Genomic DNA, 105,765 nt, shown 5'->3' with positions numbered 1-105,765 from the left:
CGTCAGTCGGCGGTGCCGGCGGCACCGGCGGCATCTGGATGGTGTGGTCGCTGGCGTCGTCGTCCGGCGCAGCATGGCGGCCCGATGACGGGCGCCATTGCTCGCCGTCCGGCGCAGTGCTGGTGGGCGCGCCGGTGACCGGCGAGGTCGATCCGGTGACCGGAGGGGTCGAGCCGGTGACTGGGCCGGACGGCGCCGGCTCTGGGTCACGGCGGTCGGTCGCGGTCGGCGGGTGCACGTCGGGCTCGACGATGCCCTCTTGTTTGGCCTCGGCGAGCTCCTTCGGAGTCATCACCGGGGGCAGGTTGGTGCCGTTGCGCCGGCGTCCGGACCCGGTGAACGGGGCCATCGGGCTGCGCTTGGGCACATCGGCACAGATGCGGTTCATGTCATCGGCGCTGAGGGTCTCCTTCTCCATCAGCTCAAGCACGATCTGGTCGAGCTCGGCGCGATGCTCGGTGAGGATCTCCCACGCCTCGTCGTGCGCCGTCTCGATCAACTCGCGGACCTCGCTGTCGATCAGCGCCGCGACCTCGTCGGAGTAGTCACGCTGGTGGCCCATGTCGCGGCCGAGGAAGGGCTCGGACTCGCTGGTGCCGTACTTCACGGCACCGAGCTTGTCGCTCATGCCGTACTCGGTCACCATCGCGCGGGCGACCTGCGTGGCCTTCTCGATATCGTTCGATGCCCCGGAGGTCGGGTCGTGGTAGACCATCTCCTCCGCGGCGCGGCCACCGAGCATGTAGGCCAGCGAGTCGACCATCTCCGAACGGCTCTGGCTGTACTTGTCCTCGGTCGGGAGGATCAGCGTGTGGCCCAGCGAGCGGCCACGCGGCAGGATCGTCACCTTGTGCACAGGAGCGCTGTGCGGCAGCGCCTGTGCGACCAGCGCGTGACCGCCCTCGTGGTAGGCGGTCATCTTCTTCTCGCGGTCGCTCATCGCGCGAGTACGGCGCTCCGGGCCGGCAATCACGCGATCGATTGCCTCTTCCAGCGAATCGTTCGTGATCGACGTGCCGCCCGTGCGGGCAGTGAGCAAGGCGGCCTCATTGACGACGTTCGCGAGGTCGGCGCCGGTGAACCCCGGCGTACGGCGGGCGATGGTGTCGAGGTCGACACCCGGCGCGATCGGCTTGCCCTTGGCATGCACCCGCAGGATCGCCTTGCGGCCCTCAAGGTCGGGACGGTCGACGGCGATCTGGCGGTCGAAGCGGCCGGGGCGCAACAGGGCCGGGTCGAGGATGTCGGGCCGGTTGGTAGCGGCGATCAGGATGACCCCGCCCTGGACGTCGAAGCCGTCCATCTCGACCAGCATCTGGTTGAGGGTCTGCTCCCGCTCGTCGTGACCGCCGCCCATGCCGGCGCCGCGGTGCCGGCCGACGGCATCGATCTCGTCGATGAAGATGATCGCCGGGGCGTTCTGCTTGGCCTGCTCGAACAGGTCGCGCACACGAGAGGCGCCCACGCCGACGAACATCTCCACGAAGTCCGAACCGGAGATCGAGTAGAAGGGGACGCCGGCCTCGCCGGCGACGGCCCGAGCGAGCAGCGTCTTGCCGGTTCCGGGCGGGCCGAACAGCAGGACGCCCTTCGGGATCTTCGCCCCGATGGCCTGGAAGCGAGCCGGGCTCTGCAGGAAGTCCTTGATCTCGCCGAGCTCCTCGATCGCCTCATCGGCACCGGCGACGTCCGCGAAGGTGGTCTTTGGCATGTCCTTGGACACCAGCTTGGCCTTGGACTTGGCGAACTGCATGACGCCGCGGCCGCCGCCTTGCATCGAGTTCATCAGGAAGAACAGCAGGCCCAGCAGGATGATGAACGGCAGCATCGAGATGAGCAGCGTGAACAGCACCGACTCCTGCGTGACGGTGGTGTCGAAACCGGTGTCCTCATCGGCGTCCGGCGAGGTTCCCTGGGCGGCCTTGACCGTGTCGAAGATCTGCCCCGAGGCACCGGCCGGGTACTGCGTCTGGATCTTGGTGACCTCTTCGGCGCCGTCACCGGTCGGATCGATCGCGTCCTTGAGGGTGATCTCGAGGATCTGCTCCTTGTCCTTGACGGTGACCGTCTCGGCGTTGCCCTCCTCAATCTGGCCGAGCGCGACCGACGTCTTGACCTCGGTGTACTCGCTACCGCCGCGGAAGACCGTCGACAGGAGGATGGCAAAGACCGCGGCGAGCGCCATGAAGAACCACGGCGACTTCACGACTTTGTTGTTCTTCATGCGCTGGGGCGCTGGCGAGGGCAAGCCCGTGCCTCCTGTGTACTGGGTAACTAGTGCCGCGCACGCCCCGAGGAGAGGCAAAGTGCCCGAAGTTCAAACTTTACAATGGTACTGCGGTCGGCATACCTAAATGGCAACGCACGTAACAACCGCCGTGTTCCCCACCGCGACGCCGTGTTCGGCGCCGCGACGCCGTGTTCCCCGCCGCGACGCCGTGTTCCCACCGCGGCGCCGTGTTCCCCACCGCGGCGCCGTGTTCCCCACCGCGGCGCCGGACGCCGCACCCCGCCACGACCCGGCACTCTTCGACCCGTGCCGGTTTCAACGGACGTCGAACCCTCCCCACGGTCGTCGAGCGACCCTCCCCACGGTCGTCGAACCCTCCCAACGGTCGTCGAGCGAGCGACGCACGGTCGTCGAGCGAGCGAGGAACGAGCGACGCCGAGACGCGGCGAGTCGGTGGTGTCCTCCCCACGGTCGTCGAACCCTCCCAACGGTCGTCGAGCGAGCGAGGAACGAGCGACGCCGAGACGCCGCGAGCCAGCACTCGACCTACGTCGTACTGCCGGGCGTCCTACCGGCGTCCCCACTCGCTCTCGATCGATCGCCTCTCGACTCGCGGGCCAGCCGCCGGATCGCGTCGAGGTCGCCGCGGATGAGCGCCTCCCGTTTGGCCCGGCTCCAGCCTTGCACCTGCTTCTCGCGGGCAAACGCGACCGCGATGGAGTCCGTCTCCTCGCTGTAGACAAGCTCGACCGGCAAGCGCCGCCGCGTGTACTTCGCCCCCTGGCCGTTCTGGTGTTCCCACAGCCGGCCCTCGAGGTTCCAGGTGCTACCCACGTAGTAACTGCCGTCTGAGCATTTCAAGATGTACATCGCTGGCATGGGCGCACTCTGGCTCTCGCTCGGCGTAATCACCATCGGTACTGCGGCCCTGAGGACTCCGCTTTCGGTCATCCACAGGCGGGCGCTGGCGAGTTGACAGCGCCTCGTGGCGTCTCGGCGTCGCTCGTTCCTCGCTCGCTCGACGACCGTGGGGGCGCTCGTCCGACCGTCGGGGCGCTCGACGACCGCGAAGGGACACCACCCACTCGCCACGTCTCGGCGTCGCTCGTTCCTCGCTCGCTCGACGACCGTGGGGGCGCTCGTCCGACCGTGGGGGCGCTCGGCGACCGCGAAGGGACACCACCCACTCGCCACGTCTCGGCGTCGCTCGTTCCTCGCTCGCTCGACGACCGTGGGGGCGCTCGTCCGACCGTGGGGGGCGCTCGACGACCGCGAAGGGACACCACCCACTCGCCGCGTCTCGGCGTCGCTCGTTCCTCGCTCGCTCGACGACCGTGGGGGCGCTCGTCCGACCGTGGGGGGCGCTCGACGACCGCGAAGGGACACCACCCACTCGCCACGTCTCGGCGTCGCTCGTTCCTCGCTCGCTCGACGACCGTGGGGGCGCTCGCCCGACCGTGGGCTCGCTCGACGACTGTGGGGGCTCGCGGAGGGGGCTGGTTAGCTGTAGACCTCGGGCTTGAGAATGCCGATGTAGGGCATATCACGGTAGCGCTCGGCGTAGTCCAGGCCGTAGCCCACCACGAACTCGTTGGGGATGTCGAACCCGACGTACTTCACCTCGACCGGCACCTTGATCGCCTCGGGCTTGCGCAGCAGCGCGACGACCTCTATCGAGGCGGGATTGCGGGCACCGAGGTTCTTCAGCAGCCACGAGAGGGTCAGGCCCGAGTCGATGATGTCCTCGACGACGAGTACGTGCTTGCCGGTGATGTCCTTGTCGAGGTCCTTGAGGATCCGGACGATGCCGGACGACGACGTCGAGGAGCCGTACGACGACACGGCCATGAACTCCAGCTCGACCGGGAGTGGAACCGCCCGCGCGAAGTCGCTCATGAACATCACCGCGCCCTTGAGCACACCCACGAGCAGGACCTCCTTGCCGGCGTAGTCCTTGGCGACCTGTTCGGCGAGCTCAGCAGTCTTCGCCACGATCTCCTCCTCGGAGATCACAGTCTTCTCGATCTCGGCGTCGTACACCGCGGGTGTCCTCACGTCGGTCTGGTGCGGGGTGCCGCCCGGCCACTGGAGTCGGCGGGCGCATGACTGATCCTGCCACGCTCGCGAATCACGCGGCTACCGCCCGGGAGGTACACCGGGCCCTGGCCGCGGTACCGGGCGACGAGCCCGTCGACGGCGACGACATGTGCGGAGGTGCAGGGCCCACCCAGTCGGTCGTCGAGCCACTGCTTGATCACCGCGCGGCGCGTTCCCTCGGTGAACCGGGCCAGCGTCTTGGCGTCGAGCTGGACGGCGCCGACCAGCTCAAGGATCGCGGCCACGTCCGCCCGCGGGTCGTCCTCCCGCAGCTGTCCGGCGGTGCGGGCCAGAGCCTCCGCGACTCCCCCGCCCAGGATCTCCTCGAGCAGCGGCAGCGCCTGCCTGCGCAGTCGCACGCGGGTGAAGCGCGGGTCGTCGTTGTGAGGGTCGTCCCACACGGGCAGCTGGAGGTCGGCGCAGTACTGCCGGGTCTGCGCGCGCCTCGTGCCCAGCAGCGGACGTCCCCAGGGAGCGTCGTACGGCGCCATGCCCTGCAGCGATCGGCGTCCCGAGCCGCGGCCTAGACCGAGCAGCACCGACTCCGCCTGGTCGTCGAGCGTGTGGCCCAGCAGGACGTCGCCGCGACCTACCTGCCGTAGAGCCGAGTAGCGCGCGTCGCGAGCCGCTGCCTCCGGCCCGCCGCGGGTACCGACGTCGACGGTCACGACCTGCGCGGACGCACACCCGGCGTCTACTGCCCACAGGCTTACGGCCTCGGCGCGTTGCGCGGAGCCCTCCTGCAGCTGGTGGTCGACCGTGACGGCGTGGACGGCGATCCGGCCGCGCGCCTCGAGCAGCGCCGCGCTGCACAGCGCAAGCGAGTCCGCGCCGCCGCTCACGGCGACGGTCAGCTCGTCGGGTTGCGGATGCGCCGCCAGCCAGCGCCGTACGGCGACCCGCACGGCCGCCACCGCCGCCGTCGGTCTCCCCGATCTTGGAACGTAACGCTCGCTCCGCGAGCGGTACGTTCCAGAATCGGGGGGAGCGGGGGGCACCTACCTGTCCTCGATGCGCCGTTCGACGATGATCTCGGCCTCGCCGGTCGTCTGCTCGCCCATCGGCACGTGGTCACGGTTGCGTGGCACCGTGAAGTGCCGCGTGGTGTTGCCGTTCTCGTCGGTCACGTCGGTGGCTGCATCGATGCGCCCGTGCGGGCGCACCCGGCTGATCCACGCCGCTGGGTCACCGAGCTCGGCGCGTGTTGGAAGGGTCTCCGGCGAGGTCCACACCCGGTTGAAACCGGCCATCCCGACCTCCCGGACCACGCCGTCGACGAAGTGCCGGCCCTCGGCGTACTGCTTCATCTTGGCCTCGAGCCCGAGCAGCTTGCGGAAGAAGCGGTCCAGCGGCGAGCGCCCCTTGCGGCGGGCGGTGAACTTCCTGCGAATCGACGCGACGGTCGGGATGACGTCGGACCCGACCTCGTCCATGACGTACTCGGCGTGCCCCTCCAAGAGGCTCATCGCCGCGGTCATCCGGTCGAGGACGTCCCGCTGCTCGGGGGATCCGGCCAGGGCCAGGAGACCGCGCGGGGCGTCGTCATCATCGTCGGACAGCCGGCGCGCCTTGATGTTGCTGGCGAGCTCCTTGAGCTGGTCACGGACCGAGTCCGGATCGAGGTTGGAGACCTCCACGAACTCCTCGATCAGCCCCCGCATGTAACCCTCCAGCCACGGGTTCGCGGTGAACTGCAGCCGGTGCGTGACCTCGTGGATGCACACCCACAAGCGGAAGTCGCGAGGGTCCACGTCCATCTTCTGCTCGGCGTCGATCACGTTCGGCGCGACCAGCAGCAACCTGCCTCCCTCACGGCCGAAGACGTCGTACTGCCCGAGCACCCGGCTGGCCATGAACGACAGCAGCACGCCAGCCTCGGCGCCCGTGACCCGGCTCCCGATCGCGCGTCCCACCCCCGAGGTCTTCGCCTTGGCGGTGAGCTTGCGAACCAGGGGGGCCATCAACCCGTCCAGCGACTCGGCATTCAGGTCGATCCAGCTCGCCCGGTCGACCACGACCGTCGGTGCGTCGTACACCGGATGGGCGATACCGGTGACCTCGCTGACATAGGCGTCCGCCCGGGCCGCGGCGTCCTCGAGCTCGCGGACGGCGGCGCGCGCCTCATCGAGGGACACGCGCGGGCCGGGGTTGACGAGCTGCTTGGCCGAGCGGGCCGCGACACCCCAGTCGATGAAGACCTCTGCACTCATGAGCGTCACGTTACCCGCGGCGGACGCCAACGGGCCGTGCCGCGGTGAACGACCGGCCCGTCGAGGAACCGGTCAGCGACAGCCGCAGGCGGCCAGCGTGGCGGCGATCTCGTCGAGGGCCGCACGCACCGCGGTGGTATCGCCCCCGCCATTGGAGATGAAGGAGAAGACCAGGATCCGGCCGTCGCTGGTCAGCACGGTACCGGCCAGCGAGGAGACGCCCGTCAGGGTGCCGGTCTTGCCACGCACCCGCCCGGCGCCTTCGGTCGCCGAGCCCGCTTCGTATCGAGTGGACAGGGTGCCGCTGTAACCGGCCACGGCGAGCGCAGAGTCCACGACGTCCAACGTCGGGTGCTGGCCGGAGGACACGATCGACATCAGTGAGCCGATCGACCCGGCGCTCGTCGTGTTCAGCTGCGACAGGCCACTGGCGTCGTACCCGGCGAAACCGGTGAGGTCGACGCCCAGCTGGGTCATCGTCGAGGTGACGGCGGCGACCGCACCTTGAAAGGTGGCCGGCTGCCCGAGCTCACGGGCGACGAGGCGGCCGATGCACTCGGCGAGCACGTTGTCCGAGTGCACGATCATCTGCTCGATCAGCTGCTCGATGGGCGCCGACTGGACGCTGGCGACCTGTGTCGCCGTCGGGTCGGCGACGCCCCGCTCGACCACCGCGCCCGGGCTGCCGAGCGCGGCCGCGAGCTGACGAGCCGTCTCCAGGTCCGGGTCGCCGTGCCGCATCGAACGGTCGTCCGCCGGGTCGGTTCGTCCGCCGTCCACCATCACCGGGTAGATCGGGGCGGCGTAGGTCGACGGCGCGTCACCACTGCCCCAGCCCTCCGCCGTCGCGGGCCCCTCGAACACCGAGTTGTCCACGGTCACCTTCGTCACCTGCGTGACGCCCGCGGCCGTGAGCTGCTCGGCGAGCTGGGCGATGGTCGCGGCGCCGGGGTTGTACGTCGAGGTGGGCTGGCTGCTCAGCGTCGGGTCACCGCCCGCGACGATCGTGATCTCGGTCGGGTTCGTCCCGCGAACCACGGACGTGGTGATGCGCATGCCCGGCTCGAGCACGCTCGCGGCAGCCGCCGCCGTGTAGAGCTTCATCGTCGAACCCGGCTGCATGGCGGTCTGGGCGCCCTGCTCGAGCAGGGTGATGCCGCTGCCCGGGTCGATCACCTGCGCGGCCAGAGTCCCCAGCACCGGGTCGCTCATGGGGACCGCCAACGCCTGCTGGATCCCCGCTGCGGTAGGCGTTGGGGCATTCGCGTCGAGACCGGCGAGCACCTCCGGTGGGGCGGGGTTGGCGGGCAGCGACACGGTGGGCGTGGCCTGGCTTCCGCCGCCGTCCGCCGCGCTGTCAGAATTGGTGGGTCCGGCAAGAGCAGCGATACCGACGACACCTCCGACGCCGACCACGGCGGCCAGCAGTACGGCGCCCGCGCTACCCAGCGCACGCACCGGCGCCCAGCCGCGGATCGGCCCGCGCGGGTCTGTCTCGGCCATCGTCGTCCTGCACTGGTCGGTCACTGAAGCAGCAACCAGACTACGGGCCATCGGGCTGCCCTCCGGCGAGCGCCGGGTGCCGCCGGCCAGCCAGGAGATGAATCACAGTGGAGTACGAGGTCCTCATCGAGATCCCCAAGGGCTCGCGCAACAAGTACGAGGTCGACCACGAGACCGGTCGCGTCGCCCTCGACCGGTACCTCTACACGTCGATGGGCTACCCGACCGACTACGGGTTCTTCGTCGACACGCTCGCTGACGACGGCGACCCGCTCGACGCCCTGGTGCTGCTGCCCGAGCCGCTGTTCCCCGGCTGCCACCTTCGGGCCCGCCCGGTCGCGATGTACAAGATGCGCGACGAGGCCGGCGGTGATGACAAGGTGCTGTGTGTGCCCGCCGGGGATCCGCGCTGGGACCACATCCAGGATCTCGCGGACGTCCCGCAGGCCGAGCTCGACACCATTCAGCACTTCTTCGAGCACTACAAGGACCTCGAGCCCGGCAAGATGGTCGAGGGCTCTGATTGGGTCGGGCGCGATGAGGCCGTGCGGGTGATCGCGGAGTCCGTCGACGCGTTCAACGCCGCGTCCGAGACGCCGCTGCGTCCGGCGGTGGAGGAGATGGACCTCGGGCCGGACGGCGATCACGAGAAGCAGATCAGCGACAACGAGCGCTAATCGCGGACGTCGCGGCGTCTCCCTGCGGAATCTCGGCGCCGAGACTGCCGCCCGGGGTGCGGCGTACCCTGGACGGGTGCGCCGCATTCTCACTCCCGGTTGGATCGCCTGGCACCTGTTCGTGGTGGTGGCGTTCGGGCTGTGCATGCTCGCGTTCAGCTGGCAGTGGGGCAAGGCTCAGGCGGCCGGCGGCGACTGGCAGAACTGGCTGTACGCCATCCAGTGGCCGATGTTCGCCGCGATGGGGTTGTGGGGCTGGGGCAAGTCGATCTGGCTGGCTTACCACCCGCCCGGCTCGGACCAGCCGCCGCTGCTGCACGACGAGCCCGATCCGGGTCGGGTCATCCACGACATCCGCCCCAAGGCGCTGACCGCCACCCCGCACTACGACGAGTACCCGGACGTCGCCGACCCCGAGCTCGATGCATACAACGACTACCTGCGCCGCCTTAACGAGCAGGCAGCCAACACCTAGGAACCACACGTGACGAACGTGAACGACAAGCTCGCTGACGACGCAGCCGCCCGCGGCACGAAGCCCGATGACAAGCTCGCCGCGAGGCGCGAGGCGCTGCGCGCCAAGCGTTCCGACCCGGAGGCCGGCACCCGCACCGCGTTGCGCAACTACCGGATCTCCGCGTGGATCGTCGGCGTGCCGCTGGCGCTGCTGTTCCTCGTCGCCATGCCGCTGAAGTACCTCGCCGACAACGGCACGTGGGTCACCATCATCGGCATCGCGCACGGCTGGCTCTACATGATCTACATCGCGTGCACGGCGATGCTCGCGCTCAAGCGGCGGTGGCCCATCGTGCAGACCCTGCTCGTCGTCCTTGGCGGCACCATTCCGCTCGTGTCGTTCTGGACCGAGCACGTCGTCCACAAGAAGGTCACCAGCAACGAGTCCGGCTGGTAGCCGAGCGGTTCAGAAGTCAGCCCGTGGGGTTGTGTCCGAGTTCGGGCACAACCCCACGGGCATTTCGGCGCATCGAATATTCAGTTGCAGTTCTGACATCGCGGGTGCGAACCTGTTTCGGCTGTCCACAAGCGATCTAGCAGCCGCGGGCTGTCGCCCGTCCCGGTCCTGTGATGTCGGTCGAGGTCAGCATGCGTCTTTGGAACGCATCTCCTGGTGAAGGCAGTTAGCTGCCGATCGGGTTCGACTCCCGAAACCGGCGTCGTCGTACGGCGCTCGCGCCCGACGAGCCCTGCGGCCGGCCGGCTGGCCGGACCGGCCCCGCTCGTCGTGCGTGCCGTACGGCGGCGTCGTCCCCCACATGCCCACGACAACGACAACGACAACGACAACGACAACGACAACGACGAAGGAGGATCGTCATGGGTCTACTGAAGGTCAACGTGCCGGCTCGCCACAGCGCAGTCGTGTACCGGAAGGGTCGCCTGCAGGCGGTCCTCGGAAGCGGCGCGCACCGCAAGCAGCCGCGCGATCGAGTGCGACTGGTCGATCTGCGTGAGCGACTGCTGACCGTGGCGCCGCAGGAGGTGCCCACGGCCGACGGAGTGCCTGTGAAGGTGTCGGCGTCCGTGCAGTGGTCGGTGCGCGATCCGCAGCGTTTTCTCGAGTATGCGGCCGATCCGGAGGCAATGCTCTATCTCGCGACGCAGATCGCCGTCCGCGAGGCGGTCGCACCGGTCAGCCTGGAGCAGGTCATCGGCCGGTCGGCAGTCGACTCGGCGTCGTTGAGCGCTTCGGTTGCCCCGGCGGCGGAGGCGATCGGAGCGATCGCTGCGGTCGTCGTCCGCGACGTCATCGTGCCGGGCGCGCTGCGCGAGGCCGCGTTGGAGGTCGCATCGGCCAAGCAGCGTGGGGCCGCGCGGCTCGAGGAGGCTCGGGCTGAGACTGCGGCGCTGCGATCGCTGGCCAACGGTGCACGGCTGCTGGATGACAGCCCGGCCCTTGAGCGTCTGCGCCTGGTCCAGGCGGCCGGTTACGGAGCTCAGCTCGTGCTGCATCTGGATCGCAAGGACGACGAGAAGTAGTGCGCTGCGCGGCTGGCGGGTCGAACGATTCGCCAGCCGCGCAGCCAGCTGACTGTCCCACCGCGCGGCTCCGGTCGGAACCTCGCTGCGCCAGCGGAACCAACGAACGCGTAACGTCAGAGGAATGACGGGTGAGAATGGCAATGGCAAGAAGAAGCGCATGGACAGGGAGCTCTACGAGACCGAGCTCCTACGCCTGCAGGCCAAGCTGGTTGACATGCAGGAATGGGTGAAGACCACTGGGGCGCGCGTCGTCGTTCTCTTCGAGGGTCGGGACGCTGCGGGCAAGGGCGGCACGATCAAGCGGGTGGCCGAGTACCTCAACCCCCGCCTGACCCGGATTGCCGCGCTGCCGACACCGACCGAGCGGCAGAAGACCCAGTGGTACTTCCAGCGATATGTCGCTGAGCTGCCAGCCGCCGGCGAGATCGTCCTGTTCGACCGCAGCTGGTACAACCGCGCCGGCGTCGAGCATGTGATGGGTTACTGCACGTCGTCGGAGTACCAGCGCTTTCTGCATCAGTGCCCGATCTTCGAGCGGATGCTCGTCGAGGATGGCATCATGCTGCACAAGTACTGGTTCTCGGTGAGCGAGAAGGAGCAGTACAAGCGTTTCGAGTCTCGGCTGACAGATCCCATGCGCCGCTGGAAGCTCTCCCCCACCGACATCGAGTCCCTGGACCGGTTTGAGGAGTACTCCCGGGCCAAGGACGCGATGCTGGTGCACACCGATATTCCCGAGGCGCCGTGGAACATCGTCGAGGCTGAGGACAAGCGTCGTGCGCGGATCAACATGATCGCCCATCTGCTCACCCAGGTCCCCTACGAAGAGATCCAGCGTCCGCCGCTGAAGCTGCCGAAGCGCCCGAAGTCGAAGGGTTATGAGCGCCCCGCGCGCGAACTGCAGCGCACCGTCCCCGATTACGCCGCTGAAATCGAGTCCGCCGCCGGCAAGTAACCAACCCAGCCGGCCCCGCCGATCGGGACGCGTCGATGTCGGCGGCCCGCACGGGTGGTCCACCCGGCCACCTGCAGCCGTCACCTCGACTTCGCTCAGCTGCGGGTGCTGGCTGCGGGGAGGTGGGTGGTGATGAGGTCGGCGGCGTCGCGGTAGAAGGCGTCGCGTTGTTCGGTGGGGATGTGTGCGGCGATGAGCTGGATGAACTCGTCGATGTCCTCGCCGGGATCGAGCAGCCCGCCGAGCAGCCCGAGCGGGTCTGCGGGGTCGCCGGGATCTCTGCCTCCGCCGAGGGCTCGTTGTCGCTCGGCACGGTCGCGTTGAGCTTGCCTCACACTGTCGGCGAGGTGGGTGATCTCGGTGTGGCAGGGGATCTTGATCCGGGCGTTGATCTGCGGTTTCTGCTCGGGGTCGAGCCACGCCGGTGGGGTCCAGACGGGGATGCCGTTGATGATGTCCACGGCCCAGCCGCGGCGTTCGAATTCGCGGTGGTGATACCCGCACACCAGGGTGAGGTTGTCCAGGTCGGTGTGTCCGCCGGACCACCACGCGATCACGTGGTGGCGCTGGCACCAGTCGGGTGGGGCTTGGCAGCCGGGGAAGCTGCACCCGCCGTCGCGGGCGATCAGGGCGTGGGTCTGGGCCGGCGATGCGGTGCGGCGGTCGCGGCCGTAGGCCACGATCCCGTGGATGTTGCTGATCCATACCGGGATCAGGGTCGCGTCCCGGGCCAGGCGCAGGATCTCGTTGATGGTGAGCTGCCCGCCGCCGGCGATGCGGCCGGCGGCCTGCTGCGCGGTCGTGCGGCCGGAGGGGTCGTCGCGTAGCCGCGCGATGGCTTCGATGAGCCGGTCGAGGTCGATGGTGATGTGCACCGTGGCAGCGGTCCCGCCGGACGCCGGCGCTCCGGCAAGCTCCAGGAGGCGTTGGCAGGCGTCTTGTAGGCCGTCGTGGGTGCGCTGGGCGGCGGTGCGGTCATCCGGGCCGTTGGCGTCGGCGGGGTGGGGTGCGGTGAACGGCCCGATCGCGGCATCGAACAGGGCCTTGCCCTCGCGGGTCAGGGCGCCGGAGATCTTGTGGGTGCCGTCGCGGCCTTCGGGCCCGATCATCACCCCTCGCCGCGCCGTGGCGACTTCGTCGCTGGGCAGGGTGCCGTCGGGGTTGATGACCTCCTCGACCTTCTCCGCCGCGGTCTCCAGCTCCTTATGCGTGAGCCCGGCGGCCTGGTGGACCAGCAGCCGCTCGGCGAGCTCGCGCTGCTGGTGATCCACCTCGGGGTTCTGCGCCACTCGCGCCATGGCCTTGCAGATCACATCCACCTGACCGCTCGACACCCCCGCACCGTCACGGACCGCGTCCGCGAGCAGCGGCAGCGTGGGTGGGGTGGTGCCGCTGCTGAACCCGTTCTGCGGCAACAACTGCTGCGCGCGTTTGGCGCGCGCGTTCGCCTCGGCGCTGCTGATGTGCAGCACCTGGCAGAGGGCCAGAGGGATCGAGGAGGCGCACACGTGATCCTGTAGGCGGTCCTCGGTCGCGGCTTCGATCACGTAGGAGTCGACCATGATCAGCCGGGTCCGGTGCGCCTCCAGACGCTGCGCCATCGTGATCAGGCGGTCCGGGCCCAACGCGCCCAGCTCGCCCTCTTCCCCGATCCCCAGCAACAGCTCATAGCCGCGCTGCAGATGCGCGAACGCCTCATCCAGACTGCGGTCGAGCTCCCGAGCGGAATCACTCGCTAGCCACAACCGCTCCGCATCACCCGGCGACGCCGCAGCCTGAACCGCCCAGTCCGGCTCCGCCGAGGCGTCCGTCGGAGCGGTGGCGTCCGCCGGTGGGGCGGCGTCCACCGGGGTGCTTAGGTCTGCCGCGGCTCCACACGCACCGTCCGGCGTCTCCGCGCCGCTCGGCATCGCCCGATCCTCACGCGCCTCGCTCCGGTCACCCGTGCTGAGCGGAGGCGACGCGACGTCCGCCGGAGACGTGACGATCGTCGGGAAGGGGGCGGTGGTCAGTCCGTCGTTCTTGTGCTGGTCGTCCACTGCACTCACCCCCTCACCACGGCAATTATATCGTACATCTGTTCGAATTTGAAAGCAAGGGATGCGCTGCAGGTTTTCGGCGAGTTCTGAGACGTGAGCCAGCTCCGTCGTCGGACAGCGGGACCCCGGTGTCAGGTGCGACCGGTGGCGTCAAACGAAGCGATGCGCCCGGTCAGAGGGTAAGAAGCATTCGGGAGTTGCCCAGGGTATTGGGCTTGACGCGGGCGAGATCGAGAAACTCGGCAACACCGTCGTCGTGCGAGTGCAGCAGTTCCACGTATACATCCGGCGTGACCGGTGTCCCCTCGATCTCCACGAACCCATGCTGCTCGAAGAAGGCCGTCTCGAAGGTGAGGCAGAAGATACGGCGGACACCGATCTCCTGACCGTCCGCGATCAACTGCTTGAGCAGCTTGTGCCCGACCCCGTGCCCGCGAAAGATCGGATCGACCGCGAGGGTGCGGACCTCGGCAAGGTCTTCCCACATGACGTGCAATGCCCCTACACCGGCGATCACGCCATCGATCTCCGCGATCCGGAACTCAGGGAGGCCCTCGTAGTAGGCCACGTTCTCCTTCGCAATCAGGATCCGGTCGTCGACGTAGGGCGTGACGATCTCGCGAATTCGTCGGACGTCGCTGGTGCGCGCCCGGCGAATGCTGACCACAGATGCCTCGCTGCTCATGGGTCCCATCATGTCCGATGGCCGCTCCCCGATAACCGGTAGGCCACCATCTCGGTGTCGCCTCATTCGCCGCCGCATCCGCCATCGGACTGTGGCTCGCGGACATGTCGCTCGATGACATCCTGGCCGGGTTTCCGGTCGGAATCCTCATCCTGCTCGTGGGCGTCACCTACTTCTTCGGCATGGCACAGGTCAACGGCACAATCGACAAGCTGGTCGAGAACGCTCTCGACAGGGTCGGCGACCGGGCCGTGCTGATCCCCTGGCACCGCGCACAGCTCCGACATCACACTCCCGCCGATACTGCTGTTCGGGATCGCGTTCATCGTGAATCTCTTGCTACTGGTGGTCCCCTTCTTCATGTTCGGCGGACGCCGACTGCTTCGCGACCGGGCAGACTTCGCCGACAGCATCGAGGAAGGCACCCCCGCCTTCGCCACGACCTACGGCACCAGTAGGGGCGGCCGGAGTCCGAGCGCTACGTCATCGACGAGGACACCGGTCAGTGCGTCTCGTTGCACGCCGCGTCGGGTACTCCCCGCCAGCATTTGATCGACGAGGCTGGCCGGATTCTTCAAGACGAGCGCGAGCGTCATTACCTACCGTCGCGGTATGGCAGCTCGACTCGACGGCATCAGCATCCCGTCGACGCGGTCTTCAACGGGCTGGCGGCGGACGGCGCCCCCGAAGACGGTGATGCGCAAGCACAACCAGCGCGAGCAACACTGGGCCACCGCCCTCACCGGCGACGAGCTGCAGACGGCGGTGGCGATGCGCCGGCTGATCCAGACCGCATCCGAGCCTTGGGTCTCGACCCGCGATGCCCGCCTCACCGTCCGGCATTCATGCGGCGTTGAGATCGGGCGGGGTCATCGTGAACCGCGCCTCGATACGGCCGAACACACGCTGCTCGACCGGCTCAAGATCGATCTGCTCGATCGGTGCAGCGCCGGCCATCGGGCGGGCTACCGGGGCTGGTGCGGCGAACCTGACCGGTGCGCCATCGGTACTCATCCCGACGTCGGCCACCTCGACGAGCTGGTCGAGCTGAGCGCCGAAGGCAGCCGCATATGACCGGGCGCGCTGGACGGCATCCTTCACCGCAGCGGCCCGCGCCCGCTGATATACCGGCGATCCGGCCTCCACACGCCAGGTGGGGCCGTTGATCGTGACGGTTTCGCTGACGGCGAGCGCGCCGAGAAGCTCCGGTAGAACTGCGAAGCTCTGGACCTCGACCGTCCAGGTGCGCCGACCCTGGTAGGCGTCGGCCTTGTCGGACTTTCGGTTGCGCAGCACAGGGTAGACGCTGACACTCGAGGCTGAATGTCGTCGCAGTGCCGATTCTTGGCGGGCGAGGACCTCCCCGATGGCGGCGCTGAGCTCGACCAACCGGGATTCGGTTCTCTCGCGGGTGCGTTCGCGCGCGAGCACCGACACGGTGACCACAGCGGTCTCCGGCGGGACCATGATCTCGGCCTCGCCCCGCACCGAGACGATCGGGTGCTGGCTCATGGGAATCGTCCTTTCGATCGCATCAGCGACCGAGTAGATGATCTCGCGCCGCTGTCCTAGATCGTGACATGCTCCCGGCGGGGCTGGATGCGGCCGGCGTGATGCTGGCGGGTGAACAGTGCCTCCATCGCGCGGCGGCGGGCGACGGGGGCTCCCTGCGTTCGCTCGATGCGCTCGATGTCGCTCGCGCGTCCCAGCTGCGTGAGCCGAGAACCGAGCAGAGTGGCGGGGTCCATGAGGGTTACTCCATGTCGATGGGTGATTGACGCGGCGCGTCGAGCCTGATTGACACCGTGGGTGTCGACGACTACCTGAATGGGTGCTCGAAGCACGCCAACCATTGTCACCCTGCGTTGTTACTCGCGAGTTGGATCCGGGCTGACAACGCAGCAGATCACAGTGACCGGGCTAACGAGGTCCCCGCCACAGCGGGAATCCAACGTCACGGTCAAGGAACGAGATTGACGGTCGTGCCGCAGATGACCTCCGTGCGCGCCTGGCCATCGGCAGCCCGCAGATCGATCGCGGTGAGCCCGTCACCGCGGCCGTCGGCGTCCGCGACGAAGCGGATGACGCCCTCGTCCAGCTCGACGCGGTGGCCGTCTGTGTCCTCGACCAGCGCGCGGTCGAGAACCGTCGCCCACCGGCGGGCCATGCTCTCTGGGTCTGCTGCCTGGATTGTCACCCCCAGGAGATCGGCGACGAGTTCCGTACTCACCTTGTCGCGCCAGTCGGGGCCGGCCCAGCCCCAGTCCTGCCAGTCATCGGTGGAGTCAACCGACAGGATCGCGCCCCCGATGTCACGGGGATGGAGGTGGATGCCGGTGATCCCAGGGCCCTCCGCTGTGTAGACGATGCGCACCTCGTGCTCGCCGAACCGGTCGCTGAAGTCCGCGAGGTCATCAACCTGCAGGATCACCATGTAGCCGCCATCCCCGTTGCGCTTGTCGAGCAGCCGCCCGGCCGTCGTCCCCTCCTCGTTCGGAGAGACCACCTCGAGAAACTTGTCCCCCACCGGGAACAGCGCGTTGTGCAGTCCGAACTCGCCGACTCCCGGGTCGCGAAAGCACAGCTCGAGACCCAGCTTCTCCGTGATCTCGGCTTCGACGGGCTCCAGGTCGGCGGCGACCAGGGCCACCTGTCGTAGTCGCATCCTCATGAGTGCGACCGTAGCCCAATCTGCGCGGTGTCTGAACCTCCGGACACACTCTCACCGGTTGCCAGCAGGCCCACGACCATCGTGGTCGAGACCGAGCTGCGCTGCGGAGAGAAACTAGTCGGAAAGACCCCCAGACCCAGACCATCCTGCTCCCCAAGAAGTAGCGCCCCGGCTGTCCGCCGTCGAGCCGCCGTGGGTCATAGTCGCGGGTGTTCAGCGCTTGCGGGTGCGGCCGCGGGGGCGCAGGCGCGCATTCGGCATGTTCGGCGCGGGCAGCCACTGCGGCTTCCCCTCGTATCCCTCGACGTGGCCGAAACGATCCGAGCGCTCCTGCCACTCCTCACGCGCCTGCTCGATCTCCTCATGGGTCGGCGCGATGAAGTTCCACCACATCACGACCTCCTCGGTGTACGGCGTCCCGCCGAGCAGGATCAACCGGGCCGGCTCGTCGGCGACCAGCTCGAGGCGCTCCAGGCCGGAGTCGACGATGCCGAGGTGCGACGCGGCGAGGGTGGTGCTGTTCAGCCGGACCGAGCCCTGGTCGACCAGGACCGCATGCTCGAAGGAGGCGTCGACCGGTACCTCCCAGCGCGCACCGGCGTCCAGGTGCAGCTCGGCGCCCAGCAGCGGCGTGAAGGTCTTCACCGGAGACGACTCGCCGGCCAGCTCTCCGATGAACACCCGGGCCCGGACGCCGTCCGCGAGCTTTACGATCGGGGTCTCGTAATGCTGGAACTCACGCGCGGCATCGCGGTCGGCCGTCGGCAGCACGACCCACAGCTGAACCCCGTGCAGTACCGAGGTCTCGCGGGTCGACACCTCCGAGTGGGCAATCCCCCGGCCGCCGGTCATCAGGTTCATCTCGCCCGGCCGGACAATCGCGTGCACGCCGCCGGAGTCGTTGTGCTCGATCTCGCCCTCGAACAGCCAGCTGACTGTCTGCAGGCCAGTGTGCGGATGCGGCGGGACGTCCATGCCGCCGGTCGCCGCGACGTCGTCCGGCCCGTAGTGATCGAGGAAGCACCAGGCTCCGACGAAGGAGCGGTTCTTGTGCGGCAGGGTTCGGCGGACGTTCATGGCGCGAGGGCCGCCCAGCGGTACGTCGCGCGGCTCGAGGACGAGCACGTCGGGGACCGTCTCGACCGGGTAGAGATCGAGCTCTACGGAGGACTCGGTGTTCGACATCGACAGGGCCTCTCAGGGTGGGGGCTGGGGGCGCTGGCGAGCGTACGCGCAGACGCGGAATCGCGCAGACGCAGGCACGCGAGCATCCGGACGGGCGACGAGGAAGACGATCGTTACCTAATGAGCGTCGGTCGCTACGGTCTGCCTGGACTGAAACCGGCGGCGTCGGGTGTAGCGTCGGACCGCGGATGCCCCCTGCTGTTGACCTGGCACTTCCCGAGGGAGACCGCTGATGTTCACCATCACTCAGGAGCGCCGACGGCCGCTGATGCTCGTCGCGGCGCTGACCGCTATCTTCGCGCTCGTCGTTGCCTGCACCGGTGGTGGGGATGAGGCCGCCCAGAGCTCGGAGGCGGCCGCCACGTCCGAGGCGAACGCCGACAAGCAGCTGATCGAGCAGGCGAAGGTCCAAGCCGCCCAGTACGCCTACGACGCCGCGATCCAGACGCTGTCGGGATCGGACAGCGAGGAGGCGAAGGCCGAGCTCGCGAAGGTGCAGGAGGCGAAGTCCAAGGCAGTGCAGTGGCCGGACAACACGACCATCCCGCACATCTTCTATCACTCGCTGATCGTGGACGCCGATCGCGCGTTCACCGACGACAGCCAGGGCGTGGGCTTCAGCCAGTACATGGTCACGCTCGACGAGTTCACCAAGCAGCTGCAGCAGATCTACGACAACGGCTGGGTGCTGATCCACCCCGAGCACATCGCCGCGCCTGGTCCCGACGGCACCATGACTCCGCTGCCGATCATGCTCCCGCCGGGCAAGAAGCCATTCGTGCTCAGTATCGATGACGTCAACTACTACGAGTACATGGACGGAAAGGGCTTCGCCACGAACCTTGCCGTCAAGGACGACGGGACGGTGGTGAACACCTACACCGACGCTTCCGGGAAGACCACCGAAGGCGCGTACGACGTCGTCCCCGTCGTTGACGAGTTCGTCCGCCAGCATCCCGACTTCTCCTACCAGGGCGACAAGGGAATGCTCGGCATCACCGGCTACAACGGCGTTCTGGGCTACCGCAGCAGCGTCGAGTCGTACGGCCAGACGCCGGAGACCGCGAAAGCCCAGCAGGATGCCAAGGTGGTGGCCGACGCGATCAAGGCCAACGGCTGGCGGTTCGCCTCCCACAGCTGGGGGCACATCAACATGACCAACGCCGGGGCCGGATGGATCACCGAGGACTCGAAGAAGTGGGACGCCGAGGTGCGCACGATCCTCGGTGACACGCCCTACCTGATCTATCCCTACGGCGCGGACATCTCAGGCGTGCCGCCGTACACCAGTGGCAATCCGAAGTTCGCCTTCCTGCACGACCAGGAAGGCTTCCAGTACTTCTTCAATGTCGACGGGACGTCGCCGTACTGGGTGCAGAACGGGCCCAACTACTTCCGTCAGGCACGCATCAACATCGACGGCCTGTCGATGCAGCGGGTGCTCGACGGCAAGAAGAGCCCGATCCCGGCGTTCTTCGACGTGGCCTCGACGATCGACCCCAAGCGGCCGGTGCCGGTGCCGTCGGTCGGCGGCCCCACTGCCGGAGGCTGAGCCTCGCACAGCCGGACATCGCTGACGGGAGCATCCGCTCGTCGACGACCGCGTAGCGGACGGAGACGTCGCAGGACGCTCGTTTCCGCACGATGTGGTGAACCGGCGCGCTGGGAAAGCGGACGGTGGCCCGCTGATATCCCTAGCCTGCGTCGTCTCTACGCGCCTGCGGCGCTCATCGACAGCGTGCTATCACCTGTCGCGGCCAGCCACGGCATAGGGTGTGAGGTATCGTCCTGAGCCAGACAGGACCGGATCGGTGCAGACTACCTTTCGGAGGTCCCATGGTTCAGCCCGTCTTCTCTCGCCGCACCATGCTCGGCGGGCTCGGACTCGCCACGCTCGGCGGGCTCGTTGGATGCGGCGGCGACTCGTCGTCCGGCGGCTCGGGCTCCGGTTCGGGCGAGGTCGTCTACCAGCTCTCCTGGACCCATACCGTCCAGTTCGGTGGCACCTATCTCGCGGTCGATCGCGGCCTGTTCAAGGAGCAGGGCCTCGACGTCAAGTTGGCCGCCGGCGGACCGAACGTCGCGGGTGATGCGAACACGGTGAGCGGCTCGGCGCTGATGAACATTTCGGTAACCGACGGCGTCGCCCGCTCCAATGCCGAGGGCGCCGACCTGGTGATCATCGGGGCGCAGTACCAGAAGAGCCCGGTGACGATCCTGTCGCTCGGCGACGCTCCACTGACTCAGCCGCAGGACCTCGTCGGCAAGAAGATCGGCGTGGCCGGCACCGACACGCCGGGCCTCGAGGCCTTCCTCACGATGAACGACATGAGCGAGGAGGACGTCGAGTTCGTGCCCAGCCAGTACGACCCCGCTGTCCTGACGGCCGGCCAGGTCGACGGCCTCTACTGCTTCTACAACGACCTGCCGGTCGCGCTCGCCGTCCAGGGCATCGCGCATCATTCGATGCTGCTGGCCGACTTCGGCTACAACCCGATGAGCCAGACGTACACCGTGCTGCGCTCCAGCCTCGAGGACGACGCCACGCGCAAGCAGATCGTCGGTCTGCTGCGCGGCGATGCGCAGGGCTGGCAGCTCTACAAGGAGGATCCGCAGGCCGCCGCCGAGCTCACCGTGGAGGCGTACCCGGACGCCGGTCTTGATCTGCCCACTCAGCAGAAGCAGGCCGAGGTCCAGCTCGACATCATGTACTCGGACGTGACCGAACAGAACGGATTCGGCTGGTTCACCGACGAGCAGGTCAAGGAGAACCTCGAGCTGTTCAAGCTGCTCGGGCTGGACGACGCGACCGAAGATCTGTGGGATCGCTCGGTCCTCGAAGAGGTGTACCAGGACGGGCCGACGGCGTGACCGTCGCGAGCGAGTCGCAGACCGCACCCGAGGTGGTCTGCGCGCAGGTCGCCAAGACCTTCCGCACCCGGTCGGGTCCGCTCGCGGTGCTGGACCCGATCGACCTGACGTTGGACGCCGGATCGGTCACCGCGCTCGTCGGTCCGTCCGGCTGCGGCAAGTCCACACTCCTGCGGATCATCGCCGGACTGGAGCAGCCGGACGACGCGGGCTCGGTCCGCATCGGCGACGACGACCCACTCGCCGTACGCCGCCGCGGCGAACTGGCGATCGCCTTTCAGGACGCCTCGCTGCTGCCCTGGCGGACGACGGCCAGCAATATCGCACTCGCTCAGAAGCTGGCCGGCCAGCCGGTGGACCACGACCGGATCACCGACCTGCTGCGGACCATCGGCCTCGCGGGTTTCGAGAAGTCGCGGCCCGCGCAGTTGTCGGGTGGGATGCGCCAGCGCGCCGCGATCGCGCGCTGCCTGATCACCCGCCCCCGGCTGCTGCTGCTGGACGAGCCGTTCGGCGCGGTGGACGAGCTGACCCGTAGGCGGCTGAACATCGAGCTTCCGCCGCTGTGGTCGGGCACCAGCACGACCACGCTGTTGGTGACCCACTCGATCTCCGAAGCGGTGCTGCTCGCCGACCGGGTGCTGGTGATGTCGGCGCGACCCGGCTCGATCATCGCCGACATCCCGATCGAGCTCGACCGGCCGCGGCGTGCCGAGCATCTGCACAGCGAGCAGTTCGGCGCGTACGTCGACCAGCTGGGCGCGCTGCTGGGCGTGGACCAGTACGCCGACGACAAGGCCTGACACGTGGTCCTGCAGAGCGAGCCAGTCGCCACTGGGGCGACCAGCGATCCGGTCACCGATCGACGTCCGTCGCCCCGTCTCAGGTCGATCGCGCGCGCAGTGGGCGCCGGTGCGCTGGTGGTCGGGCTGTGGGAACTGCTGGGGCGTACCCTCCTCGCGGGCCGGCACCTGATCGGGACACCGTCCGGCGTCGTCGCCAAGCTCGTGGAGAACGCCGACGTCTACGGCCGGGGACTCGGGTACACGACGCGGGAGGCCGCGATCGGCTACCTGCTGGGCAATCTGGCCGCGGTCGCGCTCGCTTTGGTGGTCGTGCTGCTGCCCGGTCTCGAACGGATGGTGCTGCGGCTGGCGCTGGTGGTCTACTGCCTTCCGCTGGTCGCCCTCGGGCCGCTGCTGCGACTGGTGTTCGGGTTCGGCGACGGCCCGCAGATCACGTTGGCCGCGCTCGCCGTCTACTACCTGACGCTCGTGCCGTTGCTGGTGGGACTGCGCGCCGTACCCCGCACCTGGCTGGACCTGACGGCCTCTTATGGCCGCGGCCGGTGGACGACGCTGGTCACCGTGCGGGCCCGCGCCGCGCTGCCGTACCTGATGGCGGGCCTGCAGGCGTCGGTGCCGGCGGCGTTCCTGGGCGCGCTCGTCGGCGAGTTCACCGGCGCCGAGCGTGGCCTCGGCGTGCTGTCGATTCTGGCGCTGCGTAGCCTCGACACCGATGGGCTGTGGGCGCTGATGCTGCTCAGTTCCCTGGTGTCGCTGATCGGCTACCTGATCGTCTCGTGGATCGCGCGCCGCCTGACCCCCGAGCAGCCCGTGGTGCTGCTGACCCCGCCAGGGTCGGACCCGCGCAAGCCCGTCTGGCGACGCGCGGTGGAGGGCATCGGCGGAGTCGTCGTGACCGCCGCGACCGTCATCGGGGCGTGGATCGCGTTGTTCGAGATCCTCGGGCTGAACCCCTACTTCGCCAAGCGGCCCTGGGACGTGTGGGAGTGGCTGGTCAGCGCGCCCGAGGCCGCGACGCACCGTGAGGAGATCCTCACTGCGGCGCGACAGACCGCCGAGGTGGCGATCCCCGGCTACTTCGCGGGCTTGCTGATGGGACTGGCGCTCGCGATGGCGTTCTCGCTGTCGAATCGGGTACGACGCACGCTGACCCCGGTGGCAGTGGCGCTGCGGTGCGTGCCGATCATCGCCATCGCTCCGCTGCTGGTCTCGGCGTTGGGCCGCGGCGCGTTCGGTACGGCCGTGGTGGTCGCGATCATGACCTTCTTCCCGACCCTTGTCTCCTGCCTCTACGGGCTCGAGCAGCTTCCCGGGCAGGTCCGTGACGTGTTCGCGTCGTACGCCACGCCTGCCTCACGGGTGCTGCTGCTCGGGCGCCTGCCGGCGATGGCGCCGGCCTTCTTCGCCTCAGCCCGGATCGCCGCTCCCACGGCGCTGCTCGCCGCCACCGTCGCCGAGTGGCTGGCGACCGGCACCGGCCTGGGCAACATGATGGCGGTGGGCGCCGCGACGAGCCGCTACACCTCGCTCTGGTCGACCGTCGTGGTGGTCACCCTGATTGCGCTGGCGGCGTACGCGCTGGTCGAGGTCGTCGAGAAGCGAGTGCTCGCCGTCCTCGCCCCCGAGCAGTCCCGCTGGTGATCCAGGACGCCGGCTGACGCCTACCGCTCGAGCACCTGGAAGACGGCGCTCGCGGTCTGCGCCCACGTGGGCACCTGCGCCCGCTGCCTTGCTGCTGCATCGCGCCAGCGGTCGCGCAACGCGCGATCGGTCAGCCATTCACCTAGCGCCGCGGCCAACGCATCGGCGTCCCCCGGCGGGAAGGTCGCGCCGACTCCCTGCTGCGCCTCGACCGCACCGGTGCCTTCGGCGACTAGCGACGGGATGCCGTGAGCCAGCGCCTCGCTGACCACCATCCCGTAGACCTCGGAGCGCGAGCTGTGCACCAGCAGGTCGGTCGGCGACCACACGGCCTCGAGGTCGCGGCCCTGCATCGGACCGGGCACGTCGACGCGACCGGCCAGGCCCAGACTGACGATGCGGTCGCGAACCTGGCTGCTGAGGCCCTCGTCGACATCATCCGGCCCGACCAGTCGTGCAGTCCAGACGTGGTCCCGCACCTGAGACAGCGCATCGATGACCGTCAATGGATCCTTGCCACGCGACCCCCGGCCGAGCCACAGCAGCTGCGCTGGGCCGCCGCTGCGGACCGACCCGTCCGACAGAGGCGCCGGGTCGACGCCGGGGACGGCCACCACCGCGTCGCCTCGGCCATACCGTCTCGCGATCTCGGCGGCTGCCCAGGCACTCGTCGCGACGACGTCGCTCGCGACTGCCACAGCGTCCGCTTCGGCCGTGGCGAGCCTGCGCCGGTCAACCGGGTCGAGGTTCGGGTCGTCGGCCGGGAAGTAGTGCACGAGCATCGTCACCCGCCGTCCCGCCTCGACGGCGGCACCGATCGTCTCCGGTGCGGCCGAGCCGACGATGTTGCCGACCAGCCAGTGCTGCTCGTGGGTGAGCAGCTCCTCGAACCGTCGGAGGTCGTCCCGGCCGGGTGTCGGCCAGGGGCCGGCCACGGCGTACTCCCGGAGGTCGACCCCGAGCGCACGAAGGCCGGTGGTGAGCTGCTCGTCGTACCGGTTGCCGCCGCTGGGCACGTCACTACGCCAGCGCGCGAACCCCACGCGACGCGACATCGCCACACCAGCCTTCGATCCGGATTTCCAGCAGCAGCCCTAGTAGGCCGAGCCTGCCACGGCCCGGTGGGCCTGCCAACTGCGAACCCTGAGTACGCAGCAATGTCTGTGCGGCCGTGCATGATGAGGATCCGGCAGCAGGGAGGCGACCGCGATGAGTGCTTCGGACGACGCTGAGCTCGAGGCGTTGCTTCTCGACGATCGCCGGCGCACGATCGAGCTGATCGCTGCGCTGGATCGCAGCTTCACCTCGATCGTCGACGCGACCCGGCTCACCTCGACCGATGACGAGCACGACCCTGAAGGGTCGACGATCGCTTTCGAGCGCTCGCAGACGAGCTCGCTGCTCACGTCGTCCAAGGCGCATCTAGCCGACGTGGAAGCCGCCTTGCTGCGGCTCGCCGACGACGCCTACGGCGACTGCGAGCGCTGTGGAGGCCGGATCTCGCGCGAGCGGCTGCTGGCGCGCCCGGCGGCGCGGACCTGCATCGACTGCGCGAGCAAGGCCAGCCGGTCTCGCTGAACTCCGATCGGCTGAGGGGCGGCGGTCGGGCTAGAAGGCCTCGGTGCCGGTCGGGCGCCCTTCGCGGCGCAGGAACATCATGATCGCAAGAAGTGCGATGAGCAGGGCCGTCGCCACGGCGGCATAGGCCACGATGTCCGAGCGGGTGTCACCTGTGAACCTGCCGACGGCGATCCAGGACGCGCCCCAGACGGCCGACGCGGCGATGCCGAAGCGAAGTGAGCGGTGCACGGCACGGTAGAGCAGGACTGCCACCAGGGCGACGATCATGACCAGCACGCCCACGGTGATCCACTCGGCGGTCGCCGTGTCGGCAGGGACTCCGATACCGACGAGGTACGACGCGACGTTTGCGCAGGTCGCGACACTGACCCAGCCCAGGTAGAAGCCGAAGGTCAGCCCGATGACGATGTCAGTCGTCAGTGACTCACGAGGATGCTCGCTGACGTTGTGCACCAACCAGCCGAGGCTGAGCGCGATCCCGAGGATGACGATCACCGAGACCAGGACGAGGTCAGCCTGCACGACGAAGAGCCAGACACCGTTCAGTGCGATCGACACCGCGGCGGGGATGCGAGAAGACTCGGTCCAGCGCGAACCCTCGGATGCCGGCAGCCATTGCCAGATCACATAGGCAGCGAGACCGACGTAGATGACGCTCCAGATCGAGAAGGCGGGCCCGTCAGGGGCGATGAGCGTGGCCTCGTCGCTGAACAGGCCACCTCCTTGGGCGGAGACACCACCGCCGATGAGCCCGGTACCGAAGAGCATTCCGGCAATCCAGACGACCGCGGCGACGGTTACGATCCACCGGTCGCGGGTCACGTTCTGCGTCGTTCGTTCTGTCGCCGAGGACTGTGACGCTCGGTCTGGGGTGCGGGTCGTGGTTCGTTGGGGCACGGTGGACTCCGTCGCGTTGTGGGGTCACCTTGAACGACGTCTGCTCCACCGCTAGGCGTTCTCGCAGGTCAGCCTATGGCGAATGGCCACGCCGGCGGTGTCCAGCGCACGTGTCGCCAGTACGTCCCCTTATCCTTGGTGGGACCGTCGCCCCCGGTCCGCTGACCGCGGTCACCTCGTTCACCTCTGCAAGAAACGAGAGCTACTGTGCATCAGGCCTCATCCACCATGCGCAGTCTGTGGGCACTGCTCCTGGTCATCACCCTCGGCCTACTCGCCGGCTGCACCGGCGACGACTCGTCGAGTGGCCCTGCCTCGGGTTCGTCGTCCGAGGGCGACTCACCTGACGCGAACGACTCGGCGGTGATCGAGCAGGCGAAGCACCAGGCAGCGCAGTACGACTACGACGCTGCCATCGCCACGCTCGCCGGTGCGTCGAGCGCGGAGGCGAAGTCCGCGCTGGGCGAGATCGAGTCGGCGAAGGCGAACGCGGTGCAGTGGGCCGACAACACCCAGATTCCGCACATCTTCTACCACTCCTTGATCGTCGACCCGGAGCGGGCATTCAACGCCCCGGACGGCGCGGGCTTCAACCAGTACATGGTGACGGTGGATGAGTTCAAGGCACAGCTCCAGCAGATCTACGCGAACGGCTGGGTGCTGGTGCACCCTGAGCGCATCGCCGCACCGGACGCGAACGGTCAGATGGTCGCGCAGCCGATCATGCTCCCGCCGGGAAAGAAGCCGTTCATCCTCAGCCTCGACGACATGAGCTACTACGAGTACATGTCAGGCAAGGGGTTCGCCGACAACCTGTTCGTGGCAGCGGACGGCCGTGTGCAGAACAACTACACCGATGCCAATGGGGTGACCACGCAGGGCAGCTACGACGTCGTCCCGATCCTCGACGACTTCGTACGCGAGCACCCAGACTTCTCCTACCGCGGCGACAAGGGCACGATCGCGATGACCGGCTATAACGGGCTGTTCGGCTACCGCAGCAGCATCCAGTCGTACGGCGATACACCGGAGACGCAGCAGGCGATCGCCGATGCCAAGGTCGTGGCCGACGCGATCAAGGCGAACGGCTGGCACTTCGCGTATCACACGTGGGGGCATCTGAATGCCGGCAAGGTCGACATGAGCTGGCTGACCACCGACTACAAGTACTGGGAGCAGGAGGTCACGCCGATCATCGGCGAGACGCCGATCTGGATCTACGCTTTCGGCGTGGACGTCGGTGGCGATGCGCCGTACGACGACGGCAATGCCAAGTACTCGTACTTCCACGACAAGGGGTACCGGTACTGGTTCAACGTCCGGGCGCACGACATGGCGTGGGTGCAGATCGCTGGGACGAACGTCCGCGGAGCGCGGATCAACATCGACGGGCTGACCATCCAGGCGGTGCTCGACGGGTACCTGCCGCACGTGGCCGAGTTCTTCGACGTGAAGTCGACGATCGATCCGAAGCGGCCCCTGCCCGTCCCGCAGCCCGGCCCGGAGAAGGCCGGCGGCAACTGAGCTGCAGTAACGGCGCGCTCGTGCCTTGCCGCGTCAGCGCACTCGCGTCTCGCGGCGTCGGTCCGCTGGCAAGCACCCGTTGTTGTGTGGCACTTTCGGGCAATGACGCCCGAAAGTGCCACACAACAACGGGAAGGGGGCAGTCCTATTCATCGCGAGTCAGACGTCCCACTTCGGATTGGCGGTAGTTTGCCGACATATACCGGGTCTCACCTCGCCGCCGTTACGCACGCCCGATCATGTCTCGGGCAGTCTGCTCGAGCTCGGGCTTACGGATCTTGCCCGATGACGCTGGAGACCGAGCTCCTCCGCCGCATCAAGCTGCGCATCAGAGCGCCGTACATCCGCCGTAACGCAGCCGGCATCGCCACCCTCAGCGAGCAGGCCTCGCAGATCCGTCGCTTGAGCCCCAGTCGACCGCGTCGATGCTCGGAGGAATGGTCGAGTTCATGACCCACCTCTGGTTCATTCACGGCAAGCCCTACGACGAGGACGAAGCGGTCCAAGCGCTGCGCGCCTCTGGGCTAACGCTCTGCGGATGGCAGCGGACTAGGGACGCGCCGACCGGACGTAGATCGCCGCGCGGGGCGAGTTGCATTCTGCGGTTGGTTAGCACGGCCTATTCGCGAGATAGCCGGTACCAACCAACCCAGATCGCGTGCGTACGGAGCCGCCTTGGGGAATCGAACCCCAGACCTATTCATTACGAGTCAGATTGGCGTCGCAGGCTGCGCCGGAGATCCCTTACGTGGTGCGGGATCTGGGCGCGTTCAACCGGGTTGATTGACGGCTGTTGACGGACCTCCGGGGGCACCACGGGGGCACCACATCGCCACCAGAGCCGCCTGCGTCACGGTCACGATCCGCACAAGCGCGGTCCAGCCTTAACGAACCCGTCGGTGCGACTGATTACGATCTGTCTGCATGTCGGAGACACAGATAGAGCACGGGGTGGTCGGCCGCGTGGCGCACGTGTCGACAGAGGCTTCCGAGTTCTTCATCGAACTACGAAACGGCGAGTTCCTAGGCATTTCTGGCCTGGCCGGTTCGGATGACGTCAAGGTGGGTGACGTGGTCTTGGTGAATGACGCCCGAGTACGCCCGGCGCCAGACGTACTCTGGACGCCGCCCGCTGCCCCTACCGTCGCCTTAGTGCGCGAAGTCTTCGGCACTCGAGCAGTGATTCAGCGCGATCCAACGCAGGGAGTCGTCAACGTCGATCCTGCGAAGACGACCGTGGGCAGCACGGTGCTGATTCATGGCGACTCCGTTGAGGTGCTTTCAGATGGCGCCACCTCAGCGCCGGGCAGCAGCGCTTCGGCCGGCCCGGACCCCACGGCCGCCGAAAGCTTGTCGCTTGCCGACTTCGCGGGAAACCCTAGCGTGATCGCCCGGGCGCGCGACCTAATTGAGATCATCCAACAAGGGCATCGGTTCCTATCGACGATCGGCGTGAGCCCGCCCCGCGGGGTTCTTCTGAGCGGGCCACCCGGGACCGGGAAGACCTTCCTAGCGCGCATTATCGCTAACGAGGCAGGCTGTCGGTTCTTCGAAGTCACTGGATCGCAGGTCTTTCGGAAGTGGTATGGCGAGAGTCAACAGTTCTTGACCGATCTCTTCGCTGAGGCTCAGGCAGACGGGCCGTCGATCATCTACTTTGACGAGTTCGACGCGATTGCCTTGGCGCGATCCAGCGAATCGCACGAGGAGTCGCGACGAATCGTCACTCAACTTCTCAACCTAATGAGTGGATTCTCGGACTCAAGCGCGATCACCGTTCTCGCCGCGACCAATAACCCCGAGGCGCTGGACCCGGCAATCCGGCGGATCGGCCGGTTTGACTGGGAGATCGTATTTTCGCTTCCGTCGGAGCCCCAGCGCAGGGAGATCCTTCTCGCAGCTGGCAGCAGACTCAGGCAGGTCGGGATCATGCCACTCGATTACCTTGCGCACATGACTGAAGGTTGGTCGCCCGCGGAGTTATCGGGCATATGGCGTGAAGGCGGCTTCTTGGCGGCGGCCGAGGAACGCGACGAGGTCTCTGAGGAGGACCTGATCGGAGGGTTCGAGAGGGTTCGAGCAGAGAAGGCGGTCAGAAATCGATGACCACCGATGATCGGGATAACCGCCAGGATCTACCAGATGAACTCCGGGAGTTCGTCTACTTGGACGACACGAGCGTGGTAAGCCTCCTAACGTCGATCAAGCCGGGCCTCACTGAGACTGTCGTTAACGAATTAAGCAACTCGAACGATGCGTCGGGCGAGTTTGGCGCGCGAGTTGGGTTCGGGGGCGCTCAACTCTCGGGCGGCGTGAAATCAGGGACAGCTGGCAGCGAGTCGGCGCAAATCACGCGCCGCGCGGTAGCGCAGAGTCATTTCCGCGAGCTATGGCGCGAGCTCTCGAACGGTCAGGTTCTGTCGTTGAGGCCCGCGAGTCGGCGAGACCCAGTCTCATCAATCGACGAGCTTGCGCGCATGCTTGAGGATCTTGCGCAGGAGGGACTGCTGATACCGCTGACTCGGATCTTCAGGGGAGAGCTATTCGATGCGGATGTTCGTCTCGAAGCGAGCAACAACTATCGACTCCGCCTCATCGCTGAAAGCATCCGTGGAATGGTTCAGGATAACCGAACGATGCAGACACTCCTCGGTGATGATCCCGCGACGTTCGTCGACACCGTGGACTTTCTGGTCCGGCTACTTGGGGACTCGGTTCCAGTACGAGCGTTGGTACTCAATTTCCGGGTTCTTCAAGTGCATGGTGTCGGCTATTTGGTTCACGAGACGCTCCTCAAGCCGGGTAGCGACTTGATGCAAGGGTCTTCCGACCTTTACATAGAGGCAGCGACGTCTGCATCGAGCTACTGGGTCGAACCGAGGACGGTTCTGTTCAGCGGGGAGAGTTTCCGTGTCCTAGGGCGGGCACGGGGCCCCGTGGCGCCGATGACAGGTGAGTCTGCCGAGCTAAACGTACTCTCGCGAGTCGCGCCCGTACTAGCTGACCAGTTCTCTGTCGCTCTTCGCGCGGCGTACACGAACGTGGTCGAGGGCAATCCGGTGGCGCCGAAAAAGCCCGCTGGCTCTGGGCCAGCACTTGAGGCGCTGAAGCGAGTCGTCGACCAGCACGACTTCCCCCTCGGGGCTCAACCCACCGACAGCGAGCTTGCTGTCCTCACTGTGGAGTTCGAGACGGTCGAACAGCGACGGATAGCGTTCGACCGCGCCTTCCAGATGATCGAGGAGCGCTGCGGCGTTCAGGTACCGAAGGCCGACCGCCACGGAATCCGCACGGCAGCCTTGTCAGCTGCGGGGTTCAGCGCGGTCAATCCCACGCCCCCAGCCTCCGGCGGCGTGGGACCGCCTGACAGGGTCGATCTTCCGGTCGAGTCTGGCGCCAATGGTCTCAGCGCAAGCGTTATCGCGACCTGGTGGTAACACACGGTCCGGCGAGGACGGCGCGCCAGCGCCGCCCGCAGCCGGGTCGGCGAGCGAAGCGAGCCGCCTTGATCTCATATGGGCGAAGTAGGCAGTCTCGCATCGGTCGACGACTGAAGGCCCTTGGGCCACTCATTTACCTGACCGGAACGCTGAGCGAGTCGAACTGGAAGCGAAAGGTCGACCGGACTGGGACTCTCAAGCGTCTCGGGCACCAAGGGCTGCGGCCTCACGACCTGCGGCACACCTGCGCCTCGATCTGGCTCGGCGCCGGCGCCGATCCGAAGGTCGTACAGCGCGTGCTCGGGCACGCATCGGCGACGATGACGATGGATCTCTACGGCCACCTCATCGACGAAAACCTGTGGAAGGCCGCACGAGCCGTGTCGATCAGCAGCCAATTGAGCAACGGCGTCGCTGGAGAGGAATCCTCATGAGCAAGTCCGTCGGATCTCGTTTTCGGTCCCGTTCTCGTGTTAGACTTTCGTCACTACATCCCCCACGCCTCTCCACGATGCGCACTTGGGGGATTTTTTCTGCCGTCGCCGGGAGGAGTACGCATGGCCCGGCCGCACAAGAATCAATCGCCGCGCCCTCGCGGCGCTCTGACCTACGATAAGCCCCCTCTGGACCTCGACAGCCTTGTCGATCGGATGGCCGATCGCGGCCTGCAGATCCCGGATCGTCCGCGTGCCGCGCGGTACCTACGGCATATCGGCTACTACCGACTGTCCCCGTACACGATTCCCTTCCAGCAAGGCCGTAGCGACCATGTGTTCGACGAGAGCACTCAGTTCGACGATGTGCTGGATCTATACGTCTTCGACCGCGCGCTACGACTGGTGGTTCTCGATGCTCTCGAGCGCATCGAAGTTGCAGTGCGCGCAGCACTCACCGATCACATGTCGACGGCCTACGACAATTCGCACTGGTACCTGGACGCTGAACACTTCAAGAACCGCGGCAAGCATTCCGGGCTGCTGAAGATCGTCCGGGATATCTGCGACGGCCGTCTGAGCGGTGCTCCGGATGCTGGCGAGGACTCACTAGTCCACCGCTCGGCCCTTGAGCACTACCTAACGACCTACCGATCCCCAGAACTACCACCGTCCTGGCTCATGGTTGAGACCCTCACGATTGGTCAGCTGTCCAACACGTACCGGAACCTGAAACGACGCGCCGACCGAACCACGATCGCCACTAGCATCGGGCTAACTGCGCCGATCCTGGAATCCTGGCTGCAGACCTACGTGCGAGTCAGAAACGTCTGCGCCCACCACGGCCGGTTGTGGAACGTCGGCCTTGGCGTCTACCCGATGATCCCGAGTTCGCCGACGGTCTCCTGGCTGGCGAGTGAGAGCGCGCTACCCGAACGGTCGATGAAGCGCCTGTACCCCGTGCTCGTATCGCTTCAATCAGTACTCGACTCAGTGTCGCCACGGAGCAGATGGGCACAACGACTCCACGACCTAGTCAGCCCGCGCCCCGCGATGAACCTGGCCGGGATGGGCGTGCCCGACACCTGGGCCGACGACGTCTTCTGGAGTCGGCACATACTCCGAGGCCCAGGGGCTCCGGAGTGAGGCGACTCGAACACCTCCCGCCGCGCGGCTCGAGGTGTCTGGGACTCGAAAGCGGCTGTCCGGGGGCACCACGGGGGCACAGAACCCGGCTGCGGGTGTCGGCATGCGGGCAAAGAGAAGCCCGCACCTTCTGGCGAAGATGCGGGCTGACCTGGTGTTTCGTGTGGAGCCGCCTTGGGGAATCGAACCCCAGACCTATTCATTACGAGTGAATCGCTCTGCCGACTGAGCTAAGGCGGCGGGTGGTGCGAGCAATGAGTATACGTCCTTGTAGCCAACACCACGCAGGGGCATCAACGGTCCCGTATCGAGCGGGCAATTGTGTAGCACAGCTCGTGCCACATCGACTGGCATGCGCTCGATCGGAGTACGGGACGTGGCGCTCGTCTCGGCGCCGCTCCTTCGTCGCTCGCTCGAGGACCGTGGGGAGCAGGTCGCTCGCCGCACCGCGTCTCGGCGTCGCTCCTTCGTCGCTCGCTCGAGGACCGTGGGGAAGCAGGTCGCTCGCCGCACCGCGTCTCGGCGTCGCTCCTTCGTCGCTCGCTCGACGACCGTGAGGGCGGCTCGCTCGACGACCGCGGGAGCGGATGGGACTAACGCTTCGGGCGGGTGTTGTAGGCCTGACGTGCGGAGCAGACGTCGGAGACCGGGCACACGACCCGTGCACCGTCGGCATCGAGGCGGACGACGACGGCGTCCTCGGGAACACTGTGGCCGACGACCCGACCACTGCCCTGCTCGGTCTCGACGCACGCCCCTTGACCGGGTGCTCGACGACGGAAGTCCTGGTACAGCGGGTGTTCGTACTTCAGGCAGCACATCAGCCGGCCGCAGGCGCCCGAGATCCGCATCGGGTTCATCGGCAGGTCCTGGTCGCGCACCATGCGCAGCGTCACCGGCTCGAAGTCCTTCAAAAAGGTGGAGCAGCAGGTGTCGCGGCCACACGACCCGATCGAGCCTTGGAGCTTGAGCTCGTCGCGCGCCGAGACCTGCCGCAGATCGATGCGGCATCCGAGAGTCGCGCCCAGGTCGCGGACCAGGGCACGGAAGTCCACCCGATGCGGAGCGGAGAAGTAGATCGTCGTGGCGGCGGCGGACTCGCCGTCCGAGGAGAGTGCAACCTCGACGCCGACGACCTTCATCGGCAGGTCGTGATCGCGCACGAGGCGCCGCGCAGCGACCCTCGCGCGCGCCTTGAGCCGGCGGACGACGGCCGAGCGCTTGGCATCCGCTTCGGTGGCCTTGCCAACCACCTTCGCGAACCCGCTGGTGTCGTCGCCGACCCACTCGGCGGCCCAGACGACCTCGGCCATTTCAGGCTGATCACCTACCGGGACCAGCACGTAGTCGCCCACCGCGACGTCGTGCCCGTCGGGGTCGTAGTAGTACAGCTGGCCACTGCGGTTGAAGACCACGGCGCACAGCATTCCCATGGGCGGAAGTCTACGGGCGCCGAGTGGAGCGAGCGTGAGCCCGCGTCACCCCTAGCAAGTTCTAGTCGGTGGGGCTGGGATCGTCCTGCGGCGGCTCGCCGGCGGGCGGGTCGTCCTGCCGACCGCCTCGATCGTCCCGCCGACCGTCGCGATCCTGCCGACCTCGACCGCCGGGGCCACGACGCCCGTTGCGGCCGCCATGCCGAGGGCCGCGACCGTCCCGCCCAGCATCGCCGAAGGTGTCGGCAAACATCCGGCCGAGCTCGCCGATCACGTCCGGGTTGAGGAATCCCGGACCGAACGGACCGAAGCCCTGGCCACCGAACGCCGGGCCACCGAACCCCGGTCCGCCGCGATCCCCGGGCCGGGATTCCGGCCCACCACGACCGCCGGGGCCAAAGCCCTGGCCACCGGGGCCAAATCCGCGGCCGCCTTGGCCAGCGTCTCGGCGTCCGCGGCGCCGGGCAACGTGTCCGACGATCAGCTCGCTCAAGTACGCGTTCGTCGACACGCCCTCGCGGTCGGCGCGATCGTCGATCTTGTCCTTGGCCCACCGGGGAATCCGCAGCGAGAAGCGCACGAGCTCGTCGTCGCCGTACTCTTCGTCCTCCTCGTCGAGGATCTCGGCCTCCTCGTCACCGTGGGCGAAGGACGCGAGCTGTTCGGCCGTGATCCCGCGCTCGTCGACCGCGAACGACGGGTTGCCGCGCTGGAGTGTCACCGTCACATCGGTCGTCAGAAGTTGGACATCCAACTCATTTACCGCATCCACGATGGCCTCGACGAGGACGAGGCGTAGCGATGGCTCCAACGATGACACCACACGTGACGCCACTTCTCGGGTGTCGGAATCCGCTAACGCTAGCGCGCCGTCGAGACTCTCCCGAATTTTCTTGACATAGCCGTCAATATCCATGACGCCATGGTGACACCAATCATGGCGCTACACAACCGTCTGCGGTAATCCCGCGGGCGGGTGCCCCTACCGAAGCGATACCGACTCGCGGTAGTTTATTTGAGTCAAATCCGCGTATTTGAATGATGAGGGTTCAGCTCATGGACGTACGCTCCGGCGACAGCAAGCCACTCGCAGCTAGCCAGCCGGGCCCGGCTGCTGACAAGCCAGGCAATCCCTGGGTGCAGCTGGTCATGGCGACCATCGGGTTCGCCGTCAACTTCTGGGCTTGGGCACTCATCAGCCCGCTCGGCCCGCTGTTTCGACAGAACGGCCATCTCGGCGAGCTGACCGAAGGCGACGTCGCGCTTATGGTCGCCGTGCCGGTCGTCGTCGGCTCCCTCGGCCGCATCATCGTCGGCGCACTGACCGACAAGTACGGCGGCCGGGTGATGTTCCCGATCATCACCGGCCTCACGATCATCCCAACCTTGCTGATCGGCTTCTGGGCGCAGAACTCCTACGCAGCCCTCCTCATCCTCGGGTTCTTCCTCGGCATCGCCGGTACGGCGTTCGCCATCGGCGTCCCGTTCGTCAACGCCTGGTTCCCGCCGGCCAAGCGCGGCCTCGCGGTCGGCATCTTCGGCGCCGGCATGGGCGGAACCGCAATCAGCGCACTGACGACGGTCAGCCTGTGGAATGACATGGGTCCGACCGCGCCCTTCCTCATCTGCGCCGCCGTCCTCGCGGTGTACGCCGTCCTCGCCTGGCTGATCATGCGCGATGCGCCGGGGCGTGTCGTTCCGACGCAGTCGCTGGGCGCGCGCCTCGCCGCGAACTCCAAGCTGCCGATCACCTGGCAGGCCGGGATCCTTTACGCAGTGGCGTTCGGTGGCTATGTCGCCTTCTCCGTCTACCTACCGGCGTACCTCCGCAATGCGTACGGTCTGGAGCCGGCGGACGCCGCCAACCGGATGGCCGGCTTCGTCGTGGTTGCCGTCGTGATGCGGCCCGTCGGCGGCTGGCTCTCCGACAAGTTCGGGGCGATTCCCGTTCTCGCAGGCGTCTTCGCGACCACCGCGGTCTGCGCAGCGATCGCCGCGGGCAATCCGCCGCTCGATGGAATCGGGACCGTCGCCTTCCTCGTGATGGCCGCCGCACTCGGCGCCGGTTCCGGCGCGACCTTCGCGCTCATCGCCCAGACCACCGATCCGGCCCGGGTCGGCGGCGTGACCGGAATCGTCGGCGCCGCAGGCGGTCTGGGCGGGTTCGTCCCGCCGCTGCTCATGGCCCAGATCTATGGCATGACCGACTCGTACGCGATCGGTCTGTGGCTGCTCGCAGGAACCGCCGCACTCACCCTGCTGCTCACGCTCACGGCCGTGCGCAAGACCAAGCAGCGCCACGACGCCGCTCAAGCCGAGGCGGCAACAGCGACGACGTGACTACCCTCACGAGTAGCCCGGAAGGGCTGATGACACCGGCGAAGGCCGCGCGCCTGGAGGTGAGCATGGACGAATACCTGCTCGACTCCGGTGTGCGGCGACGCATCGTCGATGAGCTCTCCAGCCAGCCCGACCGCGCGCTCACGGCGTCCGAGTTCGCCGGCCTACTCGGCCTGCACACCTCCACCGCGCGTTTCCACCTCAACCGGCTGGTCGCAGCGGGTGTTCTCGTCGCACGTGACGAGCGGCGCGGCGTGGGGCGGCCGCGCAAGATGTATCTCCTCGCACCCCCTGCCCCCGAGAGTCCCGCGCAGGGCGAGATCCACCCGATGGGGCTGCTCACCGAGCTGCTGGCCCGGATGGTCCGCCCCGAGCCCGGAAGCCGGCCGATGACTCCCGATGAGGCCGGTGAGTCGTGGGCGCACCAGCACGTTCCGGCGTCCGGCACCGACGCGCCCGCCAAGACCCCCGGCGAGTGGATCAGCAAGATCGGCGGGCTCACCGACGTCCTGAACTACTGGGGTTACACCTCGGCGATCACCGCCAACGGGGACGGCGGGAAGGCCGAGATCCGCATTACGCACTGCCCCATCCGCGAGCTGGCCCGCGAGAACATCGAGGTCGTCTGCGGCATCCATCGCGGCCTGATCCGCGGCACCATGCAGCAGCTCGGCGAGCCGCGCACCGATGTCGAGCTGCTGCCGTTCGCCGATGGGGATGTCTGCATCGCACATCTCTACAACCAAGAGCTACCCGGTCACGAGTCGAAGGAGTCGTAGATGACCCAGACCCAGATTGACGGCCCGCTGAGCGAGGCGCTCGTCGGAACCCGCCGGTTCTTCACGAAGGCGGAGGTGTCCTCCGACAAGCGCTCCCTGCACCACGTCGGCGGCCGTGAGGGCGATGCCTTCTACCGCGACCGGTGGAGCCACGACAAGGTCGTGCGCTCGACCCACGGCGTGAACTGCACGGGCTCGTGCTCGTGGAAGGTCTACGTCAAGGACGGCATCATCACCTGGGAGGCGCAGCAGACCGACTACCCGTCGGCCGGCGCCGATAAGCCGGAGTACGAGCCCCGCGGCTGCCCCCGCGGCGCAGCGTTCTCCTGGTACACCTACTCCCCCACGCGGGTGCGCTACCCGTACGTGCGCGGCACGCTCCTGGAGATGTTCCGTCAGGCACGCCAGCAGTACCGCGACCCCGTGGTCGCGTGGGCCTCGATCGTGCAGGACGAGCAGAAGGCGCGGGCCTACAAGGCCGCCCGCGGCAAGGGCGGCCTTGTCCGCTCGACCTGGGACGAGGTGGTCGACATGGTCGCCGCCGCTTACGTCTACACCGTCAAGCGCTACGGCCCGGACCGGATTGCCGGCTTCTCGCCGATCCCGGCGATGTCGCCGGTCTCCTACGCCAGCGGCGCCCGGTTCAACGAGCTCATCGGCGCGCCGATGCTGTCGTTCTACGACTGGTACGCCGACCTCCCACCCGCCTCGCCGCAGATGTTCGGCGACCAGACCGACGTCCCGGAGTCTGGTGACTGGTGGGACGCCGGGTACCTGATCATGTGGGGCTCCAACGTCCCGCTGACCAGAACCCCCGACGCGCACTGGATGACCGAGGCCCGCTACCGCGGCCAGAAGGTCATCGCCGTCGCCCCCGACTACGCCGAGAACGTCAAGTTCGCCGACGAGTGGGTCGCCTCCGCTCCCGGAACGGACGGCGCGCTCGCGATGGGCATGGGTCACGTCGTCCTCAAGGAATTCTTCGTCGACAACCAGCACGAGTTCTTCACTGACTACAACCAGCGCTTCACCGACCTGCCCTACCTCGTCGCGCTCGAAGAGGCCGCGGACGGTGGATGGCGCCCGGGCAAGTTCTTGGTCGCCGGTGACATCGATGGCCATCCCGAGCAGGGCAGCGAGAACGCGATGTGGAAGCCGGCCGTGCTGGACGGCGCCACCGGCGAAGTCGCCATCCCCAACGGGTCTGTGGGCCACCGCTACGGCGATGAGGGCGCTGGCCGCTGGAACCTCGACCTGGGTGACATCGAGCCGATGCTGACCCTCTACGGGGACGGCGAGCAGGCCGTCGAGGTCGAGCTCCCCCGCTTCGACAACCCCGGCGGCGCGATGAGCACCGAACGCCGCGGCGTCCCGGTCCGGCGAGTCGGCGACCAGGTCGTCACCACTGTGCTCGACCTGATGCTCGCGCACTACGGCGTCGAGCGCGCGGGCCTGCCGGGCACCTGGCCGCAGGGCTATGGCGACCCGAGCGTGCCGGCCACCCCGGCGTGGGCCTCGGAGATGAGCGACGTCCCGCCGGAGCAGATCATCCGACTGGCGCGCGAGTGGGCGCAGAACGCGCTCGACACCAACGGCCGCGGCATGATCCTGATGGGCGCGGGCACCAACCACTGGTACCACTCCGATCAGCTCTACCGCACGATGCTCGTGCTCACGACGATCACCGGCTGCCAGGGCCGCAACGGCGGCGGATGGGCACACTACGTCGGGCAGGAGAAGGTCCGCCCGATCATGGGCTTCCAGCACCTCGCCTTCGCCCTCGACTGGGTTCGTCCGCCGCGGCACATGAACCAGACGGCGTACTGGTATGTGAACACCTCGCAGTACCGCTACGACACCTTCAGCGCCGACGAGGCCAACGGCACGACCGGCGCGTTCGCCGGCCGCACCACGATGGATCTTCTCGCGCAGTCCGTTCGCCTGGGCTGGACGCCGTCCTACCCGCAGTTCGACCGCAGCAGCCTGCAGGTCGCCGACGAGGCGGCCGAGGCGGGCCTCCCGGCCGGCGAGTACGTCGCCCGCGAGCTGGATGCCGGCCGGATGACCTTCGCGGTCGAGGACCCGGAGAACCCCGAGAACCACCCGCGAATCCTGTCGCTGTGGCGCTCGAACCTCTTCGGCTCGTCAGCCAAGGGCAACGAGTACTTCCTCAAGCACCTGCTCGGCACCGACAACGCGGTCAAGGCCACCGAGGCCGCGGAGGAGCTCCGCCCGCAGGGGGTCGTCTGGCCCGAGCGCGCCCCCGAGGGCAAGCTCGACCTGCTGGTGACCCTCGACTTCCGGATGACCAGCTCGACGCTGCTGTCGGACGTCGTCCTACCGGCCGCCACCTGGTACGAGAAGTACGACCTGTCGACCACCGACATGCACCCCTTCGTGCACTCCTTCAACCCGGCGATCGCGCCGCCATGGCAGGCCAAGAACGACTGGGAGACCTGGAAGCTCATCGCCAAGCGGTTCTCCGAGCTGGCGGTCGACCACCTGGGCACCCGCAAGGACGTCGTGGCGAAGCCGCTGTGGCACGACACCCCGGAGGCGATGGCCACCGTCCACGGCCGCGTGCTCGACTGGCGCGCGGGTGAGACCGAGCCGGTGCCGGGCAAGACGCTGCCGGTGATCGCCGAGGTCGAGCGTGACTACACGGCCATCTACGAGAAGATGACGGCGGTCGGCCCCCTCATGGAGAAGGTCGGCATGCTCACCAAGGGCGTGAAGTACGAGGTGCGCCGCGAGGTCGACCTGTTGCGCCAGCGCAACGGCGTGGTGCGCGGCGGCGCGGGCGACGGCCAGCCGAAGCTCGAGACCGACATCCAGGTCGCCGACGCGATCATGCACTTCTCGGGCGTCAGCAACGGGCACCTCGCCACGCAGGGGTTCAAGTTCCTCGAGGAGCGCACCGGCACCCAGCTGCACGACCTGTCGGCCGAGCACGAGGGGAAGCAGATCACCTTCGCCGACACCCAGGCCGCTCCGGTGCCGGTCATCACCTCTCCGGAGTGGTCTGGCAGCGAGTCCGGCGGACGTCGCTACAGCCCGTTCACCATCAACATCGAACGCTCCAAGCCGTTCCACACGCTCACCGGTCGCCAGCACTTCTACCTGGACCACGACTGGATGCTGGAGATGGGCGAGGCGTTGCCGACCTACCGACCGCCGCTGGACATGACCCGCCTCTTCGGCGAGCGCCCGGTCGGTGAACAGAGCGAGCTCGGCGTCTCGGTGCGCTATCTGACCCCGCACAACAAGTGGTCGATCCACAGCGAGTACCAGGACAACCTGTTCATGCTCTCGCTGTCGCGCGGCGGCCAGTCGGTGTGGATGTCGGACAAGGATGCCGCGAAGGTCGGCATCAAGGACAACGACTGGGTGGAGATGATCAACCGCAACGGCGTCGTCGCCTGCCGCGCGATCGTCAGCCACCGGATGCCCGAGGGCACGGTCTATATGCACCACGCTCAGGACCGGCTCATCGACGTCCCGCTGACCGAGACCGACCAGAAGCGCGGCGGAATCCACAACAGCCTCACGAGGATCATGCTCAAGCCGAGCCACATCATCGGCGGCTACGCGCAGTTCGCGTACTTCTTCAACTACATCGGCCCGACCGGTAACAACCGCGACGAGGTCACGATGATCCGCAAGCGCACCGCACCGGTGTCCTACTAGGCAACCGAGAACAGATAGAGGAGACGAGAACTATGCGAGTCATGGCACAGATGGCCATGGTCATGAACCTCGACAAGTGCATCGGTTGCCATACCTGCTCTGTCACGTGCAAGCAGGCATGGACCAACCGGGCCGGCACCGAGTATGTCTGGTTCAACAATGTCGAGACGCGGCCCGGACTCGGCTATCCGCGTACCTATGAGGACCAGGAGACCTGGAAGGGCGGGTGGATCCGCGACAAGAAGGGCCGGCTGCAGCTCAAGGCGGGTGGCCGCTTCCAGAAGCTCGCGAGCATCTTCAGCAACCCCAAGATGCCGAGCATCCAGGACTACTACGAGCCCTGGACCTACGACTACGAGACGCTGCTGAACGCGCCCGCGCAGAAGAACTTCCCGGTCGCGCGGCCGTACTCGCTGATCTCCGGCAAGCAGATGAACGTCGAGTGGTCGGCCAACTGGGACGACGACCTGGGCGGTTCGCAGGAGCACGCGATCAACGACCCGATGCTCAAGGGCATCGAGGACAAGGTGAAACTCGAGTTCGAGCAGACCTTCATGTTCTACCTGCCGCGGATCTGCGAGCACTGCCTCAACCCGTCGTGTGCGGCGTCCTGTCCCTCGGGCGCGATCTACAAGCGCAGCGAGGACGGCATCGTGCTGGTCGACCAGGACCAGTGCCGCGGGTGGCGCATGTGCATCTCGGGCTGCCCGTACAAGAAGGTCTACTTCAACCACAAGACCGGCAAGGCCGAGAAGTGCACCTTCTGCTACCCGCGCATCGAAGTCGGCATCCCGACCGTGTGCTCGGAGACCTGCGTCGGGCGGCTGCGCTATATCGGCCTGATGCTGTACGACGCCGACAAGGTGCTCGAGGCGGCCGCGGTCGAGAACGAGCACGACCTCTACGAGTCGCAGCGCTCGGTGTTCCTCGATCCCGAGGATCCGCAGGTGCAGCAGGCGGCCCGGTCGGCCGGCATTCCGGAGGACTGGATCGAGGCGGCTCGCCGCTCCCCCGTGAAGCGGCTGATCCTGGACTACGAGGTCGCGCTGCCGCTGCATCCGGAGTACCGCACCATGCCGATGGTCTGGTACATCCCACCGCTGTCGCCGGTAGTCGACGTGGTCAAGGAGACCGGTCACGACGCCGAGGATCACGGCAACCTCTTCGGTGCGATCGAGGCGTTGCGGATCCCGGTCGAGTACCTCGCGAACCTGTTCACCGCCGGCGACACCGTGCCGATCGTGAACGTGCTGCGCAAGATGGCGGCGATGCGTTCCTACATGCGCGACATCAACCTCGGCCGGGATCCCAACGACGAGATCCCCGCTGCGGTGGGAATGGCGGGCGAGGACATGTACGAGATGTTCCGGCTGCTGGCGATCGCGAAGTACAACGAGCGCTACGTCATCCCGACCGCGCACGCCGAGCAGGCGCACGCGCTCGAGGAGCTCGCCACCGACTGCCCAGTCAGCGAGTACGGCGGCGGCAACCCGGAGATCTTCGGCGAGGGCTCGGGCTCCGCGGCGGTGACGCCGGTCGCGGTCGAGAACTTCCGGATGCTGCAGGAACGCCAGACTGCCGACGCGATGGACACCGAGCTGGTCGGCGGCGGCAGCTCCAAGGGCCGCGTGAACCTGCTCAACTGGGACGGCAAGGGCATGCCCGAGGGCATGTTCCCCAACCGCAAGGGTGAGTAGCGATGCTCAAGTGGCTGCGTGACCGGCGTACCGAGCCATCGGTTCCCGTCGATCAGATGAAGGCGGCGTGGCAGGCGGTGTCGTTGCTGCTGGAGTACCCGGGCGAGGACTTCGCGGCACGACTCGACGCCGTTCGGGGCGTTCTCGGCCGGCTGCCCGAGCAGGTCGCATCACCGCTGTCCCAGTACATCCGAGATGTCGAGTCGACGCATCTCGACGTCCTGCAGAAGGAGTACGTCGACACCTTCGACGTCACCCGCAAGTGCTGCCTGCACCTGACCTACTACACGCACGGCGACACGCGGAAGCGTGGGGTCGCGCTGGTCGAGTTCAAGCAGACCTACCGGCGCGGCGGAGTGCAGCTGGGCGACGAGGACGCCGAGCTACCCGACTACCTGCCGGTGGTGCTGGAGTTCGGCGCGTTCGCCGATCATCAGTCGGCCTGGAAGCTGCTGAACGACCACCGCGTCGGCATCGAGCTGCTGCGGATGGCGCTGGCGCAGCGTGAGTCGCGCTGGCTGCCGGTGGTGGAGGCGCTGCGCGCCACCCTGCCCCAGCTCGACGGCGACGACAACGAGGCGCTGCTGAAGCTGATCGCGCAGGGTCCGCCGAGCGAGGACGTTGGCCTCGACAGCGCGCCGTACGCCATGGACCCCCGACTCAACCCCAAGCCAGAGCCGTACGACCTCGGCTCGACGATCCCGGTAGGAGCACCGCGATGAAGACCTTCCTGTGGGTGATCTTCCCCTACATCTGCCTGGCGATCTTCGTGGTCGGGCACATCTGGCGATACCAGTACGACAAGTTCGGCTGGACGACCCGTAGCTCGCAGCTGTACGAGTCGAAGCTGCTGCGGTGGGGTAGCCCGCTGTTCCACTTCGGCATCCTCGGCGTCCTCGTGGGGCACTTCATGGGCCTGGTCGTTCCGCAGCGGTGGACCGACGCGATCGGGATCAGCCGCGACATGTACCACACGTTCGCGCTGGTCGGCGGTCTGATCACCGGCGCGATGGTGCTCGCGGGCATGATCATCCTGATCTACCGTCGCCGGGTCACCGGCCCGGTCTTCAGCGCGACCACCAAGATGGACAAGCTGATGTACCTCGTGCTGGCGATCGTGATCGTGCTGGGCATCTGGAATACCGTTGCCTCGGGCGTCTTCCATCTGGGCGGGCACTACAACTACCGCGATGGCGTCAGCCCCTGGTTCCGCAGCATCTTCATGCTGCAGCCGGACGCCGACCTGATCGCGACCGCACCGCTCGGCTTCCAGCTCCACGCGCTTTCGGCGTTCGTGCTGGTCGCGCTGTGGCCGTTCACCCGCCTGGTGCACGTCTTCAGCGCGCCCATCGGGTACTTCACCCGGCCGTACATCGTGTACCGCTCGCGCGCCCGACGCCCAGGAACCGGCATCAGCGGCCCGCAGCGCGGCTGGGAGCGCTCGGAGCTGCAGAGCTCCGGTTCGCGCCGCCGCACCGGTAGCACCTCCGTCCGCCGGTAACGCCCGATCTGCGGTGGGTAGGTCAGGGGCATCCCGCAGGTGGCCCTGACCACCCCACCGCAGAACCATGTCCAGACCTTTTCTCGAGGTGAGCAGATGCCGGCCACGCCGTCGTACGACGCCATCGTCCTGGCCGGGGGCGAGGGCTCGCGACTCGGTGGGGTCGACAAGGCGCAGCTCGATCTGGCCGGTAGCCCGCTGATCGCCCGGCCGCTCGCCGCCTGCGCGGACGCCGAACGCGTGGTGATCGTGGGTCCGGAGAATCTGCGTCAGCTTGCCGGCCGGGTGACGGTGACACGCGAAGATCCTCCCGGTGGCGGTCCGGCAGCCGGCACCGCGGCCGGCCTGGCGCAGCTGGGACGTGGCGGCGCTGAATGGATCATTCTGCTGTCGTGCGATCTGCCCAGGGCCGAGGCCGGCGTACGCCGCCTGCTCGACGCAGCACACCAAGACCATGAAGCCGCCGACGGCTACTGCCTGACCGACTCCGAGGGCCGCCTGCAATGGCTCTTCGGCGGCTATCGACGCGACGCGCTGCTCCGCGCGGTCGAGGAGTGTGCCCAGCCCGCGGGAACGTCGATGCGTCGCCTGCTTCGCACGCTCCGGCTGACCGCGATCCCCACTACAGATGAGATCTCAGGTGATCTCGACACCTGGGAAGACCACGCCGCGTGGACGGCGAGACTGGAGAATACGCCATGACCGACCTGAAAGAGTGCGAACGCCGCTGGCACGACTGGATGGTCAAGGCCTGCGATCAGGTCGGCGTAGACCCACAGACCGTCGACATCAAGGCAATCCATGGGCTCACCAAGCGTGTCGCGCACAACATCGATCGCCCGCTCGCCCCGGTCAGCTCCTACATCCTCGGCGTCGCTGTCGGCATGGCCGGGGCATCCGGAGACATCAGCAAGGCCACCCATGACGCACTGCTGCGACGGCTGCTCAGCGTCGTTCCGAAGGGCTCGGACTAGCGGCCCGCCCGTGAACGAATCTACGTGGATCTGGCATCTCGATTGCGTATTGCACTCCAGCTGCCAGATCTACGTGGTTTAGCGCGCCTCTTGCGCATCTCGACGATGGCTCAGCGGGGCGGGAGACGAAGCGCGGTCGCCAACGCGACCAGAGCGACCCGGGGCTTGACGTTCTCCTCGAGCGACTGCCGGGTGCGCACGATGGCATCGAGCGCCCGTAGTACCCAGTCCTGGCTGACCAGCTCGGCGACCTCGGTGGCCTGCTCCCGGTGGTCGGCGTGTGAGAGCTCGACGTCCGAGCCGACCTGAACCAGCAGCACGTCGCGGTAGAAGCCGGTCAGGTCGACCAGCGCGCGGTCCAGCGCATCGCGCTGAACGCGGGTGGCGCGCGTCTTCTGACGGCGCTCGAGCTCCTTGAGCTGCCCGGCCATGCCGCGCGCCGCGGTGCCGGCACCCTTGCCGGTGCCGCCGGCGCCGAGCGAGCTGCTCAGCGCCTCCCGCTCCGGCACGTCCAGCGACTCGCTAATGGCCTTCGCCTCGGCCTCCGCGGACTCGACAAGTTCCTCGGCCGCGTGCAGGCAGCCCGCCATCGAGGTCAGGCGCAGCGGCAGCGACAGCACAGTCTGTCGTTGTCCTCGCGCGATGTCGTCGGTGGCGAGCCGCTTCGCGCGACCGATGTGCCCCTGTGCCGCACGCGCGGCCCACCTCGCCCGCTCCTCATCGATCCCGTCGCGGGTCATCAGCACGTGAGCGACGGCGTCCGCCGGAGGGGTCCGCAGCGTGACGACGCGGCACCGTGATCGCACAGTGACCGACACGTCGTCCGGATGCGTCGTAGGTGCGCACAGCAGGAACACCGTGTGTGGGCTGGGCTCCTCGATCGCCTTGAGCAGCGCGTTGGAGGCGCCTTCGGTCAGTCGGTCGGCGTCCTCGATGACGACGATCTGCCATCTGCGCTGCGTCGGCTGGAATGCTGCCACACGAACGATCTCGCGCATCTCGCGAACGGAGATCGACAGTCCTTCCGGGGTCACGACGTGGACGTCGGTATGCGTTCCGACGTTCACGGTGTGGCAGTCCTGGCATCGGCCGCACCCGCCATGAGCGCACTGCAGCGCCTGCGCGAACGCGCGCGCCGCGGTGCTGCGACCTGAGCCCGGCGGCCCGACGAACAGCCACGCGTGCGTCATCGACGACCCCGGCCCGGAGCCGTCGACGACCTCGGCCGCGGCCCGCGACGCCCGGGTGAGGACGTCGATCGCGGCCTGCTGCCCGACGAGCTGATCGAATACCGGCGGGGCGTCCGCGACGGTGCTCACCTCAGGCGTCCTTTCACGACCTCGTCGACCAAGGCCGTGACGTCGTCCAGCGGGCCGCTGGCGTCGATCACCGCGAAGCGTTCGGGCGCGGCTGCGGCGAGCGCCAGGAAGCCGTGCCGGACGGCGTCGTGGAACTGGAGGCTCTCGGCCTCTATCCGGTCTCCGGAACCCCCGCCGCGGGCCCGCGCGAGGCCCACCCTGGGGTCGACGTCCAGCAGCACCGTCAGGTCGGGCCACCTACCGGCGACCGCGAACTCCATGACGGCGCGCACGTCGTCGGGATCGAGCGATCGCCCGGCGCCCTGGTAGGCGAAGGTCGAGTCGGCGTACCGGTCGCAGAGGACGACCTGCCCCGCTGCGAGCGCCGGCTCGATCACCGTCTCGACGTGATGAGCGCGGTCGGCGGCGTACAGCAGCGCCTCGGACCGAGGCGTGACGTGGTTGCCCGGCGTCAGCAGGATGCGGCGGACCTCCTGACCCAGCTCTGTCCCGCCGGGCTCGAAGGTGACGACGACCTGGTGGCCCTGCGCCCGCAGCCGATCCGCGAGACGAGCGATCTGCGTCGACTTGCCGACGCCCTCACCGCCCTCGAACGAGATGAACAACCCTGCCACGCGCTCCAACCTACCCGCGGCCTCCGACGACCGGACCAGGCGTCGCCCCTCAGCGCTCGCGCTGCTGTATCGAGGACGACGGCTCACCGGGAGCGGCATCCGGCTCCACGACCGCACTCGAGCCGGCGGTGGCGACGCTCGGCGCTGCGATGGCGCCGGCGGCCGTCTGCGCATCCGGTGGGGAGGCCGGCAACGACGGCGCGTCGTCCAGGTCGGCTGCCGACGTGGGCGCCTCGTGCATGATCAGATCGCGTCGCGAGACGACGGTGGCGTTGGCGTGGCGCAGTACGTCGGCATGCAGGCCGCTGTCCTTCGACGGCGGGACGACGGCGTACCCGCGCACCGTCGCATCCCGCCTCGCGAGGAACGCATCGCGGATCGCCGCGGCCGGCTCGTCGGTCTCGTAGTCCTCGTCGAGCACGATGGTGAGATCTGGGACCAGGCCCTCGTTACCCCATTCGGACAGCCGAATGATCTCCTCGCTGTCGACCTCGCTCATGGCGCCGAAGAACGCGATGGTGGTGTCGACGAACCCGCTGCAGACGACGACCTGGCCGGAGTCGAGCGCCGGGCGGATCACCTTGTCGACGTGCTCGGCGCGGTCGGCGGCGGCGAGGAACACCGCCGTCGAGGGCAGTACGTCGGGGCAGGACTGCGCTCCGGCGGCGACCTGGTCCATCAGCTGGGAGATGCGGTGGCCGACCCCGGAGTCGGTCGGTTCACCGGTCAGGGTCACCGGCAGGCCGTCCGAGGTGAGCCGGGCAGCGAGATGCCGCGCCTGGTCGGCTACCCGGGTGCGGTCGGCCCCCTCGACGACGATGAACACGCCGAGCCGCGCCGCCTCCTGCAACGCGCGGCCGCGCGGAGCCATGCGCTGCACAAGCCACCGGAACCCGAGCGTTCGCTCCGGCGCGGTAGCGCGTCCGGCGTACACCCCGATCAGCAGGGCCACGAGGCCGGCGATCAGCAGCGTCAGGCCGGGACCGCTGAACTCGAAGCTGGCGCCGCCGATGATCACCTCGTGCGAGCCCAGCAGCCCGGAGAGCACCGGGCCGATCGCGAGTGTCAGCATGAGCATGATCCGGCCGGAGGAGACCACGAAGGCGAAGGTGCGCCCGCGGATGCGCTCGTCGACCTCTTGACCGATCATCGTGTAGCCGAGAATCCACGCGATGCCGGCGAACATCCCCACGAAGAAGCTCATCACCAGGCCGAGCACGAAGTCTCCGGCGACACCCATGCCCATGAGGAAGCCGCCGGCGATCGCGATCGAGATGCCGAAGATCCGCTTGCGTGCCACGGCAGGCAGCACCTTCGGCCCGGCGATCATGCCGAGTGCCAGGCCGGTGAAGGCGGTACCGAGCAGGATGCCGTAACCGGCGAATCCGGCGTTCAGCGAGTTGACGTAGGTCAGGGCAACGCCCGCGGTGATGCCCGCGGCCGCGAATGCGCCGATGACGCCGATGTAGAGCCCTCTGACGGTCGGGTTGGAGAAGACGAACTTCACGCCCTCACCGATCAGCTTGACGATTCCTTCGTGCTGTTGGCTCTCCCCCGCGGCGTGCGCCTTCAGCAGGGACCGCGACCACCACACGATGAAGGCCGAGAAGAAGTAGGTCCCGGCGTCCAGGAACAGCGCAGCGAGGACGACGAAGCGCTGCTCGGGCACGGTCGCGGCGTCGGTGGCGTCGACGAAGAACGAGTGGAACCAGGACAGGACGGCGTACAACCCCGCGGCGAGGGGGAAGGACCCGTAGATGCTGAACATCAGAATCTGCTGGCCCGAGCCGATCTTCTCGCGCGGCACGGCCGACATCCACAGCGTGTTCTTCGAGGCCATGGTGATCAGGCCGAGGGCCTCGATCGCGAACTGCCCGACGTACATCGTGCGGATGTCCCACGTCAGCGCGATCATGAGGTACAGCAGGCCGGCCGTCACCTCGCCCACGATGACGGTCTTGCGTCGGTCGAATTTGTCTGCGATCGTGCCGGCGATCGGCGCGAGGATGAGGTCGGGCAGCAGGCGCACGATGAGCACGCCGGAGATCGCCGCCGCCTGCCCTTCGATCGATCCCTCGCGGGTGAGCTGCTGTGCCAGTCCCATCATCGCCAGCAGGCCGAGCCAGTCGCCGAAGCTCGAGACGCCGATGGCCGCCCACATGCGTCGGAAGGACTGTAGGTGGATGACGCCCTGACGGGGCCGAGCGGTGCGGCTCCGGTGATCGCGCTGGGGGCTGCTCATCGGCTGCTGGCCGCCTCGCTCGCCGGGCGCGGCACGCCGAGCTCGTCGACCGGTCGCCGCACCAGGGTGACGTGGGTCAGCCCGAGCCCGCCGAAGGTCAGCTCGTCGAGCGTGTGCAGCCGCTTGGTCTCGGCATCGAGGTGCAGAACGGACACGGTCAGCGGGTCCGGCGGGTTCTGTCGGACGCCCCGGAGCCCCGCGCCGCCGCTGGAGCCCTGGGTCAGCAGCAGAGTTCCGTTCGCGCGCCGGTCGTCACGCTTGTGCGAATGCCCGCTGAGGATCAGCGGGCAGCTCCCGGCGGCCTGCCGCGCGACGATCGGATCGTGGATGAGTGCGATGTCGGCTTTCAGCGGAGCGATCTGCGCCGCCAGGTCGGTGCCGATCTGCTTGAGGCGGTCCTTGCCGAAGTGGTCGTCACCGGTCGACTTGTCCGGGGTGAAGCGTGGGTCGGCATCGCCTACGATGCGTAGGCCGGCCACCTCGACCATGCGTGCATCGTCCAGGATCTCGACGTTGGAGTGGCGCCCAAGCGCCTCGATGGTGCCGGGCCCATCGTGGTTTCCCTTGATGAACACGTAGGGAACGTCGATCTCGCCGATCTCGGCGAAGGTCGGCGCTTCGTACGCCGTTCCCCAGTCAGCGATGTCACCGGTGTCGATGACGACCTCTGCGTCGTACTGCTCGACGAGCGCGCGCGCTATCGAGAAGGCCACGGGGTTGTTGTGGACGTCCGAGAGCCACACGACGCGGACGGCGTCCTCCGGCGGTCCGCCGGGCAGCGTGGTGAGGCCACGGTAGACGCCGGTCACCGAGGCGGAGATCTCGCCGATCTGGGTGCGGTAGCGACGCAGTCGCCGCGGCACCCTGCGAAGGTTGTCGAGCACCCCCATCGCGCGTGCCAGCAGCCCGGCGCCGAGCAGTCCGGTGATCAGCCGGGTCGACCAGCGCCGCAACGAGGAGGAGCGCTCGGTGCTTGGCATGCCGACATCCTAGGACGGTGCGGCTGGTGCGGCGGGGACGCCGTCAGGTGATGACCCGCACCCCGGCATACGCCACGCCGGCCACCAGCAGCCACGACAACGCCCCGAGCAGCAGCGGCCGCCCGCCCGCACGCTGCATGACCCGCCAGTGGATCCCGGTCCCGAGCGCGAACAACGCGATCGCCAGAAGCACCTGATGCGAGACCTCGAGAACATGCAGGATGCCGGTCGGGATGTCGACCAGCGAGTTGACGACGATCACCGTGATGAACAACGCGACGAACAACGGGACCAGCGGAGGCCGTTTGCCTGCGCGCTCGTCCTCGCTCACCGGCCGGCGCCGGGCCATCCACAGCCCCACACCGAGCACCAGCGGAGCAAGCAGCATCACGCGCGTCAGCTTCACGATCACCGCCGACTCCAGGCTGCCGGGGACAGTGTTCGCCGTCGCGACCGTCTGCCCCACGTCGTGCACCGACGCCCCAACCCACTGGCCGAACGCGGTGACATCCCCCAGACCCAACGGAGGCCGCAGTAGCGGCAGCACGATGATCGCCAGCGTCCCACACAACGTCACCAGCGCGACCGAGACAGCAGTATCGTCCTTCTTGCCCTTCGCGACCGGCTCCATCGCCGCAATCGCCGACGCCCCGCAGATCGAGAACCCGGTGGCGACGAGCAGACCGGTCGCGCTACTGGTCCGCAGCAGCCTGGCCAGCGCAATCGTCCCGAAGAACGCAACCGCGACCGTGACCAGCACGACAAGCAGCGCGCCACCACCCAGGTGCATCACCTGATCAATCGACAGCGCAAAGCCGAGCAGGACCACCGCCACCCGCAGCAGCCGCTTGCTCGCGAACGTGAGCCCGCTGCCCGCGGCGTCCGGCACGAGACCAAGATTGATCAGCAGAGCGCCAAGCGCGACCGCGACCGTCCCCGGCTGCACCGCAGGCCAGAGCGCATGAACGCCGTACCCCACAGCCGCACCAAACCCAGCCAGCAGCAAACCGGGCACCAGTCGGGTGAGCGCAGCGCGCCCGCCGGCGGTCGCGAGTGGAGTGGGCATTGCTCCAGTGTCGTGGCTGGACGACTGCGGGCGGTAGCCGTCGTTTCACGACGGGGCCATAGCATCTCACTATGACAAGTGGCAGCGACCTCGATTCGCTCCGCCTGCTGCTGTCCGGCGGCGAGCTCGTATCGATCGGGGCTGCGGCAAGAGCGATGCGGTGCTAGTCAGTTGAACGAATCCCCGATTAGGACCTAACCCGACAGAAGGGTCTATTCGTGCCGATACGCATCGTGAGTTCCAACGTCAACGGAATTCGGGCGGCCGCGCGCCGCGGGGGGATCGAGCGGCTCGCGGAGCTGGAACCACAGGTGCTCACACTCCAGGAGGTACGCGGGAGCGATCAGCATCTCGTGGCCGCGATAGCCGACACCCCCTTTGAGGACTGGCACGTCGCATACGCGAGCTGCGCGACGCCGGGCCGCAACGGCGTCGCCATCCTGACTCCGGCGACCCCGCTGGCAATCCGCCACGGGCTGCCCGAGTTCGCGCCTGAGGGGCGCTGGCTCGAGGTCGACCTGCCTTCCCGGGAGCACGGGGTGATCACCGTCGTGTCGGCGTACGTCTTCACCGGCCTGGCCGACAGCCCGCGCCAGGAGGAGAAGTACCGGTTCATGGACGCCATGTCGCAACGGCTCGACGAGCTTGCCCGACGAGCCGCGCAGGACGGCGGAGAAGCCCTGATCACCGGCGATCTCAACGTGGCGCATCGCGATCTCGACATCAAGAACTGGAAGGGCAACCTCAAGAAGGCCGGCTTTCTCGCCGCCGAGCGCGCCTATTTCGACCGGTGGCTGGGCTATGGATGGGACGGAACCACGCCGTCGTCCGGCCCGGTGCCGCACGAGGGTCCCTGGATCGACCTGGGGCGCAAGCACGGTGGCGACGGGCCCGGTCCGTACACGTGGTGGTCGTGGCGGGGTAAAGCCTTCGACAACGACGCTGGATGGCGGATCGACTATCAGCTCGCCACGCGACGGCTGGCAGCACGGTCGCTGTCAGCCGTCGTCGGCCGTGCGCCGTCGTACGCCGAACGGTGGAGCGACCACGCGCCGCTCATCGTCACCTTCGCTTGACGCCGCGGCAGAATCGTCGGCATGTGGGATCCCGCGCTCTACGGCAGATACGCCGACCACCGCTCGCGTCCGTTCTTAGAGCTGATCGCGCGCATCGACGCGACGGACCCTGCCCTGGTGTACGACCTCGGGTGCGGACCGGGTGAGCTCACCGCTGCGCTCGCCACTCGTTGGCCCCACGCCCGGATCGTCGGGATCGACAACGATCCGGCCATGCTCGAGCTCGCCCACTCCCATACGTGTGAGCGGGTTCGCTTCCAGACGGGCGATCTGAGCAGCTTCCTACCTCCCAGGGACGCCGACGTGGTGGTCTCCAACGCGGCGTACCACTGGGTCGAGAGCAACGTGGAGCAGCTGCGCCGGATCGCCGGCCGGCTCCCGCGCGGTGGCTGGCTGGCGGTGCAGGTGCCCGGCAACTTCGAGGCTCCGTCGCATCGGATCCTCCGCGCAGTGCTCGACGAGCCGGTCTGGCAGCGCCGTACCGGCGGCGTCCGCGTTCCGGAGTCGCCGGTGCTCGACGCGGCTGGGTACGGCGATCTCTTCAGCACGGAGGGGCTCCAGGTCGACACCTGGGAGACGACGTATAACCAGGTGCTCGCCGGGCCGGATGCCGTCCTGCAGTGGGTCCGGGGCACGACGCTGCGGCCCGCACTGGGGCGACTCGACGAGTCGCACCGGCACGAGCTCATCGAGACCTTGCGACCGATACTGCGTGAGGCCTATCCCGCCGGTCCGGCCGGCACGCCCTTCCCCTTCCGGCGGATCTTCGCCGTCGGTCACCGTCCCGCCCGGTCGGGGTAGCGTCGGGGCATGGCGAAGATCCTGATCATCGGTGGACACGGGAAGATTGCACTGCTGGCCGAGCCCATGCTGCGCGCGGCCGGTCACGAGGTGACGGCGGCGATCCGCAACCCCGACCACTCGACGGACGTCGAGCAGGCAGGCGCGACTGCCGAGGTAGCCGACGTGGAGAACATGGACCAGCGCGGGCTCGATGACCTCGTCGACGGCTATGACGTGGTGGTTTGGTCGGCGGGCGCGGGCGGTGGTGATCCGGCCCGCACTCGCCGCGTCGACGAAGCGGCGGCCTCCCGCGTGCTCGTCGCGGTCGAACGCACCGGCGCCCGGTTCCTGATGGTGTCGTACTTCGGCTCGCGGCTCGATCACGATGTCGATCCCAACGACAGCTTCTTCACCTACGCCGAGGCGAAAGCCCGGGTCGATGCGAAGATCCGCGACAGCCAGGCCGATTGGGTGATCATCGCTCCGTCCAAGCTCACGCTCGAGCCGGAGGGTGGTGTCGACCTCGATCGCGGCGCCGACTCGCCGCACCCGCTCGAGCTGCACGCCGGCTCGATCCCTCGGGCGACCGTGGCCCGCATCATCGCGGAGCTGGTGGAGCGCCCGGGGATCACCGCCAAGACCATCTGGTGCAATGGCGGAAACACAGCGGTCAGCGCGGCGCTCGACGACCTCGGCTGAGCTGTCCAGCCGCGAGGGCCACGAGTGCCGCGACCTAGAGGGCCGCTCCACGACGGGCGCGCATCCGTTGCGTTCTCCGTGTGCCCGGCCGCCGTCGCAGCCCGTGCGTGCTCGACGGCCGCCGCCGGGACCGACCCATCCATCCGGTTCCCCCTACCATCGAACCCACACGGACCAACCACGGCACGCGCCCGACGATTGGACGGCAGGTGAGCCACATGACCGACCAGCCCCCCGCGCTCGTCACCGCGAGCTGGCTGAATGAGCACCTCGACGATGTCAAGGTCCTCGACTGCACCACGCATATGACTCCCCAACCGGTCGGTCCCTCGAAGATCACCTCAGGGCGGCCGGACTTCGAGCGAGGCCATATCCCCGGTGCGCAGCACGTCGACATGGTCGAGGACTTCTCCGATCCCGACGGGGAGTACCCCTACACATTGCCGGGCGCGGAGCAGATCGAAGCGCTGCTGAGCCGTCTCGGGATCACCAACGACGACACCGTCGTCCTCTACACGCAGTCGCACCTGATGGTGGCCACCCGGGTCTGGTACGTCTTGCGGGCGCTCGGTCACAAGAAGGTGGCGATCCTCGACGGCGGGTTACAGGGTTGGGGCGATGCCGGCTACCCGGTCACCACAGAGCTCGCCCTTCCCGAGCCGTCCACCTACACCGCCCACCCGGACGCCGCACGGTACGCGAGCAAGTCGGACGTGGCCGCGGCCTCGGGATCGGGCTCTACCCTCGTCGTGAACGCGCTGTCGGCCGAGCAGCACGCCGGGACCGGCGGGGCACACTACGGCCGGCCCGGTCGGATCCCTGGCAGCATCAGCGTCCCGACCGCCGACATCCTGCGGGACGCATCCAGCTTCGTCGACGCGGACCAGATCCGGCAACGATTCCTCGACGCTGGAGTCCGTGAGGGAACCCCGGTAATCACGTATTGCGGGGGCGGGATTGCCGCCACGGTCGACGCGTTCGCCCTCGAGCTGACCGGGCACGACCGCTGGGCGGTGTACGACAACTCGCTACTGGAGTGGTCGTCCGATCCGGCGAACCCCATGGACTCCGACGCCTGAGCCGCCCCTCACCTGCACGACATCCCAGGGCACCCGCGAACCGGCACCCCGCGACGTCTCTACCGGCCTACGGCCGCCATCGACGACCGTAGACCGGCCAAGCACACTCTCGACAACAAGCGCACGGCGAGACGCCGAACCGACTGAGCATACGGGCGTCGATCGGCGCACGCAGTGCGCGAGCGGACGTCGCGGGAGAAGAATGTCGCGGCCGCGGCTATTCGGCGGCGTCGGCGGTCGCCTTCTTAGCGGGGGTCTTCTTGGTGGCGCCCTTCTTTGCGGTCGTCTTCTTGGTCGCGGTCTTCTTGGCGGTCTTCTTGGCCGTGGCCTTCTTCGCCGTCGTCTTCTTGGCGGGGGCCTTCTTGGCAGCCTTCTTCGTCGACTTCTTCGCCTTCTTTGCCGGGCCCCGGGCACGGCGGTCGGCCAGCAGCTCGGCCGCCCGCTCGTCGGTGATCTCCTCGACGGTGTCGTCCTTGCGCAGGGAGGCGTTGGTCTCACCGTCGGTGACGTACGGGCCGAACCGGCCGTCCTTGACCACCATCTTCTTCCCGGTCGCCGGATCGTCGCCGAGCTCCTTCAGCGGTGGCTTGGCAGCCGCCCGACCGCGCACCTTCGGCTGCGCCAGGATCGCCAGCGCCTCCTCGAGCGTGATGGTGAGCAGCTGCTCTTCCGATTCGATCGACCGGGAGTCGCTGCCCTTCTTGATGTAGGGCCCGTAGCGACCGTTCAAGGCCTGGATCTCGACGCCGTCGGCGTCCGCACCGAGCGTGCGGGGGATCTGCAGCAGACGAAGCGCGTCGTCGAGCGTGAGCTCATCGAGAGACATCGATTTGAACAATGACGCCGTCCGCGCCGGAACCTTGGAGTCTTCTGGCGGCACCGTCGAGATGTACGGGCCGTAGCGTCCCGCCTTCGCGACGATCGGGAACCCCGACTCGGGGTCGGTGCCGAGCTCACGATCACCGGACGGCGCGGACAGCAGCTCCTCGATCTTGTCGGGCGTCAGCTCGTCGGGGGGTAGATCGTCGGGCAGTGACGCACGTTCGTCGGAATCTGGCCCGCCCCGCTGCAGATAGGGGCCATAGCGACCCACGCGGACGACGACGTCCGGCCCGACCGGGATCGAGTTGATGCCGCGGGCGTCGATCTCGCCGAGATTGTCGGCGACCAGCTTTTTCAGTCCGCCGATCTCGCCGATGCCGCCGGTGTTCCCACCGGTGCCGCCGAAGTAGAAGTGGGTCAGCCAGTCGATGCGGCTGCGCTGGCCCTCGGCGATGCGGTCGAGGTCCTCCTCGACCTCCGCGGTGAACTGGTAGTCGACCAGGCGGGCGAAGTGCTTCTCCATCAGCCCCACCACGGCGAACGCGGTGAACGATGGAACGAGTGCAGCGCCTTTCTTCCACACATATCCACGATCTTGGATGGTCTGGATGATCGAAGCGTACGTCGCCGGCCGCCCGATGCCCAGTTCCTCGAGCGCCTGGACGAGGGTCGGCTCGGTGTAGCGGGCCGGCGGCGTGGTCGTGTGCCCCTTGGCCTCGAACTCGTCGCCGGTGACCTGCTGCCCGCGCTCGACCTTCGGCATGCGCCGCTCTTCGTCGTCACTGCTGTGCTGGTCGTCGTCCTTGCTCTCGACGTACGCGCGCAGGAAGCCCGGGAAGGTGATGGTGGTGCCGCTGGCGCCGAACTCGACCTTCTCGCCGGTGGAGCTCTGGCCGGTGAGCCGGATCGACACGGTCTGGCCCACGGCGTCCGCCATCTGAGAGGCGATCGTGCGAACCCAGATCAGCTCGTAGAGGCGATACTCGTCGTCGGACAGCGAGCGGCGCACCTGCCCCGGGGTCCGGAACTCGTCGCCGGCGGGGCGGATGGCCTCGTGCGCCTCCTGGGCGTTCTTGACCTTCCGCTGGTAACGCCGCGGCTCGGCGGGCACGTACTGGTCGCCGTACAACTCGCGCGCCTGAGTACGGGCGGCCTTCAGCGCGGTCTCCGACAGAGTCGTCGAGTCGGTGCGCATGTAGGTGATGTAGCCGTTCTCGTACAGCCGCTGCGCGGTGCGCATCGTCTGCTGCGAGCTCCAGCGCAGCTTGCGGCCGGCCTCCTGCTGCAGCGTCGAGGTCATGAACGGGGCGGCCGGACGACGGCGGTACGGCTTCTCGTCGACGCGGCTGACCTTGAAGTCGCTGCCCTGGAGGCGAGCGACGAGGCCGCGCGCGCCGGACTCGTCGAGGTGGACGACGGCGCCCTGGGCACGCCCGGTGTCGGGGTCGAAGTCCCGGCCGACGGCGATCCGGGTGTCGTCGAGCGACAGCAGGGTCGCCTTGAACGAGGTCGGCTCGGTCGGGTCCTCGGGCTGCAGCCCGGTCGAGAACAGACCGGTCACGGACCAGTAGTCGGCCGCGACGAACTTCATCCGCAGCCGCTCGCGCTCGACGATGATCCGGGTGGCGACCGACTGCACGCGACCGGCCGACAACCCCTGGCCGACCTTTCGCCACAGCACGGGCGATACCTCGTAGCCGTAGAGGCGGTCCAGGATGCGGCGGGTCTCCTGTGCCTCGACGAGGTCGGTGTTCAGCTCTCGGGTACTGGCGATCGCCTCTCGGATCGCCTGCGGGGTGATCTCGTGGAAGACCATCCGGTGGACCGGCACCTTCGGCTTGAGCAGCTCGATCAGATGCCAGGCGATCGCCTCGCCCTCACGGTCCTCATCAGTGGCGAGGTAGAGCGCGTCGGCCTGCTTCAGCAGGTTCTTCAGCTTGGTGATCTGCGCCTTCTTGTCCGGCGCCACCAGATAGACGGGGGTGAAGTCATCGTCGGTGTTGACCCCGAGGCGAGCCCACGGCTCGGACTTCAGCTTCTCCGGCAGCGGGTTGCGCTTGCTGGGCAGGTCGCGAACGTGACCGAAGCTGGCTTCAACGTCATATTCTCTGCCGAGGTAGCCGGCGATCATCTGGGCTTTCTTCGGCGACTCGACGATGACCAGCTTGCGGCTGCCCTTGCGGCCGGCGGCCGCCGTGTTCTCCGCCTGCTCCTCGGATTCGTCGAGGTCGGTGCCGGCGGTGGATGTGGTGGAAATGGAGATCTCCCCGCTTCTTTCGCTATATATAGGTGCGGCCGGTTGATACGGCCCGCTCTAGGTTGCACCGTACCCGGCTGCGGGCGCAACGAGCGGCACGTCACTCTCAGGACAGACGCAGTCCGCCTCCGGTCAGGGCCAGAGGTACTCCGGTGCGCCCTCGGGCCGTTCGCCAACCAGAGCGGCCAGCCGCCGCAACCGCTTGACTGACGTGATGCGATACGCCGGTCCGCCGCCGCGCGGGCCGACGAGGGCCGCCGCGACCCCGAGACCGGCGAGCGCGGCACCGGCGCGTGGCCACCGGGACTCGTCGGTCGCGGTGAGCGCGAGCAGATAGCCCTGCTCGACGCGGCGTCCGCCGCTGATCGTCCACAACCGCAGCCCGCCGCTGGTGAGGGGCACCGGACCAGCGCGGCGGCGTCCGGGCTGCCAGCGTTGAGCCAACGGCATCAGACGCTCCGACAGCTCGGTGCCGACCACCAACGCGGAGCCTTCGTCGCGGCTGATCTCGTAGGACGCCGGAAGGCCGCGGGTGGCCAGCTCGGCGCACAGCGCTTCGGCCCGCCACACCTGGTCGACGATCACCGACACCCGTGCGCGACCGTCGCGGCGTACGACGTGACCGGTGCCGAGCAGCAGCCCGTCGAGATCGTCGACGGTCTGCTCGGCGCCGTCCGAGTCGAAGAGCGCGAGCTGGTCGGTCACGGCACCAGGGTAGACCGCCGAGCCGACCGATTCCGCGCCCGCTCACGCGCGGTCAGCGTCACGTCGTACCCTTCGCGACGATTGCCGATCTCCGACGTGCCGGCGGGTCCCGTTGTACGGCGTCACCGGCTCCGCTGATCTCCCGCCAGTCGATCATCGCGTGGCATGCCCTCAGCTTCGCGCGCAAGCGGGCCAGGATGCGCGGCTGGGCCGCGCATCCGGACGGCCTACCAGGATTGCTGCTGCGGCACCCGAGCGAGCTCGTTCGGTTGCTCGACGCGTTGTGACCCCCCTGTCGGTGGAACGTGGCAGTGTGGCAGTGGTGACCGACTGGACCGATGACTTCCTCGCCACAGTCACCGGTGCTACCGACAGCCCGTTGACCCACGTCGAGCATCTCCCCGGCCACGCGGGCCGGCCCGAGGAATGGCCGCTGTGGGTGCCGCACGACCTGAGAGCGGCGTACGGGGCATGCGGCATCGAGCATCCGTGGGCCCACCAGGTCGAGGCCGCGGAGCACGCCTGGGCGGGGCAGTCCGTCGTCATTGCGACCGGCACCGCCACCGGGAAATCCCTCGGCTACCAACTGCCGGTGCTGTCGATGCTGCTGCAGGATCCCCGGGCCAAGGCGCTCTACATCTCGCCCACCAAGGCACTTGCGCACGACCAGCTGCGCGCGATCCGCGATCTGGAAGCCGACCCCGGTGGGTCAGGCGGAATCCGGGCCGCGGCGTACGACGGCGACACGGTGCCCGATGAGCGCGACTGGGTCCGTGAGCATTCGCGCTGGATCTTCACCAACCCGGACATGCTCAGCCGGAGCATCCTGCCGCGGCACGCCCGCTGGCACATGCTGCTGCGCCGCCTGCGGTATGTGGTGATCGACGAATGTCACATCTATCGAGGGCTCTTCGGCTCGCACGTCTCGCAGGTGATCCGGCGACTGCGTCGGGTCTGCGCGAAGTACGGAGCGAGCCCGGTCTTCATCCTGGCGTCCGCCACGGCGCGAGACCCCGCCGTATCCGCGAGCACCCTCACGGGCGTGCCGTGCGCGGCGGTGACCGACAACGAGGCGCCCCGCGGAGGCCGCACCTTCGCGCTGTGGGAGCCGCCGCTGACCGACATCACCGGCGAGAACGGCGCTCCCGTGCGCCGTACCGCGACGTCCGAGGCGGCTCGGCTGCTCGCTGACCTGGTCATCGCAGGACGCCGCACGCTGGTGTTCGTTCGCTCGCGCCGCGCCGCCGAGGTTGTCACTCTCGCGGCGCGCGGGCACCTGGAAGAGGCCGGAGCGGGCGAGCTCGCGCGTCGGATCGCCGCCTATCGAGGCGGATACCTCCCGCACGAGCGGCGAGAGCTGGAGCGCGCACTGTCCGGCGGCGATCTCTTGGGCGTCGCTGCGACGTCCGCCCTCGAGCTCGGCATCGATGTCTCGGGGCTGGACGCCGTCGTAGTGGCCGGGTTCCCGGGCACCCTGGCCTCGATCTGGCAGCAGGCCGGCCGCGCCGGACGGCGACGCAACGACGCCCTTGCGGTGTTCGTGGCACGCGACGACCCACTTGACACCTACCTGACGCATCATCCCCAGGCGCTGTTCGGCCGGCCGGTCGAGGCGACGGTGCTCGATCCGCTGAACCCGCACGTGCTGCATCCGCAGCTGGCCTGCGCGGCGTACGAGCTGCCCATCACCCCGGCCGAGACCGACGAGCTCTTCGGCGGCTCGGTAGCCCGGGGGGTGCTGGCCGACCTCGAGCGGGAGAAGATAGTCCGCCGCCGTCCGGCGGGCTGGTTCTACAACGCGGCCGAGCAGCCGGTCGTGGACATCCGCGGCGCCGGCTCGACGGTGGCGCTGGTCGAGTCGGCAACCGGGGCGATGGTCGGAACGATCGATGCGGCGTCCGCCCACGGCACGGTTCATCCAGGAGCGGTCTATCTGCACCGCGGGCAGACCTGGGTGGTCGACGAGCTCGACCTCGAGGACGCCGTGGCCCTGATGCACCTCGAGGAGCCGCCGTACTCCACGTACTCGCAGGAGACCTCCGAGATCCGGCTGCTGGAGGTGCTGCGCTCCCGGGTCGCTGGCGAGATCGAATGCCATCTCGTCGACGTCGAGGTCACCAGCCAGGTCGTGTCCTTCCAGCGGCGTAGTACGTCGACCAACGAGGTGGTGGATCAGCAGGCACTCGACCTTCCCCCGCGTCAGCTGCGCACCAAAGCCGTGCTGTGGACGCTCTCCTCGAACGCTGTCGAAGCGCTGGGCCCGATCGATGAGGTGACCGCGCTGCTGCCCGGCGCGCTGCATGCTGCCGAGCACGCCTCCATCGGCATGCTGCCGCTGATCGCCACCTGCGACCGGTGGGACATCGGCGGTGTGTCGACCGCATTGCACGCCGACACGATGCGGCCGAGCGTGTTCGTCTACGACGGGCATCCCGGCGGCGCAGGCTTCGCGGAGCAGGGCTTTGAGCGGGCCGGCGAGTGGCTCGGCGCGACCCTCGAGGCAATCGAGGCGTGCGAGTGTGGCGAGGGCTGCCCCAGCTGCGTCCAGTCGCCGAAATGCGGCAACGGCAACGATCCGCTGAGTAAGCGCGGCGCGATCGCCGTCCTGCGGCTGGTCACCCGCGCCCTCACGGACGCCGATTCTGCGGGGCCGCCTGGGTGACGGCGATGCAGACAGTGCCGTCGGAGCCGCGGCGCAGCCTGCTCAGCGCCACCGCGACCCTGGACTGGATCCCGTACTTCGCATGCAGCCACCGCGCGGCAATGGCGGACTGGCTGGCGGTCAGCAACTCAGCGTGAGCAGCGACCCAGTCCCCGGTGATCTGCCCCCGGACGGTGCACGGCGCGATCCGCACCGCCGGGGTGCGGCGGATCCGCTTCACCTTCCACGAGTCGCTGACCGTCCAGACGACGAGACGATCACCGGGGGCCTCCTTGTCTGGCGCGATCCAGACCGGCGTACGCACCGCCGAGCCGTCCTTGCGGTAGGTCTCGAGGCTGACGTATCGCGCCTTCTTGCACCCTTCCCAGGCATCGCTCATGGTGCGAGGCTACCTGGGCCCGCAGCCGCCGGCTCCGTCACACGCGGGCCAGAGCCGGCTTGGCTAGCCGCCGAAGGTCTGGCCCCTCGCCGACTATCGCCCGTTCGGCTCGGGCACCGGACCGGCGCGAGCGCGCGCGGTGGCGGAGAGCACCCCGAGGCCACCGAGCTCGACCGGCACGGACGCCGTCACCACGACGGTCTCGCCGTCGATGAGGCAGGCGTCGACCACAGCACGATTACGCTGCGCGATCGCGCCGGCGCGACCACAGGGATCGCCCGCGCCGTCGAGCAGGACCTGCGCAGCCGCCAGCGCAGCGAGGTCGGCGGCCGCCGCCGCACGCGCGTGGGCGGCGTGTGCCTTCCCGACGAGGACGACGCCGGCGACGACCGCCGAGAGAATCGTGATCGCGGACGCCACATAAAACGTCCCGCTGCCACGGTCCTCACCCGCGCGGGTCCCCACCGGCCGGCGCGGGTACCGATCTGTAGAGCCCGCTCGGCGGAGGCGCCCGGCCCACGCACCGGGTCGGGCGCGCGGCCCCGACGGCCGGAGACCGGTGAGCACCATGCCCAGGGCGATCGCCGACGGCCCGTCGTCTGCGGTCGGTTCCCGTTGGGCCGTGGCGGCTCCGCTGACGAATATCTCCGCTACCGACAGGCCGAGCGGCCGGATGCCAGCCGTCACCGTCACGGTGACGGTGTCCGCGCCGGTCGAGATCTCCACCGTCGCGCCGTCCGGGGCGGCGCGCAGCGCGGCTTGCTGCACGATCGCGGCAGCCTCTCCGCGGGCCGCCGCGCGGGCCCCTTCGCGAGCAGCGGCTACGCAGCGCAGCTGCGCGGTGACGGCGACGATCACGGTGAGGAGGCCGGCGAGTACGACCACCAGTGCCGGGAGCGCGAGAGCGGTTTCGGCGGTGACCATTCCCGACTCGCCATCGGCGCGGTCCCGCCGTGCTCTCGCGCGGCGGGACCTGCGGATCGTGCGTTGCATCAGATCGACGACAACGCTCGGGAGATGAGGTCGCCGAGTGCCGAGATGATCGAGTCGCCGGTGACGACCTGGTACAGGATCGCGGCGAATCCGGCCGCGGCGATGGTGCCGACGGCGTACTCCGCCGTCGTCATCCCCGCCTCTCCGGCTCGGGCGCGTACGGGCCCGAGAAGTCGGTCGACGATCGCCAGCAGCAGGGCGGCCAGGCCGTGTCGCGCGCGGCACAGCAGCTCACGTGAGCGGGCCGTGATGGAGGTGTCTGACATGGTGTTCTCCTTCGTGGTGGTGGTTACTTCGGGGCTGTGCGGTCAGAGGATGTCTCCGGCGAGACCGATGACGATGGGAATGACGCCGAGGCAGACGAAGGAGGGCAGGAAGCACAGCCCGAGCGGCGCGAGGGCGCGGATGCCAACTCGCCGAGCGGCGATCTCGGCGGCGAGGCGACGATCGGCTTTGGCCTGGTGCGCGGTCGACTCCCACGCGCGGGCCAACGCGGCGCCGCTGTCGCTGGCCCGCATCGCAGCGCGCCCGACCGGAGCCAATCGGGGGTCGGTGAGCAGGCTTGCCCAGGCGTGCCCTGCGTGCTCACCCATCGCAACCCGGCGCCGGACCTGCTCACAGGCAGCAGCGGTGCTCGAGCCGGCCGCCCGAGTGGCCGCGGCCAGTGCGATGGGCGGCGGCGAACCTGCCCGCAGCAGCAGACTCGCGACCGTGAGGGCCAGCGGAAGCGCCGGGTCACTCTCGTGCTGCGACGCGTTACGCGACCGTGCGCGGCGCAGCAGCAACGTGGCTCCCGCGCCGCCGCCGGCGGCGAAGACCAGGCCGGTGGGCGAGGAGTCCCACGCGGCGAGGAGGACGGCGACGGCGAGACCGAGAACCTGCGGCATGACCGAGTCGAGATCGCCCAGCCGGCGCCGCCCGGCTGTCTTCGGTGCCCCGTACGCCAGGCGGGCGTCCGGCCACAGCAGCAGCACCGTCGCGACCACGACGAGGGTGGCGCTCACGACTCCGCCTTGGCGACCAGTGCCTGGGTCCACAGCACCCCTGCGGCCGCGAGCGCCACCCCGACGAGCATTACCAACGCGCCGGCGCCGGTGTATAGGAGAGTCTGTATCGGGTGTGCGCCGATGGTCTCGCCCATGACGATGCCGAACACCGGCAGCACGGCCAGTAAGGTCGCAGTCGCCCTGGGGCCGGCGAGCAGACCGGCCAGATCGCGGTGCTGTCGCAAGGCGTCGGATGCGTCACCGGCGAGTACGTCGACGGCCTCGGCGAGCGCGATCCCGTGCGTTGCCGACAATCGGATCACACCGGCGAGCTGCCGCCCCAACGCACTCGCCGTGGCGCGTTCGATCGCGTCGGCCGGGTGCTCGCCTATGGTGATGGCATGCCCCGCCCGTCCGAGGGCTCGGCACAGCTCGCTGCTTCCGGTCTGCGCGGTTGCGCGGAGGACTGCTGCCAGGTCGTGCCCGGCACGTAGCTCGGCCGCGAGCGCGAGCAACGTGTCGCAGTCGGCAGCATGCTCCCGCGCGCTCCTGCGCCGGCGACGGGTCCGCTCGAGGAGCGTCCCGAGCACTAGTGCGACGCCCCCGACGCAGAGCGCTGCGTGCACCGGCGCGACCAACGCGACCAGGAGGGTCGCGCTCATCGCGATCGCCGATCGCTCACGGATACCGAGCCGCCACCGCCGGACGACGTCGATCGCACGACCGCCGCGGCGATGCGGATGGGACGACGCCCAGGTCGAATCGGGCTCCGGCCAGACCAGCAGCGCACCGGCGATCGCGAGAACGCTGGCCGCGCTCATCGTTGGTCTCCCAGCAGCGCGCCGAGCAGCTCGGCTGCCTTGGTGAACCCCGTGCCGGCATGCCAGACCGGAATCACGGTGGGCCGGCGATCGACGGTGCGCAGCAACGCTATCTGCCCGATGCCCCGCCGGCCCGATCGTTCACGACCCACATGAATCAGCACGTCGACCGCGGAGCCGAGCTGGGCCTCGACCGCCTCCGCCGAGAGATCGGCCAGCATGCCGAGCGCGCAGATCCGCGCTGGCACGTCGTGCACGCTGTTGGCGTGCACGGTGCCGGCGCCGCCGCGGTGGCCGGTGTTGAGCGCCATGAGCAGTTCGGTGACCTCGGCCCCGCGCACCTCCCCCACGACGATGCGGTCAGGACGCATCCGCAGCGCCTGACGCACCAGGGTGCGCAGGGTGATCTCACCGCTGCCCTCGATGTTCGCCGGACGCGAGAGCAGTTTGACCGTGTGCGGGTGCGCCGGCCGCAGCTCGTCGGCGTCCTCGGCAACCACCACCCGTTCCCGGGGGTCGACGTGCTCGAGCAGCATCGACAACAACGTTGTCTTGCCCGACCCGGTGCCGCCGCTGACGAGGAAGGACAGCCGGGACCGGACGATCTCGACCAGGAGGTCGGCGACGGCCGCGTCCAGCCCGGCGTCGACGAGGTCATCGAGGCCGAGGGTGCGGCGACGCATCGTGCGGATCGACACCAGCGCGCAGTCAACGGCCAGTGGCGGGATGATGGCGTGCAGCCTGCTCCCGTCCGGCAAGGTCGCGTCCACCCACGGGTGGGCGGCATCCAGCCGGCGGCCCGCGCGGGCGGCCAGCCGCTGGGCCAGGTCGCTGACCGCGGTCGGCGACTCGAGCGTGACCGCCGATCGCTGGAGCCCCGCCCCACGGTCGATCCACACGTCGTCCGGCCCGTTGACCAGCACGTCGGTGACGTCCTCGGCAGCGAGTAGCGGCTCGAGCGGTCCGGCGCCGAGCACCGCTGCCTCGGTCTCGGCGAGAACGTCCAGCAGCTCCCGGTCGCTGATCAGGCCCTTCGCCTCGTCGCGGATGAGCTCGGCGAGCCGCGCGGTGTCGATGTCGTCGCCGGCGTCGGCGCACCGGCGACGCACCTCGTGAATGAGGGTGTCTCGCTGGGGCGGGGTCATGCGGCACGCTCCTGCCGCGCCGCCGACCACTCCAGGAGGTCGGCGCAGTCGCGCACGAACCGGTCCCCCGGAACGAGGCCAGGGAGGCCGCGGCCGACGCGCCGATCGACCGCGGCCGCCTCACGAAGCCAGAAGCAATGATCGACGGGCCCGACCAGCTCGTGGAAGGCCCGGGTCGGCAGCGCGCCGCGGCCCCGGGTGCGGGCCGCCACCAGCAGCGCCGCTCCACGCGAGCCATCGTCCTCGGCGCGCGCGAGGTCGACCGCGCGTCGCACCGCCAGCCCGCCACGCAGGTCGGACGTCGTCACCAGGATCAGCTGGTCGCATAGCTGGTGGGCGGTGCGGCTCAGTGGGCCGTGGCCGCCGTCGTCGATGAGCACCAGTCCGCCGAGCGCGGCTCCGGCGAGCACGGTCGAGCGGAGCGCATCGGGGCCGATGACGGGGGCGGGGGCATCCCGGTCAGCGGTGACGAGCGAGATGCCGTCGCACCCGGGCACGGACGCCGCCAGTGCCTCGCCGCCCACTCGGCCACGCAGGCCGGTGAGCTCACCCCACCCCAGGCCGTCCTGGTCGATCCCGAGCAGCAGATCCAGCCATCCGGCGTGCACATCGGTCTCGACCACCACGACCGGCCGGTCGTCCGGCGCGGCGAGCGCCAGGCCGGCAGTCAGGCACGACGCGCCGACGCCGCCAGCGGCGCCGCGCACGCAGATGATCCGGCCGGACGCCGGCGGACCGTGCCCGAGCGACAGCCGCTCGACCAGCCACCCCTCGGCCTCGTCCAGCACTACCGCGTCGGCGGCGCCGACGGCCACGCAGTCGCGCCACGCACCGTCGGGCACCTGGTCACCGGCGATCACGTACACCCCATCGCGGCGGCGGGGATCCAGGCGCGTGAGCTCGCCGAGCGCATCGATGCCCACCAGAACAGCGTCGGCACGAGCCCATTGCGGCAAAGCCCGTGCGGGTGGGCACTCGATCAGGCGGTGGCGAGCCGCAGCTGCGATCCGCCGGCCGCGTTGCAGCAGCGCGCGGTCAGTCGTTACCAGCAGGACGGTGCGCTCGAGCGGGTCGGTCGTCATGGCTGACAGCCTCCGCGGGGAGCATGCCCTTTCCCAAGCCGGCCGAGGGCGATTGTGGACGAGCCGCGCGGCTGTGGACGAACGCCTGGTCAGCACCGGTGCCGGTGGGCGGCATCTGCTAGGAGCCGCGCGTCATATGCTGAGCGGCGTGAGCACCGCCCAGCGGCAAGCAGCGTTCTTCGACCTCGACAAGACCATCATCGCCAAGTCCAGCGCCTTGGCGTTCGGCAAGCACTTCTTCGCCGGCGGCCTGATCAGCCGCCGCGGGGTCATCAAGTCGACCTACGCACAGCTGGTGTTCATGGGCAACGGCGCCGACGAGGACCAGATCGAGAAGGTCCGCCGTCACCTCACGCAGCTCGTGGCAGGCTGGGACGTCTCTCAGGTGCGCTCGATCGTCGCCGAGACGCTGCACGATGTTGTATCTCCCATCGTGTACGAAGAGGCGACCACGTTGATCGCGGAGCACAAGGCGGCCGGACGCGATGTGGTGGTGGTGTCGGCCAGCGGATCCGAGGTCGTCGAGCCGATCGCCGGCATGCTCGGCGCGGACCACGTCGTCGCCACCCGGATCGCTGTCGAGGACGGGAAGTACACCGGAGAGATCGACTTCTACGCCTACGGTCCGAACAAGGCGGTCGCGATGCGCGAGATGGCGACCAAGCACGGTTACGACCTGGCGCAGTGCTACGCCTACAGCGACTCGATCACCGACCTGCCGATGCTCGAGGCGGTGGGCCACCCCGCCGTCGTCAACCCCGACCGGGAGCTCAAGTCGATCGCGATCGAGCATGACTGGCCCGTGCTGCGGTTCTCGCACGGCGTCTCGCTGCAGGAGCGTCTGGACCGCCTCGCCGCACCCAAGCCGGTCGTGCTCAGCACGGCAGCGATCGGCGCCGCCGCGGCGATCGCCGGCCTGGCCTGGTTCAGCGCGAAGAAGTGGCGCGTCAGCCACCCCTCCGGCACAGCATGAGCTGGCAGGTCTGGACGACGATCGGCGCGTGGCTGCTGGTGACCGCCGTCGCGCTCGCCGCGCATCTGTTCGGCCGAGAGGCCCGGACCCTTCCGAAGCGCTGCGCCAGCCCCGAGGCACTGCGTCGGGCACGGCTCGGTGTGGCGCTGTCGATCACCGGACCGTTGCTCGCCTACGCCGCGGGACTAGTGGTCGCCGCGGTGACCGGGCAATGGGCAGTGGTGGGTCTGGCGACCGTGCTGCTGATCATCGGCGTCGCCGCCACGGGGTTGTTCCTCGCGCCGCACTGACCCGCCGCCGCAGGTCAGATCAGGCGTCCCGGTGCTGCGTGGCGATCTCGTGGCGATCGCCGTACGACCGCTGGAAGTCGGCGGGAATCACGATGTCGTCCGCAGTGAGCTGGTGGATCGACTCCTTGCCGAGCCCGAGCAGCGCCGCGTCGATGCCGCTGCGCAGGATATCGAGGACATTCTCGACTCCCGCTTGACCGTTTGCTCCGAGGCCCCACAGGTAGGCGCGGCCGATCATCACGGCCTTCGCGCCGAGCGCGATGGCCTTCAGCACATCGCCGCCGCGCCGGATACCGCCGTCCAGCAGTACCTCGACATCGTTGCCCACCGCCTTGGCGACCGCCGGCAGCATCCGGATGGTCGCAGGAGTGGTGTCCAGGTTGTTGCCGCCGTGGTTGGAGACCGAGATCGCCGTCATGCCGGCGTCCACCGCGCGCTTGGCATCGTCCACTCGGCAGATCCCCTTGAGCATCGTGGGGCCACCCCACTCCTTCGCGACCCAGGCGATGTCATCCCAGGTTGGCGGCGGGGTCTGCATCCATTCGCCGTAGGCGCCGAAGAAGGTGGGGGCGTCCTGGCCGGGTTCGGTGAGGTTCGGCGTGGTCAGGTCCGGAATCGCGCCGCTCTTGAGCCATTGGATGCCCCAGGCGGGCCGCACGACGCCCTCAGGGAGATGCTTGATGATCTCGCCGACGGTCATCTTCTCGGGGATCGCCGGGCTGCCCCAGTCCCGCCCGAAACCAAACGTCCAGTCCAGCGTGAGGATCAGGCCTTTGGCGCCGGCAGCCCGGGCACGATCCATACGACGGCTCATCGACTCCCTGCCGCCTTGCCAGTAGACCTGGAAGAAGACCTTGTCGTTGACCGCGCACACCTCCTCGACCGGCTTGCTCGCGAACGAGCTCAGTCCCATCGCGGTGCCCCGCGCGGCGGCGGCACGCGCGACGGCGACCTCCCCCTCGGGGTGCACGGCCTGCACGCCGGTCGGCGAGATCAGCACCGGAAGGGAGATGTCCTGCCCCATGATCGAAGTGGCCTGATCGCGGGTGTTGGACAGTCCGGCAACGTGCGGCGCGAAGCCGAGCTCGGCGAAGGCGTCCATGTTGTCGTGATAGGTCACGCCGCGCTCGCTCCCCGCGAGCAGCGCCTTGTAGACGGACTTCGGCAGCCGCTTCTTGGCGCGTCGCTGGGCTTCGGCGACGGACTCGAACCAGGGATTCTGGGCCCACGGGTTCTTGATCTTGGGCATGCTGATCCTGCTTTCTGTCTGGGTAGCGACCTAGACGCCGGCCGGCGCCTGGAACCCGGCCAGGGGATCCTCGGCGCACGCGCTGACGGGTGGGCGCCGTCCGATGGTGACGGGGACCGGTCCCCGCTTGCTGTTCTTGGAGTGGTCGACGCTTGGCTTGGGCAGGACGACGCCCTCCCGCTGCTCGAGCAGGTTCGCTCCGTAGCCCTGCACGCACTCCGGGTCGGGGCCGTCGAGGGGCAGGCCGGTGAAGAACTTCGCAGCCATGCACCCTCCGCGGCACGAGTCGAAGAACTCGCAGGACGCGCAGGCACCGCCGGTCTGCGGCTCGCGCAGCTCGCGGAACAGCTCCGAGCTGCGCCAGACGCGTTGGAAGCCGCCTTCGTCGCGGACGTTGCCGGCGAGGAAGTTCTCATGGATGGCGAACGGGCAAGCGTAGACATCGCCCACGGGGTCGATCAGGCAGACCACGCGGCCCGCGCCGCACAGGTTCAGGCCCGGTAGCGACTCGCCGTACGCGGCGAGGTGGAAGAACGAGTCGCCGGTGAGGACGTCGTCACCGCGCGCCATCAGCCAGTCGTAGAGCTCGCGCTGCTGGTGCGGCAGCGGGTGCAACTGGTCCCAGGTGTCGGCACCGCGGCCGCTGGGACGTAACCGGGTCAGCCGCAGCTGGGCGTCGTACTTGTCGGCGATCGCCTTGAACTCATCGAGCTGTGGGATGTTGTGCCGGGTGCAGACGACAGACAGCTTGAAGCCCTTGAAGCCGGCGGCCTTGAGGTTCTCCATCGCCCGGATGGCGGTGTCGAAGGAGCCCGCGCCGCGGACGTCGTCATTGATGCCGGAGTCGGCGCCGTCGAGGGAGATCTGGACATCGACGTAGTCGGACGCCGCGAGCTTCTGCGCGACCTCAGGGGTGATGCGGTAGCCGTTGGTCGAGAACTTCACGCCGACCTGGTGGCTGGTCGCATAGTCGACCAGCTCCCAGAAGTCATTGCGGATCGTGGGCTCGCCGCCGCCGATGTTCACGTAGAAGACCTGCATGCGTTGCAGCTCGTCGATGACGGCCTTCGCCTCATCGGTGCTCAACTCGTTGGGGTCGCGCCTGCCCGAGCTGGACAGGCAGTGCACGCAGGCGAGGTTGCAGGCGTAGGTAAGCTCCCACGTCAGGCAGATGGGGGCGTCGAGGCCGAGCTCGAACTGCTTCACGAGGCTCATGCGGTCTCCTTGGCGTCGGCCGTGACGGCGTCGCGGCGTACGACGATCTCACTGGCGACGAGGGTTTGGATTGCCTTCAGGTAGCGAGAGTGCTGTGTCTCGGGGACGCCGCAGGCGTCAAGCGCGGCGTCGAGGGAGGGGTGCTCGTCGAGGGCCCGCACAAGCTCGAGCAGGGTGCGGTCCTTGAGGAAGGAGAGCTTGCGGTTGCCGAAGTGGTACAGCAACGCGCCGAACGGCTCTGGCCGCACAGACACCGCGGGATGCAGTGCCCATGCGGCACGGGAGTCAAGCACGCCTAGTAGACGCCGCACATGCCGTCGATCGAGACCTCCTCGACGAGGGTGTCCTCCTCGACGAGCTCGGGGGTAGTGTTCTCGTCGACGACGGCGGTGTCCTGGTCGGTCAGCGGAGCGGTCTGTGCGGTCATGGCATCCTCTTTTCCGGGGAGACAGCGATGGCCGGGCTGGTGCGCGGCTATGACCTGCACCATACTGGCACTTGGTGTCGAAAGGAAGCGTCTTGTCGATCCCGGTGGATTCGAGCAGGTTCGGCCGCCCCGGGCGGCGTCCGTCTACGAGTCATGCCGAGATCGAGGAGGCGGGGCTGCGACTGTTCGCCGAACGGGGGTTTGATGCCGTCTCCGTCGATGACATCGCCGCCGAGATCGGGGTGGGACGCCGCACGATCTTTCGTTACTTCCCCTCGAAGAACGACATCGTCTGGGGGCTGTTCGATGCGCACCTGGACGAGTGGCAGGACTGGCTGCGCAGCGCGACCGCCGACCTTCCGCTGCTGGAGGCGATCCGCGCCGGCGTCATCCATTTCAACAGCTTCGCGCCCGAGGTCATGGCCAGTCACCGGGTGCGCATGGGTCTCATCATGGGCAACCCGACCTTGCAGGCGCACGCGACCCTGCGGTACGCGAAGTGGCGTTCGGTGGTCGCAACGCTGGCTGCCGACCGCATCGGCTGCTCGTCAGCGGACTTCGCCCCCGCGGTCGTGGGGCACATCGCGCTGGGCGCGTCGCTCGCCTCGTACGAGCAGTGGCTGGCCGATCCCGGCTCGGACCTGCTCGACCTGCTCGAGCAGGCCCTGGGCGTCCTCGGAGAGTCGATCGATCCTGGATCGGGCGATCACGACCGGTCGACGCGCGAGGGCGAGGACTGAGCGCATGCCGGACTGGATCCTATGGGCGGCCGGGGCTAGCGGACTGCTCATCGCAGGCGTCATCGCCGCGACACGAGGCAGGGCACGCGAGCGTCGCGGCCGTCTCGAGGCCGAGACCGCGCGGGCGCGGCGGGCATTGAGTCTCGCGGAGGCGGCCCGCGACGGCTGCCCGCGTGAGGTCCGTGACGCGCAACGCGATCTCGATGACGCCACCGCTCTCCTGTCGGCGCTCACCGACCCGGCGGTCGCGGTCCACGCGCGAGAGCTCGCCGAACGCGCCGAGACGCGATGGCGAGCGGCGTCACCAGAGTCCGGTCCGGGCACATGAGTCGGCACCTCGACATCCCAGATCGCCGCCGCAAGATCCTGGAATGGGTTGCCATGACGTTGTTCGTGCTGACCGCGCTGATCTTCGTCACGAACCAGCAGCAGCAGCCAGACGTCACCTACGCGACGCAGGTCTCCGACGACCGCGCCGCGGCGGCAGATCCACGACCGGAGATGCCCACCTATGAGCAGATCGCCGCGGAGTATGGAGACCAGCGCTTTGTCGTACTCCCGGGTGGCTACGCAGTCATGGACGAGCCGCTGGTAAGCGAGTGGATGGACAAGGCTGGCGCCAGTCAGGTCCTGGTGCTGCCGGCCGTTCACCCCGATGACCAGCTGACGATCGACGCGCCGAGCGACGTGGTGGTGGTCGCGGGCACGCATGTCACCTACGACGGCTACGCCACGAGCGCTGCGAGCTTCGAGGAGGTCCGCGCCTCGATGGGCGCGCGGGACGTGACGTCGTCGGTCATCGCGCTGCTGGCCCACGCCGCCGATGAGCCGGATCCTGACGGGTTGCGGCCGATGGTCACCCGGGAGCCCTCCCCTGAGGAGGCCGCGGCCGTCGTCGCCGACCTGCAGGACGACGGGATCGCCTTCCTCGGGGGAGTCGAGCCGTTCGAGCGGCCAGACACGAACGCTTTCACGCAGGAACCGTTGTACGTCGTGGCGCCGTCCCCCGCGCCAGGCGAGGCGGCGGTCGACTACTCTGCCGTCGTCGCCGACGCCTTTCCCGGCCGGCCGGTCGTCAGCATGACAGGCCTTTGGATCGACTACCGCAGCGAGGAGATCGAGGCCATCGAGCCGGCGATCGCGGCCTCGTTCTACGGGCAGTTCGAAGAGCGGCTGTCCAAGTACGCCTACAGCCAGGAGACGGTGCTTCGCGTGAGTCTCGACCGGGTCGAGCAGTTTCGGGCGAGTGGCATGTTCGACCGCGAGATGCCCTACGTCGCGCCGGACCCGCTGAACATCACCCTGCCGATACTGCCGTGGATCTGCGCGGGGCTCGCGGCCGTGATGCTCGCCCTCGCGCTGGCTCCGCGTACCTCTTCCACGCCGAGATCCGCACCCGCCATGCCGCGGCCGCTGGCGAGGCGGTTCGCCGGGCTGAGCGATCTCGCGGTGGAGGTCAACGCGCTGGTGACCGAGGACGCCCGGCCGGCGTTCGTCCGTGCGAGCCGGGCGCTGGTGGAGGCCCGCGACTCTCTCGAAGAACCGTCTACCACCAGTGAGGACGTCGAGGCGCTGCTGGAACGAGCCGAGTCCGACCTCGACGAGGTCGCCGAGATCACCCACCGGCCCGGCTACCGACCGGCAATCTCCCTCGAAGGAGGGGAATCGTGCCCCGCCGGTGGCGCAGTGAGCGCATCAACGCCTCCGAGCTCGGGCTGATGCTCACGTGCCTGCTGCTCACTATCGCGATGCTGTGGGGATCTGGGCTGTTCGATGGTGAGATCGCCAAGGACGTGCGGGTCAGCAACGTGTACGTCGAACCGGGCGTCAACATCGACGAGGCCGAGGCGGAGCGGATCATCGGGAACCGGCATCTCGTGGCGATCTATCTCGACGGGCAGATGGACGGACGCGGCCGGGACATCTGCGACGACGTGGATTCGGTGGCTGCCGGCTCCTTCGTCGCGGTGCTCGACGAGGACCTCAACATGTACGGCTGCTCCTTCCTGCCCGGGGCCGATGACCCCGACGAGGCCTTCGGCAAGGCGTACGCCTCCGAGATGGTGATGCAGTACGGGATCAAGATGGTCGTCGACGATCCGATCCAGTCGGCCCGCGTGCTGGCCAGCACCTTCGACCGCCTCGTCGCCGCCGGCCTGGCGCCGCAGGAGGCACGAGCGATCACTCCCCCGCTCGGCCGCTACATCGTGGCTGGGATCGCCGGCAGTACGGCGGTTCTCGGCTCACTCCTGCTCTATGCCCGCGGGCGCAGACTGGGCGACCAGATCGCCGACTCGATCGATGAGGACATCACGCTCTCGGGCAAGGTCGCCCGGCGTGGCAACCTCCTCGCCTCCGTCGGAGTTCGACTGCTCGCCGCGGACGTGCGAGCCGGGCAGATCATGTCGACGCCGGAACGGCGCCGGACCGCGGCTGACCGCCGGTTCATGCATCTCTACCAACGGTTGACGAAGGAATACGTCGAGCTGAATGCGGATGTCGTCGTCACGTCCGAGACCGCCTCATCACTCGACGAGCAGCTCGATCGGGTGGAGCGCCTGGCCGATCGTATGGACCCGCTCGATTCCGAGTCGGGCATCGAGTCCGCGTGATGAGCCGACGGTCCGCCCTACGGCCGCGCCGGGATCATTGGCAGCTGGCTCGCCACACGCGCTGGGCGGGCGCGCGCACCCTCGTCGGCGGCGACCCGTTCCGCGCGGTTCGGCTCACCGACCGGGGCGCGGCCTTCGTGCGCTCGCTCATCGCCGGGCCGCGCGGTACAGAGCTTGGCCCGGCCGAGCGGACGCTGATGAAGCGGCTCGCGCGCGGGAACCTGGTGACTCGACCGACCCGTGAGCTGGGCTCGATCGAAGCGACGTTGGTGATCCCGGCTCACGCCGCGGCGGACGACGTCCAACGCGTGCTCGACTCCGCCCCACGCAGGCCCGCGATCGTGGTGGACGACGGATCACCGGTGCCCCTCGCCGGACAGCTGGCTCACGACGCACCGTTGACGGTGATCCGGCACGACGAGCCGCTCGGTCCCGCTGCCGCACGTAACGCGGGCGCCCGGGCGGCAACTACCCCGTGGGTCGCATTCGCTGACGCGGATCTCGTTGCCTGCGCCGGATGGATAGCCGCGCTCGGAGCATACGCCGACGAGGTGGTGGCGATCGCGCCACGAATCACGACCGAGCCCGCAGACGGGCTCGCGGCTCAGTTCGAGCAAGCCGTCTGCGCGCTTGATATGGGCAGCGATCCCAGATATGTCTCGCCGTCCGGTTTCCTGTCGTATGTGCCGAGCGCCGCTTTGCTGGTGCGCCGCCAAGATTTCCTTGATGCAGGCGGTTTCGACGAGCAGCTACGCGTTGGGGAGGATGTCGACCTCGTATGGCGGCTCGCCGATCAAGGGGTCTATTACGAGCCGACCGTGGTCGTCAGCCACCGAGCACGCCGCTCGCTCGCCGCTGCGCTCGGACGCCGAGCGGAGTACGGCGTCAGCTCGGGCGCGTTGGCCGACCGGCATCCGGGTCTCATGCGACATGGCTCCTTTCCAGCACAGACGGCGATCCCGTGGCTGCTGTGGATCGCAGGGCAGCCGATGGCGGCATGTGCCGCAGCGCTCGTCGGGCTGGCCGTCGCACCTCGGGGACTACCAGCGATTCCCCCTGCAGCCGCCGTCAGCGTCAAGGCTCGCGCCCAGCTCAGATCTGCCGAAGCGCTGAGCCGCATGCTAACGCGGCCGATGCTTCCCCTTGCGCTCGCGCTTTCGTTGTTGCACAAGGGATTCCGACGCCGGGCCGCGATCGCCATTGCAATCTCCGCGCTGGTGCAGCGCAGGTCGCCGTCCGGTGCGATCTGGCAGCTACTCGACGACGCCGCCTATTCATCGGGCGTGTGGCGCGCAGCGGTGCTGAGACGTGATCCGCAGCTGGTCCTGCCGCGCCTGAGATGGAGCCGACGATGATCGACCTGTCTACCGCTGCCAGCATCGACCTGGGCGCAGACCGGCCGGACACCCTCGTCGTACCGCTCGGCTCGACCGAGCAGCACGGAGCGCACCTGCCGCTCGCCACCGACACGATCATCGCGTCGTACGTCGCCCGCGAGATCGCTGCGCGGCTGGACCGAAGTGCGCTGGCGCCATCGATCCCCTTCGGCGCGAGCGGTGAGCACTCGGGGTTCGCCGGGACTCTCTCGATCGGCACTGAGGTGCTCGCGCGGGTTCTCGTCGAGCTCGTCCGGGACGCGTCGAGGGACTACGCGAAGGTCGTCGTGGTGAACGGGCACGGTGGCAACGGACCCGCGATCGCGGCCGCACAAGAGGTGTGCGACCACGAGGGCCGCGAACTGCTCGTCGCGCACTGTCACTTCCCCGGTGCGGACGCCCACGCCGGCCGCACCGAGACATCCGTACTGCTGTATATCGCGCCCGGGGCGGTGCGGCTCGATCTCGCCGAGCCCGGCAACACCGCACCCATCGGCGAGCTCATGCCGAAGATGCGCGAGGCCGGGATACGCGCAGTGAGTAAGAACGGGGTGCTCGGGGACCCCACCGGCGCGAGCGCGGAGGAGGGCGCTGCCCTGCTCGATGACCTCATCGGTCGCATCGTCCAGTCACTGGGTGCGTACTAGGGCGTGTCTCCCAAATGCCTGCGTGGTCGGGGTACAGGGTGGGGGCATGTCGCGGACGCGGGTGCTGTCGGATGCGGAGTGGGCGTTGATCGTGCCGTTGATGCCCTCCAGCGATGGGCGGCGGGGGCGGCGTTTCCGGGATCACCGTCTGGTGGTCGAGGGGATCATCTACCGGTACCGGACGGGGATCGCTTGGCGCGACCTGCCGCGGGAGTTCGGGCCGTGGCAGACCGTGTGGAAGAGACACCGTCTGTTCGCTGGTGACGGGACGTGGGACAAGGTCCTGACCGCCTTGCTGGGCAGGGCGGACGCCGTTGGTGAGATCGATTGGGATGTCGCCGTGGACTCCACCATCGCTCGCGCACACCAGCACGCGACGAACACCACCCGCCGCGCGGGGGGACCCAGCGAATTACATGAAGCAGTTTCCCGAGCCGGGTGATCACGCGATCGGTCGCTCCCGCGGAGGGCTGTCGACCAAGGTTCATCAGGTGTGTGACGGCAAAGGCCGCCCCATGGTCATCGCCGTCGCGCCCGGGCAGGGCAGCGACTCCAGAATGTTCCCCCACCTTCTCGCCGCCTTGCGTGTCCCCCGCGAAGGAGCGGGGCGTCCACGTACCACCCCTGATGCCGTGATGGCCGACAAGGCCTACTCCTCACGGGCGCACCGAGCCCTGCTGCGCGGTCGGGGAATCACTGCCGTGATCGCCGAGCCGGCTGACCAGAAGGCGCACCGGAAGCGTCGCGGATCTCGTGGCGGACGGCCTCCGCGCACCGACCCGGCCAGATACGCCAAACGGCACGTCATCGAGAACAGCTTCCAACGGTTCAAGCAGTGGCGTGGCCTGGCCACGCGGTACGACAAACTCGCCTCGACCTACCGCGCCGGGGTGTTCCTGCGCGCGATCCTGCTCTGGCTCCCTGCCCTGGCCCAGGGGTCGTAGACGCGGCCGGAGGGCGCGCGTGACAGCTCGCTCATGTCGATGTCAGCGGAGGGAGGTGTCCGCCACTGCCGTTGGTTGAGCACTAGCGGGGGCCACGAGCAGGGCTGCCTTGATTCGGAAGGCGTAGAGTCGCGGCCGTGTCGACACTCGCCCCCTCAACCACCTCCTGGCGCAGGCTCACGCCGCGTGCTGTGGTCGCCGCCAGCGCTGCAACCCTCGCGATGAGCGTGGTCATCGTGATCACCGGCGGCATCGTCCGCGTCACTGGCTCGGGGCTGGGCTGCCCGACCTGGCCACGTTGCGAGTCCGACTCACTGGCCACCACGCCCGAGCTCGGCGTCCATGGCCTGATCGAGTTCGGCAACCGCATGCTCACCGGGGCCCTGTCCACCCTCGTATTGGTCCTCATCGTGGTCGTCGCCCTGCAACGGGTCCCAGCGCCGCGACTCATCGCCCGGGCAGGGTGGGCACAGCTCGCACTGGTGGTGGTCAACGCCGTCGTCGGTGGCATCACCGTCCTGACCCGGCTCAGCCCCTGGATGGTCGCCCTCCACTTCCTCGCCGCCATGGGCCTGCTCACCACCACGACCATCACCTGGCACCGGGTCCGCGAATACACCCGCCCCGACCAGGCCGCCGACACGCCCGCCCCATCAACCGAGCGACGCCTCGCCCTGGCCTGCCTGGCCTCCACCGTCGTGACCATCGTGCTCGGCACCCTGGCCACCGGCACCGGACCCCATGCGGGTGACTCCGCCGACATCGAACGCATGCCCTTCAACTGGCTCGCCATGACCCTCATCCATGCCGCAGCCGTCGCCGCAACCTGTGTCCTCGCCGGGCTCCTCGCCGTTCGACTCCACCGAGCCGATCCTCGTGGGATCGGCTCCATGCGTGCCCAGCTCTTCCTCGGCGCCCTCGGCTTCCAGGCCCTCGTGGGCATCATTCAGTCCACCACCGCCTTACCGTCCTGGCTGGTCGTGGTCCACCTCTTCGGAGCCTGCCTCGTCTGGGCCGGCGCCGTCCGCCTCATCCTCGACACCACAAGCCCGCTCAACGCCGTCGAACCCAGCAGGTGATCCTCCAGCAGCACCCGAACTAGACGTCCGCCTCTGGCTCCCTTCTGTGTCAAGCGGCGGTCTCGCGAGGGGTCTTAGGGTGGGTGTCGGCGGGTCCGGGAAGTGATTGATCCGAAGTGCCGGTGTGGGGCTGTGAGCCGGTCGCGCTGGATGTCAGTGACGCGCCCCGGTGTCCTCCCGGGCCCGCTCCTTCGTCGTCGACAGCGGCGGCGGCTGGCGAGCCGTCGGGTATCAGCGGCGCCGGCTGCCCGGCGACGATGAGGTCGTTGAGCAGGGTCCGGTACACGATGTCGGACAGACGCCGTTTCAGGCACCGCATCGCTGAGTTCGGGGCCTTCCCCGCGGCGATCTTCCGGTCGTAGTAGGCACGGCCTGCGCTGGCGCGGTTGCGCAGCTGGACGATGGCCATGATGTGCAGGACCCGGTTGATCTGACGGTTCCCACCGCGGGACAGCCGGTGGTGGGTGTGCTCGCCGAGGACACGTCGATCGGAGCGGTGCCGGTCCAGGACGCGAAGTGGGCCTTGCTGGGGAAGCGGGTGATGTCGCCGACCTCGACCAGCAACCGGGCAGCGCCCGACGGGCCGATCCCTCGCAGATCGAGCAACCCGGTCCCGGTCGCCTTGACGAGATCGGTGAGCTCTTTGTTCGCGGCCTTCTTGCGCTGGTAGAGGCGTTCGAGGTCGACGACGAGCTCCATCGCGACCCGCTTACGGGCCTTGCCGACCGCATCCCGCGGCCGGACCTTGGCGAGGATGGCGCGGGCCTGGGCAGCGGAAAGATCCCTCTTCGCGCCGCCCGGGACGAGCTCGAGGATCAGTGCGTGCAACTGACAGATCATGCGGGAGTGGTCCTCACCGATGCGCCGGCGCCGGTCCACGAGCAGCCGCAACAGCTTGAGCTGCTCGTCGTGCACGACCGACTGCAGGCCCTGCATGCGCACCCCGACCAAGGCGATCGAGTGGCCATCGGTGTCGTCGGTCTTCCTGCCCTGTCCGGTCGCGAAGACGCGCATCCGGGCGGACAGCTTCGCCGGCACGTCCACGACCTCCTCGCCCAGTGGCAGGAGCCGGTGGGCGACATGACGGCCGATGCCCTCGCAGCCCTCGATCGCCCACACCCGATCAGGCCACCGGCGGGCGTAGTCGAGCATCGCGGCGAAGCCGGCCTCGTCCGTGCCGAATCGGCCGTGCCCCACGATCCCCTCGTCCGGGGTCATGACCTCGATCGTCACCGACCGCTTGTGCGGATCCATCCCGATCACCACCCGCGGTGGTGTCTGGTTGTCGCTGTTCCTCACGCTGTCCTCCTGACCATCGACGACGAGTTGTGTCGGGTCAGGGGGCACCGCTACTACCGGCAGAGCATTCCCTTCTTCAGCCTCCCCGGCCCTGCGGTGGTCGAGGCAGCGCACGCCAGATGAGAGTCACACCACGCGAGTGGACAGCCGCAAAGAGAGCGTCCACCCCGACCACCTAGACCGAGCCTGGCCGGGCACCGGTCCTACCGCCAATGGAACTAGTAGCCGCGCTGAGGACGTAGCCTCCGGCTGACGTCCGACCATGCCGCGTGAGGGAAATAGCGGCAGGGCGGCGTCCGACTCTGCCGTTGCTTGTTTGGTGCGTGCGCACGCCGATCGCCCACATAGTCCTGACGAGCAAGCTTGGTCAGCTCATCGGCTGATTCCGGTCCTGCCCTCGAGGGTGTCGTCGAGCCATTGGGGGTGCATGCGCATGAGGGGCTGGGGCAGGTTCGTCGTGGGGAAGAAGCGTGCATCGAGTGCCTCGACTCCGTCGGGGCGCAACCATCCGCCGGTGACGCGACACGCGAACGAGGTCGTGATGAAGTGGCTCACGCGCCCATCGGGATACGTGATGACCTGGCTGGCAGGGTCGGAGTAGACCCCGACCAGGCGCTCGACGGCAACTTCGAGGCCGGTCTCTTCGGCCACCTCGCGGACGGCGGCGTGGGCGACGGTCTCACCCGGTTCGACGTGCCCGGAGGGGATCCCCCACGCACCGGTGTCGGCGCGGCGCATCAGCAGCACCCGGCCCCGGTCGTCGAGCACGACCGCAGCCACCCCGGCCCGTATCTCTGCCGGCCGCGCCGCCCCGACCCGCACAGGAGCCGTGAGGCCGGTACCGGGGTCGAACAAGCCGGCCAGGTCACGGACGACGGCGTCGGGGACCAGCCGGGGGCCTCCAGCGCCTCTGAGGGGCCGGGGGTGGTGGGTGAAACGAGGACGGCAGGCAGGCCCGCGCGGTGGGCGCCGAGCACATCGGTGGCGGCCGTGTCGCCGACCATGACTGCCCGCGTCGTGGCTGCGTTCAGGCCGGCGAGGGCCATCTCGAACATGACCGGCGCGGGTTTGCCCACCACGACAGGCCGCACCCCGGACGCGGTTTGGACCGCGGCGACGATGGCCCCGGTCGCCGGCCACGGCCCGGTGGGGGTCGGGAACGTGGCGTCGTTGTTCGTGGCCACGAACTGCGCGCCCGCTCGGATCAACGCTGCCGCTGCGCGGATGTCCTCGTAGCCGATCGTCTCGTCGCACCCCACGACCACCGCGTCCGGAGCCGTATCAGACAGCCGCAGCCCGCTGCCCGTGATCTCCTGGGCCAGGCCCGGCGACCCGATCACGTGCGCCGACCGGGCGCCGCGACCGGCCAGGTACACCCCGCACGCCCACCCGCTCGTCACGACCTCCTCGGCGGCGGCAGGAACACCCAGGGTCGTCAACTCGGTGGCGACCTGGGTACGGGTCGGGCGTGGGTCGTTCGTGACGAATCGCACGTCCTTGCCCGCTTCACGCAACCGGGCCACCGCCCGGTCAGCACCCGGGAGCAGGCCCGGGCCCAGGCGCACCACGCCATCGAGGTCGAGCAGAAACAGGTCGTACTGATCGGCGAGCATCACCGGTCTCCATCCGTGAGGGAACACGTCTCAGCGCATGCAGCAGCTGAGCCTTCCCCCTCCGGCGTTTTGTGCCCTGGGTGCCTACCGCCACGACGGCAGATGCAGCGCTCGGTCACAAACCCCCACGCAGGTGGAGCGGAACCCTAGCTGCCCAATCCCGGCACGACGACACTACCCCGGTTTCAGAGCCGGGCACATCCGCACATGCCGCCGAGCGCGCAGCACTGTGGCACGCGTCGCCAATTGGGAGACACGCCCTAGACCACTACCCGGCGTCCGGACCTCGCGGGTCGTCGCGACCAGCTCCCGCGGCTATCTGTTGAGACGTGCCAGGTCGTCATCCTCAACAGAACTTAGCTAGCCCAGCAGGTCGTTGATGAGGGCGGGGGCAGCGGTCGGACCTGGGAGATGCCGCCAGCGCGCGCCAGCGGCCAGCGCCAGCTCCTCGGCTGCGGCGGTGTCGTCGTCCGGCGTGAGGATCAGCAGCTCGTCGATCTGGGCCGCGGCCGGCAACGGGTCGTCGTCGTCCGTGGCGCGGCAGTCCGACAGCAGCACGACGATCCGGCGCGCGGCGCGGGCCCGTCCCAGCTCGTCGGCCGCAGCGCGCAGGGCTCCGGCCAGGCCGGTGACGCCGTGTCCACGTAGCCCGAGGACCTCGCCCACCAGCGGACCGCTGGGCTTGCCGCCCTCGATGTGTCGCAGCACCTTGACCTCCTTGGCGAACTGCAGCACCGCCAGCTCGCCCGGCGCCCGCCAGGCGCAGGCAGCGGCGGTAATCGCCGAGGCGGTCAGCCGGTCACCGCTCATCGACCCGGAGGTGTCTAGGACGACACAGATCGCGAGATCGGTGCGCGCCCAGTCACGGGCCCAGATCTCTTCCAGCGACGGATTCCTGCCACCGGAGCGAGCCTCCACGATCGCGTCCATCGACGCGTCGATGTCGATGTCGCCCCCGCGGTCGGCGGGCACCCGGCGCATGCGTGCGGTACCCCGGCCACCGGGCCGGCCGAAGCGGGCCCGGTCCAGCACGAGGCGGGCAGCGAGCTCCTTCGCCTTGCGTCGCAGCTCCTCGTCGGTGGCCTGCACCAGCTCGCCGAGCAGCGCCATCATGTCGTCGGGATTCTCCGACATCGCCTCGTCGACGGCGGCCTCGTCAAGCTCGCCGACTTCGGGCGACACCTCCTCGAACATCGGGTTCGCCTTCAGCTCCTGGCGTCCCTTGGTGCGCTGCTTGGGACCCGACTGGCCTCGTCCGGGCGGCGGTGGCGCCGATTCGGACTGCAGGTCAGCCGGGTCTACGCTTCCCCCGATGAGTCGTCGTCCTCACGGGGCTCGCGGCCGAAGACGGCCTCGTAGAGCTCGCGCACGACCTCCTCGGGCGTGCGGGTGGTGGACTCGTGCAGCCGGATGCGACCAGACAGGGCGACCGTGGCCGCGTCGAGCCCCAGGTGCCAGTCGCTGACGTCGACGCCCCGGGTCCTCGCGAGCGCGTCGGCCACCTTGATCATGTCGATCACTCCGCGCACCGAGGAGCCCACGCGAATGTCCGCGTGCTCGCGTGACGAGCGGATCAGCTCGATGACCTTCAGCCTCCACTCTCGAGGCACGTCCGGGGCCCGCAGCTCACTGATGCGTCCCTCCGCCTCCGGGGTCTGATAGCCCATCGCGATCCGGCACGTGCGGTCGTAGATCGCGCCGGAGATCCGTGCCGTGCCGACCGAGTCATAGGGATTCATCGCGGCGACGAAGCAGAATCCCTCGGCCGCCCTGACCGCGCCGAGCCGCGGCACGTGCACCTCACCTTCGGACATCGAGGTCAGCAGCACGTTGAGCGTCTCTTCGGGAACCCGGTTGAGCTCCTCGATGTAGAGCAGTCCGCCGCTGCGCATCGCCTCGATCAACGGTCCATCGACAAAGATCTCGGGCGTGTAGCCCTGCGCCAGCACCTGGGCCGGATCGAAATGGCCGACGAGACGACCGGGGGTGAGCTCGGCATTCCCCTCCACGAAGATGAACGGCACGTGCTGGCGGTTGGCGACCGCGCGCAACAACGTGCTCTTTCCCGTTCCTGGCGGGCCTTCGAGGACGACGTGTGCTCCGCTCTGCAGCGCTGCCAGCAGCAGCTCGACCTCCCGCTCCCTGCCGACGACCTCCTCACCGAGTCCCTCATAGCTCACGTTCGTCGGGATCGTTGTCAACTCTCACTCTCCTGGCAATCAATCAGTGTCGGCCAAGGGTTCGCGGCCACTACCTCAAGGGCCAGTGACCGCGAACCGCTCTTCAGTGGGCTATCAGTGCTGGTGAATCATCACGCCACGGACGTTCTTGCCCTCCTCGAGATCCTCGTAGCCTTCGTTGACGTCCTCCAGCTTGTACGTCTTGGTGATGAGCTCGTCGAGCTTGATGTCCCCCGACTGGTACAGGCCGATGATCCGCGGGATGTCGGTGGTCGGGTTGCAGTCGCCGAACAGCGAGCCCTTCACCGTCTTGCGGAACAGCGTCATGATCGAGCCGGGCAGCTTGATGTTGTCGAGGTCGAGCTTGTTCAGGCCGGTGAGGACGACCGTGCCGCCCTTGCCGACGGTGTGGAAGCCGGTGGTGACCTGCGGCTCCTCCACCAGGCCGGTGGTGATGATGAGCTTGTCGGCCATCTGGCCGCGGGTCAGCTCGGTGACCTTCTCCATGGCCTCCTCGGCGGTTGCGAAGGCATGGGTCGCGCCGAGCTCGAGCGCCTTCTCGCGCTTGTTCTCCAGCGGGTCGACGGCGATCAGGTTCTTCGCGCCGGCGTACGCCGCGCCCTGCACCGCGTTGATGCCGATGCCGCCGATGCCGTAGACGACGACGGTCTCACCGGGACGCACGTTCGCGGTGTTGACCGCCGAGCCCCAGCCGGTCGGGACGCCGCAGCCGACCAGCACGGCCTTGTCCAGCGGCACGTCGTCGTCGACCTTCACGCAGGAGGCCTGGCTAATGACGTTGTACTGGCTGAACGTGCCGAGCATGCACATGCCGCCGACGGCCTCGCCCTTGGAGTTCTTCATCGGCCAGCGGTCGTTGGGCAGGCCACCCTCGAGGATGCCGGCGCCCATGTCGCAGATCGACTGCTGGCCGCTGGCGCAGTAGCGGCAGGTGCCACAGTTGGGGATGAACGAGCAGACGACCTGGTCGCCCGGCTTCACGCGGGTGACGCCAGGGCCCACCTTCTCGACGATCCCGGCGCCCTCGTGGCCGAGCACCATCGGCAGCCGGGCTTCCATGTCGCCATTCTTGATGTGCAGGTCAGAGTGGCACAGACCGGCGTGGGTGTACTTGATGAGTACCTCGCCGTCCTGCAGGTCGTCGTCGAGCTCGAGCTCCTCGATCACGATCGGCTTGCCGATCTCGTAGACGACTGCCGCCTTGGTCTTGATCACGCTGGGCCTCCAGAAGTTGGGTTTTTCGATCTCCCGCGAGTGTTACGGACGGATGCGCTGTAACGCATAGAGTGACCGCTCTCACTTCATACCCCGCGGGACCACTTCTGTCGAGACGCCGATCACAGTGTGGGACTCGCATCCAGCCTGGTGGAGGCTACGCGAGCGTAGGGTCGAGGACGTGAGCGATGCGCGATCGATCCCCCAGACCCTGTTCGACGCCTCAGCCGCCCACCCCACGCAGATCGCGACACGCGAGCAGGTGGCCGGTCATTGGGCCGAGAAGACCTACCGGCAGCTCGCCGACGACGTCCGGGCGCTGGCAAGGACGCTGGTGGCTGCGGGCATCTCCCCTGGGGATCGCATCGCGATCCTGTCAGCGAACTGTCCGGCGTGGACGGTGTGCGACTACGCGATCCAGAGCGTCGGGGCGATCACTGTGCCGCTGTACGCGACCAGCACACCCGGGCAGGCCAAGCAGATCCTGCGCGACAGCGGAGCCCGCATCGTGTGTGCCGGGGAGGCCGAGATGTCTACTGTGCAGGCGATCGCCGATGACCTCCCGTCTGTGAAGCGGGTCATCTCGATGGCGTCCGAGCTGGCCCACCTGATCGCCGCTGCCCCTACCAGTGACTCGCCGCCGGCACGCGAGGCGGCCAGCCGCCTGGCCGCCGTAGGGCCGGACGACCTCGCGACGATCGTCTACACCTCTGGTACGACCGGGCCACCGAAGGGAGTAATGCTCAGCCACGGAAACCTGCTGCACCAGCTGGACTCGATCGGTCGGCGATTTGACGTCGGCCCCGGTGACCGGAGCCTCTGCTTCCTACCGCTGAGCCACGCCTTCGAGCGAGCCTCCACCTTCTTCATGCTGTCCCGAGGGGTAGCCGTGTCCTACCTCGCCGACCCCCGGGCGGTCGCCGACTCGCTCACCGACGTCCGGCCCACCGCGATGGTCGCCGTACCCCGGGTGTTCGAGAAGGTGCAGGCGGTGGCGACCGCCCGCGCCCACGAGAACCCTCGCAAGGCGCGGATCTTCGACTGGGCCGTGAGGGTTGGCCGGAAGCACGGTGTGTACCGGGCCGCAGGCGCCAGGCCGCCGCTGCCGCTGCGCGTGCAGCATGCGGTCGCGGATCGGCTCATCCTCTCGAAGATCCGCGAGGCCGTCGGTGGACCCAAGAACTACTTCGCTGCTGGAGGCGCCCCGCTCAGCACGGACGTCGGGGAGTTCTTCTACGCAGCAGGGCTTCTGGTGTGCGAGGGTTATGGGCTGACCGAGACCGCTCCGGTCATCACCTGCAACACACCGGCCAAGTTCCGATTCGGCACGGTGGGCCGGCCGATCGACGGTGTCGAGATCCGGATCGGGGCGGACGACGAGATCCAGGTGCGCGGCCCCAACGTGACCCGCGGGTACTGGAACAACCCGGAGGCGACCGACGAGGCGTTCGTCGACGGCTGGTTCCGCACCGGTGACGTCGGCCGCATCGAGGACGGGTACCTGATCGTGACCGACCGGATCAAGGATCTCGTGGTGACCGCGCAAGGCAAGAACGTTGCGCCGCAGCCGATCGAGGCACGGTTGACCACCGACGACCTCATCGAGCACGCGATGATCATCGGCGAACGGCGCCCTTACCTCATCGCCCTGATCCAGCCGTCCTACGAGGATCTCGCCGCACACGTGCAGCGGCGAGGCTGGGGCCCGATGACTTTCGAGCAGCTGGCCGAGGACGAGCGGGTCCGGCAGCTGCTGATGAGCCGGGTCGAGGCGGCGACGGCCGATCTGGCGAGCTGGGAGAAGCCGCGACGCATCGTGATCGCCGAGGGGCCGCTGTCGATAGCAGACGGCGATCTCACCCCGACGCTGAAGATCCGCCGCAAGACCGTGAACGAACGGTTCGCCGACGCGATCGACGCCGCATACGCCGAGAGCTAGCGGTGTGTCCCATCGTCCGGCAAGTGCGCAGCACCACGTTCCCGGGGAGCGCATCGGATCGGGCGACTCGCTCGAGAAATCTCAGCGTGGCTCAGCCGCGGAGCACGGCCTCGCAGATAGCCAGCCCCTCGACCGCGCCGTGGGAGAGCGCCTGGGCGCAGTGCACGATCCACCGCGCGACGCCGTCCGGCGTGCCAGTCCGGTAGGCGGCCAGCGCGTGCTGGTACTCACGCTTCTCCGCGACGTGGCCGACCTCGGGCACCGCGAGCGCCTTGGGATCGACGCCCGTGGAGATCAACGCAACCCGTGCCGCCCCCCGCGCCACGACACCGTTGAGAGCGGCGAACGGCTTCACCGACAGCAGCTCGCCGTGGACGACGGCCGCCACGATCAGACCAGGCAGCTGCCGGGACCGCGGCGCCCGGACAGTGTCGGCCAGCTGCTGAAGCCGGTGCGCTGCCTCCGGGCCCGCCACCGGTCGTGCGAGGTCGTCGCGATGCAGCGAGCCGTGCGCGGCCTGTAGGTGAAGCGCCGCGATCGCTTGTAGCGGCGCCTTCTCCCAGATATCGGTGATCCGGCCAAGCTCTCCGGCGACTCGCAGACACCCGGTGACGACCGGGTCGTCGATGCTCCCTGACCGCACCGCCTCGAGCTGGTAGCCGTGATCCTCGAGTTCTGCGGACGCGCGTGCGCCCCGGATCAGCGATTCGCCGCTCACGTCGGCAGACTGCTTGCGCAGTACCCGGTGGTTGAGTAGGCGATCGACGTCCGCACGCGCCTTCGCGCACGCCTCGGACACCCCCGGAAGGTCGACGAGGGGCAGTAACGGGTCGGTGGTGACTGGGCTCGGCACGGCGTCCAGCCTAGTCCGAGCTCGGTGCGGCTCGGATGGCAGCGAGCTGGGCCGGTACCGTGACCGCATGGCAACCAACGACAGCACCAGCAAGCCCGAGTTCGAGGTCCCGAACGAGAACCCGCCCGCCGAGCTGCAGATCGAGGACATCACCGTCGGCGACGGTGCCGAGGCGCAGGCGGGGATGACCGTGGACACCCACTACGTCGGCAAGTCGTGGTCGACCGGTCAGCAGTTCGACGCCTCGTGGGACCGCGGCCAGTCGCTGTCCTTCCCGCTCGGCGCGGGGCGGGTCATCCAGGGGTGGGACCAGGGCATCGCCGGCATGAAGGTGGGCGGTCGCCGCAAGATCACGATCCCTCCGCACCTCGGGTACGGCGAGTACGGTGCCCCGGGCGCGATCGCCCCGAACGAGACGCTCGTCTTCGTCGTCGACCTGGTCGGCGTCCGCTGACCCTGCCAGTCACGGCCACACCGACCGCCGGGGGACTTTGGGACGCATTGGCATCGATCCGGATCGCCTGGTGCGCTCTCTGGCCCCACCTTCGGCGCACTGGTCATCTGGATCATTGCCGGGGCGCTGTTTCTACCTGCTCGCCGGTCACCGAGCCAGTCGATCGGCAGAGCGCTAGGTGCGCCGCTTCCCATTCATGGATGCGACTTTGACAATAGATTCGTCGGAGCGGTTATCTCGTCGGCATGCTCAACTCTCGACGTTCCCGCAGATTCCGCCTGCTCATCGCGAGCAGCTCGATCGGCCTCGCCGGCCTCTCCCTGGCTGCCTGCTCGTCCGACTCCGGATCCGGCTCGGACGGGGACAAGGTCGTGGTGGGCTTCTACCCGCTGGAGTACCTTGCGACCGAGATCGGCGGTGAGCAGGTCGAGGTGCAGAGCCTGGCACAGCAAGGCGCGGACCCGCATGACATGGAGCTGAATGCTCAGGAGGTCGGGGCAATCAGCAGCGCCTCGCTCGTCATCCATCTGAAGGGGCTGCAGCCCGCGGTCGACGACGCGATCGAGAACGAGTCACCGGAGCACGTGCTCGATGTCGCTACGGTCACCGACCTCATGCCCGGCAGCGACGACCTCGGCCACAGCCACGGCGATGAGGACCACGCGGCCGAAGAAGACCATTCCGGGCACGACCACGGCGACGAGTCCGGGGACGATCACGCCGGGCACGATCACGGGGACGCGCTGGATCCGCACATCTGGCTGGATCCCGAGCTGATGTCGTCGATGGCCGAGGCAGTCAAGGACCACCTGGTCGAGATCGATCCGGACCACGAGGAGGACTACGAGTCCAACTACGAAGCACTGAACAACGAGCTCAGCCAGCTCGATCAGGATTTCACCACCGGCCTGGCCCAGTGCGAGCGTACGGCGATCGTCACCACCCACAACGCCTTCGGCTACCTCGCGAAGGCCTACGGGCTTCAGCAGGTCGGCATCGCTGGCCTGACCGACGAGGATCCCTCGCCGCAGAAGCTCGCCGAGGTCAAGGAGTTCGTGGAGCAGAACGGCATCACGACGATCTTCTACGAGTCCGGATCGAGCGACAAGTACGCCGAGACGGTGTCCCAAGCCACCGGAGCGCAGGCCGGCGAGCTCAACCCGTTGGAGAATCAACCGGAGTCGGGCGACTATCTGTCCGCCATGAAGGACAATCTCGCCGCGCTGCAGGCGGCGCTCGGCTGCAGCTGAGCACCGTACACCCGCTGATCTGAGCCCCGGTGCGGCCGGGAGGCAAGCAATGCCTTGAGCTGGAGCTCCGCGGTGAGATGCTGACACCAGCGCAGGTCACCGCGCTGCAGGACGGCCGGATCGACCTGGCAGTCCTCCGACCGCCGGTGGCTGGTGACGGGGTCGTGATCGAGGCGCTGTCGTCTGAGCCGCTCGTGGTCGCGCTCCCGGACGTGCACCGGTTGGCCGCCCGCGACCGGGTGGCGATCGAGGACCTCGCGGGCGAGCCGTTCGTGGCATACCCGGGCAGCGGGCAGTCGGTCGTGCACGAGGCCGTCGCCGCGGCATGCCGCGAGGCCGGCTTCACCCCGACCGCGTCGATCGAGGTGACCGAGACAGCCACGCTCGTGTCCTTTGTCGCGGCGGGCGTCGGTGTCGCCTTGGTTCCGGAGTCCGTGATGGCCCTCGCTGTCACCGGCGTCGTCTACCGGCCGCTGACGGCGACGATTCACCGTTGCTACGCAACGTACGAGACGTGCTGCAAAGCCTGTTCTCAGTCCCCGACGGCGATGTCTGAAGGGTGGGTGGCCAACGGCGTCACCTCGATCGTCATGTACTTGAACAGCGGCAGATTCCACAGGATCTCGTGCAGCCGCTCGTTGTCGGCGACATCGAAGATGCTGATGTTGGAGTACTGGCCGGCGCATCGCCAGATGTGCCGCCATTCGCCATCCCGCTGCAGCTGCTGCGAATAGGCCTTCTCGGTAGCGATCGTCTCGGCGATCTGCTCAGGGTCGACATCGTGCGGGATCGCGACGTCCATCTTCACGGCGAACAACATCAGGCGGGATCCAGAACGTAGTCGTAGACGGTCTTCTCGCCGTCGCCATCTCGCTGGATTACCTCGGTGGCCAGCTGGCTGACGCGCTCCTGATCGGTCTCGACCGCGCCCGCCTTCTGCTTGGCCTTGAACGCTGCGGTCGCGTTGGCGCCGGAGTCGGCGGCACGGGCCGTGGTCTCCTGGGTGAACTCGCTCATGGGTTTCCTCTCGTGGGGGTGGGTTGGTGGTCAGCGGTCCTCGCGGTAGTGGGACAGCTTGGATTCGTCGACGGCGATCCCGAGCCCCGGTCCCGGCCTGGTGGATAGCACGCCATCGCTGATCTGCAAGGGATCGACCAGTAGGTCATCGCTCATGTCGAGGAAGTTGGACAGCTCACCGGCCCGCTTCGAGGTGTGCGCGAACGCCGCGCCGAAGGCAACGGTGCAGGCGGTTCCGATCTGCCCGTCGATCTGGTTGCCCATCACGACCTCGACGCCCATGCCCTCGCACTGGCCCAGGATTCGCTGGGATGCGCTGAAGCCGGTGCGGGCGGTCTTGATGCTGATCGCGGTTGCCGAACCGCCCAGCAGCTCGCGGGTGACGTCGGCCTGGGTCGGCACACTCTCGTCGGCCACGAACGGGATCGGCGCCTGCCGGACGAGCCAGCGGCGACCGAGGACGTCGTCCGCGGGGCACAGCTCCTCGGCGAGCGTCAGCCCGAGGTCGGCCATCTGGCGCAACGCCTCGGCGGACTCCGATGCGCTCCAGCCGCGGTTGCCGTCGATGTACAGCTCGATGGCGTCGCCGAACTCCGCACGCAGCGCACGGCACACGGCGACGTCCAGGTCGACAGGATGGCGGCCGACCTTCACCTTGAACGTGCTGATGCCATAGTTCTCACGCATGCGGTGCGCCTGTTCGACCATCACCTCGGGCGTGTCGAAGCCGAGCATGTGGCAGACTCGCATGCCCTCGCCGAAGCCGCCCAGCAGATCGGTGACGCTGGCGCCGAGCGACTGGCCGATGAGATCCCACAAAGCCATGTCGACGGCCGCCTTGGCGGTGGGGTTGCCGATCGTCCGGTCGAGCAGTGCCCGAACCCGTTCCCGCTGGAAGATCGTCAGGCCGGTGATCTGCGGGGCGAAGACGTCGTTGATGATGGCGATGATCGAGGCCTGCGTCTCGCCGTAGGTGAACGGGCGCGGCGGCGCCTCAGCGGTGCCGATCAGCCCGTCGGTCGTGTGCACCCGCACGAGCACGTGGCGGGCAGTGTCGACCTCGCCGCTGGCGAACTGCAGCTTCTTGGCATATGGGATTGCGAAGGGGATCGCCTCGATGCGCTCGATCTTCACGGGTGGGCCTCCTGAGCTTGCCCACGAGTCAACCGAATGTTCTATTGGAGGTCCAATATCAATAACCGGTCGATTGAGACTTCGAACGTCTTATCTACTGCTCGTACGGCGACGCCGGGGGCGTGACGGTCGTGACCGAGTCAGCGGTGACCGCAGCGATGTCGAAGCTGTCGCTCTCGTCGCGCACCGTCGGCGCCGAGGTGCCCACAACCTCGATCCAGGTGTCGGGTGCGAACACCGGCGGGTCACCCGCGACGTACACCTGCACCGGCAGCGCGTCGGCAGCGCAGCAGGCGATCACCTGCCGGGTGATGTAATAGCCCCCCGCCGCGCGCGGGGTCACGAATCCGGTCAGCCTCACGGTGCGGCCCTCGAGCGTCGCGGCGTCGTCCCACAGCGTGCGGCTCGTGTAGTCGCGCAGGGTGAGCTCGACCGGATCGCCCGCAGGCAGCTCCTCGAAGGTCTGATCCGCAGGCATCGGGGGCGGGGCGGCAGCACGCTCGGCCGAGTAGGCACCCAGCGGACGCGGGATGATCACGGTGAAGGCGACCAGCGGCGCCAGCAGCAGCCATCCGACGTACGACCGGTGGCTGTGCCCGTGCTCGGCGGCCGGCTCGCGAGGTCCCTCCGGGCGCTCGGGATGGTCGGCGTGCTCGGCATGATCCACTCGCTGGCCGATGCTGACCAGCACCAGGCCGGCGATCGCCACCAGCACGAGGATGCCGCCGGCAACCGCAAGCCACGGCCCGAAGGAGTCCTTCACGTACATCTTGTAGTCGTCGGTCAGCGAGATCTTCATGATCCACGCGCCGACCAGCAGCAGCGCCAGGCTGGGCGTCTCGCGGCGCATCACCAGCGTTCTCACAGCACCCACCATCCGATCAGCAGGGCGCAGCCGATCGCGACGACGAAGGTGACGGAGGCGAACCGTATCGCGAAGCGCCGGCCGAAGGCTGAGGACTGTAGCGCGATGAGCTTGATGTCGACCGCCGGGCCAACCACGAGGAAGACCAGCCGGGAGGTCAACGAGAACTGGGTCATCGAGGCCGCGACGAAGGCGTCGGCCTCCGAGCAGATCGAGAGGACGACGGCGAGCAGCGCCATGGCCAGCACCGACAGCCAGAAGCTCGACGCGACAGCGTCCATGATCGAGCGCGGCGCCAAGGCCTGCAGCGAGGCCGCCGCGGCTGCGCCGGTCACCAGGTAGCCGCCGGTGTGCAGGAAGTCATGCGTGAAGGTGGCAACGAAGGTGGTCCAGCGCGACCCGGTTCGTGCGACGACGCGCCCCTGCGGACGCAGCCACTCGGGTCTGCCGCGTAGCGACCACAGATAGCCCATCAGCACGGCGAGCAGCAGACTCGCCAGGAACCGGGCGAGAACCATCTCGGGATCACCCGGGAAGGCAACCGCAGTGGCAATGAGGACGATGGGGTTGATCGCGGGCGCCGACAGCATGAACGCGAGCGCCGCGGCCATCGGCACGCCCTTGTCGGCCAGGCCCTTGGCGATCGGCACCGAGCCGCACTCGCATCCCGGCAGTACCAGCCCGGCGGCACCGGCGGCGGGCACCGACAGCGCCGTCCGCTTCGGAAGCGCCTTGGCGAAGAAGGACTCGGGCACGAACGCGGCGACGGCCGCGCTGATCGTGACGCCCAGCACCAGGAAGGGCGCGGCCTGCACGAACATCGCGGTGAAGATCGTCGCCCACGCGGACACCCGTTCCCCGCCGGTGCTGTCGCCGAGCACGGGCCGCAGCAGCACGACCAGCAGCAGAGCACCGACGAGCACGGCGGTCGACGTGCTGAGAGTGCCGCGAACGGTGTGCTCGGGTGCGCCCACCGGTGCCGGGCCGTGCACCACTTCCTTGGTCTCCATCGTCGTCGATTATCGCCACGATGAACCCGCTGACAAACGGCGCCTCGCCGGGGTTCCATCTCCCAAGTGGCACGTCACAGGCACGGGAGGCACTGAGGAACCGGATCCCATTCGCCGGGGACTGGAGCGGGCAGTTCGGCGACATGATCATGGCCAAGCCCGAGCGTCGCCGGCTGGCTGCTGGGCGGGGACATCGAGCAGCGGTTGGACGACTTCCTGAACCGCAAGCGGCGGTGACCTGCGACTCCCCCGGGAACAAACCGCCGGTCAGGACCCGTTTCCTCCAAGAGCGGCGATAACTGGGTCAGGGTCGAAAGGAAGCACGCACGTTGACGCGGACCGGGATCGAACCCCCCGAGACCACCCCTACCTACGCGCGGTCCGCTGAGGAGATCCTGAGCGCTTACGACGTGACCGTCGGGCGTGGTCTTGACGAGGCCGAGGTCGCCCGGCGGGTGAGCCGGCACGGCCAGAACGCGCTCGAGGAGAAGGCCGCGGTCCCCGGCTGGCGCAAGATCATCTCGCTGCTGGCCGACAAGATGACAATCGTGCTGCTGGTCGCGGCCGTGGTCAGCGCCGTCGTCTCGCGGGAGTGGGAGACGCCGGTAGTCATCCTGCTGGTCATCACGCTCAACACCTTCTTGAACTACAAGCAGGAGGCCAAGGCAGAGGACAGCCTGGCCGCCTTGCGGGAGATGTCCGTGGCGACCTCTCGCGTGCGACGCTCCGGCGTCGAGCGCCAGATCGACCGCGCCCAGATCGTCCCCGGCGACGTCGTTCTGCTCGAAGCCGGTGACACGGTGCCGGCCGACGGGCGGGTCGTGGAGGCCTCGCGGCTGCAGGTGGCTGAGTCGGCGCTTACGGGCGAGTCCGCACCGGTTGACAAGGGCGTCGGGGTGCTTCCACCGGACGACGTCCCGCTCGGGGAACGCTCGAACGTGCTGTTCATGAACACCGAGGTGACCCGCGGCCGGGCGGTCATGGTCGTGACCGACACGGGAATGGCCACCCAGATGGGGCAGATCGCCGGGCTGTTGGGCAGCGCCAGCGACGAGAAGACCCCGCTGCAACGCCGTATCGACAAGCTCGCGGGGATGCTCACCCTCATCGCCCTCGTGGTCGTGTCGATCGTGTTCGTCATGGGGCTGATCCGCGGCCAGTCGTGGTCCGACCTGCTGATCACCGCCGTGTCGCTCGCCGTCGCCACGATCCCCGAAGGGCTCACCGCCGTCGTCGCGTTCACCCTCGCGATGGGTGCCACGCGCCTCGCCGAGCGCGGCGCGATCATCAAGCAGCTGGCAGCCGTCGAGACCCTCGGCTCGACCAGCCACATCGCGACCGACAAGACCGGCACCCTGACGCTCAACAAGATGACCGCGCGGCGGGTGTCGACCGCCGGCGGCCGGTACCGTGTGACCGGCGACGGCTACAACCCCGAGGGTCGGATCCTCACTCCGGACGGCAACCCGCCGCCGCAGTCGCTCTCCCAGGCCTTTCTCGCGATGGCGTTGTGCAACGACGGCGTCGTCCGTGATGGAGAGCTCGTCGGAGACCCGACGGACGGCGCGCTGGTCGTGCTCGCCGAGAAGGGCGGCATCGACGTCGAGGGCGCCCGCCGCCATCTGCCTCGCGTGGCGGAGGTGCCCTTCGACTCGGACTACAAGCTGCAGGCCACCTTCCATGAGCGGGACGGGCGGATCCTGGTCTGCGTGAAGGGCGCCCCCGGCGCGATCGCCGATGCCGCCAGCCACCTGCTCGGGCCGGACGGCGTCCCGCGCGAGCTCACCCGCGCCGACCGCGACGAGCTGCACGAGCACATCGGCCAGATGGCCCGCGAGGGCATGCGCACGATGATGGTGGCGGGCAAGCAGATCGACACGCTGCCCGAGGGCGCTGATGCCCTGTTCGACGAGGTACGAGATCTCACCCTGTATGCCCTGATCGGCATCGTCGACCCGCCACGTTCGGAGGCCGCCGACGCCATCCGCGAGGCCCACGAGGCCGGCATCAGGGTGCACATGATCACCGGTGACCACCTCGTGACGGCGTCCGCGATCGCTGACACGCTGGGCATCGGCGGCGACCACGCATCCGGTGCAGAACTCGACGAGCTGGACGACGACCAGCTGCGCGAGCGCAGCGAGAATCTCGGCGTCCTCGCGCGGGTCGCGCCTGAGCACAAGATCCGCGTGGTGAAGTCGCTGCAGGACCGCGGTCATGTGGTGGCGATGACCGGCGACGGGGTGAATGACGCCCCCGCGCTCAAGCAGGCCGACATCGGCGTCGCGATGGGCATCACTGGCACCGACGTCTCCAAGGGCGCGGCGCGGATGATCCTGACCGACGACAACTTCGCGACCATCGTCGAGGCGGTCCGGCTGGGCCGCGGCATCTACGACAACGTCCTGAAGTTCGTGCGCTTCCAGCTCACGACGTCCTGGGGCTTCGTGATGATGTTCCTCGCGGCGAGCGCGTTCGGGATCGCCGGGGGCGCGCCGTTCACCGCGCTGCAGATCCTCTGGGTCAACATCATCATGGACGGCCCGCCCGCGCTCGCGCTGGGTGTCGAGCCGGCGGACAAGGACGTGATGAAACGCCCGCCGCGGCCGGCCGGCGAGCATCTGCTGACGCGGGGCCGCGTGATCGGGATCGCCGGTGGGGCGCTCTGGATGAGCGTCGCGACACTTCTGGTGATCCTGTTCGCCGACGAGGTATTCCCCGGGATCTCCGATGCCGCCGTCACGACCTTGGCGTTCACCACCTTCGTGTTCTTCCAGGTCTTCAACCTGCTCAATGTGCGCTCCGACGAGTCGGTCTTCTCGCGGCGCTCCCTGACCAACCCGGCGATCTGGATCTCGCTGGCGGTCGTCCTGGTGTTCCAGGTGCTGGTGGTCGAGTTGGCGTTCCTGCAGAACATCTTCAGCACCGCGGGCCTCAGCTCGCAGCAGTGGGCGTTCGCCGTGGCCGTGGGCTCGTCGATCCTCTGGCTCGAGGAGATCCGCAAGCTCGGCGTCCGCGCCTATCAGCGCCGGCGTTGATGCCGACGACCGCGGCCGCGCCCTGACCCCGGGCGATGCCGCCGCGGAATCAGCACAGCACCACTGTCCGTTTTCGGCGTCCGCGCTAGATTGGGGTCTACGTCACGTTTCACAGACCAGGAGGCACGCATGTCGAACGACTCGCCGACCATCGACAACCTGCTGCATGAGACGCGCACCTTTCCGCCGAGCGACGAGTTCGCTGCGCAGGCGAACCTGACGGCCGAGGCGTACGACGAGGCCGCGGCCGACCCGGAGGCGTGGTGGGCGAAGCAGGCCAGGCGGCTGACCTGGGAGAAGGAGCCGACGGAGGTCCTCGACTGGAGCAACCCGCCGTTCGCGAAGTGGTTCGCCGACGGCAAGCTCAACGTCGCCTACAACTGCGTCGACCGGCACGTCGAAGCCGGCAAGGGCGACAAGATCGCGTACTACTTCGAGGGCGAGCCGGGCGACACGCGCGAGATCACCTACGGCGAGCTCAAGGATGAGATCAGCCGCGGCGCCAACGCGCTCACCGAGCTCGGCGTGAAAGCGGGCGACACCGTCGCCATCTACATGCCGATGATCCCCGAGACGATATTCGCGATGTTGTCGTGCGCACGGATCGGCGCCGTCCACACGGTCGTCTTCGGCGGGTTCGCGGCTGACTCGCTCGCCACCCGCATTCTCGACTGTGGTGCAAAGGTGGTCATCACCTCGGACGGCGGCTACCGCCGTGGAAAGCCGGCAGGGCTGAAGGACACCGTCGACAAGGCCGTCGAGAAGTGCCCCGACGTCCACTCGGTGCTCGTCGTCGAGCGCACCAAGCAAGAGACCCCGATGACCGAGGGCCGCGACAAGTGGTGGCACGAGTTCGTCGGCGGCCAGTCCACCGAGCACACCCCCGAAGCCTTCGATGCCGAGCACCCGCTCTACGTCATGTACACCTCCGGCACGACGGGCAAGCCGAAGGGGATCCTGCACACCAGCGGCGGCTACCTGACCGGCTGCGCCTACACGCACTGGGCACTGTTCGACATCAAGCCCGACACCGACGTCTACTGGACCGCCGCCGACGTCGGCTGGGTGACCGGGCACTCCTACATCGTCTACGGGCCGCTGGCGAACGGGACGACGTCCGTGCTCTACGAGGGCACCCCCGACACTCCGCATCAGGGACGCTGGTGGGAGATCATCGACAAGTACAAGGTGTCGATCCTGTACTGCGCCCCCACCGTGATCCGGATGTTCATGAAGTGGGGCGAGGAGATCCCGGCGAAGTACGACCTGAGCTCGCTGCGGCTGATGGGCTCGGTCGGCGAGCCGATCAACCCCGAGGCCTACGTCTGGTACCGCCGGGTCATCGGGCACGACAACGTGCCGGTGATCGACACGTGGTGGCAGACCGAGACTGGATCGATCATGATCAGCCCGCTGCCCGGCGTCACCGCGGCCAAGCCGGGCTCTGCGATGCGCGCGATCCCCGGCATCTCGGCCGACGTCGTCAACGACGCCGGCGAGTCGGTGCCCGACGGGCAGGGTGGCTACCTGGTGCTGACCAAGCCGTGGCCGTCGATGCTGCGGACCATCTGGGGCGACGACGACCGGTATGTCGACACCTACTGGTCGCGCTTCGCAGGTCGCTACTTCGCCGGCGACGGCGCGAAGAAGGACAAGGACGGCGACATCTGGGTCCTCGGCCGGGTGGATGACGTCATGAACGTCTCGGGCCACCGCATGTCGACCACCGAGATCGAGTCCGCGCTGGTCTCGCACCCGAAGGTAGCTGAGGCGGCGGTCGTGGGCGCTCACGATGAGACCACCGGCCAGGCGGTCGTCGCGTTTGTGATCCTGCGCGGCGGCGTCGAGGACTCCGGCGACGAGGTCGTTCAGGAGCTGCGCAACCACGTCTCCACCGAGATCTCGCCGATCGCCAAGCCGCGGCAGATCATGGTCGTCCCCGAGCTGCCCAAGACCCGCTCGGGCAAGATCATGCGCCGGCTGCTGAAGGACGTCGCCGAGCACCGCGAGATCGGCGACGTCACCACGCTGGCCGACACGACCGTCATGGACCAGATCGCCGCCAACCTCTCCGGCCAGCCCGCCAAGGACGCCTGAGCGCCGTCCACCCTCGTGCTGCGGGGCAGTGCAGCACGCTATGACCCGATTAGCCTGCCCCTGCCCCGCAGGTGGTCGCGAGCCGGGGGCGGGCTCGCGCGGTAGAATTTCCCCTCGATTCCATTGCGAGAGGATGCCGTGGCCTACCTGGTGCTGTCGCATTTCCTCGCGGCCAGCATCGGTCCGTTGCTCACCCGGTTTCTCGGGCGTCGCGCCTTTCTGGTGCTCGCGCTCGCGCCCGCCGGCAGTCTGGTCTGGCTGCTGCTGCGGACCACGCAAGTCCGTGACGGCGCCGCGCCCCCGACCGAGCAGTACTCGTGGGTCCCGGCCTTCGGCCTCCAGCTGGACTTCTCACTCAGCAGCCTGCAGTGGATCCTCGCCGTCCTGGTCACCGGCGTCGGCGCGTTGATCCTGCTCTACTGCACCTGGTACTTCCACGAGGACGACCCCGGCCTGTGGCGCTTCGGCGCCGTCTTCACCTACTTCGCCGGCGCGATGCTCGGCCTGGTGCTCAGCGACAACATCGTCCTGCTGTGCATCTTCTGGGAGCTCACCACCGTCTTCTCCTATCTGCTGGTCGGCCACAACCCGGTGCGCTCGGCCAACCGCCGCGCCGCCATGCAGGCGCTGCTGGTGACCACGCTCGGCGGGCTGTCGATGCTCGCCGGGGCGGTGGCGATCGGCGAGACCAGCAGCTACCGCATCAGCGAGATCCTGCAGAGCCCGCCACCGGCGTCCGCGCTGACCACCGTGGCCGTCATGCTGCTGCTGGTCGGCGCGATCACGAAATCCGCCCAGGTGCCCTTCCCCTTCTGGCTGCCGGGCGCGATGGCTGCCCCCACCCCGGTCAGCGCGTACCTGCACGCCGCCGCGATGGTGAAGGCCGGCATCTTCCTGGTCACGTTGTTCGCACCCGTCTTCGCGACGGTGCCGGGGTGGCGGCCGCTGATGATCACGCTCGGCTGCCTCACCATGCTCGTCGGTGGCTGGCGAGCGCTGCAGCAGACCGACATCAAGCTGCTGCTGGCCTTCGGCACCGTTAGCCAGCTCGGCTTCATGATGACGCTAGCGGCGATCGGCACCCAGGCGACCGCGTTGGCCGCGGTCGGCCTGGTGATCGGACACGCGCTGTTCAAGTCCGCGCTCTTCCTCACCGTCGGCGTGATCGACCACAGCACCGGTACCCGTGACCTGCGTCAGCTCTCCGGGCTCGCGCGGCGCATGCCCCTGCTGACTGCCGCGGCCGTCCTCGCCGTGCTGTCAATGGCCGGGCTGCCGCCGATGATGGGCTTCGTCGCCAAGGAGTCGGCGCTCGAGGCGTTGCTGCACGCGGACGTCGTACTCGGCGGCTGGGCGTACGTCGTACTCGCGGCTATCGTGCTCGGCTCGATGCTGACCGTCGCCTACAGCGCCCGCTTCGTGTGGGGTGCCTTCGCGCGCAAGCACGACGTCCCCGACACCGAGCTGCACCGGCCGGGCACCGCCTTCCAGCTCTCCCCCGTCATCCTCGCCCTGTTGAGCCTGGCGGCCGGCCTCTCCGGAGCGTGGCTGACGACGGTGATCGTGCCGTACGCCGAGACCGCCGGCGCCGGCGCGGACACCGGCTATCTCGCGCTGTGGCACGGGTTGAACCTGCCGCTCGCGCTGTCCGCGGTCTCGATCGCCGGCGGCGCGCTGCTGTTCTGGCGCCGGGACGACGTCCGGCGGCTGTACAACCGGATGCCGCATCCACTGGACGCCGAGCGCTCCTACAACTGGGCGATCCGCACCCTCGACCGGACCGCCGTCGAGCTCACCGCCCGCACCCAGCAGGGCTCGCTACCGGTCTATGTCGCGACCATCTTCACCGTCGTGATCCTGCTCCCCGGCGTCGCGGCCGCGACCGCCCTGACAGGCTCGGATCTGCGCGCGTGGGACTCTCCGGTGCAGGTCGGCGCGACCCTCATCATCGCGATCGGCACACTGCTGGCCGCACGCGCCCGCGAGCGGATCCCGGCGGTGCTGTTCGTCTCGGTGACCGGCTACGGCCTCGCGCTGCTGTTCCTGGTCCACGGCGCGCCCGATCTCGCGCTCACCCAGATCGCCGTCGAGACGGTCACGCTCGTCGTGTTCGTGCTCGTGCTGCGCCGGCTCCCGCAGACCTTCCGCACGCCGGTCCGCGTCCTGGACACCCGCCTGCGCGCCGCCATCGCGATCGGCGTCGGGTTGACCGCGACGGCGCTGATCATTAGCTCGACCAACGCCCGGCACGCCACGCCCGACTCGGCCACCTTCGTGGACGCCGCCTACGAGATCGGCAACGGCAAGAACGCCGTCAACGTCACCCTCGTCGACATTCGCGCCTGGGACACCCTCGGCGAGGTCGCCGTGATCCTCGCTGCCGCGACCGGCGTGGCGAGTCTGGTGTTCACCTCGACCCGCCGCGGCCGGATCGAGCGGGTCCGAGACCTCAGCGACGACCAGAGCCACACCGGCGCGGACGACGCCTCGTGGCTGAGCGCCGGGGCCCTGATCGAACGCGCCCGCCGGTCGACGATCCTCGAGGTCTCCACCCGCCTGCTGTTCCACGTCCTGATCGTCACCTCGCTGTTCCTGCTGTTCGCCGGGCACAACCTGCCCGGCGGCGGCTTCGCCGGGGGACTGGTGGCCGGTGTCGCGCTCCTGGTCCGCTACCTGGCGGCCGGGCGGCACGAGCTCGACGAGGCGCTGCCGCTGGACGCCGGGCTGCTGGCCGGCCTGGGACTGCTGATCATCATCGCGACCGGGCTCGCGCCGGTACTCTCCGGCGGTGCCATCCTGCAGTCGGAGATGGTCGAGCTGCACGTGCCGTGGGTGTGGAACGACATCAAGGTCGTCTCACCGGTGTTCTTCGACATCGGCGTGTACCTGATCGTCGTCGGCCTGTTCCTGGACATCGGCCGCAGCCTGGGCAGCGGCGTCGATCGGCAGGCGGCCGAGGACGAGAGCCTCGAGGCGATGCGCGCATGAGCCTGCTGGCCGACCAGACGATCGCCACCGCGCCACCGAGCGTCGCGCTGGTGATCGCCGCGGCGACCCTCATCACCGGCGGCGTCTACCTGATGCTGGCGCGCTCTCTCGTGCGGGTGCTGTTGGGCGTCGTGCTCGCGGGCAACGGCATCGCGGTGCTCTTCCTGATCGCCGGCGGACGAGCCGGGTCCGCTCCGCTGCGCGGCGACACACCGGTGTCCGAGATGGCCGATCCGCTCCCTCAGGCCATGGTCCTGACCGCCATCGTCATCGCGCTCGCCACCGTTGCGTTCGTGCTCGCGCTCGCCTACCGCGACTGGCGGCTCAACGGCACGGACGACGTACAGGACGACATCGAGGATGCCCGGATCCGCCAGTTGGCCGACCGCGACCAGACGTCGTCGACCTACGACGCCGACGACACCTCCATCACCGAGGCCGAGGAGGACCCCGAGGCCATCGCGGACGCCGAGGCCGAGTCGGCGGCGCGGGCCTACGGCATGGCCGACCAGCCGGACGAGGAGGGCCGCCCATGAGCAGCAACCTCCTCGCCCTTCCCGTGCTGGTGCCGTTCATCGGGGCCGGCATCGCGCTGGTGCTCGGCCGCTCGACGCTGATCCAGCGGATCGTCAGCCTGCTGGCGCTGGCCACGAACGTCGTCATCTCCGCCGCGCTGGTGGTGCAGGCAAGCTCGCACGGGATCATCACCCTCTGGGTGGGCAGCTGGCGCGACCCGGTCGGCATCGCGCTGGTGGCCGATCGGCTCGCCGCGCTGATGCTGCTGGTCTCCGCCGTGGTCTCGTTCTTCGTGCTGATCTTCGCGATCAGCCAGGGATGGGCGGACCGCAAGATCGCCTCCAGCCCCATTTCGGTCTTCTTCCCGACCTATCTCGCCCTGAACGCGGGCATCTCGAGCGCGTTCCTCGCGGGCGACCTGTTCAACCTGTTCGTCAGCTTCGAGATTCTGCTGTTCGCCTCGTACGTCCTGATCACCCTCAGCGCGACCGGGAAACGGGTCCGGGCCGGGACGACGTACGTCGTGGTCGCGCTCGTGTCCTCGTTCCTGTTCCTGGTGGCGATCGCGGCGACGTACGCCGCCACGGGCACGGTCAACATGGCGCAGCTCTCGCAGCGGCTGCCGGAGATCCCGAGCGCGGTGTCGCTGTCGATCCAGCTGCTCCTGCTCGTCGTGTTCGGCACGAAGGCAGCGATCTTCCCGCTGCACGCCTGGCTCCCCGACAGCTATCCGACGGCCCCGTCGTCCGTCACTGCGGTCTTCGCCGGCCTGCTGACGAAGGTCGGCGTCTACGCGATCATCCGCATGCAGACGCTGCTGTTCCCCCACTCCAGCCTGGTGGGCCTGCTGACTGCCATCGCGCTGCTCACGATGATCGTGGGGATCTTCGGGGCGCTGGCGCAGTCGGGCATCAAGCGGATGCTGTCGTTCGCGCTGGTCAGCCACATCGGCTACATGATCTGGGGGATCGCTCTCGCGACCGAGAGCGGCTTCAGCGCGGCAATCTTCTACGTCGTCCACCACATCGTGATCCAGGCGGCACTGTTCCTGGTGGTCGGGCTGATCGAGCGCGCCGGCGGCTCCACCTCGCTGTTGCGGCTCGGCGGTCTGGCGGCCGTCTCACCGCTGCTGGGAATCCTGTACTTCGTCCCGGCGCTGAACCTCGGCGGCATCCCACCGTTCTCCGGCTTCCTGGCGAAGGTCGGCCTGATCCGGGCCTCCATCGACCTCGGCACTCCCGCGGCGTACGCACTGATCGCCGGCGGTCTGGTCACCAGCCTGCTGACCCTCTACGCGGTGATGCAGGCGTGGAACCAGGCCTTCTGGCGGACACCGGCCGAGGCGCTGATCGTCAGTGGTGCACGCGCCCCGGACCTCGACCCACAGACCGCCATCCGCAAGCAGGGCTACGAGGTGGACCTCGACCTCGACGCGATCGACGAGGAGACGGTGCCGAGCAAGGCGATGCCGCTGGGCATGGTGCTGTCGGCGTCCGCGCTGATCGTGGTCTCACTCGCGCTGAGCGTCGTTGCAGGACCGCTGGCCGACTACACCAACGACGCCGCCGCCCAGCTGATGCTGCCCTCGGAGTACGCCGGATCGGTGCTGAATGCGCAGGTGCACCGATGACCGCGCCCCGTCACGCACCGCGCCGCCGCGTCCTCGAGAACTTCGACATCCGCGCCTTACTGCTGATCACCCTGCTGTGGGTGATGCTCTGGGGCGAGCTGAGCGTGGGCAATGTCGTGAGCGGTCTGCTCATCGCCCTGCTCGTCACGCTCACGCTGCGGATGCCGCGGATCGACTACGAGGGCCGGGTGCGGCCTCTTCGGCTGATCGGGTTGATCGGCCGGTTCCTGTGGGACCTCACCGTCGCCACCGCGCAGGTGGTCGCGATCGCGCTGCGGCCCGGCCACCCGACCGGGTCGATCATCGAGGTGACCCTGCGCACCGACTCGCCGCTGTACCTGACGATCGTCTCGGCGATGGTGTCGTTGACACCCGGCTCGGTCGTGATGGACACCCGGCGGCACGCCAACGCGATCTACGTCCACGAGATCGCCGCGACCACCCCCGAGGCGATCGAGAGCGCCCGACGATCGACACTCGCCCTGGAGCGCCGGGTCGTGCGCGCGCTCGGGTCACGCGCGGAGATCCAGCTGGTGGAGGAGGGCCGATGACGACCGTCCTGTACGCCGTCGCGCTGGTGCTGCTGCTGGGCGCCGCGCTGATGGTCATCTGGCGGATCGCCGCCGGGCCCACCGACCTCGACCGCACCCTCGCCCTCGACGTCCTCGTGGTGCTCATGGTGTCCGCGATCGCGGTCACCGTCGTGACCACCAACACCCCTCCGGCGATCCCGATCCTGATCGTCGTGAGCATGGCCGGCTTCGTCGGAACGGTGTCGGTGGCCCGATTCATCGCCCGCCCCCAGGACGAGGATGGTGAGCCGTGACCGAGACGCTGGACCTGATCGGCGCGCTGTTCATCGTCGCCGGTGCCCTGCTGGGCGCGATCGGCGCCTTCGCGATGATCCGGTTCCCGGAGATCTACTCGCGCGTACATACCGCCACCAAGCCGCAGACCCTCGGACTGCTGCTGATCCTCATCGGCCTGGCGCTGACGCTGCGCACCTGGGGCGCGGTTGCCGCGCTCGCGATCGTCGCGATCGCCCAGGCGACCACCGCTCCGATCGCCGCGCACCTGCTGACCCGGACGGCGTACCGCACGGGCGTGGCCCGCCCCGAGCACATGTACCACGACGAGCTCGGCCCCCGTTTGGAGGAGGATGAGAGGTCCGCCCGCGACAACAACCAGGCAGAATAGGCACACGCCCCGGCTCGTTTCCCTAGACTGGTCAGCAGAGCGAGCCAGTTGCACCGGCCATCCCAGGCCTTGACCAGCAGGAGATCACCGATGTCGACCCAGCAGCCCCGCCACGCAGCCGACGATCTGGACGTCGCCCACCCGAGTGTCGGCACGCTGGTGAAGGAGGCCTCGACCCACTTCTCCACGCTGCTGCGCTCCGAGCTCGAGCTGGCCAAGACCGAGGTCAAGACCGAGGTGAAGAAGGGCGTCGCGGGCTCGGGCATGCTGGCCGCGGCGGGCGTGATCGCCGCGCTCTCATTCCCGTTCTTCTTCGTGTTCGTCGCCGAGCTGCTCACCGATCCGATCGGGCTGCCGCGCTGGGCGTCCTACCTCATCGTGTTCGCCTTCTTCGTCATCGTGGCCGCCGTCGTCGGCCTGATCGGGCTGAAGAAGGTCAAGAAGGTCCGCGCGCCCGAGCGCACGATCGACTCGATGAAGCGCAACAAGCATCTCGTCGACGCGGTCAAGGGCGATGACGAGGTGCCGGGCAAGCACGCCGCCCTCTCGCGCGCCTGAGTCTCTGCCCACCTCCCCAGCGGATGGCCCTGACCGAGCAGAACGATCTGCTGCTGCCTGGGCCCTGGGCGCACCGTGACATCACCGCCAACGGCGTCCGGCTGCACGTGGCCGAGGCCGGCTCGGGTCCGCTCGTCGTCCTGCTGCACGGCTTCCCGCAGATGTGGTGGGCGTGGCGGCATCAGATCCCCGCGCTCAGCGAGGCCGGGTACCGCGTGGTCGCCGCCGACCTGCGCGGCTTCGGCTCCAGCGACAAGCCACCGCGCCCCTACGACCCGGCCACGACCGCCGGGGACGTCGCGGGGTTGATCCGCGCGCTCGGGCAGTCCGAGGCGTACGTCGTCGGGCAGGACCTCGGCGGCATGATCGGCTGGGCGCTGGCCGCGCTGCACCCGGAGATGGTGCGGGGCCTCGCCGTGCTGGGTGCGGCGCACCCACGCCGGTGGCGTCGCGAGATGGTCTTCGGCGCGCCACAGCGCCGGGGATCGCGCTACATCTTCAGCTACCAGCCGCCCCGGCTCCCGGAGCGCCGGCTCACCAAGGACCACGGCGCGCAGGTACGCACGCTGATGCGCGCCTGGTCGTCCCGGCGCTGGCAAGAGACCGACGACTTCGCCGGCGCGGT

99 protein-coding genes, 1 tRNA gene and 1 pseudogene (1 of these 101 only partly in view) are annotated in these 105,765 nt (G+C 68.5%); 54 read left to right on the top strand and 47 right to left on the bottom strand.

Annotation, left to right across the window (positions count from 1 at the left end):
- The 6 genes from ftsH to dacB all read right to left on the bottom strand — a co-directional run.
- Positions 1–2,248 (bottom strand): ATP-dependent zinc metalloprotease FtsH (ftsH, locus tag DAA40_RS15215; RefSeq protein ID WP_304529207.1); only part of this gene is annotated, 2,248 nt, incomplete at its 3' end.
- 528 nt (positions 2,249–2,776) lie between these two features.
- Positions 2,777–3,109 carry a GIY-YIG nuclease family protein gene (locus DAA40_RS15210; RefSeq protein WP_106850617.1) on the bottom strand — a complete coding sequence of 111 codons (333 nt, stop codon included), beginning with the start codon at positions 3,107–3,109 and terminating at the stop codon, positions 2,777–2,779.
- A gap of 621 nt (positions 3,110–3,730) precedes the next feature.
- Positions 3,731–4,270: a hypoxanthine phosphoribosyltransferase gene (hpt, locus tag DAA40_RS15205; protein WP_106850558.1), complete on the bottom strand. Its 540-nt coding sequence runs from the start codon at positions 4,268–4,270 to the stop codon at positions 3,731–3,733.
- 11 nt (positions 4,271–4,281) lie between these two features.
- On the bottom strand, positions 4,282–5,232 hold the full coding sequence (gene tilS / locus DAA40_RS15200; RefSeq protein ID WP_234356414.1) for a tRNA lysidine(34) synthetase TilS: 951 nt from the start codon (positions 5,230–5,232) through the stop codon (positions 4,282–4,284).
- A gap of 93 nt (positions 5,233–5,325) precedes the next feature.
- On the bottom strand, positions 5,326–6,537 hold the full coding sequence (locus DAA40_RS15195) for a zinc-dependent metalloprotease (protein WP_106850556.1): 1,212 nt from the start codon (positions 6,535–6,537) through the stop codon (positions 5,326–5,328).
- A gap of 72 nt (positions 6,538–6,609) precedes the next feature.
- Positions 6,610–8,040, bottom strand: coding sequence for a D-alanyl-D-alanine carboxypeptidase/D-alanyl-D-alanine-endopeptidase (gene dacB / locus DAA40_RS15190; RefSeq protein WP_158716470.1), 1,431 nt, complete (start codon positions 8,038–8,040; stop codon positions 6,610–6,612).
- Between the two features lie 107 nt (positions 8,041–8,147).
- Here dacB and DAA40_RS15185 point away from each other — a divergent pair, with 107 nt between their 5' ends.
- From DAA40_RS15185 to ppk2, 5 genes are all read left to right on the top strand, one after another.
- Positions 8,148–8,717 carry an inorganic diphosphatase gene (locus DAA40_RS15185; RefSeq protein ID WP_106850554.1) on the top strand — a complete coding sequence of 190 codons (570 nt, stop codon included), beginning with the start codon at positions 8,148–8,150 and terminating at the stop codon, positions 8,715–8,717.
- Between the two features lie 76 nt (positions 8,718–8,793).
- A complete protein-coding gene (locus DAA40_RS15180) occupies positions 8,794–9,192 on the top strand; it encodes a hypothetical protein (protein ID WP_106850553.1) in 399 nt (132 codons plus the stop codon).
- A 9-nt stretch (positions 9,193–9,201) separates the two neighbouring features.
- On the top strand, positions 9,202–9,630 hold the full coding sequence (locus DAA40_RS15175; protein WP_199849826.1) for a DUF3817 domain-containing protein: 429 nt from the start codon (positions 9,202–9,204) through the stop codon (positions 9,628–9,630).
- Positions 9,631–10,052: 422 nt separating this feature from the next.
- Positions 10,053–10,715 (top strand): slipin family protein, encoded by a 663-nt coding sequence (locus DAA40_RS15170; protein ID WP_106850552.1) that lies wholly within the window; start codon positions 10,053–10,055, stop codon positions 10,713–10,715.
- Positions 10,716–10,839: 124 nt separating this feature from the next.
- A complete protein-coding gene (gene ppk2, locus DAA40_RS15165; protein WP_199849825.1) occupies positions 10,840–11,673 on the top strand; it encodes a polyphosphate kinase 2 in 834 nt (277 codons plus the stop codon).
- Positions 11,674–11,768: 95 nt separating this feature from the next.
- Here the strand turns inward: ppk2 and DAA40_RS15160 are convergent, their stop codons facing one another.
- Positions 11,769–13,721, bottom strand: a complete 1,953-nt coding sequence (locus DAA40_RS15160; protein ID WP_158716469.1) for an HNH endonuclease signature motif containing protein — start codon at positions 13,719–13,721, stop codon at positions 11,769–11,771.
- A 163-nt stretch (positions 13,722–13,884) separates the two neighbouring features.
- Positions 13,885–14,397, bottom strand: a complete 513-nt coding sequence (locus DAA40_RS15155) for an amino-acid N-acetyltransferase (protein WP_106850550.1) — start codon at positions 14,395–14,397, stop codon at positions 13,885–13,887.
- A 104-nt stretch (positions 14,398–14,501) separates the two neighbouring features.
- Between DAA40_RS15155 and DAA40_RS17090 the strand changes: the two genes are divergently transcribed.
- Positions 14,502–14,855, top strand: coding sequence for a hypothetical protein (locus DAA40_RS17090; RefSeq protein WP_370430655.1), 354 nt, complete (start codon positions 14,502–14,504; stop codon positions 14,853–14,855).
- A 385-nt stretch (positions 14,856–15,240) separates the two neighbouring features.
- On the opposite strand, the gene DAA40_RS15145 is transcribed toward DAA40_RS17090, so the two are convergent.
- The 4 genes from DAA40_RS15145 to DAA40_RS15130 all read right to left on the bottom strand — a co-directional run bounded on the left by DAA40_RS15145 (position 15,241) and on the right by DAA40_RS15130 (position 18,253).
- Positions 15,241–15,909 carry an SIMPL domain-containing protein gene (locus DAA40_RS15145; RefSeq protein WP_106850548.1) on the bottom strand — a complete coding sequence of 223 codons (669 nt, stop codon included), beginning with the start codon at positions 15,907–15,909 and terminating at the stop codon, positions 15,241–15,243.
- 56 nt (positions 15,910–15,965) lie between these two features.
- Positions 15,966–16,145, bottom strand: coding sequence for a hypothetical protein (locus DAA40_RS15140; protein ID WP_106850547.1), 180 nt, complete (start codon positions 16,143–16,145; stop codon positions 15,966–15,968).
- 212 nt (positions 16,146–16,357) lie between these two features.
- Positions 16,358–17,068, bottom strand: a complete 711-nt coding sequence (locus DAA40_RS15135) for a VOC family protein (RefSeq protein WP_106850546.1) — start codon at positions 17,066–17,068, stop codon at positions 16,358–16,360.
- Between the two features lie 213 nt (positions 17,069–17,281).
- Positions 17,282–18,253, bottom strand: a complete 972-nt coding sequence (locus DAA40_RS15130) for a pirin family protein (RefSeq protein WP_199849824.1) — start codon at positions 18,251–18,253, stop codon at positions 17,282–17,284.
- Positions 18,254–18,485: 232 nt separating this feature from the next.
- Between DAA40_RS15130 and DAA40_RS15125 the strand changes: the two genes are divergently transcribed.
- The 4 genes from DAA40_RS15125 (at position 18,486) to DAA40_RS15110 (ending at position 23,571) form a co-directional block, all read left to right on the top strand.
- Positions 18,486–19,805 carry a polysaccharide deacetylase gene (locus DAA40_RS15125; protein ID WP_106850545.1) on the top strand — a complete coding sequence of 440 codons (1,320 nt, stop codon included), beginning with the start codon at positions 18,486–18,488 and terminating at the stop codon, positions 19,803–19,805.
- Positions 19,806–20,089: 284 nt separating this feature from the next.
- Positions 20,090–21,124: an ABC transporter substrate-binding protein gene (locus DAA40_RS15120; protein WP_106850544.1), complete on the top strand. Its 1,035-nt coding sequence runs from the start codon at positions 20,090–20,092 to the stop codon at positions 21,122–21,124.
- Positions 21,121–21,927 carry an ABC transporter ATP-binding protein gene (locus DAA40_RS15115; RefSeq protein ID WP_106850543.1) on the top strand — a complete coding sequence of 269 codons (807 nt, stop codon included), beginning with the start codon at positions 21,121–21,123 and terminating at the stop codon, positions 21,925–21,927. Before DAA40_RS15120 ends, DAA40_RS15115 begins: the two co-directional genes overlap by 4 nt.
- 3 nt (positions 21,928–21,930) lie before the next feature.
- On the top strand, positions 21,931–23,571 hold the full coding sequence (locus DAA40_RS15110) for an ABC transporter permease (RefSeq protein ID WP_199849823.1): 1,641 nt from the start codon (positions 21,931–21,933) through the stop codon (positions 23,569–23,571).
- 20 nt (positions 23,572–23,591) lie between these two features.
- On the opposite strand, the gene DAA40_RS15105 is transcribed toward DAA40_RS15110, so the two are convergent.
- The gene (locus DAA40_RS15105; protein WP_106850612.1) at positions 23,592–24,626 is read right to left on the bottom strand and encodes a glycosyltransferase family 4 protein; all 1,035 of its coding nucleotides are present in this window, start codon (positions 24,624–24,626) and stop codon (positions 23,592–23,594) included.
- Positions 24,627–24,780: 154 nt separating this feature from the next.
- Between DAA40_RS15105 and DAA40_RS15100 the strand changes: the two genes are divergently transcribed.
- Positions 24,781–25,149 (top strand): TraR/DksA family transcriptional regulator, encoded by a 369-nt coding sequence (locus DAA40_RS15100; protein WP_106850542.1) that lies wholly within the window; start codon positions 24,781–24,783, stop codon positions 25,147–25,149.
- A gap of 30 nt (positions 25,150–25,179) precedes the next feature.
- Here DAA40_RS15100 and DAA40_RS15095 read toward each other — a convergent pair whose 3' ends face one another.
- The gene (locus DAA40_RS15095) at positions 25,180–25,974 is read right to left on the bottom strand and encodes a TspO/MBR family protein (protein ID WP_106850541.1); all 795 of its coding nucleotides are present in this window, start codon (positions 25,972–25,974) and stop codon (positions 25,180–25,182) included.
- A gap of 282 nt (positions 25,975–26,256) precedes the next feature.
- Between DAA40_RS15095 and DAA40_RS15090 the strand changes: the two genes are divergently transcribed.
- From DAA40_RS15090 to DAA40_RS15070, 5 genes are all read left to right on the top strand, one after another.
- A complete protein-coding gene (locus DAA40_RS15090; RefSeq protein ID WP_106850540.1) occupies positions 26,257–27,573 on the top strand; it encodes a polysaccharide deacetylase in 1,317 nt (438 codons plus the stop codon).
- Between the two features lie 924 nt (positions 27,574–28,497).
- On the top strand, positions 28,498–29,679 hold the full coding sequence (locus tag DAA40_RS15085; protein ID WP_106850539.1) for a 26S protease regulatory subunit: 1,182 nt from the start codon (positions 28,498–28,500) through the stop codon (positions 29,677–29,679).
- Positions 29,676–31,010 carry a hypothetical protein gene (locus DAA40_RS15080; protein WP_106850538.1) on the top strand — a complete coding sequence of 445 codons (1,335 nt, stop codon included), beginning with the start codon at positions 29,676–29,678 and terminating at the stop codon, positions 31,008–31,010. The genes DAA40_RS15085 and DAA40_RS15080 overlap by 4 nt, the downstream gene beginning before the upstream one ends.
- Positions 31,004–31,447 (top strand): tyrosine-type recombinase/integrase, encoded by a 444-nt coding sequence (locus tag DAA40_RS15075; protein WP_234356412.1) that lies wholly within the window; start codon positions 31,004–31,006, stop codon positions 31,445–31,447. The genes DAA40_RS15080 and DAA40_RS15075 overlap by 7 nt, the downstream gene beginning before the upstream one ends.
- A gap of 123 nt (positions 31,448–31,570) precedes the next feature.
- Positions 31,571–32,593: an Abi family protein gene (locus DAA40_RS15070; RefSeq protein WP_106850536.1), complete on the top strand. Its 1,023-nt coding sequence runs from the start codon at positions 31,571–31,573 to the stop codon at positions 32,591–32,593.
- 164 nt (positions 32,594–32,757) lie between these two features.
- Here the strand turns inward: DAA40_RS15070 and DAA40_RS15065 are convergent.
- From DAA40_RS15065 to DAA40_RS15055, 3 genes are all read right to left on the bottom strand, one after another.
- Positions 32,758–32,833, bottom strand: a tRNA-Thr gene (locus tag DAA40_RS15065).
- A 353-nt stretch (positions 32,834–33,186) separates the two neighbouring features.
- Positions 33,187–34,026, bottom strand: coding sequence for a regulatory iron-sulfur-containing complex subunit RicT (locus DAA40_RS15060; protein ID WP_106850535.1), 840 nt, complete (start codon positions 34,024–34,026; stop codon positions 33,187–33,189).
- Between the two features lie 61 nt (positions 34,027–34,087).
- Positions 34,088–34,747 carry a hypothetical protein gene (locus DAA40_RS15055; protein WP_158716468.1) on the bottom strand — a complete coding sequence of 220 codons (660 nt, stop codon included), beginning with the start codon at positions 34,745–34,747 and terminating at the stop codon, positions 34,088–34,090.
- Between the two features lie 335 nt (positions 34,748–35,082).
- Here DAA40_RS15055 and DAA40_RS15050 point away from each other — a divergent pair, with 335 nt between their 5' ends.
- The 8 genes from DAA40_RS15050 (at position 35,083) to DAA40_RS15015 (ending at position 45,004) form a co-directional block, all read left to right on the top strand.
- Positions 35,083–36,366, top strand: a complete 1,284-nt coding sequence (locus DAA40_RS15050; RefSeq protein WP_106850533.1) for a NarK/NasA family nitrate transporter — start codon at positions 35,083–35,085, stop codon at positions 36,364–36,366.
- A gap of 29 nt (positions 36,367–36,395) precedes the next feature.
- Complete coding sequence (locus tag DAA40_RS15045; protein ID WP_106850532.1) at positions 36,396–37,145, top strand: metalloregulator ArsR/SmtB family transcription factor; 750 nt, start codon at positions 36,396–36,398, stop codon at positions 37,143–37,145.
- On the top strand, positions 37,146–40,832 hold the full coding sequence (locus DAA40_RS15040; protein ID WP_106850531.1) for a nitrate reductase subunit alpha: 3,687 nt from the start codon (positions 37,146–37,148) through the stop codon (positions 40,830–40,832).
- A gap of 41 nt (positions 40,833–40,873) precedes the next feature.
- On the top strand, positions 40,874–42,529 hold the full coding sequence (gene narH / locus DAA40_RS15035; RefSeq protein ID WP_234356411.1) for a nitrate reductase subunit beta: 1,656 nt from the start codon (positions 40,874–40,876) through the stop codon (positions 42,527–42,529).
- A 2-nt stretch (positions 42,530–42,531) separates the two neighbouring features.
- On the top strand, positions 42,532–43,251 hold the full coding sequence (gene narJ, locus DAA40_RS15030; RefSeq protein WP_106850529.1) for a nitrate reductase molybdenum cofactor assembly chaperone: 720 nt from the start codon (positions 42,532–42,534) through the stop codon (positions 43,249–43,251).
- Positions 43,248–44,030: a respiratory nitrate reductase subunit gamma gene (gene narI / locus DAA40_RS15025; RefSeq protein WP_106850528.1), complete on the top strand. Its 783-nt coding sequence runs from the start codon at positions 43,248–43,250 to the stop codon at positions 44,028–44,030. Before narJ ends, narI begins: the two co-directional genes overlap by 4 nt.
- Positions 44,031–44,126: 96 nt before the next feature.
- A complete protein-coding gene (locus DAA40_RS15020; protein ID WP_106850527.1) occupies positions 44,127–44,732 on the top strand; it encodes a molybdenum cofactor guanylyltransferase in 606 nt (201 codons plus the stop codon).
- Positions 44,729–45,004, top strand: a complete 276-nt coding sequence (locus DAA40_RS15015) for a DUF6457 domain-containing protein (protein WP_106850526.1) — start codon at positions 44,729–44,731, stop codon at positions 45,002–45,004. Before DAA40_RS15020 ends, DAA40_RS15015 begins: the two co-directional genes overlap by 4 nt.
- 110 nt (positions 45,005–45,114) lie before the next feature.
- Here DAA40_RS15015 and DAA40_RS15010 read toward each other — a convergent pair whose 3' ends face one another.
- Genes DAA40_RS15010 through DAA40_RS14990 form a run of 5 tightly spaced genes read right to left on the bottom strand, consistent with a single transcriptional unit; the run spans position 45,115 to position 51,225 of the window.
- Entirely contained in the window at positions 45,115–46,323 is a 1,209-nt protein-coding gene (locus tag DAA40_RS15010; RefSeq protein WP_106850525.1) for a DNA polymerase III subunit delta', read from the bottom strand.
- Entirely contained in the window at positions 46,320–46,937 is a 618-nt protein-coding gene (gene tmk / locus DAA40_RS15005; RefSeq protein ID WP_234356410.1) for a dTMP kinase, read from the bottom strand. Before tmk ends, DAA40_RS15010 begins: the two co-directional genes overlap by 4 nt.
- A 49-nt stretch (positions 46,938–46,986) precedes the next feature.
- Positions 46,987–49,179: an MFS transporter gene (locus tag DAA40_RS15000; protein WP_106850523.1), complete on the bottom strand. Its 2,193-nt coding sequence runs from the start codon at positions 49,177–49,179 to the stop codon at positions 46,987–46,989.
- Positions 49,176–50,159 carry a metallophosphoesterase family protein gene (locus DAA40_RS14995; RefSeq protein WP_106850522.1) on the bottom strand — a complete coding sequence of 328 codons (984 nt, stop codon included), beginning with the start codon at positions 50,157–50,159 and terminating at the stop codon, positions 49,176–49,178. The genes DAA40_RS15000 and DAA40_RS14995 overlap by 4 nt, the downstream gene beginning before the upstream one ends.
- A 43-nt stretch (positions 50,160–50,202) precedes the next feature.
- Positions 50,203–51,225 (bottom strand): YeiH family protein, encoded by a 1,023-nt coding sequence (locus DAA40_RS14990; protein ID WP_106850521.1) that lies wholly within the window; start codon positions 51,223–51,225, stop codon positions 50,203–50,205.
- 233 nt (positions 51,226–51,458) lie between these two features.
- Here DAA40_RS14990 and DAA40_RS14985 point away from each other — a divergent pair, with 233 nt between their 5' ends.
- From DAA40_RS14985 to DAA40_RS14970, 4 genes are all read left to right on the top strand, one after another.
- A complete protein-coding gene (locus DAA40_RS14985; protein ID WP_234356409.1) occupies positions 51,459–52,301 on the top strand; it encodes an exodeoxyribonuclease III in 843 nt (280 codons plus the stop codon).
- Between the two features lie 21 nt (positions 52,302–52,322).
- Entirely contained in the window at positions 52,323–53,102 is a 780-nt protein-coding gene (locus DAA40_RS14980) for a methyltransferase domain-containing protein (protein WP_106850520.1), read from the top strand.
- A 9-nt stretch (positions 53,103–53,111) separates the two neighbouring features.
- On the top strand, positions 53,112–53,783 hold the full coding sequence (locus DAA40_RS14975; RefSeq protein WP_106850519.1) for an NAD(P)H-binding protein: 672 nt from the start codon (positions 53,112–53,114) through the stop codon (positions 53,781–53,783).
- 218 nt (positions 53,784–54,001) lie between these two features.
- A complete protein-coding gene (locus DAA40_RS14970) occupies positions 54,002–54,862 on the top strand; it encodes a sulfurtransferase (RefSeq protein WP_106850518.1) in 861 nt (286 codons plus the stop codon).
- Between the two features lie 217 nt (positions 54,863–55,079).
- On the opposite strand, the gene topA is transcribed toward DAA40_RS14970, so the two are convergent.
- Together topA and DAA40_RS14960 are read right to left on the bottom strand one after the other, a co-directional pair.
- The gene (gene topA / locus DAA40_RS14965; protein ID WP_106850517.1) at positions 55,080–57,815 is read right to left on the bottom strand and encodes a type I DNA topoisomerase; all 2,736 of its coding nucleotides are present in this window, start codon (positions 57,813–57,815) and stop codon (positions 55,080–55,082) included.
- A gap of 258 nt (positions 57,816–58,073) precedes the next feature.
- Positions 58,074–58,646 (bottom strand): hypothetical protein, encoded by a 573-nt coding sequence (locus tag DAA40_RS14960; protein ID WP_106850516.1) that lies wholly within the window; start codon positions 58,644–58,646, stop codon positions 58,074–58,076.
- Positions 58,647–58,968: 322 nt separating this feature from the next.
- On the opposite strand from DAA40_RS14960, the gene DAA40_RS14955 reads away from it, so the two are divergent.
- On the top strand, positions 58,969–61,308 hold the full coding sequence (locus DAA40_RS14955; RefSeq protein ID WP_234356408.1) for a DEAD/DEAH box helicase: 2,340 nt from the start codon (positions 58,969–58,971) through the stop codon (positions 61,306–61,308).
- On the opposite strand, the gene DAA40_RS14950 is transcribed toward DAA40_RS14955, so the two are convergent.
- The 7 genes from DAA40_RS14950 to ssd all read right to left on the bottom strand — a co-directional run bounded on the left by DAA40_RS14950 (position 61,274) and on the right by ssd (position 66,714).
- A complete protein-coding gene (locus DAA40_RS14950) occupies positions 61,274–61,687 on the bottom strand; it encodes a PPOX class F420-dependent oxidoreductase (RefSeq protein WP_106850515.1) in 414 nt (137 codons plus the stop codon). The two genes, DAA40_RS14955 and DAA40_RS14950, sit on opposite strands and share 35 nt — an antisense overlap.
- 93 nt (positions 61,688–61,780) lie before the next feature.
- The gene (locus DAA40_RS16535) at positions 61,781–62,611 is read right to left on the bottom strand and encodes an Rv3654c family TadE-like protein (RefSeq protein ID WP_199849819.1); all 831 of its coding nucleotides are present in this window, start codon (positions 62,609–62,611) and stop codon (positions 61,781–61,783) included.
- Between the two features lie 68 nt (positions 62,612–62,679).
- Positions 62,680–62,946 (bottom strand): DUF4244 domain-containing protein, encoded by a 267-nt coding sequence (locus DAA40_RS14935; RefSeq protein WP_106850514.1) that lies wholly within the window; start codon positions 62,944–62,946, stop codon positions 62,680–62,682.
- A 42-nt stretch (positions 62,947–62,988) separates the two neighbouring features.
- Entirely contained in the window at positions 62,989–63,684 is a 696-nt protein-coding gene (locus DAA40_RS14930) for a type II secretion system F family protein (RefSeq protein WP_106850513.1), read from the bottom strand.
- Positions 63,681–64,487: a type II secretion system F family protein gene (locus DAA40_RS14925; RefSeq protein WP_106850512.1), complete on the bottom strand. Its 807-nt coding sequence runs from the start codon at positions 64,485–64,487 to the stop codon at positions 63,681–63,683. Before DAA40_RS14925 ends, DAA40_RS14930 begins: the two co-directional genes overlap by 4 nt.
- The gene (locus DAA40_RS14920) at positions 64,484–65,632 is read right to left on the bottom strand and encodes a TadA family conjugal transfer-associated ATPase (RefSeq protein ID WP_106850511.1); all 1,149 of its coding nucleotides are present in this window, start codon (positions 65,630–65,632) and stop codon (positions 64,484–64,486) included. Before DAA40_RS14920 ends, DAA40_RS14925 begins: the two co-directional genes overlap by 4 nt.
- Positions 65,629–66,714 (bottom strand): septum site-determining protein Ssd, encoded by a 1,086-nt coding sequence (gene ssd / locus DAA40_RS14915; protein ID WP_106850510.1) that lies wholly within the window; start codon positions 66,712–66,714, stop codon positions 65,629–65,631. Before ssd ends, DAA40_RS14920 begins: the two co-directional genes overlap by 4 nt.
- Positions 66,715–66,862: 148 nt before the next feature.
- Here ssd and DAA40_RS14910 point away from each other — a divergent pair, with 148 nt between their 5' ends.
- Together DAA40_RS14910 and DAA40_RS14905 are read left to right on the top strand one after the other, a co-directional pair.
- On the top strand, positions 66,863–67,687 hold the full coding sequence (locus tag DAA40_RS14910; RefSeq protein ID WP_234356407.1) for an HAD family phosphatase: 825 nt from the start codon (positions 66,863–66,865) through the stop codon (positions 67,685–67,687).
- Positions 67,684–67,977 carry a hypothetical protein gene (locus DAA40_RS14905; RefSeq protein ID WP_106850508.1) on the top strand — a complete coding sequence of 98 codons (294 nt, stop codon included), beginning with the start codon at positions 67,684–67,686 and terminating at the stop codon, positions 67,975–67,977. The genes DAA40_RS14910 and DAA40_RS14905 overlap by 4 nt, the downstream gene beginning before the upstream one ends.
- Before the next feature lie 19 nt (positions 67,978–67,996).
- Here the strand turns inward: DAA40_RS14905 and mftD are convergent, their stop codons facing one another.
- The 4 genes from mftD to mftA are packed head-to-tail and all read right to left on the bottom strand — an operon-like array spanning position 67,997 to position 70,868.
- Entirely contained in the window at positions 67,997–69,226 is a 1,230-nt protein-coding gene (gene mftD, locus DAA40_RS14900; protein ID WP_106850507.1) for a pre-mycofactocin synthase MftD, read from the bottom strand.
- Positions 69,227–69,256: 30 nt separating this feature from the next.
- Positions 69,257–70,441, bottom strand: coding sequence for a mycofactocin radical SAM maturase (mftC, locus tag DAA40_RS14895; RefSeq protein WP_106850506.1), 1,185 nt, complete (start codon positions 70,439–70,441; stop codon positions 69,257–69,259).
- Complete coding sequence (gene mftB, locus DAA40_RS14890; protein ID WP_234356406.1) at positions 70,438–70,695, bottom strand: mycofactocin biosynthesis chaperone MftB; 258 nt, start codon at positions 70,693–70,695, stop codon at positions 70,438–70,440. The genes mftC and mftB overlap by 4 nt, the downstream gene beginning before the upstream one ends.
- 41 nt (positions 70,696–70,736) lie before the next feature.
- On the bottom strand, positions 70,737–70,868 hold the full coding sequence (gene mftA / locus DAA40_RS14885; RefSeq protein ID WP_199849818.1) for a mycofactocin precursor MftA: 132 nt from the start codon (positions 70,866–70,868) through the stop codon (positions 70,737–70,739).
- 92 nt (positions 70,869–70,960) lie between these two features.
- Here mftA and mftR point away from each other — a divergent pair, with 92 nt between their 5' ends.
- From mftR to DAA40_RS14845, 9 genes are all read left to right on the top strand, one after another.
- Positions 70,961–71,608: a mycofactocin system transcriptional regulator gene (gene mftR / locus DAA40_RS14880; protein ID WP_199849817.1), complete on the top strand. Its 648-nt coding sequence runs from the start codon at positions 70,961–70,963 to the stop codon at positions 71,606–71,608.
- A 4-nt stretch (positions 71,609–71,612) separates the two neighbouring features.
- Positions 71,613–71,936 (top strand): DUF6403 family protein, encoded by a 324-nt coding sequence (locus tag DAA40_RS14875; protein ID WP_106850504.1) that lies wholly within the window; start codon positions 71,613–71,615, stop codon positions 71,934–71,936.
- Positions 71,933–73,327, top strand: coding sequence for a hypothetical protein (locus DAA40_RS14870; RefSeq protein WP_106850503.1), 1,395 nt, complete (start codon positions 71,933–71,935; stop codon positions 73,325–73,327). The genes DAA40_RS14875 and DAA40_RS14870 overlap by 4 nt, the downstream gene beginning before the upstream one ends.
- Positions 73,276–74,220 (top strand): hypothetical protein, encoded by a 945-nt coding sequence (locus DAA40_RS14865; RefSeq protein WP_106850502.1) that lies wholly within the window; start codon positions 73,276–73,278, stop codon positions 74,218–74,220. Before DAA40_RS14870 ends, DAA40_RS14865 begins: the two co-directional genes overlap by 52 nt.
- Positions 74,220–75,575 (top strand): mycofactocin biosynthesis glycosyltransferase MftF, encoded by a 1,356-nt coding sequence (gene mftF, locus DAA40_RS14860; protein ID WP_106850501.1) that lies wholly within the window; start codon positions 74,220–74,222, stop codon positions 75,573–75,575. The genes DAA40_RS14865 and mftF overlap by 1 nt, the downstream gene beginning before the upstream one ends.
- Complete coding sequence (mftE, locus tag DAA40_RS14855; protein ID WP_106850500.1) at positions 75,572–76,243, top strand: mycofactocin biosynthesis peptidyl-dipeptidase MftE; 672 nt, start codon at positions 75,572–75,574, stop codon at positions 76,241–76,243. The genes mftF and mftE overlap by 4 nt, the downstream gene beginning before the upstream one ends.
- Before the next feature lie 46 nt (positions 76,244–76,289).
- Complete coding sequence (locus tag DAA40_RS17085) at positions 76,290–76,685, top strand: IS5 family transposase (protein ID WP_370430654.1); 396 nt, start codon at positions 76,290–76,292, stop codon at positions 76,683–76,685.
- Positions 76,660–77,187: an IS5 family transposase gene (locus tag DAA40_RS17080; protein ID WP_370430653.1), complete on the top strand. Its 528-nt coding sequence runs from the start codon at positions 76,660–76,662 to the stop codon at positions 77,185–77,187. Before DAA40_RS17085 ends, DAA40_RS17080 begins: the two co-directional genes overlap by 26 nt.
- 137 nt (positions 77,188–77,324) lie before the next feature.
- Complete coding sequence (locus DAA40_RS14845; RefSeq protein ID WP_158716467.1) at positions 77,325–78,266, top strand: heme A synthase; 942 nt, start codon at positions 77,325–77,327, stop codon at positions 78,264–78,266.
- Positions 78,267–78,572: 306 nt separating this feature from the next.
- Here DAA40_RS14845 and DAA40_RS14840 read toward each other — a convergent pair whose 3' ends face one another.
- The 6 genes from DAA40_RS14840 to DAA40_RS14820 form a co-directional block, all read right to left on the bottom strand.
- Positions 78,573–79,565, bottom strand: a complete 993-nt coding sequence (locus tag DAA40_RS14840; protein ID WP_199849816.1) for a transposase — start codon at positions 79,563–79,565, stop codon at positions 78,573–78,575.
- Between the two features lie 372 nt (positions 79,566–79,937).
- On the bottom strand, positions 79,938–80,333 hold the full coding sequence (locus DAA40_RS16795; protein ID WP_234356405.1) for an NUDIX domain-containing protein: 396 nt from the start codon (positions 80,331–80,333) through the stop codon (positions 79,938–79,940).
- Positions 80,303–81,178, bottom strand: coding sequence for an HAD-IIA family hydrolase (locus DAA40_RS14835; protein ID WP_234356404.1), 876 nt, complete (start codon positions 81,176–81,178; stop codon positions 80,303–80,305). The genes DAA40_RS16795 and DAA40_RS14835 overlap by 31 nt, the downstream gene beginning before the upstream one ends.
- 360 nt (positions 81,179–81,538) lie before the next feature.
- On the bottom strand, positions 81,539–82,372 hold the full coding sequence (locus tag DAA40_RS14830) for a VWA domain-containing protein (RefSeq protein WP_199849815.1): 834 nt from the start codon (positions 82,370–82,372) through the stop codon (positions 81,539–81,541).
- A gap of 104 nt (positions 82,373–82,476) precedes the next feature.
- Complete coding sequence (locus tag DAA40_RS14825; RefSeq protein ID WP_106850498.1) at positions 82,477–83,379, bottom strand: MoxR family ATPase; 903 nt, start codon at positions 83,377–83,379, stop codon at positions 82,477–82,479.
- 93 nt (positions 83,380–83,472) lie between these two features.
- Positions 83,473–84,594: an NDMA-dependent alcohol dehydrogenase gene (locus DAA40_RS14820; protein WP_234356403.1), complete on the bottom strand. Its 1,122-nt coding sequence runs from the start codon at positions 84,592–84,594 to the stop codon at positions 83,473–83,475.
- Between the two features lie 181 nt (positions 84,595–84,775).
- On the opposite strand from DAA40_RS14820, the gene DAA40_RS14815 reads away from it, so the two are divergent.
- The gene (locus DAA40_RS14815) at positions 84,776–86,533 is read left to right on the top strand and encodes a long-chain fatty acid--CoA ligase (RefSeq protein WP_158716466.1); all 1,758 of its coding nucleotides are present in this window, start codon (positions 84,776–84,778) and stop codon (positions 86,531–86,533) included.
- 91 nt (positions 86,534–86,624) lie between these two features.
- Here DAA40_RS14815 and DAA40_RS14810 read toward each other — a convergent pair whose 3' ends face one another.
- A complete protein-coding gene (locus DAA40_RS14810) occupies positions 86,625–87,386 on the bottom strand; it encodes an oxidoreductase (protein ID WP_234356402.1) in 762 nt (253 codons plus the stop codon).
- 67 nt (positions 87,387–87,453) lie between these two features.
- Between DAA40_RS14810 and DAA40_RS14805 the strand changes: the two genes are divergently transcribed.
- The 3 genes and pseudogenes from DAA40_RS14805 to DAA40_RS17075 all read left to right on the top strand — a co-directional run.
- The gene (locus DAA40_RS14805) at positions 87,454–87,840 is read left to right on the top strand and encodes an FKBP-type peptidyl-prolyl cis-trans isomerase (protein ID WP_106850496.1); all 387 of its coding nucleotides are present in this window, start codon (positions 87,454–87,456) and stop codon (positions 87,838–87,840) included.
- Positions 87,841–88,085: 245 nt separating this feature from the next.
- On the top strand, positions 88,086–89,090 hold the full coding sequence (locus DAA40_RS14800; protein WP_106850495.1) for a metal ABC transporter substrate-binding protein: 1,005 nt from the start codon (positions 88,086–88,088) through the stop codon (positions 89,088–89,090).
- A gap of 77 nt (positions 89,091–89,167) precedes the next feature.
- Positions 89,168–89,575, top strand: a pseudogene (locus tag DAA40_RS17075) (LysR family substrate-binding domain-containing protein); the annotation flags it as partial.
- Between the two features lie 47 nt (positions 89,576–89,622).
- On the opposite strand, the gene catC reads toward DAA40_RS17075, so the two are convergent.
- From catC to DAA40_RS14770, 5 genes are all read right to left on the bottom strand, one after another.
- On the bottom strand, positions 89,623–89,910 hold the full coding sequence (gene catC, locus DAA40_RS14790) for a muconolactone Delta-isomerase (protein WP_106850493.1): 288 nt from the start codon (positions 89,908–89,910) through the stop codon (positions 89,623–89,625).
- Positions 89,910–90,107: a hypothetical protein gene (locus DAA40_RS14785; RefSeq protein WP_106850492.1), complete on the bottom strand. Its 198-nt coding sequence runs from the start codon at positions 90,105–90,107 to the stop codon at positions 89,910–89,912. Before DAA40_RS14785 ends, catC begins: the two co-directional genes overlap by 1 nt.
- A 30-nt stretch (positions 90,108–90,137) precedes the next feature.
- A complete protein-coding gene (locus DAA40_RS14780; protein ID WP_106850491.1) occupies positions 90,138–91,241 on the bottom strand; it encodes a mandelate racemase/muconate lactonizing enzyme family protein in 1,104 nt (367 codons plus the stop codon).
- Positions 91,242–91,335: 94 nt separating this feature from the next.
- Positions 91,336–92,106: a TIGR03943 family protein gene (locus DAA40_RS14775; RefSeq protein WP_158716465.1), complete on the bottom strand. Its 771-nt coding sequence runs from the start codon at positions 92,104–92,106 to the stop codon at positions 91,336–91,338.
- Positions 92,103–93,116 (bottom strand): permease, encoded by a 1,014-nt coding sequence (locus DAA40_RS14770; RefSeq protein ID WP_106850489.1) that lies wholly within the window; start codon positions 93,114–93,116, stop codon positions 92,103–92,105. Before DAA40_RS14770 ends, DAA40_RS14775 begins: the two co-directional genes overlap by 4 nt.
- Positions 93,117–93,445: 329 nt before the next feature.
- Here DAA40_RS14770 and DAA40_RS14765 point away from each other — a divergent pair, with 329 nt between their 5' ends.
- The 10 genes from DAA40_RS14765 to DAA40_RS14720 form a co-directional block, all read left to right on the top strand.
- Positions 93,446–96,154, top strand: a complete 2,709-nt coding sequence (locus tag DAA40_RS14765; RefSeq protein ID WP_199849814.1) for a cation-translocating P-type ATPase — start codon at positions 93,446–93,448, stop codon at positions 96,152–96,154.
- Between the two features lie 129 nt (positions 96,155–96,283).
- The gene (acs, locus tag DAA40_RS14760) at positions 96,284–98,251 is read left to right on the top strand and encodes an acetate--CoA ligase (protein ID WP_106850488.1); all 1,968 of its coding nucleotides are present in this window, start codon (positions 96,284–96,286) and stop codon (positions 98,249–98,251) included.
- Positions 98,252–98,389: 138 nt separating this feature from the next.
- Entirely contained in the window at positions 98,390–101,239 is a 2,850-nt protein-coding gene (locus tag DAA40_RS14755; RefSeq protein WP_106850487.1) for a Na+/H+ antiporter subunit A, read from the top strand.
- Positions 101,236–101,775, top strand: a complete 540-nt coding sequence (locus DAA40_RS14750) for a Na(+)/H(+) antiporter subunit C (RefSeq protein ID WP_106850486.1) — start codon at positions 101,236–101,238, stop codon at positions 101,773–101,775. The genes DAA40_RS14755 and DAA40_RS14750 overlap by 4 nt, the downstream gene beginning before the upstream one ends.
- Complete coding sequence (locus DAA40_RS14745; protein WP_106850485.1) at positions 101,772–103,385, top strand: Na+/H+ antiporter subunit D; 1,614 nt, start codon at positions 101,772–101,774, stop codon at positions 103,383–103,385. Before DAA40_RS14750 ends, DAA40_RS14745 begins: the two co-directional genes overlap by 4 nt.
- Positions 103,382–103,936 carry a Na+/H+ antiporter subunit E gene (locus tag DAA40_RS14740; protein ID WP_106850484.1) on the top strand — a complete coding sequence of 185 codons (555 nt, stop codon included), beginning with the start codon at positions 103,382–103,384 and terminating at the stop codon, positions 103,934–103,936. The genes DAA40_RS14745 and DAA40_RS14740 overlap by 4 nt, the downstream gene beginning before the upstream one ends.
- Positions 103,933–104,211 (top strand): monovalent cation/H+ antiporter complex subunit F, encoded by a 279-nt coding sequence (locus tag DAA40_RS14735; protein WP_106850483.1) that lies wholly within the window; start codon positions 103,933–103,935, stop codon positions 104,209–104,211. Before DAA40_RS14740 ends, DAA40_RS14735 begins: the two co-directional genes overlap by 4 nt.
- The gene (gene mnhG / locus DAA40_RS14730) at positions 104,208–104,582 is read left to right on the top strand and encodes a monovalent cation/H(+) antiporter subunit G (RefSeq protein ID WP_106850482.1); all 375 of its coding nucleotides are present in this window, start codon (positions 104,208–104,210) and stop codon (positions 104,580–104,582) included. The genes DAA40_RS14735 and mnhG overlap by 4 nt, the downstream gene beginning before the upstream one ends.
- 90 nt (positions 104,583–104,672) lie before the next feature.
- Positions 104,673–105,140 (top strand): phage holin family protein, encoded by a 468-nt coding sequence (locus DAA40_RS14725; RefSeq protein WP_106850481.1) that lies wholly within the window; start codon positions 104,673–104,675, stop codon positions 105,138–105,140.
- Positions 105,141–105,163: 23 nt separating this feature from the next.
- Positions 105,164–105,765, top strand: partial view of an alpha/beta fold hydrolase gene (locus DAA40_RS14720; protein ID WP_106850480.1) — the 5' portion only. 334 nt of this gene lie beyond the right edge of the window; the window shows 602 of its 936 coding nt (coding positions 1–602); the start codon lies at positions 105,164–105,166; its stop codon lies off the right edge, out of view.

This window comes from Blastococcus sp. Marseille-P5729, from assembly GCF_900292035.1.
Classification (GTDB): Bacteria; Actinomycetota; Actinomycetes; order Mycobacteriales; family Antricoccaceae; genus Cumulibacter.
The sequence above is the reverse complement of the archived record's forward strand: the minus strand, read 5'-3'. Positions and strand labels throughout refer to the sequence as shown.

Excerpts from the sequence above, each read along its gene's own strand:
- DAA40_RS15210 (WP_106850617.1), bottom strand. The coding sequence starts at position 3,109 with ATGCCAGCGATGTACATCTTGAAATGCTCAGACGGCAGTTACTACGTG.
- DAA40_RS15195 (WP_106850556.1), bottom strand. The coding sequence starts at position 6,537 with ATGAGTGCAGAGGTCTTCATCGACTGGGGTGTCGCGGCCCGCTCGGCC.
- dacB (WP_158716470.1), bottom strand. The coding sequence starts at position 8,040 with ATGGCCGAGACAGACCCGCGCGGGCCGATCCGCGGCTGGGCGCCGGTG.
- DAA40_RS15170 (WP_106850552.1), top strand. The coding sequence starts at position 10,053 with ATGGGTCTACTGAAGGTCAACGTGCCGGCTCGCCACAGCGCAGTCGTG.
- ppk2 (WP_199849825.1), top strand. The coding sequence starts at position 10,840 with ATGACGGGTGAGAATGGCAATGGCAAGAAGAAGCGCATGGACAGGGAG.
- DAA40_RS15155 (WP_106850550.1), bottom strand. The coding sequence starts at position 14,397 with ATGAGCAGCGAGGCATCTGTGGTCAGCATTCGCCGGGCGCGCACCAGC.
- DAA40_RS17090 (WP_370430655.1), top strand. The coding sequence starts at position 14,502 with ATGTCGCTCGATGACATCCTGGCCGGGTTTCCGGTCGGAATCCTCATC.
- DAA40_RS15145 (WP_106850548.1), bottom strand. The coding sequence starts at position 15,909 with ATGAGCCAGCACCCGATCGTCTCGGTGCGGGGCGAGGCCGAGATCATG.
- DAA40_RS15140 (WP_106850547.1), bottom strand. The coding sequence starts at position 16,145 with ATGGACCCCGCCACTCTGCTCGGTTCTCGGCTCACGCAGCTGGGACGC.
- DAA40_RS15135 (WP_106850546.1), bottom strand. The coding sequence starts at position 17,068 with ATGAGGATGCGACTACGACAGGTGGCCCTGGTCGCCGCCGACCTGGAG.
- DAA40_RS15130 (WP_199849824.1), bottom strand. The coding sequence starts at position 18,253 with ATGTCGAACACCGAGTCCTCCGTAGAGCTCGATCTCTACCCGGTCGAG.
- DAA40_RS15125 (WP_106850545.1), top strand. The coding sequence starts at position 18,486 with ATGTTCACCATCACTCAGGAGCGCCGACGGCCGCTGATGCTCGTCGCG.
- DAA40_RS15120 (WP_106850544.1), top strand. The coding sequence starts at position 20,090 with ATGGTTCAGCCCGTCTTCTCTCGCCGCACCATGCTCGGCGGGCTCGGA.
- DAA40_RS15105 (WP_106850612.1), bottom strand. The coding sequence starts at position 24,626 with ATGTCGCGTCGCGTGGGGTTCGCGCGCTGGCGTAGTGACGTGCCCAGC.
- DAA40_RS15100 (WP_106850542.1), top strand. The coding sequence starts at position 24,781 with ATGAGTGCTTCGGACGACGCTGAGCTCGAGGCGTTGCTTCTCGACGAT.
- DAA40_RS15085 (WP_106850539.1), top strand. The coding sequence starts at position 28,498 with ATGTCGGAGACACAGATAGAGCACGGGGTGGTCGGCCGCGTGGCGCAC.
- DAA40_RS15080 (WP_106850538.1), top strand. The coding sequence starts at position 29,676 with ATGACCACCGATGATCGGGATAACCGCCAGGATCTACCAGATGAACTC.
- DAA40_RS15070 (WP_106850536.1), top strand. The coding sequence starts at position 31,571 with ATGGCCCGGCCGCACAAGAATCAATCGCCGCGCCCTCGCGGCGCTCTG.
- DAA40_RS15060 (WP_106850535.1), bottom strand. The coding sequence starts at position 34,026 with ATGGGAATGCTGTGCGCCGTGGTCTTCAACCGCAGTGGCCAGCTGTAC.
- DAA40_RS15050 (WP_106850533.1), top strand. The coding sequence starts at position 35,083 with ATGGACGTACGCTCCGGCGACAGCAAGCCACTCGCAGCTAGCCAGCCG.
- DAA40_RS15045 (WP_106850532.1), top strand. The coding sequence starts at position 36,396 with ATGACACCGGCGAAGGCCGCGCGCCTGGAGGTGAGCATGGACGAATAC.
- DAA40_RS15040 (WP_106850531.1), top strand. The coding sequence starts at position 37,146 with ATGACCCAGACCCAGATTGACGGCCCGCTGAGCGAGGCGCTCGTCGGA.
- narH (WP_234356411.1), top strand. The coding sequence starts at position 40,874 with ATGGCACAGATGGCCATGGTCATGAACCTCGACAAGTGCATCGGTTGC.
- narJ (WP_106850529.1), top strand. The coding sequence starts at position 42,532 with ATGCTCAAGTGGCTGCGTGACCGGCGTACCGAGCCATCGGTTCCCGTC.
- narI (WP_106850528.1), top strand. The coding sequence starts at position 43,248 with ATGAAGACCTTCCTGTGGGTGATCTTCCCCTACATCTGCCTGGCGATC.
- DAA40_RS15020 (WP_106850527.1), top strand. The coding sequence starts at position 44,127 with ATGCCGGCCACGCCGTCGTACGACGCCATCGTCCTGGCCGGGGGCGAG.
- DAA40_RS15015 (WP_106850526.1), top strand. The coding sequence starts at position 44,729 with ATGACCGACCTGAAAGAGTGCGAACGCCGCTGGCACGACTGGATGGTC.
- DAA40_RS15000 (WP_106850523.1), bottom strand. The coding sequence starts at position 49,179 with ATGAGCAGCCCCCAGCGCGATCACCGGAGCCGCACCGCTCGGCCCCGT.
- DAA40_RS14995 (WP_106850522.1), bottom strand. The coding sequence starts at position 50,159 with ATGCCAAGCACCGAGCGCTCCTCCTCGTTGCGGCGCTGGTCGACCCGG.
- DAA40_RS14990 (WP_106850521.1), bottom strand. The coding sequence starts at position 51,225 with ATGCCCACTCCACTCGCGACCGCCGGCGGGCGCGCTGCGCTCACCCGA.
- DAA40_RS14980 (WP_106850520.1), top strand. The coding sequence starts at position 52,323 with ATGTGGGATCCCGCGCTCTACGGCAGATACGCCGACCACCGCTCGCGT.
- DAA40_RS14975 (WP_106850519.1), top strand. The coding sequence starts at position 53,112 with ATGGCGAAGATCCTGATCATCGGTGGACACGGGAAGATTGCACTGCTG.
- DAA40_RS14970 (WP_106850518.1), top strand. The coding sequence starts at position 54,002 with ATGACCGACCAGCCCCCCGCGCTCGTCACCGCGAGCTGGCTGAATGAG.
- topA (WP_106850517.1), bottom strand. The coding sequence starts at position 57,815 with ATGATCGCCGGCTACCTCGGCAGAGAATATGACGTTGAAGCCAGCTTC.
- DAA40_RS14950 (WP_106850515.1), bottom strand. The coding sequence starts at position 61,687 with ATGAGCGATGCCTGGGAAGGGTGCAAGAAGGCGCGATACGTCAGCCTC.
- DAA40_RS16535 (WP_199849819.1), bottom strand. The coding sequence starts at position 62,611 with ATGGTCACCGCCGAAACCGCTCTCGCGCTCCCGGCACTGGTGGTCGTA.
- DAA40_RS14935 (WP_106850514.1), bottom strand. The coding sequence starts at position 62,946 with ATGTCAGACACCTCCATCACGGCCCGCTCACGTGAGCTGCTGTGCCGC.
- DAA40_RS14925 (WP_106850512.1), bottom strand. The coding sequence starts at position 64,487 with ATGAGCGCGGCCAGCGTTCTCGCGATCGCCGGTGCGCTGCTGGTCTGG.
- DAA40_RS14920 (WP_106850511.1), bottom strand. The coding sequence starts at position 65,632 with ATGACCCCGCCCCAGCGAGACACCCTCATTCACGAGGTGCGTCGCCGG.
- ssd (WP_106850510.1), bottom strand. The coding sequence starts at position 66,714 with ATGACGACCGACCCGCTCGAGCGCACCGTCCTGCTGGTAACGACTGAC.
- DAA40_RS14905 (WP_106850508.1), top strand. The coding sequence starts at position 67,684 with ATGAGCTGGCAGGTCTGGACGACGATCGGCGCGTGGCTGCTGGTGACC.
- mftD (WP_106850507.1), bottom strand. The coding sequence starts at position 69,226 with ATGCCCAAGATCAAGAACCCGTGGGCCCAGAATCCCTGGTTCGAGTCC.
- mftC (WP_106850506.1), bottom strand. The coding sequence starts at position 70,441 with ATGAGCCTCGTGAAGCAGTTCGAGCTCGGCCTCGACGCCCCCATCTGC.
- mftA (WP_199849818.1), bottom strand. The coding sequence starts at position 70,868 with ATGACCGCACAGACCGCTCCGCTGACCGACCAGGACACCGCCGTCGTC.
- DAA40_RS14875 (WP_106850504.1), top strand. The coding sequence starts at position 71,613 with ATGCCGGACTGGATCCTATGGGCGGCCGGGGCTAGCGGACTGCTCATC.
- DAA40_RS14870 (WP_106850503.1), top strand. The coding sequence starts at position 71,933 with ATGAGTCGGCACCTCGACATCCCAGATCGCCGCCGCAAGATCCTGGAA.
- mftF (WP_106850501.1), top strand. The coding sequence starts at position 74,220 with ATGAGCCGACGGTCCGCCCTACGGCCGCGCCGGGATCATTGGCAGCTG.
- mftE (WP_106850500.1), top strand. The coding sequence starts at position 75,572 with ATGATCGACCTGTCTACCGCTGCCAGCATCGACCTGGGCGCAGACCGG.
- DAA40_RS17085 (WP_370430654.1), top strand. The coding sequence starts at position 76,290 with ATGTCGCGGACGCGGGTGCTGTCGGATGCGGAGTGGGCGTTGATCGTG.
- DAA40_RS17080 (WP_370430653.1), top strand. The coding sequence starts at position 76,660 with ATGAAGCAGTTTCCCGAGCCGGGTGATCACGCGATCGGTCGCTCCCGC.
- DAA40_RS14835 (WP_234356404.1), bottom strand. The coding sequence starts at position 81,178 with ATGCTCGCCGATCAGTACGACCTGTTTCTGCTCGACCTCGATGGCGTG.
- DAA40_RS14830 (WP_199849815.1), bottom strand. The coding sequence starts at position 82,372 with ATGTTCGAGGAGGTGTCGCCCGAAGTCGGCGAGCTTGACGAGGCCGCC.
- DAA40_RS14805 (WP_106850496.1), top strand. The coding sequence starts at position 87,454 with ATGGCAACCAACGACAGCACCAGCAAGCCCGAGTTCGAGGTCCCGAAC.
- DAA40_RS14800 (WP_106850495.1), top strand. The coding sequence starts at position 88,086 with ATGCTCAACTCTCGACGTTCCCGCAGATTCCGCCTGCTCATCGCGAGC.
- catC (WP_106850493.1), bottom strand. The coding sequence starts at position 89,910 with ATGTTGTTCGCCGTGAAGATGGACGTCGCGATCCCGCACGATGTCGAC.
- DAA40_RS14785 (WP_106850492.1), bottom strand. The coding sequence starts at position 90,107 with ATGAGCGAGTTCACCCAGGAGACCACGGCCCGTGCCGCCGACTCCGGC.
- DAA40_RS14770 (WP_106850489.1), bottom strand. The coding sequence starts at position 93,116 with ATGGAGACCAAGGAAGTGGTGCACGGCCCGGCACCGGTGGGCGCACCC.
- acs (WP_106850488.1), top strand. The coding sequence starts at position 96,284 with ATGTCGAACGACTCGCCGACCATCGACAACCTGCTGCATGAGACGCGC.
- DAA40_RS14750 (WP_106850486.1), top strand. The coding sequence starts at position 101,236 with ATGAGCCTGCTGGCCGACCAGACGATCGCCACCGCGCCACCGAGCGTC.
- DAA40_RS14745 (WP_106850485.1), top strand. The coding sequence starts at position 101,772 with ATGAGCAGCAACCTCCTCGCCCTTCCCGTGCTGGTGCCGTTCATCGGG.
- DAA40_RS14740 (WP_106850484.1), top strand. The coding sequence starts at position 103,382 with ATGACCGCGCCCCGTCACGCACCGCGCCGCCGCGTCCTCGAGAACTTC.
- DAA40_RS14735 (WP_106850483.1), top strand. The coding sequence starts at position 103,933 with ATGACGACCGTCCTGTACGCCGTCGCGCTGGTGCTGCTGCTGGGCGCC.
- DAA40_RS14725 (WP_106850481.1), top strand. The coding sequence starts at position 104,673 with ATGTCGACCCAGCAGCCCCGCCACGCAGCCGACGATCTGGACGTCGCC.